We start from the raw sequence: 107,666 nt of genomic DNA, 5'->3' as shown, positions 1-107,666 counted from the left end.
ACTATACAACGCTCAAGGGTTTTGGGTGTTGGATAAACGAGACGAAACTCAGAGATGAAGAAAGTTTTGAAGTTGAATCAGCTTGTTTGGTTGTGAGACACTAGAGATAGTGAGAGCAGAATAGAGAAAAGTTATTAAAGGAATAATCTTGGCGGCGATAGAGCGGTGGTCCCACCTGACCCCATACCGAACTCAGAAGTGAAACGCCGATGCGCCGATGGTAGTGTGGGGTTTCCCCATGTGAGAGTAGGACACCGCCAGGTACTGAATGTGAACCCCGAGCTGAATGGCTTGGGGTTTTTGTTTATAGAATTTTCAATATTTTAGCAAAGCGTTGATTCTATGATACAATCACCGCTGTAATTTTTATAAAACAAGAGAAAATATGACCGCACTTAATGTATTAATTTATCCAGATGATCACCTAAAGGTTGTTTGTGAGCCAGTTGCAGAAGTCAATGATGACATTCGTAAAATTGTAGATGATATGTTTGATACGATGTACCAAGAAGAAGGGATTGGTCTTGCAGCACCGCAGGTAGATATCTTGCAGCGTATTATTACGATTGATATTGAAGGTGACAAACAAAATCAATTAGTGTTGATCAATCCAGAAATTTTGGCTTCTGAAGGTGAAACAGGCATTGAAGAAGGTTGTTTATCTATTCCTGGATTCCGTGCTTTAGTACCTCGTAAAGAAAAAGTCACGGTGAAAGCGTTAGATCGTCATGGAAAAGAATTTACGCTTGATGCAGATGGTTTATTAGCAATCTGTATTCAACATGAGATCGATCATTTGAACGGTATTTTATTTGTAGATTATCTTTCACCGTTGAAACGTCAACGTATCAAAGAAAAATTAGTGAAATATAAAAAACAAATTGCAAAACAATAATCAAAAGTGCGGTATAAAATGACCGCACTTTTCCTATCAACACCATAACGTAGAACATTATGAAATCATTGAATATCATCTTTGCCGGTACGCCGGACTTCGCAGCACAGCATCTTACTGCACTCTTAAATTCACATCACAATATTATTGCTGTTTATACGCAGCCAGATAAACCGGCTGGTCGCGGTAAAAAATTACAGGCGAGTCCTGTAAAGCAATTAGCTGAACAGCATCAAATTCCTGTTTATCAACCAAAATCCTTGCGTAAAGAAGAAGCACAAGCAGAGCTTAAAGCGTTAAATGCTGATGTAATGGTTGTTGTTGCTTATGGTTTGATTTTACCTCAAGCAGTGTTGGATATGCCTCGTTTAGGTTGTCTAAATGTGCATGGTTCTCTCTTGCCACGTTGGCGTGGTGCTGCACCTATTCAGCGGTCTATTTGGGCAGGGGATCAACAAACTGGTGTGACAATTATGCAGATGGATGCAGGCTTAGATACTGGCGATATGTTACACAAAGTGTATTGCGATATTGATGAGCAAGAAACCTCAACCTCGCTTTACCATAAATTAGCTGAAATTGCGCCAGCTGCATTGATTGATGTTTTGGATCATTTGGAAGAAGGGAAATTCATTGCAGAAAAACAAGATGATAGCCAAAGTAACTATGCAGAGAAACTTTCCAAAGAAGAGGCTAAATTAGATTGGTCGCTATCGGCAGCCCAGCTTGAACGTAACATTCGCGCGTTTAATCCTTGGCCGATTAGTTTCCTACAATTAACCGATGAACAAGGTAATGAACAAACCTTAAAAGTTTATGCTGCTGCCGTGTTGCCACATGTAGATAAACCAGCTGGGACGATTTTAAGTGTCGATAAAAAAGGTATCCAGATTGCCACGAAAGAAGGCGTTTTAAATTTATTGCAACTTCAGCCCGCAGGCAAGAAACCTATGTCTGTGCAGGACTTCCTCAATGGTCGAGCAGATTGGTTCCAGGTTGGTAAGGTTCTAAACTAATGGTATTTCAACGAAAAAAAACGGAAAAATCGACCGCACTTTCGGTACGCGCTATTGCTGCTCAAGTGATTTTACAGGTTTTAGATCAAGGTAAGTCCTTATCAACCTTGCTTCCTGAAGTGCAATCGCAGGTAAAACCACAGGATTTACCTTTATTACAGGAAATCACTTTTGGTATTTGTCGCGTATTGCCTCGTTTAGAAAATATTCTAAAAAAACTATTAGATAAGCCATTGAAGGGTAAAACCCGCATCGTACACTGTTTGCTATTGGTGGGATTGTACCAATTACTTTATATGCGCGTGCCTGCTCATGCGGCGGTAGATGAAGTGGTGAACGCCACAAAATCATTGAAATCGGATAGTTTCCGTGGTTTGGTTAATGGTGTACTGCGTCGCTTCTTACGGGAACAAGAAGATATTCTTGCTGTAGTAGATAAGCATTGGCAAACGCTTCATCCTGAATGGTTTGTGAATAAACTCAAAAAATCTTATCCAAATTGGCGTGACATTATTGAGGCGAATAACCAAAAGCCACCAATGTGGTTACGGGTCAATCAACAACAAAATAATACGGAAACTTACCGCACTTTGTTAGAAGAGCAAGAGATAGCAGCATTTGAATGTGATAATCCACATGCTTTGCGTTTAGCTCAACCGCTTTCTGTCTCGAAACTACCGAATTTTGAACAAGGTGCAGTAACCGTTCAGGATCTTAATGCACAATGGTCGGCCTTATTGCTTGAGCCACAAAATGGTGAATTAATTTTAGATGCTTGCGCGGCGCCAGGTGGGAAAACTACGCATATTTTAGAAATGGCGCCACAAGCGAAAGTGATTGCGCTTGATGTCGAGGCTCATCGCTTAAGACGTGTTGAAGAAAATCTTGCCCGTTTGAATCAGCAGGCGACAATTGTTTGTGGTGATGCGACCGAGCCAGAAAAGTGGCTCTCAGAAATAGGTTTAAGTGGAGCATCCTTTGATCGTATTTTATTAGATGCACCTTGCTCAGCAACGGGCGTGATTCGTCGTCATCCAGATATTAAATGGTTACGTCAAGAAACAGATATTGCTCAATTGGTTGCCTTGCAAGGACAAATTCTAAAAGCGCTTTGGGCAAAATTGAAACCTAATGGCATTTTGCTTTATGCGACTTGCTCGGTGCTTCCCGATGAGAATAGTCAGCAAATACAGCATTTTTTAGCTGAAACACCCGATGCAGAATTAATGCCATTGCCGTTTGAACAAACGGAAAATACGATTGGAATCCAATTCCTGCCACAAGAGAATGGCGGGGATGGGTTCTATTATGCAAAATTGAGAAAACGGTCAGCTTAAATGAATTTGCCTTTAATTGATGTCGTCATTCCTTGCTATAACACTGAACAAACGCTTGTTCGTGCAGTAGAGTCTGTGTTGCAGCAAAATAATCTTGGTCACCTTTGGTTGATTGATGATGCGTCGACAGATAATACATTTGCATTAGCCTTACAGCTTGCAGAACAATATCCTGACAGAATCTCTATCGAGCAAATGCCGAAAAATAGTGGTGTCGCAATGGCTAGAAATTGGGGCGCAATGCTCTCGGCTAAAAGTGCGGTTGATTTTGTCGCATTTTTAGATGCGGATGATGCATACGAACCTGGAGCATTAGAAGTGGCGGCGGCAACCTTTCATTTTCAGCCAGATACTTCGGTGGTGAGATTAGCATTAAAACCGATAAATTTAGCCCAACGTTATGCTGAACACCCTAATTTTGATCAGGCATGGCAATATATGCGCATGACCTGCGGGGGAAACATCGTTTTTAATAAGGCTTTTTTCTTAGCTTGCGGCGGATTTCCAACACATCAATTATTTCGAGAGCTCGGCGGTGAAGATGGCGCTTTAGGCATTGCAACCACTAAAACAGCTAAAGTGGCAACATTATTTGAAGATGTAGGCGTGTTGCATTTTTGTCGAGAAGGTATGCATGCTGAACGTTTACTCGATGGTCTTTTATTTAATAAACAAGATCCAGCGATTACAGCAGAAAAAATGGCAGAAGCTGAACAAGTAACATCGACTATTTGTCGCCGTATTGAGGTATTAAAGTTCGGTCTAAATTCAGCTGAAATTGGCATCCGACCTTTGGTTGTGGAGAGAACAGAATGAAAATAATCATCTTAGGTGCAGGGCAAGTAGGCACAACACTTGCGGCAAATTTAGTGAGTGAAGATAACGACATCACACTGGTAGATAATGAATCTCAACATTTGCAGAATTTGCAAGATAAGCATGATTTACGTGTGGTTAAAGGTTCGCCTTCTTCACCCAAGATTTTACGAGATGCTGGGGCAGCAGATGCAGACTTGATGGTTGCGGTAACCGCATCTGATGAAACTAATATGATTGCTTGCCAGTTGGGATATACCCTTTTCAACACCCCAACACGTATTGCGCGTATTCGTAATGCGGAATATTTGCGTGAGAAAGATAAATTATTTAATGATGAAAACGTACCAATTGATCATCTGATTTCACCAGAAAATTTAGTTACGGATGAGATTACACGTTTAATTGCTTATCCAGGTGCCTTACAAGTGGCGCATTTTGCCAATAATCGAATTAGCATTGTGGTTGTAAAAGCTTATTACGGTGGTCCTTTAGTAGGTTATGCGTTATCCGCTTTTAAAGAGCATATGCCACACATTGATTGCCGAATCATTTCGATTTTACGTAATGATAGATTAATTCGTCCGCAAGGTTCGACCATTATTGAGGCGGGCGATGAAATTACCTTTATTTGTGCGACAGAACACATTAAAGCGGTGATGAGTGAGTTGCAACGCCTTGAGAAAACCTACAAACGTATCATGATCGTTGGCAGCGGGAATATTGCCTCAGGTGTGGCAAAACAGTTAGAAGATAAGTATCAAGTAAAACTCATTGAGCGCGATGGAGAAAAAGCGAAAGTTTTAGCTGAAAGACTCTCTAAAACCCTGGTTTTCCATGGTGATGCTTCTGACCAAAATTTACTTTTTGAAGAGCATATTGAGAGCGTTGATGTCTTTTTATCTCTAAGTGCGGATGATGAAGCCAATATTATGTCGGCGTTACTAGCAAAACGCCTAGGGGCTAAAAAAGCCATGGTGCTTATTCAACGCATGGCATATATCAATTTGATTCAAGGTGGAACCATTGATATTGCGGTTTCACCACAACAAGCAACAATATCCGCTTTATTAGGACATGTGCGTAAAGGGGATATCAAAAATGTGGCCTCTTTGCGTCATGGTACCGCGGAAGCCATTGAACTTGTTGTGCATGGCGATGCGACAACATCCAATGTGGTTGGAAGACAAATTGGCGATATTAAGCTTCCAGTTGGAGCGATGATTGCGGCAATTTTACGTAAAAATGAAGTAATCATTGCTCGTCGTCAGGTTGTTATTGAAGAAGGCGATAATGTGATTGTTTATATTAATGACAAGAAATCTGTGTCAGAAATTGAAAAATTATTCCAACCAAGTGCATTTTTTATTTAAATAACAGTTTACTTTTTAATCTGAAAACCTATAATACGCACTCTTTTAATTTTTTAAACCAACACAAAAGGAAATTTTATGAGCTTTCTTAAAGAATTCCGCGAATTCGCAATGCGCGGCAACGTAGTAGATATGGCAGTCGGTGTGATCATCGGTGGTGCTTTTGGTAAAATCGTAAGTTCACTTGTCGGTGACGTAGTAATGCCTGTATTAGGTATTTTAACAGGTGGCGTGGATTTCAAAGATTTGAAAATCACGTTAGCTCAAGCTGTAGGTGAAACTCCAGCAGTAACCTTAAACTACGGTGTATTTATTCAAAACGTTTTTGATTTCATCATCATTGCATTTGCAATCTTCATGATGATCAAAGGTATCAACAAAGTGAAAAAACCAGTAGAAGAAGTAAAAGGTCCTTCACAAGAAGAATTACTTACTGAAATTCGCGATTTATTAAAAAAACAATAAGAATTTAATTCAAATAAAAAAGGTTGGTATTTTACCAACCTTTTCTTTTACCTAAAATTTAAGCTTTTAATAATAATGCGACAGCCTCGCAAGCAATGCCTTCACTTCGACCTGTAAAGCCAAGTTTTTCTGTTGTGGTTGCTTTCACGTTGACTTGCTCAATATCACAATGTAAATCTTCTGCAATCTTCGCTCGCATTGCATCGATATGAGGACGCATTTTAGGGGCTTGAGCAATAATGGTTACATCCACATTACCGACCTTATAGCCTTTTGCTTGTACTTGGCGGAATGCTTCTCGTAATAAAACACGGCTATCTGCATTTTTATATTGCATATCGGTATCAGGGAAGAGTTTACCAATATCACCTAATGCTGCTGCACCTAATAAGGCATCCGTTAAAGCATGTAAGGCGACATCACCATCAGAATGGGCAATAAACCCAGTATGGTAAGGCACTTCAACGCCACCAATAATTAAAGGGCGGTCTTCACCAAAGGCATGAACATCAAACCCATGTCCAATTCGTATCATAGAGTTTTCCTTGTTAAATAAAATTCGGCTAAAGCTAAATCTTCTGGACGTGTCACTTTAATATTATCACTTCGTCCCGCGACTAAGTGCGGTCGGAATCCGGCAAGTTCCATCGCAGAGGCTTCATCTGTAATATTAGCACCTTGAGAGAGCCCCTGTTCAAGTGCATTTCTTAATAGATCGCAACGGAAAAATTGAGGTGTTTGTGCAAGCCAAAGTTCAGCGCGATCTTCTGTTTTAATAATATCTTGTTGTTTATTCGCGCGTTTAATCGTATCAACCGCTGGAATGGCCAAAATAGCGCCGTGTTTATCATCGATTTGGAGCAATTTATTTAAATCTTGATGTGTTAAACAAGGTCTGGCTGCATCATGCACCAATGCCCAGGCATGGTTATTTTTGATCGCATTTAGTCCATTTAGAACTGACTCGGCTCGTGTTTCACCCCCTTCAACGAGAGTGATGTTTTGATGAGGAAATAAAGTCATTTCAGAAAGATAGGGATCATTTTTTCCTACTGCAAGAATAACGTGATTGATTGCAGGGTGGGATAGAATGACAGAGAGAGTATGTTCCAGAATCGTCTTGTCTAGGATTTTCAGATATTGCTTAGGTTTATTTGCCTGCATACGGCTTCCAACACCCGCAGCAGGAATGACGGCAATAATTTCACGGTTCATTATTTATGCTCTTTGACGATGTGATAGAACACTTCGTTTGGTTTGACCATGTCATGGCTCATGCGTGCACGCTCTTCAATCGATTCAAAGCCTTTTGTTAATCCTTGAATTTCTGCAGAAATCATTTGATTTCTTTGTGAGAGCTTTTCATTTTCAGCTTTATTCTCTTTGATTTGAGCGGCCATATCTTTGTAGTCAAAATAGCCGTTTTTACCAAACCAAAGATCGTACTGAAATAGCACGAGAACACCCACTAAAATTCCAATGAAAAGACGCATAAATTACCTATTATTTCTGAAAACTTGGGATAGTTTACCGTGAAATACAGCGAAATGCGATGAAAAAGTGCGGTTAAAAATAAGATGATTTTGAAATGATCTCATTGGGTTTGTTAGATAGCTTCAAAATGAAAAATGTGATCTATCTCACAAATTAGTTATAAAGTTTGATAAACCCATAGTCACTGCCCAAATAGGCTTGTTATACTTTTGCTTGTCATTATGACTTTTTAACAGAAGGAACAATCAATGAAAACAACATTAAAACTTACCGCTATTGCAGCGATGTCAGCATTTATTTTAACTGGTTGTGCGACTCAAAATAAGAGTGCAGAAGCGGATGCGCAGCTTCAACAACAAGCGGTATTAGGTCTTAACTGGATTCAACAATCAGGTGAATACCAAGCCCTTTCTTACCAAGCATACAATGCGGCAAAAGTGGCATTTGATCACGCTAAAGTGAAAAAAGGTAAGAAAAAAGCTGTTGTGGTGGACTTAGATGAAACCATGTTAGATAACAGCCCTTATGCAGGTTGGCAAGTTCAAAACAATAAACCATTTGATGGCAAAGACTGGACTCGTTGGGTAGAAGCTCGTCAATCAGGTGTGGTACCAGGTGCAGTAGAATTCAATAACTATGTAAATACCCATGGCGGTAAAATGTTCTATGTTTCTAATCGTAAAGACAGCAATGAAAAAGCAGGTACGATTGATGACATGAAACGTTTAGGTTTTAATGGTGTTGAAGATTCAGCGTTTTACTTGAAAAAAGATAAATCACCAAAAGCAGCACGTTTTGAAGAAATTGAAAAACAAGGTTATGAAATCGTCGTTTATGTGGGTGATAACCTAGATGACTTCGGTGATGCGATCTACGGTAAACAAAATGCAGAACGTCGTGATTTCGTGGCACAAAACAAAGCGAAATTTGGTAAAACATTCATCGTATTACCTAACCCGAACTACGGTGGCTTTGAAGGCGGCTTAGCAAAAGATTATTTCAAAGGCGATTCAAGCAGCAAAGTAAAAGCACGTTTAGATGCAGTTAAAGCTTGGGATGGTAAATAATTCCCTTCTTGAGATAAACAAACACCCGCAGAGATGCGGGTGTTTTGTTTTAGTCTAAAAGTGCGGTCTATTTTCGCATCATTTTTTCTTTATGAGATGCGAAGTCCGCGCCTTTCGCCAGCATGCGAAGTTGTAAAATAACACGCTCTTTTAGTAAATCTTGTTCAGCTTTTGTCATGTCTAAAGCGTTGGAACCTGCCGTGAATACGATGGTTACCATTCCCTCAGCCTGAACATAAGACACATATTGCGAGTAGTGATTTTTCTTCGCAATATATTCAGCCAATTCATCAACAAAGTGTTTGATTTCACGAGCGGCTGCAGTACGGAAAGCCTGAGATGTGCCCGAACTTTCACGTAAGAGCAAACGGAACACGTTGGTGCTGTGAGTGATAAATTCAAAAAAGGTTTCCACGGATACGCGGATCACACTACCGCCAGCATCAATACGTTTACGCGCTTGGCGCATTAATTGACGGAGGGTTAAACCTGCTTCATCTACCATTTCTAATCCGAGCTCATCCATATCGCTAAAGTGGCGATAGAAAGAAGTTGGTGCAATGCCCGCTTCACGGGCAACTTCACGTAAGCTTAAATTAGAAAAGCTTTTTTCTGCACTCAACTGATTGAATGCGGCGTCAATTAAGGCCCGACGGGTTTTTTCTTTTTGAATTGCTCGAACACCAGCCATTTGGTTTTCCTCAGCTTATGATAAATTATTTTTTATTCGCTAAAATCGATTTAACTTGTTCACTGACCGCACTTGCAACGCGTTCATAGCGATTACGTAATGGTGAACCTGGGCGGTAAACGAGAGCAATAGTACGAGACGGTTCTGGCGAATGGCAAGGAATATATTTTACACCTGCACGTGTGCCTTCATTTAATACAGCAAGTTCTGGCATAAAGGTGATGCCTGCATTAGCTGCCACCATATTACGCAACGTTTCAAGGCTAGTGGCTTGGAAGTGAGAGTCTTCTTTAGCACCGGCCGTAAAACAATAATCGAGTGCTTGATTACGTAAGCAATGCCCATCATCCAACATAAGCATTTCTTGCCCTTTTAAGGTATTCATGGCAATTTTACTTTCTGAAGCCCAAGGATGTTGGTCGGATACAGCGAGTAACATTTTTTCATCAAAAATAGGCACTTCGATAAACGCTTCAGTTTCGGGTACGCGAGCCACAATCGCACAATCTAATCGGCCAGTTTCTAATTGTTCTAATAGTTGGTGAGTTTGGGCCTCATAAAGAAATACTTCTAAATCTGGGAAAGTTTCTTTCAATGTTGGTACAATATAAGGAAGTAGGTAAGGACCAACAGTAGGGATGAGTCCAATGTGTAATGGACCGGTCATTTCTTTACCTTGATTGCTAGCCATCTCTTTAAGTAATTTTACTTCACGTAATACAGTGCGAGCTTGTTCCACAAGTAACATACCCGATTGGGTGAAGAGCACTTTACGGCTAGTACGTTCAAGTAAAATAATGCCTAACTCATCTTCGAGTTTGCGGATTTGACCACTTAAAGTGGGTTGGCTAACATTGCAAGAATCCGCAGCACGACGGAAATGTTTGAATTCAGAAAGGGCAACTAAGTATTCTAAATCACGAATATTCATAGGGTTCTCACTTTATAGAATATGTCAATTAAAAGGATAGAATTAATTGATTGTAACTATATCACAAAACTTTCTATAATGCCTATCAAGTTTTTTAAGGCAAATTCATTTAACTAACAGAGGAGACACATTATGTCTAATATGGAAGGAAAAAAAGTCCCACAAGTTACATTTCGTACTCGTCAAGGTGATCAATGGGTTGATGTGACTACATCTGAATTATTTGATAACAAAACAGTTGTTGTATTCTCATTACCAGGTGCTTTCACGCCAACTTGTTCATCTTCTCACTTACCACGTTATAACGAGCTTGCACCCGTTTTCAAACAACATGGTGTAGATGATATTTTAGTAGTATCAGTAAATGATACGTTTGTGATGAATGCGTGGAAAGAAGCAGAAGAAGCACATAACGTAAAATTCATTCCGGATGGTAACGGTACCTTCACTGAAGGTATGGGCATGTTAGTCGGAAAAGATGATTTAGGTTTTGGTAAACGTTCTTGGCGTTATTCTATGCTCGTGAAAAATGGCGTAGTGGAAAAAATGTTTATCGAGCCAAATGAACCAGGCGATCCATTTAAAGTATCAGATGCAGATACCATGTTGAAATACATTGCACCAAATTACCAAGTGCAAGAATCAATCGCGATCTTTACTAAACCAGGCTGTCCATATTGTGCGAAAGCAAAACAACTTTTACGCGAAAAAGGATTAAGCTTTGAAGAAATCGTATTAGGTCACGATGCAACAATCGTGAGTGTACGTGCGGTTTCTGGTCGTTCGACTGTTCCACAAGTATTTATTGGTGGTAAACACATCGGTGGTAGCGACGATTTAGAAAAATACTTTGCATAATTGATTGCTAGGTAGGAAATTTTTTTATATTTTTGATTATTAGGAACATAAGTTAAAAGGGAGCGAAAGCTCCCTTTTTGTTGTTTGTGATTTTGTTTTTATATTCTTAAGCATTAAAGCCAATGTAGCAAACTGAAACTAAAACAATGTAAAAAATGACCGCACTTAGTAGCAATAATTTTACAGCAAGTTTAGGTTTGCGCTGGTGCAGTTTATAAAGCAAACGTGCAATCAAAACTAAAACAAAGGGATACATCCAAAAGATAATCGAGAAAAGATCGATCTGAAAATCGCTCAGTGTAGGGTTTTTCACAAAAGAAGTAGAAAGCAGAGAGGCCATGGGCCACAGTAAAATGGGTAAACAAAATGCCGCAAGTCCCCAAGCGAAGCCACTAAATCCTGTCGGCATAGTTTGTTTTTTCATAATGAACCTTATATGATTGACGAAAAATAAAAAGGAATATAACAAATGCCGTCTTTATTTGATAGTGAAACCGATGTGCCAGAAGAGAGAAAAGTATTGAAACGCACATTGAGCGCACAAAAAATCACGTTTATTTTGACCGCACTTTGCGCGGTGATTTATCTCTTGCAGAATGTCGGGTTTGAAGAGCCAATTATGGATTTATTCCATTATCCTGCTTATTCTTGGGAAGATCAGGAAGTATGGCGCTATTTCACTCATGCTATTGTTCATTTATCGGTACCGCATATTTTATTTAACCTTTCGTGGTTTTGGTTATTTGGTGGCGCGATTGAACGCCGATTTGGTTCTCTCCATTTTTTATTATTAGTTTTAGTCTCTGCAGCAGTGAGTGGCGCGGTACAGAATTATTTTACTGGTCCCGCCTTTTTCGGGCTATCTGGTGTGGTTTATGCCGTGTTAGGTTATGTGTTGGTGGTGGACAAATTGCACCCGCATAGCTTTGACTTGCCAGAAGGCTTTTTTACAATGTTACTGGTAGGGCTTGTATTTGGCTTTATTAGTCCGCTTTTTGGTATTAATATAGGGAACGCTGCCCACATTTCAGGCTTTATCTTAGGATTGGTTTGGGGATTTCTGCAGAGTAAAATTAAGGCTAAATCGTTTAGCTAATTCAAATTTATAGGCATTTATATGAAGCAATCATTACGCCATCAGAAAATAATTGAGCTTGTAAAGCTAAAAGGATATGCCAGCACAGAAGAGCTGGTTATCGAACTGGAAGTCAGCCCACAGACCATTAGACGAGATCTGAATATCCTTGCAGAACAAGATTTAATTCGTCGTCATCATGGTGGTGCCGCTCCTTCTTCTACCGCAGAAAACTCTGATTACATTGAACGTAAACAATTTTTCCCTTCTCAAAAAAGCGCCATTGCTCGCGAAGTGGCAAAACGTATACCAAACGGTGCATCCTTATTTATTGATATTGGTACCACGCCTGAAGCGGTGGCTAGTGCCTTGTTAAACCATGAACGGTTACGCATAGTGACGAATAATATCAATGCGGCTCATTTATTACGACAAAATGAAACCTTTGATATTACGATGGCAGGTGGCTCATTGCGTAAGGATGGTGGAATCATTGGTGAGGCAACGGTTAATTTTATTTCGCAATTCCGTTTAGATTTTGGAATTCTGGGCATTAGTGCAATTGATCTTGATGGTTCATTATTGGATTATGATTACCATGAAGTTCAAGTAAAACGCGCCATTATAGAAAGCTCTCGCCAAACGTTATTAGCGACCGACCATTCGAAATTCTCTCGACAAGCGATTGTGCGATTAGGGGAACTTAAAGATGTAGATTACCTTTTCACTGATGATGTGCCAAAACAAATTGCGGAGTATTTAGAAAATAGCAACACAAAGTTAGTGATTTGCAAATAATAGAAACAGGAAGTGCGGCCAAAATTGACCGCACTTTTTTTGTAAGCATCCGTGCTTAGCCACTGCTGTTTCGACCAATTCAAAATTAACTTCATTCACCCAACCTCCTTATTGATGTGAGATGAAACTAATTTTGCTGCAATAGTTGTTAAATTTTAGGGATACAAATGGAAGGCAAATCATTCGACTGCCAATTCTTTATTTAGGACAACGGGGAAGGTTTGCTTGAAGAGTCAAGAAAGACTAGAGCTTGATAGATCAAGTGGGTACATCGAGATCCCTCTCTAAATGTAATTTATTTATACTGCTGTTTTGGTAAAAAGGGAACCTTGAAATTATAAATATGTGATCAAGATCACAAATTAAATGTAAAAAGAAAGCTGCTTATTTTTGTGTATAAAATAAGCAGCTATTTTTATCGATTTAAATTCACCGCGCCTTCGTAACCAAGTTGTCGCCAAGCTTCATAAACTGCAACGGCTACCGAGTTAGATAAGTTCATACTGCGGCTATTTGCGGTCATTGGGATACGGATTTTTTGTTCCATTGGCATCTTATCTAAAATAGACATTGGGATACCACGTGTTTCAGGGCCAAACATCAAATAATCCCCTAATTCAAATTGCACTTCGCTATGTGCGGGGCTGCCTTTGGTTGTAAGTGCAAAAAGACGTTTCGGTTTTTCACTTTCTAAAAAGGCTTCAAAGGTTTTGTGTTTTTTGATTTCAGCAAATTCATGATAATCCAAGCCGGAACGACGTAATTTTTTATCATCCCAGGTAAAGCCTAGTGGCTCGATTAAATGAAGGCGAAAGCCAGTATTCGCACAAAGACGAATAATATTTCCCGTGTTTTGTGGAATTTCAGGTTCGTATAACACAATATCTAACATAATAATTTCCTAATCTTTTTGATACAGGCGGTAGCTCACCATACCTGTAGTTTTTTCTTTCAGTAATTGCCAATTTTCAGGCGCGCTTAGCGGTTTGTCTTTTTCTGTTTCAACATAAATCAACGCATGAGGTAAGAGCCAATTATTTTCCTCTAATAGGGTAATTGCTTGTTCAGCTAAACCAAAATGAAAAGGTGGATCTAAAAATACCACATCAAAGTGCGGTTGATTTTGCGCTTGTTTTAAAAACTCCAAGCTATTTTGATTGATCACCTGAGCTTGTTCAGTCGTTGTTTTTAGCGTTTGCAAATTTTTCTTTAATTGATTCGCTACGCTTTTATCCAACTCTAAAAACGTCACCTGTTTCGCTTGACGAGAAAGAGCCTCAAAGCCAAGTGAGCCACTGCCCGCAAAGCAATCAAGACAATGGCTATCCACTATGTAGGGCATCAACCAGTTGAATAAGGTTTCTTTTACGCGATCGCCTGTTGGACGCAAACCTTCCGCATTTAAAACCGGTAATTTTCGTCCACGCCAAAGACCTGCGATGATTCGAACTTCGCCTTTGGCATTTTGAACTTGCATTTTTTTCATAAAGAAACAGATTTTTAGTGAAAATTGTGCTTAGTTTAGACGATTTTTTGCTAGAATAGGCAGTATTTTTTAAAGATTTGTGTTTAAGAGAAGAATTTATGTCAGAAGAAAAGAAAAAAGGCGGGTTTTGGGCCTCTCTTTTTGGTCGCAATAAAAAGCAAGAAGAACAAAAAATTGAGCCAACTATTGAAGAGCCGTCTGTCGAATCTGCCGATATTTCGCCTACGGAAGAGATTGTTCACAATAGCGAGAACGTTCAATTAGAACAAGTTGAACAGGAAGAATTACAGGAGTTAGCGGAACAGCTGCAAGAGGATAAAGCTGAGAATACCATTGTTGCGCATATTGAACCTGTTGTAGAAGAAGTGATTTCACCTGAAAGTGCGGTCAATATTGAGCCAGTTTTAGATACACCGGTGATTGAGGCAACGGCTGAAGATACAGAAAAAACAGAAGAAATTTCTACCGCACTTCCTGTGGAAGAACCAACAGAAAGCATTATTGAGCAAGATAATGTCGTTGAAGATCTTCCTGTGGTTGATGCTGAGATTGAGCCTGAAATTGTTGAAGATGTTAAAGATGAATTCCGTTCAGATATTAATACCGAAACGCAAGAAAAGCCAAGTGAAGGTGGCTTTTTCAGTCGTTTAGTCAAAGGCTTACTCAAAACTAAACAAAATATTGGTGCAGGTTTCCGAGCGTTCTTTTTAGGTAAAAAGATTGACGACGATTTATTTGAAGAGTTGGAAGAGCAACTTTTAATTGCGGATATTGGTGTGCCAACAACCAATAAAATCATTAAGAATTTAACGGAGCACGCAAGTCGTAAGCAGTTACAAGATGCGGAATTGCTTTACCAACAACTTAAAGTTGAAATGGTAGAAATTCTAAAACCAGTTGCAAAACCATTGGTCATTGATACGACTAAAAAACCTTATGTTATTTTGATGGTTGGCGTAAACGGTGTAGGTAAAACAACCACAATTGGTAAGTTGGCTCGCAAATTCCAAAATGAAGGAAAATCAGTCATGTTAGCGGCAGGGGATACCTTCCGTGCTGCTGCAGTAGAACAACTTCAAGTATGGGGTGAACGTAACAACATTCCGGTTGTGGCACAAAGTACGGGGTCAGATTCGGCGTCAGTAATTTTTGATGCGATGCAATCTGCCGCGGCACGTAATATTGATATTTTAATTGCGGATACGGCCGGTCGTTTACAAAATAAAAATAATCTCATGGATGAATTGAAGAAAATCGTTCGTGTCATGAGAAAATACGATGAAACCGCACCGCACGAAATCATGCTTACCTTAGATGCGGGTACAGGGCAGAATGCAATTAGCCAAGCCAAACTCTTTAATGAGGCGGTTGGGTTAACAGGTATTACATTAACCAAATTAGACGGAACAGCAAAAGGTGGGGTAATTTTCGCCATTGCAGATCAGTTTAATTTACCAATTCGCTATATTGGTGTGGGTGAAAAAATTGAAGATTTACGCGAATTTAATGCGGAAGAATTTATTGAAGCATTATTTGTTCACGAAAATGAAGAATAAAAAGGAATAATAAAGTGATTCGATTTTCAAATGTCTCTAAAGCTTATCACGGTGCGACTCAGCCGGCCTTGCAGGGTTTGAATTTTCATCTTCCTGTTGGAAGTATGACTTATCTTGTTGGGCATTCTGGCGCGGGTAAAAGTACCTTGCTTAAATTAATCATGGGAATGGAAAAGGCGAATGCCGGTAATATTTGGTTTAATGGTCATGATATTACGCGTTTGTCTAAATATGAAATCCCATTTTTACGCCGCCAAATCGGTATGGTTCACCAAGATTACCGTCTATTAACGGATCGTAGCGTAGCAGAAAATGTGGCGTTGCCATTGATTATTTCGGGAATGAACCCGAAAGAAGCACATACACGCGCATTGGTTGCATTAGATCGTGTGGGCTTACGTAGTAAAGCGAATTATATGCCGCCACAAATCTCAGGTGGTGAGCAACAACGCGTAGATATCGCGCGTGCAATCGTACATAAACCGCAACTTTTATTAGCGGATGAGCCTACAGGTAACCTTGATGATGAACTTTCCTTAGGGATTTTTAATCTTTTTGAAGAGTTTAATCGTTTAGGCATGACAGTGTTAATTGCGACACACGATATCAATTTAATTCAACAAAAACCAAAACCATGTCTTGTGCTTGAACAAGGCTACTTACGCTATTAAGGATAAAAAATGACAAGACGTATTGATGCTTCTTTTGGCGTGCAAACTGCTTATACTTTGCGTTCTGTGTTGAACGATTTAGTAAAACGTAAATTTGGTACATTACTAACAATTCTTGTGATTGCCGTGTCTCTAACGATTCCAACGGTGAGCTATTTGTTATGGAAAAATTTACACTTAGCGACGACTCAATTTTATCCGGAAAGCGAGCTCACAATCTATTTACATAAAAATTTAAGTGAAGAAGATGCTAACTTAGTGGTAGAAAAAATTCGTCAGCAAGAAGGTGTTGAATCGTTAAATTATGTTTCTCGCCAAGACAGTTTGAAAGAATTTAAAAGTTGGTCTGGTTTTGGTGAAGAGTTAGAAATTTTAGATGACAACCCATTGCCGGCGGTGGTGATGGTGAAACCGTCTAAAGCATTTAATGAATCAGAAAAACGAGCTGAGTTACGCGCAAATTTAAATAAAATTAAAGGCGTGCAAGAAGTTCGACTAGATAATGATTGGATGGAAAAATTGACCGCACTTTCGTGGCTTTTTGCACACGTGGCAATTTTCTGCACGGTGTTAATGACAATAGCTGTATTCCTTGTTATCGGAAATAGCATTCGATCCGATGTTTATAGCAGTCGTGCGAGTATTGATGTGATGAAGCTATTAGGTGCAACGGATCAATTTATTCTTCGTCCTTATCTTTATACTGGCATGATTTACGCGGTGTTGGGCGGATTGATTGCAGCGCTATTTAGCAGTCTTATTGTCGGGTACTTTACTTCAGCGGTGAAGTATGTGACGGATATCTTTGCAGTTACATTTGAGCTCAATGGATTAGGTGTAGGCGAGCTGATCTTCTTATTAGTAAGTTGCTTGATTATGGGGTATGTTGGTGCATGGATTGCAGCAACAAGACATATTGCAATGTTAGATAACAAACTATAAATTTTACTTATATAAAGTGCGGTCATTTTTTGTCGTGTTTTCAGCTGAAAAACATTCGGGGAAAATGACCGCACTTTTTGTATGTGGAAATTAATTGAACAAAAAGCTTGCATAATTAGGTGTTTTTGTGTAATATCCACGGGCTTTCAGATATTGAAAGCCGTTTAATGTAATCATTTATTAAACGAGTATTACGATATGTAATACTAACAATGTTTCCGATTTGGAGACTATATAACAGGTAACTTACACCTCCTTTTCTATTTTGAAGTTAGAATTGTGATTGGTGTTAGTTTTTTATTAGCTAAATTTTATTGGAGCTCTGGTCTAATGCAGAACCAAAGAATCCGTATCCGCTTAAAAGCTTTCGATCACCGTTTGATCGATCAATCTACTGCGGAGATCGTAGAAACAGCTAAACGTACTGGTGCACAAGTTCGTGGTCCAATCCCTTTACCAACTCGTAAAGAGCGTTTCACCGTGTTGATTTCTCCACACGTGAACAAAGACGCGCGTGATCAATACGAAATTCGTACACACAAACGTTTAGTAGATATCGTAGAGCCAACAGAAAAAACTGTTGATGCATTAATGCGTTTAGATTTGGCTGCCGGCGTGGACGTGCAGATCAGCCTAGGTTAATTAAGAGGTTATTACAATGATTGGTTTAGTCGGTCGTAAAGTTGGTATGACCCGTATCTTCAATGAAGACGGTGTTTCTGTACCAGTTACCGTTATCGAAATCGAAGCCAACCGCGTAACTCAAGTTAAAACTCTTGAAAACGATGGCTATACTGCAGTTCAAGTTACTACTGGTTCTAAAAAAGCGAATCGTGTAACTAAACCTGAAGCAGGCCATTTCGTGAAAGCAGGTGTTGAAGCTGGTCGCGGTTTATGGGAATTTCGTACTGAAGGTGAAGAATTCACTTTAGGTCAAGAAATCAATGTTGACATCTTTGCAGATGTTAAAAAAGTAGATGTTACTGGTACTTCTAAAGGTAAAGGTTTCCAAGGTGGTGTTAAACGTTGGAACTTCCGTACTCAAGATGCTACACACGGTAACTCTTTATCACATCGTGTACTTGGTTCTATTGGTCAAAACCAAACTCCAGGTCGTGTGTTTAAAGGTAAAAAAATGGCAGGACATTTAGGTGCTGAGCGTGTAACCGTTCAATCACTTGAAGTTGTTCGTGTAGATGCTGAGCGTAAATTGCTATTAGTAAAAGGTTCTGTACCTGGTGCTATCAATGGCGATGTTATCGTTAAGCCGGCAGTTAAAGCATAAGTCTAGGAGATAGAGATGGAATTACAAGTTGTAGGTGCAAACGCACTAACTGTTTCTGAAACTACCTTCGGACGTGAGTTTAACGAAGCTTTGATTCACCAAGTTGTTGTTGCTTATGCAGCAGGTGCTCGTCAAGGTACTCGTGCGCAAAAAACTCGTGCTGAAGTGTCTGGTTCAGGTAAAAAACCTTGGCGTCAAAAAGGTACAGGTCGTGCTCGTTCTGGTGATATCAAATCACCAATCTGGCGTTCTGGTGGTACAACCTTCGCGGCTAAACCACAAGATCACAGCCAAAAAGTGAACAAGAAAATGTACCGTGGTGCTATCAAAAGCATTCTTTCTGAATTAGTTCGTCAAGACCGTTTGGTTGTTGTTGAAAAATTCGAATTAGATGCACCAAAAACTAAAGTATTAGTACAAAAATTAAAAGATTTAGCAGTTGAAGATGCGTTAATTATCACAGCAAGTTTAGATGAAAATCTATTCTTAGCGGCACGTAACTTATATAAAGTTGATGTACGTGATGTTCAAGGTATCGATCCAGTTAGCTTAATCGCTTTCGATAAAGTGATTGTTACTGTTGACGCTGTGAAACAAATTGAGGAGATCCTAGCATGAGTCAAGAACGTTTGCTAAGCGTGCTACGTGCACCGCACATCTCTGAAAAAGCAACTAACAATGCTGAAAAATCTAACACTGTTGTACTTAAAGTTGCTTTAGATGCGAACAAAGCTGAAATTGCTGCTGCTGTTGCTCAATTATTTGAAGTAAAAGTTGACTCAGTTCGTACTGTGGTTGTTAAAGGTAAAACTAAACGCCGTGGTAACAAAATGGGTCGTCGCAGCGACTGGAAAAAAGCTTATGTAACTTTAGCCGAAGGCCAAAACTTGGACTTCGTGGACAGTGCAGAGTAATCGGAGGAAATTAGAGAATGGCTATCGTTAAATGTAAGCCGACCTCCGCTGGTCGTCGTCACGTTGTTAAAATCGTGAACCCTGAATTATACAAGGGTAAACCTTACGCGCCTCTTCTAGATACTAAATCTAAAACTGGTGGTCGTAACAATTATGGTCGTATTACCACTCGCCACATCGGTGGTGGTCATAAACAACATTACCGTTTAATCGATTTCAAACGTAACAAGTTAGATATCCCAGCGGTTGTTGAACGTTTAGAATATGATCCAAACCGTTCAGCTAACATTGCTTTAGTGCTTTATAAAGATGGTGAACGCCGTTATATCTTAGCACCTAAAGGTTTGTCAGTTGGCGATCAAATCCAATCTGGCGTTAACTCACCAATTAAAGTGGGTAACTCATTACCAATGCGTAATATCCCAGTTGGTTCAACAGTACATAACGTTGAATTAAAACCAGGTAAAGGCGGTCAAATCGCTCGTTCTGCTGGTGCTTATGTACAAATCATCGCTCGTGAAGGCAACTACGTAACTTTACGTTTACGTTCAGGCGAAATGCGTAAAGTATTAGCTGAATGTGTTGCTACAATCGGTGAAGTTGGTAACTCAGAACATATGCTTCGCGTATTGGGTAAAGCTGGTGCTAACCGCTGGAGAGGCATTCGCCCTACAGTTCGTGGTACTGCAATGAACCCAGTAGATCACCCACACGGTGGTGGTGAAGGTCGTAACTTTGGTAAACACCCAGTAACTCCTTGGGGCGTTCAAACTAAAGGTAAGAAAACTCGTCACAACAAACGTACTGATAAATATATCGTACGTCGTCGTGGCAAATAATTTAAATTAATAAGAGGATAAGCCATGCCACGTTCTCTCAAGAAAGGTCCTTTCCTTGACCTACACTTGTTGAAGAAGGTAGAGAAGGCGGTGGAAAGCGGGGATAAAAAACCAATCAAAACTTGGTCCCGTCGTTCAATGATCATTCCTTCAATGATCGGATTGACCATCGCAGTCCATAATGGTCGTCAGCACGTTCCTGTTTATGTATCTGATGAAATGATCGGCCATAAATTAGGTGAATTTGCACCGACTCGTACATACCGCGGTCACGCGGCAGATAAGAAAGCTAAGAAATAAGAGGTAAATAGATGGAAACTATCGCAAAACATCGTTACGCTCGCACTTCTGCCCAAAAAGCTCGCTTAGTTGCCGATTTAATTCGTGGTAAAAAAGTTGCGCAAGCATTAGAAATCTTAACTTTTACTAACAAAAAAGCTGCGGCTTTAGTGAAAAAAGTATTAGAGTCTGCTATTGCTAACGCAGAGCATAATGATGGTGCAGATATCGATGATCTTAAAGTTGCTAAAATCTTCGTTGACGAAGGTCCTAGCATGAAACGTGTTATGCCACGTGCTAAAGGTCGTGCAGATCGTATTTTAAAACGTACTAGCCACATCACTGTGGTTGTGTCAGATCGTTAATAAGTAGAGGAATAGCAATGGGTCAAAAAGTAAATCCAAATGGTATTCGCCTAGGTATTGTAAAACCTTGGAACTCTACTTGGTTCGCGAATACACAAGATTTCGCCGACAATCTTGACGGTGACTTCAAAGTACGCAAATTCTTAACTAAAGAATTAGCAAACGCTTCGGTTTCACGTATTACTATTGAGCGTCCAGCAAAAAGTATTCGTGTAACAATTCACACAGCTCGCCCTGGTATCGTTATCGGTAAAAAAGGTGAAGATGTTGAAAAATTACGTAACGCAGTATCTCAAATCGCTGGCGTTCCGGCTCAAATCAACATTGCTGAAGTGAAAAAACCGGAATTAGATGCAAAATTAGTTGCAGACAGCATCGCTTCTCAATTAGAACGTCGTGTAATGTTCCGTCGTGCTATGAAACGTGCGGTACAAAGCGCAATGCGTTTAGGTGCTAAAGGTATCAAAGTTGAAGTTAGCGGTCGTTTAGGTGGTGCAGAAATCGCGCGTTCTGAATGGTATCGTGAAGGTCGTGTACCTCTACATACTCTTCGTGCGGACATCGATTATAACACTGCAGAAGCTCATACTACATACGGCGTAATCGGCGTTAAAGTATGGATCTTCAAAGGTGAAATTTTGGGTGGAATGGCTGCAGTTGCGCAATCAGAACAACAACCTGCCGACAAGCCTAAAAAGGCTCCGCGTGGCAAAGGTCGTAAGTAAGGAGAAACGCTAAATGTTGCAACCAAAACGTACAAAATTCCGTAAAGTTCACAAAGGCCGTAACCGTGGTATCGCGGGTGGTACTGAAGTTAGCTTCGGTACATTCGGGTTAAAAGCAGTTGGTCGTGGTCGTTTAACCGCTCGTCAAATTGAAGCGGCTCGTCGTGCAATGACACGTGCAGTTAAACGTCAAGGTAAAATCTGGATCCGTGTTTTCCCAGATAAACCAATTACTGAAAAACCATTAGAAGTCCGTATGGGTAAAGGTAAAGGTAACGTTGAGTACTGGGTAGCCTTAATCCAACCGGGTAAAGTACTTTATGAAATGGATGGTGTGTCAGAAGAGATCGCAAGACAAGCATTTGCATTAGCAGCTGCTAAATTGCCAATCAAGACTACCTTCGTAACTAAGACGGTGATGTAATGAAAGCTCAAGATTTACGTACAAAAAGTGTTGAAGAGCTGAATAATGAATTAGTGAACCTTTTAGGTGAACAATTCAAATTGCGTATGCAAACAGCCACCGGTCAGCTTCAACAAACCCATCAGGCTAAACAAGTGCGTCGTGATATCGCACGCATTAAGACTATTTTAACTGAGAAGGCGGGTGAGTAATGACTGATAAAATTCGTAGCGTACAAGGTAAAGTTGTTAGCGACAAAATGGAAAAATCTTTCGTTGTTGCTATTGAACGTAAGGTAAAACACCCGTTATACGGTAAATTTATCCGTCGTACAACTAAATTACACGTACACGATGAGAACAATGAAGCAAAATTAGGTGATGTAGTAGAGATTCGCGAATGTCGTCCTCTCTCTAAAACCAAATCTTGGACTTTAGTTCGTGTTGTTGAGAAAGCAGTTATTGCTTAATTAACAAATTAAAAAATAAAAGCCAATGGTTATTCCGTTGGCTTTTTTCTTTCCAAGACTTGCTAAAAAGTTATAAAAATTTGACCGCACTTTAAATACGCTAACTTAAGTATAAAATTTTGATTGCGTTTATAGCTTGATTTTGGTAAACTCCGCCACCTATCCGCCATATATCTTTATAAGGCATGGATAGGTTCGTCCCGCAAGGGTGTATTATTAACTTAACGGAGCATAAAATATGATCCAAGAACAGACTATGCTGGATGTTGCCGATAACTCTGGTGCTCGCAGCGTAATGTGTATCAAGGTTCTAGGTGGATCGCACCGTCGTTATGCTGCTATTGGTGATATCATCAAAGTTACTGTAAAAGAAGCAATTCCACGCGGTAAAGTTAAAAAAGGTGATGTATTAAAAGCAGTTGTTGTGCGCACCAAGAAGGGTGTTCGTCGCCCAGACGGATCAGTCATTCGCTTCGATGGTAACGCTTGTGTAATTTTAAACAATAACACAGAGCAACCAATCGGTACTCGTATTTTTGGACCGGTGACTCGTGAACTTCGTTCTGAGAAATTCATGAAGATCATTTCTTTGGCACCAGAAGTACTGTAAGGAGAAGTGAGAAATGGCTGCAAAAATTCGTCAAAACGATGAAGTAATCGTACTTGCCGGTAAAGATAAAGGCAAGCGTGGCAAGGTAACTAAAGTGTTACCAAACGGTAAAGTGTTTGTTGAAGGTATCAACATCATCACTAAACATGAAAAACCAGTTCCTGCTTTAGGACAAGCTGGTGGCTTAGTGAAAAAAGAAGCGGCTATCGATGCTTCTAATGTTGCGATTTTCAATCCAAAAACAAACAAAGCTGACCGTGTAGGTTTTAGATTCGAAGACGGCAAAAAAGTACGTTTCTTCAAATCTAACAATGAAATTATCTAACAAACTGGAGTAATGCGATGGCGAAACTGCATGATTACTACAGAGATCAAGTAGTAAACGAGTTAAAAAATAAATTCGGCTACAAATCTGTCATGCAAGTCCCACGAATCGAAAAGATTACCCTGAATATGGGTGTGGGTGAAGCATTGACCGATAAGAAATTGCTAGACAACGCAGTAGCGGACTTAGCAGCAATTAGCGGTCAAAAACCTTTAGTAACTAAAGCTCGTAAATCTGTTGCTGGCTTTAAAATCCGTCAGGGATATCCAATCGGTTGTAAAGTAACACTACGCGGTGAGCGTATGTGGGAGTTCTTTGAACGTTTAATTACAATTGCTGTTCCACGTATTCGTGACTTCCGCGGTTTAAGCGCGAAATCATTTGATGGTCGTGGTAACTACAGCATGGGTGTGCGTGAACAAATCATCTTCCCTGAAATCGATTACGATAAAGTAGATCGTGTACGTGGTTTAGATATCACTATCACAACTACTGCTAAGAATGATGAAGAAGGTCAAGCACTACTTGCTGCCTTTAATTTCCCATTCCGTAAATAAGGCAGGTTATAATGGCAAAACAATCAATGAAAGCACGCGATGTAAAACGCGTTAAATTGGCTGAAAAATTCTTCGCTAAACGTGCAGAATTAAAGAAAATCATTTCTGATGTCAATGCCTCTGACGAAGATCGTTGGAATGCAGTGTTAAAATTACAAACTTTACCACGTGATTCTAGCCCTAGTCGTCAACGTAACCGTTGCCGCCAAACTGGACGTCCTCACGGCGTTTTACGTAAGTTTGGTTTAAGCCGTATTAAGGTTCGTGAAGCTGCTATGCGCGGCGAGATCCCTGGCCTTAGAAAAGCGAGCTGGTAATATACCACTTTATTTTGGAATCGGAGAAAAAGTACAATGAGTATGCAAGATCCAATCGCAGATATGTTGACCCGTATTCGTAACGGTCAAGCTGCGAACAAAGTTGCAATCAATATGCCTTCTTCCAAGCTAAAAGTGGCAATTGCCAATGTATTAGCTGCTGAAGGTTATATCGAAAGCGTTAAAGTTTTAGAAGGTGCAAAACCTGAATTGGAAATTACTTTAAAATATTTCCAAGGCAAACCGGTTGTAGAAAGCATCCAACGTGTAAGCCGTCCTGGTCTTCGTATTTACAAACGTAAAGACGAATTACCAAAAGTTATGGGTGGTTTAGGTGTTGCTGTAATTTCTACATCTAAAGGTGTTATGACTGACCGTGCAGCTCGTCAAGCGGGCTTAGGCGGTGAGATCATCTGTTACGTAGCTTAATAGAGGGGTAGGAAAATGTCTCGTGTTGCAAAGGCACCTGTTAATATTCCTGCCGGCGTTGAAGTTAAACTCGACGGTCAGCTATTAACAGTAAAAGGAAAAAATGGCGAGTTATCTCGCACAATTCATCACTCAGTTGAAGTTAAACAAGATAATGGTCAATTTACTTTCACTCCACGTGAAGGTTTTGTTGAAGCGAATGCTCAATCGGGTACAGCTCGTGCATTAGTTAATGCAATGGTTATCGGTGTTACTGAAGGCTTCACTAAGAAATTACAACTAGTGGGTGTTGGTTACAGAGCTCAAGTTAAAGGCAACGTAGTTGCATTAAGCTTAGGTTTCTCTCACCCTGTGGAGCACACTTTACCAGCAGGTATTACTGCTGAATGCCCTTCACAAACGGAAATCGTTTTAAAAGGTGCTGACAAGCAGTTAATTGGTCAAGTTGCAGCAGATATTCGTGCTTATCGCCGTCCTGAACCTTATAAAGGTAAAGGTGTACGTTACTCTGATGAAGTAGTACGTATGAAAGAGGCTAAGAAGAAATAATTAAGGTAACACTATGGATAAGAAATCAGCTCGTATCCGTCGTGCAGCTCGTGCACGTCATATGATGAGAGAGCAAGGTGTAACTCGTCTAGTTATTCACCGTACTCCGCGTCATATCTACGCACAAGTTATTGCACCAAACGGTTCAGAAGTGCTTGCCGCTGCTTCAACTGTTGAAAAAGCAATTCGTGAGCAAGTTAAATATACCGGTAATAAAGATGCCGCAGCAGTAGTAGGTAAACTTGTTGCTGAGCGCGCATTAGCAAAAGGCGTTAAAGACGTTGCTTTTGACCGTTCCGGTTTTAAATATCATGGTCGTGTCCAAACTTTAGCGGACGCTGCACGTGAAGCTGGTCTACAGTTCTAATGAGGTAAATTGAGATGTCAAACATCGAAAAACAAGCTGGTGAACTGCAAGAGAAGCTAATCGCAGTAAACCGTGTATCAAAAACTGTAAAAGGTGGTCGTATTATGAGCTTTACTGCTTTAACAGTAGTAGGCGATGGTAACGGTCGCGTAGGTTTTGGTTATGGTAAAGCTCGCGAAGTTCCGGCAGCGATCCAAAAAGCGATGGAAAAAGCACGTCGCAATATGATTAATGTCGCTTTAAACGAAGGTACATTACAACACCCAGTTAAAGGTGTTCACACTGGTTCTCGCGTATTTATGCAACCAGCTAGCGAAGGTACAGGTATCATCGCTGGTGGTGCAATGCGTTCAGTGTTAGAAGTTGCTGGTGTACGTAACGTTCTTTCTAAAGCGTATGGTTCAACCAACCCAATCAACGTTGTTCGTGCAACTATTGATGCATTAGCAAATATGAAATCACCAGAAATGGTTGCTGCTAAACGTGGCAAAACCGTTGATGAAATTTTGGGGTAATTGATAATGGCTAAAACTATTAAAGTAACTCAAGTTCGTAGCTCAATTGCTCGTTTACCGAAGCACAAAGCTACCTTGCGTGGTCTTGGTCTTCGCCATATGCACCATACTGTTGAGTTAATCGATACTCCGGCAGTACGTGGTATGATTAACCAAGTTTCATACATGGTTAAAGTGGAGGAGTAAGAGAATGCGTTTAAATACTCTATCTCCGGCTGAAGGTGCTAAGCACAGCGCAAAACGCCTTGGTCGTGGTATTGGTTCAGGTTTAGGAAAAACTGGTGGTCGTGGTCATAAAGGTCAAAAATCTCGTACTGGCGGCGGTGTTCGTCGTGGTTTCGAGGGTGGCCAAATGCCATTATACCGTCGTTTACCAAAATTTGGTTTCACTTCAATGAAATCAGCTGTAACTGCTGAAGTTCGTTTAAACGAATTAACAAAAGTTGAAGGAAATGTTGTCACTTTAGAAGCATTAAAAGCTGCAAACATTTTAACTAAAGATATTCAATTCGCTAAAGTTATCTTAGCTGGTGAAGTGAAATCTGCAGTTACTGTACGTGGTTTACGTGTAACTAAAGGTGCAAAAGCAGCAATCGAAGCTGCTGGCGGTTCAGTTGAGGAATAATTAGCAAATGGCTAAACAACCAGGTTATCAAAGCAGAAGTACTAATAGTGGTACTGGTGAACTAAAAAGCAGATTGCTTTTTGTATTAGGTGCACTTATCGTTTATCGTATTGGTTCTTTTATTCCGCTTCCTGGTATTGATGCCGCCGTGCTAGCTCAATTAGTTGAACAACAAAAAGGCACCATCATTGATATGTTAAACATGTTCTCTGGTGGTGCATTGAGCCGAGCATCAATTTTAGCATTAGGTATCATGCCGTATATCTCGGCATCTATCGTAATGCAATTGCTTGCGACGGTTTCACCTGCTTTAGCAGAATTGAAAAAAGAAGGCGCAGCAGGACAAAGAAAAATCACCAAGTATACTCGTTATGCAACGGTGGTTTTTGCTACTATCCAAGCTATCGCAATTTCTACCGGTTTACCGAATATGTTGCCACAGTTAGTGCCAAATATCGGTTTTACTTTTTACTTCACTGCAGTAGTGAGTCTTGTAACCGGAACCATGTTCTTAATGTGGTTAGGTGAGCAAATTACTGAAAGAGGTATTGGTAACGGTATCTCAATTCTTGTTTTTGGTGGTATTGTTGCAGGATTGCCGCATGCAATCATCGAAACAGTTGAGCAAGCTCGTCAAGGACAAATGCATCCTTTAGTTCTTCTACTAATCGCTGCTATTGTTTTTGCAGTAACTTATTTTGTTGTCTTCGTAGAACGTGGACAACGTAGAATTCGTGTTGAATATGCTAAGCGTCAACAAGGACGTCAAATTTTAGGTGGTCATTCAACTCACTTACCATTAAAAGTTAATATGGCAAACGTAATGCCAGCAATTTTTGCTTCAAGCATTATTTTATTCCCAGCCACATTGACACAATGGTTTGGTCAGAATGATAAGTTTGAGTGGTTAAATGACTTATCAATGTTGTTGAATCCTGGACAACCTTTATATCTTCTTGTTTATGCGGTAGCGATTATTTTCTTCAGTTTCTTCTATACTGCAATGCAATATAATCCACGTGATACAGCAGATAATCTAAAAAAATCTGGTGCATTTATCCCAGGAATTAGACCAGGTGAACAAACATCACGTTACATTGATAAAGTAATGACTCGCTTAACATTAATTGGCGGTCTTTATGTAACGTTCGTATGTTTAGTCCCTTATATTATGACATCAGCATGGGATGTTAAATTCTACTTCGGTGGTACTTCCTTATTAATCGTTGTTGTTGTAATTATGGATTTTATCGTGCAAGTTCAGAGTCACTTAATGTCGTCTCAATATGAATCTGCGTTAAAAAAAGCAAACCTTAAAGGTTTTGGACAGTAATTGTTCATTTAAGTAAAAAGGATAAGCAATGAAAGTTCGTGCTTCCGTTAAGAAGATGTGTCGTAACTGTAAAATTGTTAAACGTGAAGGTGTTGTTCGCGTATTATGCAGCGACCCTAAACATAAACAACGTCAAGGTTAATTAACATTTCTTCTTGCAAAGAACCGGTTGAGTAGTTATACTACTCAACTCATTTATGTCCTTGGTATTCTGTTTGAGTATCCTGAAAACGGGCTTTTCAAGATCAGAATACCAAATTAGTTAAAATAATAGGAGTGCATAGTGGCCCGTATTGCAGGCATTAACATTCCTGATCACAAACACGCTGTAATCGCTTTAACTGCAATTTACGGTATCGGTAAAACTCGTTCTAAAAGCATTTGTGCTGCAGCGGGTATTGCTGAAGATGTTAAGATCAGCGAATTGTCTGAAGAGCAGATTGACAAACTGCGTGACGAAGTTGGTAAATTTACCGTTGAAGGTGACTTACGTCGTGAAGTAACACTAAACATCAAACGTCTTTTAGACTTAGGTTGTTACCGTGGTTTACGTCATCGTCGTAGTTTACCGGTACGTGGTCAACGTACTAAAACTAATGCGCGTACCCGTAAGGGTCCACGTAAGCCGATCAAAAAATAGTCGGGGTAAATAAAGAATGGCTAAAACACCAGTTCGTGCACGTAAACGTGTAAAAAAACAAGTTGTAGATGGCGTAGCACACATTCACGCATCTTTCAATAATACAATCGTTACCATTACTGACCGTCAAGGTAATGCTTTAGCTTGGGCTACAGCAGGTGGTTCAGGTTTCCGTGGTTCTCGTAAATCTACCCCGTTCGCTGCACAAGTTGCTGCAGAACGTTGTGCTGAAATCGTTAAAGAATTCGGCTTAAAGAACTTGGAAGTTATGGTTAAAGGTCCGGGTCCGGGTCGTGAATCAACAATCCGTGCATTAAATGCAGCGGGTTTCCGTATCACGAACATCACTGATGTGACTCCGATTCCTCATAACGGTTGTCGTCCACCGAAAAAACGTCGTGTTTAATGGCGTAATAGGATAGTTGGAGAAAGAAAATGGCAAGATATTTGGGCCCTAAACTCAAGCTCAGCCGTCGTGAAGGCACTGATTTATTCCTTAAATCAGGTGTGCGTGCGATTGATTCAAAATGTAAAATTGATACAGCACCAGGTCAACACGGTGCTCGTAAACCGCGTTTGTCTGACTATGGTAGTCAATTACGTGAAAAACAAAAAGTTCGTCGTATCTATGGTATTTTAGAGCGTCAATTCCGTAACTACTATAAAGAAGCAAACCGTTTAAAAGGTAATACTGGTGAAAACTTACTAGTATTATTAGAAGGTAGATTGGATAACGTTGTTTATCGCATGGGATTTGCTGCAACTCGCGCAGAAGCTCGTCAATTAGTGAGCCACAAAGCGATTGTCGTAAATGGTCGTGTTGTAAATATCCCATCTTTCCAAGTTTCTGTAAATGATGTCGTTGCTGTTCGTGAGAAATCTAAAAAACAAGCACGTATTAAAGCATCATTAGAATTAGCAGAACAAAGAGAAAAACCAACTTGGTTAGAAGTTGATTCTGCGAAAATGGAAGGTGTGTTCAAACGTGTTCCTGAACGTTCTGATTTATCAGCAGACATTAACGAACATCTGATCGTTGAGCTTTACTCTAAATAATAGTTAAGCTTAAAAGCAAAGAGAGGATAAAATGCAGGGTTCTGTTACAGAATTTTTAAAACCACGCTTAGTAGATATCGAGCAAATTAGCTCTACTCATGCTAAGGTGATCTTAGAACCGTTAGAGCGTGGCTTTGGTCATACTCTAGGGAATGCATTACGTCGTATCCTTCTGTCTTCAATGCCAGGTTGTGCTGTAACTGAAGTAGAAATTGATGGCGTATTGCATGAATATAGTAGTAAAGAAGGTGTTCAGGAAGATATTCTTGAAGTTCTTTTAAACCTTAAAGGTCTAGCGGTTAAAGTACAGAATAAAGATGATGTTATTCTGACATTAAATAAATCTGGAATTGGCCCTGTTGTTGCAGCAGATATCACCCACGATGGTGATGTTGAGATTGTTAATCCATCACATGTAATCTGTCACTTAACAGACGAAAACGCATCTATTAATATGCGTATTCGTGTTCAACGTGGTAGAGGTTATGTACCTGCATCTGCTCGTACTCATTCACAAAATGAAGATCGTCCAATCGGTCGTTTATTAGTAGACGCTTGTTATAGCCCGGTTGACCGTATTGCTTACAATGTTGAAGCAGCACGTGTTGAACAACGTACTGACTTAGATAAACTAGTTATCGAGTTAGAAACTAACGGGACTATTGATCCGGAAGAAGCAATTCGTCGTGCAGCAACAATTTTAGCAGAGCAACTCGATGCATTCGTTGATTTGCGTGATGTTCGTCAACCTGAAGTCAAGGAAGAAAAACCGGAATTTGATCCGATTTTATTACGTCCTGTTGATGACTTAGAGTTGACAGTTCGTTCTGCTAACTGTTTGAAAGCAGAAACAATTCACTATATCGGTGACTTAGTACAACGTACAGAAGTTGAGTTATTAAAAACGCCTAATCTTGGTAAGAAATCTCTTACTGAAATTAAAGACGTTCTCGCTTCACGTGGCTTGTCACTTGGTATGCGCCTTGAGAATTGGCCACCAGCAAGTATTGCTGAAGACTAGTTTGGTCATAGGTTAAGATTTTTCTGAGAAGGATAAGATCATGCGCCATCGTAAGAGTGGTCGTCAACTAAACCGTAATAGCAGCCATCGCCAAGCGATGTTCCGTAACTTAGCAAGTGCTTTAGTTAGTCATGAAATCATCAAGACTACTTTACCAAAAGCTAAAGAATTACGTCGTGTAGTTGAACCGTTAATTACATTAGCAAAAGAAGATAGCGTTGCAAACCGTCGTTTAGCATTCGCTCGTACTCGTAACATCGAAACTGTTGCGAAATTATTCAATGAATTAGGTCCACGTTTTGCTCAACGTGCAGGTGGTTACACCCGTATCTTAAAATGTGGTTTCCGTGCAGGTGACAACGCTCCAATGGCATACATTGAGTTAGTTGATCGTCCAGAAGTTGCAGAAGCAGCAGCGGAATAATAATTTGTTATAAAATGAAAAGGCTCACTAATGTGAGCCTTTTTTATATTTCTTTTTCTAGAATTCAGCTTCAGCTCTGAATGTCATTTTCTCACCTGTAATAGGATGAGTAATCGTAAGTTCTTCTGCATGTAAGCATAGGCGAGGTGACATCGCTTTAGATTGTGGGTGAGAATAAAATTTGTCACCTAAAATAGGATGTCCTAGTGCGAGTGTATGTAAACGTAGTTGATGTGAACGTCCTGTGATTGGTGTCAGTTTTACTCGAGTGCAGTTAGTAGGTAATCTTTCTAGAACTTCATAAAACGTGACCGCTCTTTTACCAAATACAAAATCAATGCGTTGACGCGGGCGATTTTCCCAATCACAAATCATGGGAAGATTAATTTCCCCACTATCTTGTTCTAAGTGTCCCCATACTAAAGCTTGATAATATTTCTTTGGCTCACGTTCACGAAATTGACGTTTCAACTCTTTATCTGCCGCTTTACTTAATGCAAATAGAATAATCCCACTTGTGGCCATATCTAAACGATGTGCAGGTTCACAAAATCCAAATTTCTCTTTTACCCGACTCATTGCACTGTCATAGTATTCTGGCTGATTGCCAGGGACTGAAAGTAAACCGCTTGGTTTGTTTACTACGCAGATATGATTATCTTGGTAGATAATATCTAAATACGGTTCTAAAGGGGGGTGGTATTCAATAAGTGCCATATTATTCCTTGTTTGTCACTATTACCCGAAGGCTATCTAGTCGCCAGCTTGCTTTACTTAATTCTTCTAGAGAAACTAAACGTTGTTTTTCTAATACATCAATTTCCACCTGGCGAATATTTTTATTTACTGCTTTCAAGGCTATAAGTCTATTGAGCTCAGTGCTCAATGTTTGATCGGCTAATCTACTGGCTTCTCGAATTTGAGCTTGTGCAATTTCAGTTATTTTGTGCTCGCCTAGTTTAATTAATTGCTCAATATTTGGACGAGCCATTTTGACCATTTTATTTGCAATGTCTTTGCTTAGTAGCTTAAGTTTATTTTGCAATGTATCAAAATTAACTTGTCCGGCGAGATCATTTCCTTTGCTATCCAGCAATAATCGAACTGGTGTAGGTGGAAGAAAACGATTCAGTTGCAAGCCTTTTGGTGATTGGCTTTCAATCATATAAATCAATTCAACCAGTAGCGTGCCAGCAGGCAGTTGTTTATTGACTAATAATGCCATTGCTGCTTTGCCAATGTCGCCAGAAGCGATTAAATCAATGCCTTGACGAATCATTGGGTGATCCCAGGTAAGAAATTCTAATTCCTCACGCGCAAGGGCTAGTTGTCGGTCAAAAGTTACTGTGACACCTTCTTCTTTTAGTCCTGGAAAATCAGGAACAAGCATGGTGCCTGTTGGCGTGATGACAATGCTGTTTTCACCTAAATCATCTTGTTCTACACCAATAATATCAAATAAATTCAGTGCAAAATTGACTAATTGTGGCGAATTATCTGTTTGAGCAATTTCTCCCGCAAGTCGTTGTGCCTTTTCACCACCATTAGAATTTAATTCTAACAAACGATCACGACCTTTTTCCAAGGCTAAACGCAATGCTTTTGCTTGTTTTTGCGTTTGGAGAATGAGTTGCTCAAAATCTGCTTTATTTTCTGACCGCACTTTTAATAAAGTTTCATATTGTTCAAACAATGCCATACCAATAGGGCAAGTTTGTTCAAAAGCATTTAATCCTTCATGATACCAACGTGCTAAATCTTGCTGTGCAGAACCTGATAGGCAGGGTACATAAATTTGTACATCTCGCGTTTGCCCGATGCGATCTAAACGGCCAATACATTGCTCAAGTAAGTCAGGATTTTCTGGTAAATCGAAGAGTACGAGATGGCAAGCAAATTGGAAGTTTCTCCCTTCAGAACCAATGCTTGAACTCAGTAAAACTTGTGCGCCATTATCAGTATCTGCAAAATAAGCCGCTGCACGATCTCGTTCAATAATCGACATTCTTTCATGGAAAACAGCAATGCGAATGGCTTCTTTTTCTCGTAAAATTTGCTCAAGTTGAATTGCCGTTTGTGCTGTTTTACAAATGACTAAGATTTTTTCATTTCGGTGTGATTTTAAGAAATCAATTAACCAATGAATTTTTTCATCACCCTCAGTCGCATCAATCGTTACTTGGTGATAAACCCGATGCGGGAAACCTTTTACACCTTGGCGTGTATTGCGAAATAAAATACGGCTTGTGCCATGTCTGTCGATGAGATTTTGAATGAGTTCTTGTCGCGCAGCTTGTTTCTCCTCATCATTATGACAGGCTAAAGCTTTGAATAATGATTCGACATCCTGCTCATTGAGTAAATCAGAAATATGATTTTTTTCGACCGCACTTAGCGGCTTCTCTGAGAGTAAAGATTGCACAGCATCCGCAACAGGCTGATAGTTTTCTTGCTCCTTCAAGAATGCTTGATAATCGTAAAAACGCTCATGATCAAGCAAGCGTAAACGTGCAAAATGGCTTTCCAAACCCAGTTGTTCAGGCGTTGCGGTGAGTAATAAAACAGATGGAATAGCATTCGCTAATTGTTCTACTAATAAATAAGCGGCACTTGGCGCATTTTCAGACCAAGCTAAATGATGCGCTTCATCGACAATTAAACAGTCAAATTCAGCTTCAATAGCTTGTTGTACACGATTGGGATGGGCTTTCAACCAGTCTAATGCACAGATAATTAAGCTTTCTGTACTAAATGGGTTGATAGCTTGTTCGGCAAAATCTTCACAACGTTCTTCATCAAATAATGAAAAATGTAAATTAAAACGACGAAGCATTTCAACAAGCCATTGATGTTGCAAGGTTTCAGGTACAATAATTAATACACGTTGTACTTTTTCAGTAAAAAGCTGGTTTTGCAAAATCATCCCTGCTTCAATGGTTTTACCTAACCCCACTTCATCCGCTAAGAGTACACGAGGATTGACACGATTTCCTACCTCTTGCGCGATATGAAGTTGATGAGGAATTAAACCCGCACGATTGCCTCGTAATCCACGCAAAGGCGATTGGAATTGAGCTTGTTGATGTAGAAGAGTTTGATAACGCAACGCAAAATGTTCACTGCGGTCAATTTGCGATGAAAAGAGGCGATCTTTCGCTTGGCTAAAAGAAATTATCGGAGAAAGTTCTTTTTCATTGACGATAACGTCTTCGCCTTGCGCATTTTTGACTAAATAAAATAAGAGACCATTCATTTCTTGAACATCAAGAACTTCACCTTGCCAACCTGCCTGGTGATGAAGTTGTTCCCCTTTATTCAATACAATTCGGGTTAAGGGAGCTTGTGCCACCGCATAAATTCGGGTTTCATCTGTGGCGGGAAAGTGAAGGGTAACTGAACGGAAATCTAAGTCTGTAATCATGCCTAATCCGAGGCTATTTTCTGTTTCGCTAATCCAACGTTGACCGATTGCAAATGACATCATCTTCCTCTTAATGAATCTCTTAAAATGGGGCGATATTGTAGTCTGATTATAAGGGAAAGCAAGGCATGGCCATCTAAAAGTATGAAAAATAAAGTGTGATTTATCTCACAATAATCAAATTAAATACTCGCTATGCTTTACTTTAAAAAAGTGCGGTGTAAAAATGGCGTACTTTTTATAAAACAGGAGTGTTCCATGAATTGGACAGAACGACTTAAAGAAGAATTTTTATCCGGTTGGAAGCCTTTTGAAGTGGTATGGGTGGTTATTTTCCTTGCCGCGCAAATTATTGCTTATGTTCTTGCGCCAGATAGCCCATTAGGCATGATTTCGGGTATTGCAGGTATTCTCTGTGTAGTATTGGTGAGTAAAGGAAAAATTAGCAACTATTTCTTTGGGCTTATTTTTGCTTACACCTATTTTTATGTCGCATGGAGAAACAATTTCCTGGGCGAAATGAATACGGTGCTCTATGTGTATATTCCATCACAATTTATCGGTTATTTTATGTGGAAACAACACATGCAAAACGATAATGGCAGTGAAAGTGTAATTGCAAAAGCTTTAACACCAAAAGGTTGGGCAATTTTACTCGTGAGTGTTGGGATTGGGACATTCTGCTTTGTGCAGGCTTTAAAAGCAGCGGGCGGGAGTTCTACAGGATTAGATGGTTTAACCACGATTATCACCGTAGCGGCACAATTATTGATGATTTTGCGTTATCGTGAGCAATGGTTATTGTGGATTGTCTTAAATGTGCTTTCCATTTTACTTTGGGCAGAGCAGCCAGCGATGTACTTAATGTATAGTGCTTACTTACTTAACTCATTATATGGTTATTACAACTGGACGAAACTCGTCAAAGCGGAAAGTCACTAATCACATCAATAAAAAAGGGCATAGTCATATGCCCTTACATTTTCAAATAAAATGCCTTCGTCAACGCAATAAATTCCTCTGTGTACTGATTGTTTTCGTTATAAATCACCAAGCTATCTTTTACCTGTGGTAAATGCTCTCGGCTAAACGTGAGTAATATCCGTTGTGGATCTTTCCCTGTCTTTGTAATGACATCAGTCTGCTTAATGCAACAGAGTGCGGTTGAATTTATCAATGTTTTCCCCGCCTCATAAGGCAAGACAAAACTGATTTTTCCTTTTTCGGATAAACAACTCGCCGCCCAATTTAACCAATCTAAATGGCTTTGTTGAACATAACGGGCAAGTGCTCGTTCATTATTTCTACATTCAACGCCTTGCGCAAAATAAGGCGGATTCGCCACAATTAAATCAAATTGATGTGCTGTTTGTTGGCAATAAGTTTGCACATCTTGGTGTGTTAAATAAAGGCGATTGTGCCATGGCGAAGCCTGGAAGTTTTCTTGTGCTTGTTGTGTTGCAAGGGGATCAAGTTCAACGGCTTCAATTTGGCAATGCTCATGACTTCGTTGGGCGAGCATTAATGCAACCAAGCCTGTGCCAGTCCCCATATCTAGAATATACTGACAATCAGATACATCCGCCCAAGCACCCAGTAAAATGCCGTCTGTGCCGACTTTCATTGCACAATGTTGTTGATTAATATGGAATTGTTTAAAGGTAAAGCTGCTCATAAAATCTTGCGGAAAATGACCGCACTTTCAGGTATAATCAGCCCCAATTTTAACAAATTAACGCAAAATAATGAATTTATCTCCATTTGAAGAATTCGCTCTTTCCCCCGAATTATTAAAAGCCTTAGAAAAGAAAGGTTATACTCGCCCAACTGCCATCCAATTAGAAGCGATTCCGGCTGCAATGGAAGAGCGTGATGTGTTAGGTTCTGCACCAACAGGTACAGGTAAAACTGCTGCATTTTTATTGCCAGCGATTCAGCATTTATTGGATTATCCCCGTCGTAAACCTGGTGCACCTCGCATTTTAATTTTAACGCCAACCCGTGAGTTAGCGATGCAGGTTGCAGAGCAAGCGGAAGAACTGGCGCAATTCACGCATTTGAAGATTGCAACCATTACTGGCGGTGTGGCTTATCAAAATCATGGGGAAGTATTTAATTCAAATCAGGATATCGTAGTAGCAACACCGGGGCGTTTATTGCAATACATCAAAGAAGAGAACTTTGATTGTCGCGCGGTAGAAATGCTAATTTTTGATGAAGCAGATCGCATGTTGCAAATGGGCTTTGGGCAAGATGCGGAGAAAATTGCGGCTGAAACACGTTGGCGTAAACAAACGCTCCTTTTCTCTGCCACATTAGAAGGGGAGTTATTAGTTGATTTCGCAGAACGTTTATTGAATGATCCGGTAAAAATTGATGCCGAGCCAAGTCGTCGTGAGCGTAAGAAAATCAATCAGTGGTATTATCACGCTGATAGCAATGAACATAAAATTAAGTTGCTTGCACGTTTTATCGAAATCGAGAAAGTGAGCCGTGGTATTGTGTTTGTCCGTCGTCGCGAAGATGTGCGTGAGCTTTCTGAAACTTTGCGTAAACGTGGCATTCGCTCCACTTATCTAGAAGGCGATATGGCACAAACGCAACGTAATAATGCCATTGATAAGTTGAAATCAGGTGTTGTTACTGTGTTAGTGGCAACTGACGTGGCTGCTCGCGGGATTGATATTGATGATGTCACACACGTCATGAACTTCGATTTACCTTATAGTGCAGATACGTATTTACATCGTATTGGTCGTACCGCTCGAGCAGGAAAAAAAGGCACAGCGGTTTCTTTTGTGGAAGCGCATGATTACAAATTACTCGGTAAGATTAAGCGTTATACAGAAGAACTTTTAAAAGCGCGTATTTTAGAAGGATTAGAACCTCGTACCAAACCACCAAAAGATGGGGAAGTAAAATCCATGTCTAAAAAGCAAAAAGCACGTATTAAAGAAAAGCGTGAAGAAAAGAAAAAATCAGAGGTGAAGAAGAAAGCTAAACTTCGTCATAAAGATACAAAAAACATTGGTAAACGCCGTAAACCTAGCGCAGAAAAAGCTGCAGAGAAACAATAAAAAATAACCGCACTCATTAAGTGCGGTTATTTTTTTGACTATTTATTGACTTGGCTACCGATTACGCCACCTAATGCGGCACCACCTAATGTGGTCGCGGTATTACCACCAAGCATATAGCCTGCTGCACCACCAATAGCTGCACCAGCTGTTGTATTTTTTTGTGTACGGTTCATATTTCCACATGCAGCAAGGGAAATAACAGTCATCGCGATAACAAGTGATTTTCCAATTAATTTCATAGGATCTCTCCGTGTTTAACATATAAAACTATCCATATTGATAGTACTCCATAAGACAAACGGATATGAATGAAAGTTCAAAAATATGCGTTTTTCGATGTTTTTTTGAACAATTAAATATATTGAATATTAATCTTTAGCTTGATCTAATACTTTCGCAATCACTTTCAAATATTCAATCGCCAATCCATGGTGTCCTGTACTCGCATTAAATACTAAATCTTCACTTAATACACCACAAGGCATATTTTCAGGAATTTCACCTTCTTCATAAGCCCGATAGTCAGCTCGCCAGTCACCATCAAAATAATAGTGTTCTAAGGTTTTCATTTTTGGTAAGAAGGCCTGCCATTTTTCAAGAAATTGTTCTGCGTCAGCTAAGAAACTCTCTGCTTCATTGAGAAGGTTTTCCATTTCTGAAATTTTATCTAAGCGTGATTGAGGTAACATAGGTTTCTCCAAAATAAGGTAAAAATAAACCGCACTTTATGCGAACAAAGTGCGGTGAGTTTATCATGCGTTTTTAGATTTACACATCATAAGTGGTAGATGCAGTATTACCACCGCGACCTGTCCAGTTGGTGTGGAAGAATTCACCGCGTGGTTTGTCGGTACGCTCATAAGTATGTGCACCGAAGTAGTCACGTTGTGCTTGCAACAAGTTTGCTGGTAAACGGGCTGAAGTGTAACCATCTAAGAAGGTAATCGCAGATGCCATACAAGGCATTGGGATACCTACTTCGATCGATTTTGCCACCACTTTACGCCAGTCACTCAATGCGTTTTCTAAAATGCCTTTGAAGTAACTATCTGAACCTAAGAAGATTAAATCTGGATTGGCTTCATATGCATCACGAATGTTACCTAAGAAACGGCTACGGATAATACAACCTTCACGCCATAATAATGCTGTTGCACCGTAGTTGATGTTCCAGCCAAATTGTTCAGAGGCTTCACGAATCAGCATAAAGCCTTGTGCGTAAGAAATGATTTTAGACGCTAATAAGGCTTTACGTACCGCTTCAATCCACACTTTTTTATCGCCTTCAACCGGTTGAATTGTTTTGCCAAATAATTGGTTAGCGGCAACACGTTGATCTTTAAAGGAAGATACGCAACGAGCAAAGACAGATTCAGTGATTAAGGTTAATGGAATACCGAAATCTAATGCATTGATACCCGTCCATTTACCGGTCCCTTTTTGGCCAGCTGTATCTAAGATCTTTTCAACTAATGGTTCACCATCAGCATCTTTATAACCAAGAATATCGGTCGTGATATCGATTAAGTAGCTATCAAGTTCAGTTTTTTTCCATTCTGCGAAGATAGCTTGCATTTCTTCATAGCTTAAGCCTAAACCTTCTTTTAAGAATTGGTAAGCTTCACAAATTAATTGCATATCGCCATATTCGATACCATTGTGAACCATTTTCACAAAGTGGCCAGCACCTTCTCCACCAACCCAGTCACAGCAAGGTTCACCTTGTTCGGTTTTAGCAGAGATGGCTTGGAAGATTGGTTTAACATATGGCCATGCTTCGTGGTTACCACCCGGCATGATAGAGGGTCCATGACGTGCACCTTCTTCACCCCCCGAAACACCCGAACCGATAAAGCGAATGCCTTTTTCAGCCAATGCTTTAACACGACGGTTGGTATCAGGATAGTTTGAGTTACCACCATCAATGATGATGTCGCCTTCTTCTAAGTGCGGTAATAATGCCTCAATGAACTGATCCACCACATCACCCGCGCGTACCATTAACATCACTTTACGTGGTTTCTCTAATTTAGAAGCTAAATCTTCTAAAGAGTATGCACCGATAATATTGGTGCCTTTTGCTGCACCTTGTAAAAATTCATCCACTTTTGAAGTGGTACGGTTATATGCCACCACTTTAAAGCCATGATCATTCATATTTAAAATGAGGTTTTGCCCCATTACGGCTAAGCCGATAACACCGATGTCGCCTTTTACTGACATTGTTTTCTCCTATTTTTAATTGGTAGGGGGACTTTTACCCACCATAATATTTTAAATCCTACAAGGATTATTACTTATTTATCTTTGCTAATTCTTTAAGAATATAGTTGAATCCGGAACTCTGCTTATTACTATCAGATTGATCCAAGTCTTTTGTGCTATTAATTAGATTTTTCCTATAATCCTCTCGATACGTCTTCACTATACGTTTCAGTTCTGTTAGGCTCTTACTAATGGGAGCTTCATTTTCATTTAGGTTGAGGACTCTGAAGTAAGACTGGTATTCTTTTAAAGTCCTAGTTAATCTTATAAAATCATGTTGCTTAATTGAACCTTTATTGTCATTTGCTATATTAAAACACTGCTGAGCAAAATTTTTTATATCATTAATAAGTATATCTTCTTCATTATCCTTTTGTTTTTTATTATTTAAGTAGTTGGTTAAATAGGCAGCACCAAAAGCTGAAACAATAGTTGATGCTGATGTAATACTTGCTATAAAGGTGTCGTTGTCCATACTTCTTATCTCCGGTTTAATAGTATTGGATGTTATGAGCTATTTTCTTATTATATCCACGAGCTTTTTGACTCTTCGTCCACGCACTCATATGTTGAGTAAATCCAATATGTGGATAATAATCCACTGCTTGTGGAGCAGATAAAAGCACGATTTTGGCTTGTGGATGTAAGGCTTGCTTAGTGTGTTCAATTAACTGCAAGATGATACCTTGTTTCAGATATTCTATAGCAAAACTTCTTTTAAATTTCTCTAATTAAAGAGCTACCTTGCTCTAACGTGTCTAGCCACTGCCATTTTTCATGGCCGACGAGTTTACTTTCTTCTAAAGAAAATGTTGTACAGCAACGCCCCAAACGATTTTCTAGAGATTGATTTAAATGTTGATACGTAAATTCAATTTGAGTATCGTTAATCCATTTTCCAATTAAAAAGCCTTTTAAAATTTCACCGCCACCATATTCTGCCCAAATCATTTTACCTTGTTGATGGTAATGAAATTCTGTTTGGCTACTGACCTCACCATTTGCGGTGTTTTCAACCGCAACAAATTTTTTATTATCTAAATTCAACATTAAGTCACTCCGCATCTGATGTATCTATATCTTATTTTTGCATAATGTAATGCATTTCTACATTTTTCGCTTTTGCGGCTTTTTCTAGATCTGCTTTATCACTTTGACTATCTCCAACAAGGTATAAAGATACATTCTTACCGACCTTTTCTGCATTATTTAGTCCATACATAGCAACTGCTTTATTCACAGATTGACTGTTCCCTGCAATTCCAATGTGTAAATTATCTGTAGCTAAAAGAGATATGAGTCGTTTTCCTGAAGTACCACCTGCGGTTCTAATCGTTGCTACAAGCATTCCATTTGAAACTGGGTTTCCTGCTTCTGGAACTTGAAGCATTACTGAGCGATTATCTTTTGGCATTTGTGTCGCTAACTGATCTAAAGATGGACCAGATGAACAAGCAAATAACAAAGTTGAAGTAAGCAGTACAAACAGTTTTTTCATTTTTGTCTCCATATCATTCTAATAAATTAACTCTTCGTCCATGCACTCATATGTTGAGTAAATCCAATATGCGGATAATAATCTACTGCTTGTGGAGCAGATAAAAGCACGATTTTGGCTTGTGGATGTAAGGCTTGCTTAGTGTGTTCAATCAACTTCAAGCCGATACCTTGTTTTTGATATTGTTCATCAACCGCTAAATCAGATAAATAACAGCAGTAGGCAAAATCTGTCACGGAACGTGCCACACCCACTAATCGTTCACCATCCCAAGCGGTCACTAATAAATCCGCATGATGCAACATTGCCGCGACGCGTTTTTCATCCTCTAACGGACGGCGTGCCCCGAGCGTTGTTTTATTTAACAATTCAATAAATTGTTTAACTGAAATCGGTTCATTCACTTTGTAGTCTATCATTTTGCAAGCCTGTGATATTTGATACTTAACCTGTTATAGCAATTTAGCTGCCGCTTTATCCAAATACCATTCCGTCACTCCATTTTTTGCTTTAATTTTTGCTGCGGGATAAGGCAGATTCTCTGCAGGAGTCGTTTGGATTTCTTTTAAAATGTCTGCTTTGCTTTCGCCAGTGACCAAATAGGTAATGCGTTTCGCTTGTTCAATGAGTTTGGCTGTTTTAGAAATGCGAATTTGACCACTTTCAGGGTGTTTAGCAATGACAGCTAGGTTTTCATCATCAAAATTGGTTTGATGTGGGAAGAGAGAAGCGGTATGACCGTCAGTTCCCATACCTAGAATGATCCAATCAAAAACACCGTTTGGAATGACCGCACTTAATTCTTCTTCGAAACGTTTTAACTCAAAGTGCGGTTCATTTTCGCCACGAATTCGGTGGATATTTTCTGCGGGAATTTGAATATGATCGAATAAGAGTTTTTGCACTTCACCGTAGTTGCTTTCTGAATCTGTTGGTGGAACCATGCGATCATCACCCCACCAAAAATGCAGATTCTTCCAGTTGATTTGTTCGGTATAAGGCGCTTTGGCTAAAGTTTTGAATAACAGCTTAGGTGTTGAACCGCCAGAAAGAGAAATATGCACAGGGTGACTTAATTGACTATAAATCACAAATTCTTGAGCAATCTTTTCAACAGCGTGTTGAGCCGTTGGGAAGGTAATGGTGTTCATGTTTGTTTCTCTCTATTCGGTGATAAGCCTTCTTCTATTGAAGAAGGCGAGATATTGATGACTAAACCTTTTTCTTCATTTTACCGCTTGGTTTACGCCATACGCGACCGCTTTTCGCAATGAGTTTTTCAGCGGCAACTGGTCCCCAAGTGCCGGCTTCATATTCATGAACTCGGCCGCCCGCTTCTTTGTAGTCTAAAATCGGTTGAACGAATTTCCATGCGGCGTGTACTGCGTCAGTACGCGCAAAGAGTGTCGCATCGCCTTTCATCGCATCAAGCAATAAGCGTTCATAAGCTGTTAGCACTTGCTCATCGGCTAAATCGGCATAACGGAAATCCATTGATACTTCTTTCGCTTCGAAGCCTGCACCTGGTTTTTTCAAACCGAAGCGCATTGAAATGGCTTCATCAGGTTGAATACGGATGATCAATTTATTCTCAGGCGCATTTTGACTGAATACCGGATGTGGCGTGGTTTTGAAATGAATCACAATTTCTGTCACACGTGCTGGTAAGCGTTTACCTGTACGCACATAGAAAGGCACACCTGCCCAACGCCAGTTTTCGATTTCGCAACGTAGCGCCATAAAGGTTTCAGTGCGAGAGTTAGCAGGTACACCTTTTTCTTGTAAATAGCCTTTGACTTCTTTGCCATCAATTTCCGCAGCAGTGTATTGGCCAAGCACTAAGTTGTGCTCAACGTCATCTTGCGTTAATGGACGTAAAGAATGCATGACTTTGGCCACTTCATCACGCATTGAGTTCGCATTGATGATTGCGGGTGGTTCCATGGCAACCATGGCTAAAACTTGTAATAAGTGGTTTTGGAACATGTCACGCATTGCGCCAGAACCATCATAATAGCCACCACGTTCTTCTACACCAATGGCTTCGGCACCCGTAATTTCGACATAATCAATGTAATTACGGTTCCAAAGTGGTTCGAATAAGCCATTCGAGAAGCGCAAAACAAGCAAGTTTTGTACGGTTTCTTTACCAAGATAATGATCGATACGATAGATCTGATGTTCTTCAAAGAAACGATGAATTTGGACGTCGAGTTCTTGTGCTGTTTTTTCATCGTAACCAAAAGGTTTTTCGACAATAATACGTTTCCAACCGTCTTTTTCTTCGTTTAAACCATGGGCCGCGAGGCATTCTGGAATTACACCATATAAGCTTGGTGGCGTGGACATATAGTAAAGGGTGTTGCCATTCGTTTGATATTTAGTATGTAATTCTTCTAAACGAGGGACTAATTTACCGTAATCCGCAGCATCAGATGTGTTTACCGCTTGGTAATAGAGATGACTACAAAAAGCGTCTAGCGTTTCTGGAGTGGTTTCTTCTGTTTCAAGTAACGCTTCACGCATTTTTTCACGGAAAGTCTCATCGTTTAATTCTGAACGCGCGACACCTAATACAGAAAATTTGTTTAAGCGGCCAAATTTGAAGAGATTATAAAGTGCGGGAATGAGTTTACGGTGAGTTAAATCACCGGAAGCACCAAAAATTACGATACAGTTATTATTCGTTTGCATATTATTCCTTATTGTTCCGAGTAGTATTTTTAAATAATGCAATATATTACTGCACTTTACCAATCGAACCAATCAATTAAATTGAAAGACAGATGCCCAATTTTGTGTATTATCTGCCACCATCACAAAGGGTGGATTAATTAAACTTTCACGATGATTATAGGTGAGCGGCTGATAGTGCGGATCGAAAATCATCCCATTGATTTCAGCTAATAAAATTTCAGCGCCTGCCGTATCCCATTCACCGGTTTTGCCGAGGCGAACATAGCAATCAACAATTCCTTCTGCAACCAAACCACTTTTCAAACTACTCGAACCCACCACCGTAAATTCACATGGCAAATTCTTCGCTAAAATTGACCGCACTTTTTCTTGTGAGGTGGTGGCGCCTACGGCGATTTTTAACGGTTTGGTGAGATCTATGTTTCTTGGCTGTAAGCGTGTTATCTCTTTGTTACTTTGTTTGAATGCCCCAAAACCTTTCATGGCGTAATAGGTGATATTCAAAATAGGGAAGTGAATCACGCCTAGCACAGGTTGGTGGTCTTGCACGAGTGTAATCAATACGGAGAATTGATCGGTGCGATCAATAAATTGCTGCGTGCCATCAAGGGGATCGATTAGCCAATAAGTGTGCCAAGTTTGGCGTTGTTCAAAGGGGATATTGCAGTTTTCCTCTGAAATAACAGGAATGTCAGGGAAAAGTGCGGTCAGTTTTTCGATTAGAAATTGGCTGACAAATAAATCGGCTTCCGTGACAGGGGTGTTATCCGATTTGGTTTGTATTGTCACATTCTGTTGGTAAAAATGAGTTAAATGTTTTCCCGCTTCATTAGCGAGTGTGCGGACTTGATCGAGAAGAGATTGAGATAATTGCATGTTTATTTCCTACTTTGATTTCGGTAATAACAAGAAGAGGCAAATTGTCGTATAGATTGCTAGGATGACAGAGCCCTCTAAGACGAATAATACACGATCAGTCAGATATTGGGTATTGGGTGCGATGAGAAGATTGCCGATGCTCCAATAACAAAAAAGAATGATGAATGAAAAAATGAGAATTTTATTCCACTGATGACGTAGATAGCCGCGGTATTTAGCAAAGTAAGCGTTGATTATCGCCGGCACGGTAAGTGGCCAGAATGTAAGAAAGAAACCAAATAATGCGGCATCGAAGTTACCTTCTTTGCAGTAGTCTAGACCAAAAATGGCATAAGCAATAACACTACCTATCAACTGAGTAATCAGTGGGAAGATAATCATTGCCTTTAGATAAGGGGATTGCGTTGACACCTTAAGCTCCTAGAAAAATAGGCTATCCGAGGACAGCCTATTTAAATCCATTATTTCGATTTCTTCGCACGTAATACACGAGAAACGAAAATAAAGATACCAAAGATAAATACGGCAAGACCAAGTAATTCGCCAATATTATCCCAGTTTTCTAACGCTAAGGCTAATGGTGCTTCTGAACCACCCGAAGTCACAGATGCTGCAATGATAAAGGCTAAGATAACGCCCATTAAGCTTTCACCCACAATTAAACCTGCCGCGAAGAGTGTGCCGAAACGTTCTGCTTTTTTCTCTACTTCAGCGTCATGAGTGCGTTTTGCATAGTTTTTAATATGACGGGTGATGAACCATGCCATTACAGCCCCAACGACAACCGGCATATTGATTGATGGTGGAAGGTAGATACCAATCCCGACGGCTAATACCGGTAAGGCAAAGCGACTGTTACTGGTTTTACGCATAAATGCATCTACAATAATCAACACAATACCTAAGCCCACACCACTTAAAATATAAGTCCATTCTAATTGGTTCGTAAAAATACCTTTAGAAATGGTGGTCATAATGGTGGCTTGAGGCGCAGAAAGTGCTTGTGTTGGATCCATGTCTGGACGCGGTAATGCACCCGTGAAACCATAAGCGTGGTATAAAATTTCTAATACTGGTGCAATCACTAATGCACCCACGAAACAACCGATAATCAATGCAACCTGTTGTCTCCAAGGGGTGGCTTCAACTAGAAGACCGGTTTTTAAGTCTTGTAAGTTATCGTTTGAAATAGTCGCGGTGGTTAAAACGATAGATGCCGTGAATAAGGTCAATGCCGTTAAGAATTTTTGACCGTCAGCCGTTTCAAATAAACCACTGCTTTTACCAATGGTTACTAAAACAAGTGAAATCACGATAACAGAAATGATCCCGATACCAGAAATAGGGCTAGAAGATGAGCCTACAAGTCCAGCCATATAACCCGATGCGGCTGCAACGAAGAAGCCGATTAACACCGCGAGTAGCGTACAAACCACCACTAATAATACGGCAAGTTCAGCAGAAATAGGTGCTGCTGCCACAAAGTGATATAAGGAAATCACGATTAACACGACAGTCGCCAATAAAATGTAAATGATGGTTTTTGGTGATAAGTCGATATCAATACGATGTTCTGATTCCTCTTGGGAACCTTTTAACATACGGAAAGAATGAATCATCCCTTCGATCATTGGTTTGAGAAGGATTAATAATGTCCAAATCGCCGCGATACCGATAGTCCCGACACCAATAAAGCGAACTTTGGTTTTCCATTCAGCCATGGCATAACTAACAATAGAGGCATCAGTTGGCATATCGCCTGTTGCAGTGAAATAAGGTACTGCGACACCCCAAGCAAGGAATGTGCCGAATAACATGGCTAGACCGCCTACGATACCAATTAAGTAACCCGCCCCCACTAAGGCAAGAGAGAAGCCCATTGGTAATTGGAAAATCGCTTTACCGTTAGAGAACCATGCGCTCGCGCTATCAGACATGACACGTAATGCATTGGTGAAGAATGCAACGGTACCTGCAAAAATACCGCCGTAAGCAATATCTTTTACACCACTGTCGCTTTCGCTATTGTTGCCCGCTTTTAAGATTTCAGCCGCTGCCACACCTTCAGGGTAAGGTAAGTCGCTGTTTACTACCATTGCACGACGTAATGGAATGGTAAATAGTACGCCTAGAGTACCACCAGAGGCACAGATAAGCACAGTTTGCCAAAATGGAAATTCTTGCCAGTAACCCATCATTAATAGGCCTGGAAGCACGAAAATAACAGAAGATAGCGTCCCTGCTGATGAAGCTTGGGTTTGTACCATGTTATTTTCTAAGATACTGGAATCCTTGAAGAATTTTAAAATTGCCATAGAGATTACGGCAGCTGGAATAGAGGAGGCAAATGTCATCCCCACTTTAAGACCTAAATAAACGTTAGATGCAGTGAAGATCACTGTAATTAACGCGCCAAGGAACATTCCTCGGAAGGTCAATTCTTTTAAATTATCATGCGACATAAATTTTCCTGTTTATTTTGAAAAATGGCGATACATTCTCAAAAAAAGAATATTTATGCAAGTTTTATTTAAAATTAATCGCTTGCGATTAGAATTTATCTAAATTTATTCGATTTATTTACGTTTTTTCAAAAAATCTCGTAAAGAATAAAGTGCAGCTAGGTTTCTGGCTTCATTAAATTCATCACTGACTAAAAGCGTATCAAGTTGCGATAAAGGATAACGCACGATTTCTAATGGTTCAGGCTCATCGCCTTCTAGTTGATTTGGATACAGATCTTCACCTAATAACACATGCATTTTATGTCCCATAATTTGTGGATTGATTTTCATGGTACGTAAAAATGTCCATTTTTTTGCGCCAAAACCAATTTCTTCCTGCAATTCTCGATTGGCACTTTGTTCGGGCGTTTCTCCCATATCCATTCCACCTTTTACAAAGCCTAACTCATATTGTTCTGTTCCGACCGCGTATTCACGAATGAGGAGTAAATCTTCACCATCAATCGCAATTACCATCACAGAATCTCGATTGAAAGGGCGGAAACGTTCATAAGTGCGGTCAATTCCATTGGAGAATTTGAGTTCAACAGCTTGAATTTCAAACAAGCGAGATTTTGCCACCGTAGAAAGGGAGAGAATGTGTGGAAGTTGTTTTTTCATGATATTAGCCCTATTATCTTATTATTGGCTCATCATACGCAAAGTCAGAGAAATAGGAAGAGTTATGGCTGAAAATAACGAAGTACGGTTAGATAAATGGCTTTGGGCGGCGCGTTTTTATAAAACCCGTAGCATTGCGAAAGCGATGATTGAAGGGGGAAAAGTCCATTACAATGGTCAGCGTGCTAAAGTGAGTAAAAATGTAGAAATTGGGGCGATGATTAAACTCCGTCAAGGCAATGATGAAAAAGAAATTGAAGTGATAGCTTTGAGCGATCAACGTCGTGGCGCCCCTGAGGCCCAATTGCTTTACCAAGAAACGGCGCAGAGTGTGAAAAAACGCGAGGAAATGGCGTGGGCAAGAAAAAATAATGCCCTTTCAATGCCGCATCCTGATCGTCGACCAAACAAAAAAGAACGTCGAGATTTATTGAAATTTAAACACCAAGATGAGTTCTAGAAAACAAAAGTGTAGTCAAATTTGACCGCACTTTTGATTTATTATTTTATCCTGTTTGGATTCCATCCACACAGTTTAGCTAATCGAGAGTATTCATCATCTGGCATACTTTTGATGTGATCTGGATGAATGTAACAATCTTCATATACTTTGTCGTAAACTTGATCGACCAAAAAGCATCCATTAAGAAGGAAAATAGAGACCATTGCTAGGAATGCCAAACTCATTTTATAGATTATTTTCATTTGTTATCCTTTAATGATTTTTATGACTTGTACTGTATAGGATTTTATCGGTATAAGCCATCGCAATCGCTGAAATCAAGAAAGAAAAATGAATAATCACTTCCCACATAATTGTTTTTTCAGGAATTTTTGAAGCATTCACAAAGGTTTGCAATAAGTGAATAGACGAAATACTGATAATTGACATAGAAAGTTTCACTTTCAGTACTGTTGCATTCACATGGCTCATCCATTCAGGTTGATCTGGGTGGTTTTTCGTGCGTAGTTTTGAGACGAAAATCTCATAACCGCCTAATGTCACCATTACCAATAAGTTAGCTATCATCACCACATCAATGAGATTGAGCACGGCGAGCATAATGGTGTCTGCATCCATTTCATTAACATTGGTGATGAGATACCACAAATTTTTCATAAACTTGTAGGCATAGATGCCTTGTACGACAATTAAACCTAAGTAAATAGGCACTTGTAACCAACGACTTGCAAAAATTGTTTTGCTTAGAAAATTGGTTTGTTCGTTATATTTTGCACATGGATTCGTGATGTCTTTTTGTTCCATAGCCATAAATTCCCCCCACAAATAAAAAATTCAAATAAAAAAGCGGCAAGAAAATAGCCGCTTTTAACGAAAAATTCAACAGGTATGTTTTATTTTACCCCGTTCTCGGTAGTGACAAGGGATAGGCGCGTTAAATCCACGTCATTATTGAGCAATTCAACGTTTGGCATAGTCTTGTTAGCTTTCGCTGACAAGTCTTTAAATCGCTCCACTTTCCCCACTAAACCTTGTTGGCCCACAAGAGCGGTAACAGTACTGTTATATTGATTACTTACGGTGGAAAGGGTATTGCCCAGTTTGCTCAAACGTTCTGCTACCAAGCAAATCTGGTTGTAAATTTCGCCTGCTTTTTCTGCGATTTCTTTCGCCTCAGCATTACCTCGTTCGATACGCCATAAATTTGCCACTGTGCGTAAAATTGGCATGAGAGTTGTGTGTGAAACCATAATGACATTTTTCTCATACCCATAATTAAACAGACTTGGGTCTAATTTTAAGGCTTCAATATAAGCGGGTTCTACAGCGATGAACATCAAGACAAAATTAGGGCTGCGCATGCCAATCAAATTGCTGTAATCCTTGCGGTGCAAGTCATCAATGTGATTTTTCAGGGCTTTAATATGCTCCCTTAGTAAACGCTCACGTTCAAATTCATCCTCAGAATTGACCGCACTTTCATAAGCATTCAATGACATTTTGCTATCAATGATAATGTTTTTTTCATCGGGCAGATTCAGCACAAAATCAGGATAGTTTCGACCGCCTTGCTCATCTTTAAAATGGGCTTGTGCACTGTAATGCACGTTCTCAATTAAACCAGCCAACTGAAGTGCACGCTCAAGTTGCACTTCTCCCCAGTTACCTAAGGTTTTCTTTTCACCTTTTAGTGCAGAGGTTAAATTATTGGCTTCTTTCGACATGTTTAAGCCAATTTCCAACACCTTTTTGATTTCCGCTTCTAAACCCGCATTGCCTTTCACCGATTCCGAATGGATTTCATTGACTCGTTTTTGAAAGCCTTCGATTTGTTCACGGAAAGGCTTCAACAAGATTTCCAATGCGGTTTGATTGGTTTGATTAAAGGATTGGCTTTTTTCTTCCAAAATACGGTTGGCCAGATTTTGGAATTCCACACCAAGCTGTTGTTTGGATTGCTCAATATGCTGTTGCTGTTCAGCAAAATGTTTTTCTTTTTCAGAAAGCGTCGTTTTTAATTCTGTTAATTCTTGTGAGAGTGCGGTCAATTTTTCCTGCGTTTTTTGCTGCTCTTGTTCTTTTCTAAGTAGATTTTCCTGAGCTTGTTGTAATTGACCTTGCAAGCTTTCGGCTTGAGCGGATGCAATCCCAAAACGTTCTTTTAATGCGGTGATTTGCCCGCCAATTTGATCATGACGGAGCTGTTCTTCATCCAATTCTTTTTCTAAATATTGGATTTTTTCATCACGTTCATTCAGGCGAGTTTGCAAACCTTCTGCATGAGTTTGTGCTTTAACGGCTTGTTGTTCTAATTGATTTTTGACCGCACTTAAAGAATCAAAACGCTCCGCTAATTGATTGTAATCTTCGATAGTTTTATTGAGATCTTGTTGTAATTCTTGCGTATCTCGTTTGCTGCGGCTTAATAGAAAAAGCATCACAATGCTGATGAAAACCAGCACGGCAATGATGATTAAATATTGATTAGAGGTGAGTTCTGACATAAATAGGCTCCTGGAAACAGAAAAATTTTAGCATATTCCCAGAAACTTTTTAAAAATTAAGATTGTTAATTAGGTAAGAAAAGTGCGGTCAAAATAACCGCACTTTTTTTATAAAGATTAGTAGTTAGAGTTAATCAATACTTCTTCGCCGTAGCCACCAAGGGTTGGCATTGGTTGGTAAGTGGAGTTAGCGGCACGCATTAAACGAATACCACGAATACCTGCTTCTTTTGCGGCTAGGATATCGTCATCGCTGTCACCATAGTGAATACTTACTTTGTGCTCAATAATACCCGGTGTTTTATTATATTTAGTTGGAAGTTTGCGACCACCCATGAATTCTACAGGATGCATGTCTTTAATATTAAAGGCTTTTTGTAGCACAGGTGTCACACCATCTTTATCACCTGCTGTACGACCGGTAATGAAATAAATTTGGTCACCACGTGCTTGGTGCATATTAATTAAATCCACCGCAATTTGTTTTGGAATAGAATATTGGTCACAACCCGCATTTACTTCATTCCAGAAATCTTGATTTTTTAAGTAATCATTTTTACCTGGTGAGTATTTTTCTTGGCCGTGATAGAAACAAGGGCTACTGAAAAGGACAGTATCGTCAATGTCGAAGCTCACATTAATTGGTGCTTTGCCTTCCAATTCTTTTTTTAATTGTTCAACAGAGATCCAGTGAATCGGCTTTTGCTCTGTCATTTCACGAGCATTCGTACCTTGTTCAGTGTAAGGTTCTTTGTTTGATGCAAAAGTAGAGACTGCGCTTGCCGCTAAAACTGCAATGGCAGAAAGTTTAAGTAAATTTTTCATGTTTTCCTCATTAAGTAGTTTGTTTTACTTGTAACAAATCATATCCCTTTAAAATATGGGTGTGAAATAATAGCAATCGTTTGCTATTTAAAAAAGTGATCTTTATCACATTTTTTTCAGATGATTGTTTAATAAAGCATCAAAGAAAAATTACCCCTTGAATTTGGCTGAATCGAACGCCATATAACGAATAACTTTTCTTAAAAGAAGGATAAAAAGAATGACAACAATTGTAAGCGTACGTCGTAATGGCCAAGTGGTTGTTGGGGGCGATGGACAGGTTTCATTAGGCAACACCGTCATGAAAGGGAATGCCCGTAAAGTACGCCGTTTATATAATGGCAAAGTTTTAGCCGGTTTCGCAGGTGGTACAGCCGATGCGTTCACCTTATTTGAATTATTCGAACGTAAATTAGAAATGCATCAAGGGCATTTGTTAAAAGCCGCCGTGGAATTAGCGAAAGATTGGCGAACCGATCGTGCGTTACGCAAGTTAGAAGCAATGTTGATTGTGGCGGATGAAAAAGAAAGTTTAATCATTACCGGTATTGGTGATGTGGTGCAACCGGAAGCCGATCAGATTTTAGCCATTGGTTCTGGTGGTAATTATGCATTATCGGCAGCCCGTGCGTTGGTGGAAAATACCGATTTATCAGCTCGTGAAATTGTGGAAAAATCTTTAAAAATTGCCGGTGATATTTGCGTGTTTACCAATACAAATTTCACTATCGAAGAATTACCGAATAAATAAGGAAAAATTATGTCTGAAATGACCCCTCGTGAAATTGTTTCCGAATTAGATCAACATATTATCGGCCAAAAAGAGGCGAAAAGAGCGGTTGCGATCGCATTACGTAACCGTTGGAGAAGAATGCAGTTGCAAGAGCCACTTCGTCATGAAGTGACCCCTAAAAATATTTTAATGATTGGGCCAACGGGTGTGGGTAAAACCGAGATTGCGCGTCGTCTTGCAAAATTAGCCAATGCGCCATTTATTAAAGTGGAAGCGACCAAGTTCACCGAAGTGGGCTATGTGGGGAAAGAAGTGGATTCCATTATCCGTGATTTAACGGACAGTGCGATGAAATTGGTTCGCCAACAAGAAATTGCAAAAAATCGAGCGAAAGCAGAAGATGCGGCGGAAGATCGTATTTTAGATGCATTATTGCCCCCACCGAAAAATCAATGGGGTGAAGTCGAAAACCACGACACCAACAGCAGCACTCGCCAAGCGTTCCGTAAAAAATTACGTGAAGGACAATTAGACGATAAAGAAATCGAAATTGATGTGTCTGCAGGCGTTTCAATGGGTGTGGAAATCATGGCACCTCCAGGCATGGAAGAAATGACCAATCAGTTGCAATCCATGTTCCAAAGCCTGGGTTCGGATAAAACCAAAAAACGCAAAATGAAAATTAAGGATGCATTAAAAACCTTAATTGACGATGAAGCGGCCAAATTGATTAATCCGGAAGAATTGAAGCAAAAAGCCATTGATGCGGTTGAGCAAAACGGTATCGTGTTTATTGATGAGATCGACAAGATCTGTAAAAAAGGTGAATACAGTGGCGCAGATGTTTCTCGTGAAGGTGTGCAACGTGACTTATTGCCATTAGTGGAAGGTTCAACAGTTAATACGAAACACGGGATGGTGAAAACCGATCATATTCTCTTTATTGCATCAGGTGCATTCCAAGTGGCGCGTCCATCGGATTTAATCCCAGAATTGCAAGGTCGTTTACCGATTCGTGTCGAATTGTCTGCATTAACGGCAGAGGATTTTGAGCGTATTCTAACTGAGCCAAATGCCTCTTTAACAGAACAATATAAAGCGCTTATGGCGACAGAAGGCGTGAGCATTGAATTTACACAAGATGCCATTAAGAAAATTGCTGAAGCTGCTTTCCGTGTGAATGAGAAAACAGAGAATATCGGTGCAAGACGTTTACATACCGTTATGGAGCGTTTAATGGATAAAATCTCATTTGATGCGAGCGATATGAACGGACAAACCGTGAATATTGATGCGGCCTATGTGATTGAGGCATTAGGCGAAGTGATCGAGAATGAAGATTTAAGTCGATTCATTCTGTAATGAAAGTTTAGATAAAGAAAAAGTGCGGTTAAAAATAACCGCACTTTTTTTATCTCTTAAATGAAGATTAGTGACCGCCACAACCACAGCCGCCATTACCGTGTCCGTGATCATGATCGTGTTTATGACCACCGCCACAGCAACCGCCGTGTCCATGATCGTGATCATGGTGGTGATGGCCGTGACCGCCGCAACCACAACCATGACCATCTTCGTCATCATGATGGTGGTGGTGATCATGTGCTCCATGTACATGACCGTGAGCAATTTCTTCTAATGTTGCTTCACGAGTGCCAACAACTTCCACAGTGAAGTGTAATTCTTGACCCGCTAACATGTGGTTACCATCAACTACCACTTCATCGCCATCCACTTCAGTAATCACAACAGGAACAGGACCGATATCCGTGTCAGCTAAGAAACGCATACCCACAACGACTTCATCAACGCCTTGGAATACATCTTTTGGTACACGTTGAACCATGTTTTCATTGTATTCGCCGTAGCCTTCTTCAGGTTGAACACGCACTTCAAATTTGTCGCCAACTTCTTTACCTTCTAAGGCATTTTCAAGACCAATGATTAAGTTATTGTGGCCTTGTAAATATTCTAATGGTTGATTTGCTGGTGCTTCATCAACTAATACACCGTCTTGAGTACGTACTTGGTAAGCAATACTCACAACCGTATTTTTTGCTACTTTCATATTGTTTTCCTTATTAAAAAAATCGTCATTCATTGTATAGAAAATTATTCTTTAAGCAATGCAATTCGCGCATTCACACTGACTTTAATTTTCTCTTTACCACTTTGAGTGTAAGTTTCATCTTTTTCATCCGAGTAAGATAAACTTTTTGCCATCATTGTCCCTGCGGCATAAGGGCGAAAATCATTCGCGGAATCATTGGCAGAAGACACATCAAGGCTTTGTGTGTGATAACCTTTCATCTGCAAAGATTCTTGAATTAAGAGTGCTTTATCTTTAACTTTCGCTAAAGCCTCTTTGGTTAATTCATTTTCTAAACTACTTAATTTCTCACGTGAAACAGAGGCACTTACGCGATCAATGGCTAATACACCATCTAATTCATGTACAAGTGTTGATAACGCTTGAGAATCTTTACTTTCCAAAGTTAATTCTGCACGCGCAATCCAGCCTTGTTGTTTGCCTTTATTGTCATAACGAATCCAGGTATTGCGAGAATTATCTTTAATTTCAACCGCACTTTGTGCTTTTGCTAACTCAATGGCTTTATTCATTTTTTCTGCCATGGTTTTATTGAGCGCGGATAAATCATTGCCTTCCGCTTGGTAAAAAAGGGACACTTGCAATAAATCTCGTTCTACCTCTCTTTCAGCTTCAACACTAAAGCTGACATCCGTTGGCTGATGAGATACGGGCTCTGCTGCAAAAGAAGTGATAGGCAAGGCAAGTAATGCTAAAGAAAGCGCTTTGAGTTTCATTGTTTCATTCCTATTTGGGTAAGATAAAAATTAAGGGCGGTTTAACACGCCCTTTGTTATTATTAATGTAAACGTTCGTTGTCGTCTTCGACATCTTCATCGTCAAAAAATTCGCCATCATCGCCGTATTCATCGTCCTCTGCATTCGGATCTTCAAAATACGTGCCCCAGCCATCATAAATGCCTTTGTATTTTTCCACTAATGGTAAAATTTCTTTTTGTTGTGCATCAATAATTTCAGGTTTTAATTCTACTTCACTGATGATGTCAAAACAGAAAATGACCTTGCCATTTTCATCTTCAAATTCTTCTGCTTCTGACACTTCATAGCCCGCTTTGAAAGCATCCACGGCAATTTTTTCTAAGGTATCAAAATCATAATGAGCGATGTGATGTTCGATAATATAAAGGGCATCCGGATCGCTGCCGTCATTTAATAAATCCGTAATGATTTCACGGGTTTCTTCTTGGAGTTCGTTAAAGTTCGTCATAAGGCATTCCTTTTGTCAGAAAGAGTGCGGTCATTGTAGGGGATAAAGATGAAAATGTCGCTAAAAATTTATGCTCATTTCAGTTTGCCTTGACGGGGAGGAAAGGTTAAAATTCTGCGCGAATAAATTGTGCTTAACATGCCCAGCTGATCACGCTATTTATTGCAGCGAAAAAAGTTGGGCTTTCTTATTTTAGAACGAAAAAAATGGTCAAACATCTCCCTTATTTCACCTTAAAAACACCACCAAAAACAACCGCACTTTTAAAGCAAGTGTTCGCTGATTTTATTGTTAAAGAAGATCTGGGCTATGAAATGTCAGGTGAAGGCGAATTTGTGGCGGTAAAAATCCGTAAAACGGATTGCAATACATTGTTTGTGGGCGAAAAGCTAGCCAAGTTTGCAGGCATTTCTGATCGAAATATGGGGTATGCGGGTTTGAAAGATCGTCATGGCATTACGGAACAATGGTTTTGTTTGCAAATGCCAGGTAAAGAAACGCCAGATTTTAGCCAATTTCAATTGGAAGGTGTCGAGATTTTAGAAGTGACTCGCCACAATCGTAAAATTCGCACGGGCAGTCTTCAAGGAAATGCTTTTGAGATTTTATTACGTGGCGCAAAAGAAAGTGATGAATTAAATGAGCGCTTAAATTTTGTGGCGAAATACGGTTTCCCTAACTACTTTACCGAACAACGTTTTGGGCGTGATGGTCATAATCTGACTCAAGCAATTCGTTGGGCGAAAGGGGAGATTAAGGTCAAAGATCGTAAAAAACGCAGTTTTTACCTTTCAGCGGCTCGCAGTGAAATTTTTAATTTAGTTGTAGCAGAACGAATTGAACAAAATGTGGCAGATCAGGTTCTAAGAGACGATATTGTGCAATTAAATGGATCGCACAGTTGGTTTAAAGCTGATGAAAATGAAGATTTAGCGGTTTTACAGCAACGTTTGAACGAGCAAGATATTTTGCTGACCGCGCCTTTAATTGGCGAAGAAAATTTATCTGCAAGTGCGGTCGAAAATCAAGTGGTTTTGGAACATCAGGTTTTCCAAGAGTTAATGAAACAAGAAAGAATGAAAGCCGCTCGCCGCCCTTTATTGATGCAGGCAAAAGATTTCCATTTGACGTTTGTTGAAGACGGATTGAAGCTCTCATTTTATTTGCCAGCAGGGAGTTATGCCACTGCATTGGTGCGAGAGTTAGTGAATATTAAGGAAGAAGAATAATGCGAATTTTAGTCAGCAATGATGACGGTTTTCACGCCGAAGGGATTCAAGTTTTAGCAAAAGAATTACGAAAAATTGCCGATGTGGTAATTGTTGCACCCGATCGTAATCGTAGCGCGGCATCAAGCTCATTAACGCTTGTTGAGCCACTTCGCCCACGTCATTTAGATAGTGGTGATTATTGCGTGAATGGCACACCGGCTGATTGTGTGCATTTGGCACTAAACGGTTTTTTATCTGGACAAGTGGATCTTGTCGTATCAGGCATTAACGCGGGTTGCAATATGGGGGATGATACGATTTATTCAGGTACTTTGGCTGCGGCATTGGAAGGCCGCCATTTAGGGTTGCCAGCTATTGCGGTATCTTTAGATGGTCGTTTGCATTATGAAACCGCCGCTCGTGTGGTGTGTGATTTAATTCCAAAATTACATCCTCAATTATTGAATAAACGCGAAGTGATCAATATCAATGTGCCGGATTTGCCTTACGAAGAACTCAAAGGCATTAAAGTCTGTCATTTAGGCTATCGCTCATCCGCTGCAGAAGTGATTAAACAAGAAGATCCTCGTGGCGAAAATATTTATTGGATTGGTCCGTCAGGCTTGCCAGAATATGATGGTGAAGGCACAGATTTTCATGCGGTAAAAAATGGTTATGTTGCCATTACGCCAATTCAAGCGGATCTTACGGCTCATCAGTCAATTGCTGCTTTACAAGATTGGCTGGAAAGTGAATAATGTGCCGTTTTGAAACGAAATTTCCCTATTGAAGCAATAAAGGATAAGTGAATGAATATTTTTGGTGCGATGTATGATAAAACAATGCAATGGTCAAAACATCGCTTTGCCGTGTTTTGGTTATCCTTTGTGAGTTTTATTGAGGCTATTTTTTTCCCTGTTCCACCGGATGTGATGTTGATTCCGATGTCAATGTCAAAACCGAAAAGTGCATTTCGTTTTGCTCTTTATACCACGATTGCTTCGGTTGTCGGTGGAATGATTGGTTATGCTATTGGTTACTACGCCTTTGATTGGGTTCAAGGCTATATTCAACAATGGGGTTACCAAGCTGCTTGGGAACAGGCCATGGCGTGGTTTAAAGAATGGGGTATTTTAGTGGTCTTTGTTGCCGGTTTTAGTCCTATTCCTTATAAAGTTTTCACCATTTGTGCCGGCGTGATGCAAATGGCATTTATCCCCTTTGTGATAACCGCATTTGTATCGCGTTTTGCTCGTTTTATTTTAGTCGCAAAACTCGCCGCATGGGGCGGAGAGAAATTCGCCGCGAAATTACGTAAATCCATTGAAATCATTGGTTGGAGTGTGGTTGCTCTGGCTGTGATTGCTTATCTTATTTTAAAATAACAGGATGACCTTTTTTATGAATAAATTACTCTTAATTATCTCGAGTGCATTGTTGATCTCAGCTTGTACAGGAGAACCACAAAAACAAGATCCCGATGCATTACCTAATGGTATTATGCAACCCGTAGAAGGAACGGGAGCCGTTGCCGGTGGTAGCTTTATGCCGGAAATTGAAAAGAATTCGATGCCAAATCAAATGAAATAAATTTAATGTTAAAGGAAGAATAAATGAAAAAATCGTTTTTATTGCTCCCTGTGAGTATCGCTATTTTAACGGCGTGTAGTTCAAATAGCCCTGCGCCAATTGAAAATGTAGATGGCACACTTTCTCCGGGTGTAATGCAGCCTGTTGATAATAATTCGAGCGGTACATGGCAGCCAGAAATCCAACAAAATACGATGCCAAATACCATGGGCAATAGCGTGCCAACAGGAACTCAAACACCACAACCTAGTTTCCAACCGACTTATCAACCGGTTCAACAACCTGCTGCAGCACAGCCTAAACCAACGCCTGCTCCAGCACCGGTTCAACCACAAACTAAAACGGTAACCAAAACGGTTTCTGATTGCACCAGCTCTGGCGCAATCAACGTGCCGCGTAATCCAAATACCAACGCACCGGATTACAGCCAAATTCAAAAAGGTTCATACAAAGGAAATACCTATAAAGTAAACAAAGGCGATACCATGTTCTTAATCGCTTACTTGACCGGTATGGACGTAAAAGATTTGGCAAGCATGAATAATATGAAAGAGCCTTATAGCTTAAGTGTGGGGCAAACGTTAAAAATTTCAAATTGTTCAACTAAAACGGTTACCACGACTGTACCAGTGAAAACTACAGCACCAGCTGCACCAGCAGCCCCTGCTGAGCCAGAAGTGACTTATACACCAGGTGCGAACGGTACTCAAATTGGTTCTGATGGTACGGTAATTGGTCCAATTAAATCAGGTGTTGCAACAGGTGGTGCATCAACACCAGCGTTTACCAACAATACACCTAGCACACCGGTGACAACGACAACTCAAGTGGAAACCACAAACAATACGCCAGTTAATGCAAACGTTGTAGCACCAGTGGCATCGAATGTGGCATGGCAATGGCCAACCCAAGGCAACGTGATCCAAGGTTTCTCTAACTCCGATGGTGGTAACAAAGGGATTGATATCAGTGGTTCTCGTGGACAAGCAGTTAAAGCGGCTGCGAGTGGTCGTGTTGTTTATGCGGGTAACGCATTACGTGGCTACGGTAACTTAATCATCATCAAACATAATGATGATTTCTTAAGTGCTTATGCACACAACGACAAGATCCTTGTGAGCGATCAACAAGAAGTGAAAGCGGGTCAAGAGATTGCGAAAATGGGTAGCACAGGAACCAATGCTGTGAAACTTCACTTTGAGATCCGTTATAAAGGTAAATCTGTCGATCCAGTTAGATATTTACCGAGAAGATAATCTTTTCTCAGAAAAAAGTGCGGTTAAAAATGACCGCACTTTTTGTTATACTCTCACCAATTTTTTCTCAATGCTTAGAATCTAAGGTTAATTCAATGCGTACAAGTCAATATTTATTCTCAACATTAAAAGAAACCCCAGCTGAAGCGGCCATTGTGAGCCATCAATTAATGCTTCGTGCGGGGATGATTCGTCCTCTTGCTTCAGGTCTTTATAACTGGATGCCAACAGGCTGGCGTGTGCTTCGTAAAGTAGAAAAAATCATCCGTGAAGAAATGGATAAAAGCGGCGCGCTTGAAATCAAAATGCCAGTCGTGCAACCAGCAGAATTATGGGAAGAATCAGGCCGTTGGGAACAATATGGCCCAGAATTACTTCGTTTTGAGGATCGTGGTAATCGTAACTTTGTATTAGGTCCAACACATGAAGAAGTGATTACGGATTTAGTTCGTCGTGAAGTGTCATCATACAAACAACTTCCGATTAACTTATACCAAATTCAAACCAAATTCCGTGATGAAGTACGTCCTCGTTTCGGTGTCATGCGTTCACGTGAATTTATCATGAAAGATGCGTATTCTTTCCATGCGGATCATGCGAGCTTGCAACAAACGTATGATGTGATGTACCAAACTTATAGCAATATTTTCAATCGCTTAGGTTTAGATTTCCGTGCCGTACAAGCGGACACTGGTTCTATCGGTGGTAGTGCGTCACATGAATTCCAAGTGCTAGCAAACAGTGGCGAAGATGATGTGATTTTCTCTACGGAATCTGACTACGCTGCAAACATTGAATTAGCGGAAGCGGTGGCAATTGGTGAGCGCGCAGCGCCAACAAAAGCTATGGAATTAGTTGATACTCCAAATGCAAAAACGATTGCAGAGTTGGTGGAACAATTCAATTTGCCTATTGAGAAAACGGTTAAAACCTTAATCGTAAAAGGGGCAAGCGAAGAACAACCGTTAGTGGCATTAGTGATTCGTGGTGACCATGAATTAAATGAAATCAAAGCGGAAAAATTACCAGAAGTAGCTTCACCATTTGAGTTTGCAGACGAAGCGGTTATCAAAGCCAAAATCGGTGCAGGTGTAGGCTCATTAGGTCCTGTTAATCTCAATATTCCAGTGATTATTGACCGTTCAGTGGCATTAGTATCTGATTTCAGTGCAGGTGCAAACATTGATGGTAAACATTACTTCAATATCAACTGGGAACGTGATGTAGCGTTACCAAAAGTAGCGGATATTCGTAACGTGGTTGAAGGTGATCCAAGCCCAGATGGTAAAGGTACCTTATTGATTAAACGTGGTATCGAAGTCGGCCATATTTTCCAATTAGGTAAAAAATACTCAGAAGCCATGAATGCGACTGTTCAAGGTGAAGATGGTCGTCCAATGGTCGTAACCATGGGATGTTACGGTATTGGTGTAACACGTGTGGTGGCTGCAGCGATTGAACAGCATTTTGACGAGCGCGGTATTGTATGGCCAACAGATGAAATTGCGCCATTCACCGTAGCTGTTGTACCAATGAATATGCATAAATCTGAAAGCGTTCAAGAATATGCCGAAGAATTGTACCGTACTTTACAAGCACAAGGCGTAGAAGTGATCTTTGATGACCGTAAAGAGCGCCCAGGTGTGATGTTTGCAGACATGGAACTTATCGGTGTCCCACACATGGTGGTGATTGGTGAGAAAAATCTCGCAAACGGCGAAATTGAATACAAAAATCGTCGCACCGGTGAAAAACAAATGATTGCAAAAGATCAGTTGTTAGATTTCTTAAAAGGACAAATTAAAGCTTAATTAAGTCTTTGATGGTGAAAAAAGGAGATTGAGGCATATCAATCTCCTTTTTTATTATTGATTAGTAATTGCTTGAGGTATTACCTGAAACGCCCGTTACAATTGAAATGCCTGCGCTTGCACCAATTCGTGTCGCACCTGCTTCAATCATTGCTAGTGCGGTTTGAGTATCACGAATACCGCCAGAGGCTTTCACGCCAATGTTGCCTACCGTTTTCTTCATTAATGCCACATCTTCTACGGTTGCGCCACCTTTATTGAAACCCGTTGAGGTTTTAACAAATGCCACACCTAACACTTTACAGATTTCACAGGCTTTTACGATTTCTTCTTTGGTGAGTAAGCACGTTTCTAAAATCACTTTAAGTGGCACGCCATGACAAGCCGTTAATACAGCTTGAATATCATCTTTTACGGCATCCCATTTATTGGATTTAATTAAGCCAACATTAATCACCATATCGATCTCACCCGCACCCGCTTTGATGGCTTCTTGGGTTTCAAACGCTTTGACTGAGGATAGGTTGGCACCGAGTGGAAAACCGACTACAGTACAAATTTTTACATCTGAGCCAGCGAGTTTTTCTTTGGCTAAAGGAATATAACCTGAATTAATGCAGACTGAATAAAAGCCGTACTGAATGGCTTCATCACAGAGTTTAAGAATATCTTGTTCTGTTTTTTCAGCAGTAAGGGCAGTGTGGTCAATATATTGTGCTAGTTGTTTACTATCCATATTTTTTCTCCTTATAAAATGATGTGATTATCATAACAAAATCTCTGCAATTTTGACCGCACTTTTCTGATCGATTACAATCCGTTTATCCTAGATCATGGAATTTGTTGTGAAGCTTAAAACCTTATTAAAAAATGCGATTTCGCTCCTACTGACGTTGATTATTGTAAGCAGTATTCTCGATTTTATTCGTAAACCTAATATTCCGCCTGAAATCAATGCGACGGCACTTTATGATTTACAGGGGAATGCCTTCTTTTTACCCCAATTAGATCAAGCTAAGCCGACGATCATTTATTTCTGGGGAAGTTGGTGTGGTTATTGTCGTTATACTTCTCCAGCGATTAATTCACTTTCAGAAGAAGGCTATCCGGTAGTCTCTATCGCGCTACGTTCAGGAACAAATAAGGACGTGGAGGATTATTTGCAAACCCATCACTATCAGTTTACAACGGTGAATGATCCTCAAGGCAAGATTGCGGAGCAATGGCAGGTGAATGTGACGCCGACCATTATTATTTTAAACAAAGGAAAAATGGATTTGGCTACAACGGGCTGGACAAGTTATTGGGGCTTAAAAGTGCGGTTGTTTTTCACAGAGTTTTTTGGCTAAGCGGTACAAAATCTATTACAATACACAGACTTATTTTAAAGAGGACAGAATTATGATTATCGTAACAGGTGGCGCCGGTTTTATCGGCAGTAATATCGTTAAAGCATTAAACGATATGGGACGCAAAGATATTTTAGTGGTGGATAACTTAAAAGACGGGACTAAATTCATTAACTTAGTGGATCTTGATATCGCAGATTACTGTGACAAAGAAGACTTCATTGCGTCAATTATTGCAGGTGATGATTTAGGCGATATCGATGCGGTATTCCATGAAGGGGCTTGCTCGGCGACCACTGAATGGGACGGTAAATACATCATGCATAATAACTACGAATATTCAAAAGAGTTATTGCATTACTGCTTAGATCGTCAAATTCCGTTCTTGTATGCATCAAGTGCGGCGACTTATGGCGACAAAACTGAATTCCGTGAAGAGCGTGAATTTGAAGGCCCACTGAATGTGTACGGTTATTCTAAATTCTTATTCGACCAATATGTGCGTGCAATTTTACCTGAAGCGCAATCACCAGTATGTGGTTTCCGTTATTTCAACGTGTATGGTCCGCGTGAAGGTCACAAAGGTTCAATGGCAAGCGTGGCATTCCACTTAAATAACCAAATCCTGAAAGGCGAAAATCCAAAATTATTTTCTGGCAGTGAGCACTTCCGTCGTGATTTCGTTTATGTAGGCGATGTAGCACAAGTCAACATTTGGTGCTGGCAAAATGGCATTTCGGGTATATTCAACTGTGGTACTGGTAATGCTGAGTCTTTTGCTGAAGTGGCAAAAGCGGTGATTAAATTCCACGGAAAAGGCGTAGTGGAAACCATTCCATTCCCAGAGCATTTGAAATCTCGCTATCAAGAATATACACAAGCTAACCTTGAGAAACTTCGTGCAACTGGCTACGACAAACCATTTAAAACCGTAGCGGAAGGTGTGGCTGAGTATATGGCGTGGTTAAATAAATAAAATTATTGAACAAATAATGTCGTTCAATACTAGAAAATGAATAAAGTGCGGTTAAAATTAGTCTTATTTTTAGCCGCACTTTTGTTATAAGGTCAAGCATGAATATTTTAATTATCGGCCCGTCTTGGGTCGGCGATATGATGATGTCGCACAGTTTGTATCAACAACTCAAACTGCAATACCCTGATTGCCAAATTGATGTGATGGCACCCAATTGGTGTAAACCGCTTTTAGCTCGTATGCCAGAAGTGCGCCATGCCATTGAAATGCCGCTTGGGCATGGCAAGTTTGCTTTGTGTGAACGTTATCGTTTAGGTAAGGCATTACGCAATCAATATGATATGGCAATCGTATTACCAAACTCGTTGAAGTCAGCCTTTATTCCCGCCTTTGCAAAAATTGCGATGCGTCGTGGCTGGAAAGGGGAAAGCCGTTATTTCTTGCTTAACGATTTGCGCAATAACAAACGTGATTACCCCATGATGGTGCAACGTTATGTCGCGTTGGCCTTTGAGCAAAATGCGGTACCGAAAGCGGCTGATATTCCTGTTCTAAAACCTTATTTAACCGTTGATCCCACTCAACAAGCGGAAACCTTAAAAAACTTTGAAAAACAGACCGCTCTTTTAGGTGAACGTCCGATTATCGGGTTCTGTCCTGGAGCTGAATTTGGACCAGCTAAACGTTGGCCGCATTATCATTATGCTAAATTGGCTGAAATGTTAATTGAAAAAGGCTATGCGGTAGAATTATTTGGTTCACCAAAAGATGTGGAAGCAGGAGAGCAAATCCGCAATGCGTTGCCAGCAGAACTACAACCATTCTGTTTGAATTTAGCAGGGCAAACGAATCTTAATCAAGCGGTAGATTTAATTGCTAACTGCACAGCAGTAGTGAGCAATGACAGCGGCTTAATGCATATTGCCGCTGCGACAGATCGTCCATTGGTTGCACTTTACGGCCCAACGAGCCCAACTTATACGCCACCATTATCTGATAAAGCGGTGATTATTCGTTTAATTGAAGGCGATTTAATTAAAGTGCGTAAAAGCACAGATAGCTCGGAAGGGTATCATCAAAGTTTGATTGATATTACACCAGAAATGGCATTAGAAAAATTAGAGGCATTATTAGCAAAATGAACCCTCTCCGCATACATTTACAATTAATCGGAATGGTGATTTTATGGGGCGCTTCTTGGCCCTGGGGGCGAGTGGTTGCCCAAGCCATGCCGACATTTGTTGCTTCAAGCGTACGCTTTTTTTTCGCCATTATTCCACTCATTATTTGGCTATATGCGGCGAATCGCTTCAAATATGCTAAACAACTAAACGCTAATCAGTGGATGGGTTTGTTTGTGACTGCCTTTTTCGGTGTTTTCGCCTATTCCACATTTTTTATCTGGGGACTGAAATATCTTCCAGCGGGACAAGCGGCTGTTATTGTGGCGACAAACCCTGTATTTACCACGCTTTTGGCGATTTTTTTATTTAAAGAAAAATGGAATCGTTGGGTAATAATAGGAATGGTTATTGCCATGAGTGGAACATTATTGGCTCTCACAAAAGGGAATTTTTTACAAATGATGGATTCCTTTGGATTTGGGCAAATATTATTAATTGGTGCACTAATTTGTTGGGTCGTTTACACCTTATTGGCGAGAAAAGTACTTGCGGGCATTGATTCTCTTACCGCAACAACATTATCTTCCATTTTTGGTTTTTTATTGTTATTTATAAGTGCTCTATGCGTGGAAAGCTCGGACAATTGGCTGACAGTACTGAATTTATCACAAGGTGAGTGGATAAGTTTACTTGGTCTTGCATTTGGTGCAACGGTGTTAGCCTATGCATGGTATTTTGATGGGGTGAAACACTTAGGGGCAGGCAATGCTTCGGCTTACATTATTCTTGTGCCGATTTTAGGCATTTTATTTTCAGCCGTTTGGTTGAATGAACAAGTGGATTCCTCCTTAATTATTGGAGGCGTTCTAGCCGTATCAGGGCTTGGAATTATGCACTGGGGAAGAAGGTTAATTAAATGAAAGTATGTGTGATTAAGACTTCCTCTATGGGGGATGTGATTCATACTTTGCCGGCATTGACTGATGCACAGCGCGCTATTCCTAATCTCTCTATTGATTGGGTGGTGGAAGAGAATTTTGCAGAAATCCCACGTTGGCATTCTGCAGTGAATCAAATCATTCCAATTGCTTTAAGACGTTGGCGAAAATCGCCTTTTTCAGCTCAAACAAAAAACGAATGGAAATCTTACCGCACTTTATTACAAGCCAATCAATATGATGCTGTGATTGATGCGCAAGGGCTTTTTAAAAGTGCCTTTTTTGCGACACGCTTAGCCAATGGCATTAAGCATGGCTATGATCGCAAAAGTATCCGAGAGCCCATTGCTTCATTTTTCTACGATAAAAAATACGCGATTTCCTATCAACAACATGCGGTAGAACGTATTCGCCAACTTTTTTCTCAAGCCTTATCTTATCCATTACCGAAAGAGAAAGGGGATTATGACATTGCGCGTCATTTTATTTCTGCAGATTCTATCGAACCTTATGTGATCTTTTTTCATTCTACGACTAGAAATGAAAAGCATTGGTCAGAACATGAATGGCGAAATTTAATTGAAAAACTGACTGCACTTTCTGTTCAAGTTCGTTTACCTTGGGGAAACGAAAAAGAAAAGGCGAGAGCAGAGCGATTGGCTGTCGGCTTATCTCATGTAGTTGTTTTGCCTAGGCTTTCATTGCATGAATTGGCTGAACAAATTGCCAATGCGAAAGCCGTGGTATCGGTAGACACAGGACTTGCCCATTTGACTGCCGCACTGGATAAACCCAATATTACGCTTTATGGCGCAACAGATCCGACCTTAATTGGCTGTTATGGTCAAAATCAGCATTATTTAACAGCGAATTCAATGGAAAACATTACCTCAGACCAAGTATTTTCTGCGCTTAATTTATTAATTAAATAGGCGATAAAATAATCGAATATGTATTTATCTGGATTGATTTTAGTCAAAATATTGCCTATTTTCTGATAGTTGGCAAAATTTAGGGTTGACCATTTAGGTTGTAGTGTATAAACTGCAAAAAGTTCAATTTTTTAATAAACTTCATTAAATAATAGGGAAAGCGTTATGAAAAAAACACTTCTTGCTTTATCTGTAGCGGCATTAGCAGCAGGAGCAGGTTCTGCACAAGCTTATAACTTCCACATTGACCAAACTGGTACAGATGTTGATTTTTACGGTTCTTTACGTGTTAAATGGGAAAGCACCTCTAACAAAACTAACTATGTAAACGGTGATGTAACTAAAGAGCACATCAATCACGCAGTTGATAACGACAACTCACGTTTCGGTTTCAAATTAAAACAAAGCTTAGGTGGGGATTTCTACGCTTTAGGCCGTGCGGAATGGCGTATGCGTGGTGATGCGCCTTCACAACATGATTTTGACCATGTTTATACTCGCCAACTTTATGCTGGTTTTGGCCACAAACAATTCGGTGAGTTAACTTACGGTAATATGACAACTATTACTGATGAAGTAACACAAAGTGATTTAGCAAATACTTATAGCTTGACTGATGGTTTATTAGAGACTTCAGCTCGTCGTGTAACACAATATGTTTATAATGGTGACTATGGTTCAAATAAAGTGAAATTTGGTGCGTACTACGGCGGTTCAAGCAAACGTAACATCAAAAACGTAGATTTAAAAAATAACCGTAAAAACACTTGGGGTACAGGTCTTATCTTTGATCATGAAATTGATAGTATCCAAAATGTAACTGTCGCAGCAGGTTTCACTCGTGAAATCTCTGAAAATGCTAACAAAACAGCATATTACAGCAATGCTTACGCTTTAGGCTTAGCATATAACTTTGTTCACACTACTTATGGTTTAGACTTTGCTCACAAAGATACTAAAAATAAAGATGGTGCAGGTAACAAAGTAAAAAATAATGAAGTGACCGCAGTAATTCGCCAAGGTTTAAATGAAGACTGGAATGTATATGCAATGTATTCTTACAAAACTGAGAAAACTTTACCTGTAGGTTCTGCATATTCAAAATCAACAGATCGCCAATTCTTAGTGGGTACTGAATACTATGTGTATAATCAAGGTTCATTAAAAGTGAAACCATTCTTAGAATGGCAAGCTACTCGTACTAAATACGAGAATACCTTCGATAAAGACTCAGGTAAACAGCTTGATCGTAGCCGTGACTTCAAAACTGTTATCGGTTTACGTGCATACTGGTAATTTATCAGTTTAATCTTATAAAACGAGCGGATAGTGAAAGCTATCCGCTTTTCTTTTTGGCTTGTAATTTTGATTTTCACCCCCATAATACTGCACAGGCACGAAGTGCGGTAACAAAACGACATCTTTTTTGAACGTTTTAGATTTATTCACAAAATTGACCGCACTTTTTACTCAAAGAATAAATAGGAACAAATAATGAATTATACTCAAGATAATGACAAACTTTACCGTTACCTTTTTCAAAACCGTGCAGTGCGTGGTGAATGGGTGCGATTAAACCAAACTTTTACTGATACCTTGAATACCCATCATTATCCAAAAGCAGTACAAAACTTATTGGGTGAGATGATGGTAGCGACTAATTTGTTGACCGCAACATTAAAATTTAACGGTAATATTACTGTTCAAATTCAAGGTGATGGCCCATTAAAATTAGCTTTAGTAAATGGTAATGACCAACAACAGATCCGTGCATTAGCACGTGTACAAGGTGATATTCAAGATGGTATGAGCCTTCATGATATGATCGGTAAAGGTGTGTTAGTGATTACGATTGCTCCAACTGAAGGTGAACGTTATCAAGGCGTTATCGGTTTAGATAAACCAACGATTACGGAATGTTTAGAAGACTATTTTGTCCGTTCAGAACAATTACAAACCCAACTTATTATTCGCACAGGTGAATATGAAGGCAAACCAGTTGCTGCAGGGATGTTGTTGCAAATCATGCCAGATGGTCAAGGTACACCAGAAGATTTTGAGCATTTAACTACTTTAGTTGCAACCGTAAAAGATGATGAGTTATTTGGATTGCCCGCAGAAGAATTGCTTTATCGTTTATATCATGAAGAAGTAGTGGAAGTTTTTGAACCGCAAACTGTTTCTTTCTTCTGCGGTTGCTCACCTGAGCGTTCAGGGGCAGCATTATTACTGATTCCAGAAGCTGAAATTGAGGAAATCTTAGAGGAGCATAAAGGCAGCATTGATATGCAGTGTGAATGTTGTGGCACGCATTACTTCTTCAATAAAGAAGCGATTGATAAACTCAAACAAGCCCAATAAGAAAAATCCCCGTTCATGATAACGGGGATTTTTTTATGGCCTTTATTGTTGAACTTGTTCTAAACAATGTTTGATGGCATCCGGAATCGAGCCACCATGATTTTTATTGGGAATGGAAATAAACTCTACGGAATTACCTTGTTTTTCCAATATTTCCGCCAATTGATGCGCATTGATTGTTCGCATTTGTTTCCGTTGATTAATTCGTTGTAATTGTTCTTCAGTCATATTCGGATCCTCTTCAGGATGCTCTTCATAATAGCCTAATGTAATCAGAATATGTGATGGTTTTTGGCTAATCCATGGTTCATTTTGAGGTAGAAATGAGCCATTTCCCCACCAAAGAGAAGGGCTTGCCAACGTGTAATGTTGAAATAAATCCGGTTGATGGAAGAGTACATACAATCCAAATAATCCACCAAAAGAATGACCGAAGAAATATTGTTTTTCCTTATTGATATCGAAATGCTGTTCAATATAAGGCTTTACGTCTTGTTGAATAAAACGTAGAAAATCAGTAGCTTTTCCGCCTTTGGCGAATTCGGCACCTTCTGCAGGAAAAGTGTAGTCTCTAGTGCGTTCTTCAATGACGTAGGCTTTATCTGATATATAACCGATACCGACAATAAGCGGGAGCGGTTTATTGGGATTGACAGCATTCACCGCTAGTGGAAATTGAGCATTGCCATCTAACGTATAAAGTGCGGTCAGTTTTTGTGATGTTTTTGGCGGTACCGCAATAAACAAACGATAATGTTTGTTTTCAAAGGTAAAATCTTTTTGTTGAATTTGATACATTTTTTTCATGCTTTCTTGAATAGGAGGAATCTTAAAGTCAGGTTCTGCTTGAGTACTTTGTGTAAACATCAGCAGGAAAAATAAAAAGGGTAAACGCAGAAATGAGAACATGGTTATTCGGTCTTAATTTGAGAATGGTTATCACTATATAGTAAAAGTAAAGGTGAAATCAACTGCACTTCATCTTGGCTCCCCAAAACACCCTAAAAATAGGTAGGAATTTTCAATGAATGTTCAAAAATTTGATCTAGTTAACATTTTTTTTCTGGCAATTCCCCTACAATAACCATAGGAAAAATTTTTAAACTTTAATCAAGAGGTGAACTATGACTGACATTAAAAATGTAATTAAAGAACTTGAAGCCATTGGTATTCATGACGTAAAAGAAGTGGTTTATAACCCAAGCTATGAACAACTTTTTGAAGAAGAAACCAAACCAGGTTTAGAAGGTTTTGAAAAAGGTACACTTACCACAACTGGTGCGGTGGCAGTAGATACTGGGATCTTTACTGGTCGTTCACCGAAAGATAAGTATATCGTTTTAGATGATACTACAAAAGATACCGTATGGTGGACATCTGATGTAGCTAAAAACGATAACAAACCAATGACTCAAGAAACTTGGTCAAGCTTGAAAGGCCTTGTGACTAAACAACTTTCTGGCAAACGTTTGTTCGTGGTTGATGGTTTCTGTGGCGCAAGTGAACAGGACCGTATCGCGGTACGTATTGTAACTGAAGTAGCATGGCAAGCACACTTTGTTAAAAATATGTTCATTCGTCCGACAGAAGAACAATTACAAACCTTTAAACCAGATTTCGTGGTAATGAATGGTTCTAAATGCACCAACCCGAACTGGAAAGAACAAGGGTTGAACTCTGAAAACTTCGTCGCATTCAACTTGACTGAACGTGTTCAATTAATCGGCGGTACTTGGTACGGCGGTGAAATGAAGAAAGGTATGTTCTCAATGATGAACTACTTCCTACCACTTAAAGGTGTAGGTGCAATGCACTGTTCTGCTAACGTAGGTAAAGACGGTGATGTAGCAGTATTCTTCGGTTTATCAGGTACAGGTAAAACTACGCTGTCTACCGATCCGAAACGTCAATTAATCGGTGATGATGAACACGGTTGGGATGATGTAGGTATCTTCAACTTTGAAGGTGGTTGTTACGCGAAAACTATCCATCTTTCTGAAGAAAATGAGCCAGATATCTACCGTGCAATCCGTCGCGATGCATTATTAGAAAACGTCGTGGTTCGTGCAGATGGTTCAGTTGATTTCGATGATGGTTCTAAAACAGAAAATACTCGTGTGTCTTACCCAATTTATCACATTGATAATATTGTTAAACCAGTATCTCGTGCAGGTCACGCAACGAAAGTCATTTTCTTAACTGCGGATGCATTCGGTGTGTTACCTCCAGTGTCTAAATTGACACCAGAGCAAACCAAATACTACTTCTTATCTGGTTTCACTGCTAAATTAGCTGGTACAGAGCGTGGTATTACTGAGCCAACGCCAACTTTCTCAGCATGTTTCGGTGCAGCATTCTTAACGCTCCACCCAACACAATATGCTCAAGTGTTAGTTAAACGTATGCAAGCTGCCGGTGCAGAAGCGTATTTAGTTAATACTGGTTGGAACGGTACAGGTAAACGTATCTCAATTAAAGATACCCGTGGTATTATCGATGCCATCTTAGATGGTTCTATTGAAAAAGCAGAAATGGGTGAGTTACCAATCTTTAACTTAGCTATTCCAAAAGCATTACCAGGCGTAGATCCAGCGATCTTAGATCCACGTGATACTTATGCGGATAAAGCACAATGGGAAGCGAAAGCGAAAGACCTTGCTGGACGTTTCGTGAAAAACTTCGAAAAATATGCGACTAATGCGGAAGGTAAAGCACTTATCGCAGCAGGTCCAAAAGCTTAATTAGAGAATATCGTATCTAATTAAACATCCCTAAAAATAACCGCACTTTGATTTTTAAATCAAAGTGCGGTTTTTTATATCAAGGTTTTTTGTGAGTTATTCTTTCGCTACGGTAAGAATAGACCAAATATAAGCCAATATAACTAATACCGCAGAGACAGAAAACATGATGCTAACCACATCAACAAAAAAGAAACTTTTTAGAATCGGTTTAGTGAAGATGCGTTCCGCATATCTCGCGACAAAAGTGATGATATAAGCCCATAAAGCCCAGGTGACTATATCTAGTGCAAAGCTTTTGGCTTTAATCAGCAGGGGAAGGCTGCTACCTTTATTAATAACCATCAATTGTTGTAAAGTGGCGGTTGCCATTATTTAAACTCCTCTGTCAGGGCTTGTCCAGACGGCTAGCTTGGACTTGTTTCTAAAAATCGCTTTTGGGATTCCAACGAGTAACGTTACGGTATTGAGTAACCAATAAACATAGGGATACCAAATGCAGGAAATTCCATATTGGATCAATCCTTTTTCATAACGTGAATCAATGTATAAGCTTAAGAGACACTGTAAGAAGAAGGAAAAAAACATGATCGAGATATTTGTTTCAAACAGCTCCATGTTTTGAATACCTACACCTAAGGTAATCTTGCGGTATAGTGAAAGTGCAACCAGTGCAACTAATAAGATTGCCCAAGTTGCGGTAACAAAATATTCGGCATACATTGGCCATAGACGGCGGTTTCTCCAACGCCAGACCTGAGGAAAATATTTGAGAATGGTTTCAGCACCACCTTGTGCCCAGCGTAAACGCTGTTTGTATAAGCCATAAAGACGTTCAGGCATTAATACCCAACATAAGGCACGAGGCTCATACATAATGTTGTAACCGGCTGTTTGGATTTTCCAACTGACATCAATATCTTCGGTGATCATATTGGTACTCCAGCCACCGATTTCTTCCATTACATCTTTTCGGAATAAACAACATACACCAGATACGGTGAAGATGGTTCCCATCAGGCTTTGAGCGCGTTTGATTAAACCGATAATGGAGCTAAATTCAGACACTTGTAAGCGACCTAAAATCGTACTGCGGTTACGTACGCGTGGGTTGCCTGTAACACCACCATAAGTGCGGTTTAATTCAAGGGATTGCACCATATAGTCGATCGCATCAAAATCTAATACCGCATCGCCATCAATACAGGCTACATATTCTCCTTTAGCGACCAATAAGCCATGGTTTAATGCACTGGCTTTACCTTGATTTTCTTGATGAAGAGCTACAATTCGCTGATCTTCTTTCGCCCAACGTTTAATAATTTCACCCGTGTTATCTTTACTGCCATCATTGATAAAGATCAATTCATAGTTTGGGTATCTGAGTTGGAGCAAGTAAGGAATAGCTTCATCTAGATTGTCCCCTTCGTTGTAGCAAGGCACCATAATGCTGACCATCGGGACGCGTTCTTTGGGCATTTGTTGGAAAGTCGGTTGCCCGAGTTTTCCTTCCATAAACAGGTAATAACACAGACTTGCCGTTACCCAATATATTGCCATCCCGGCAGGATACATGAATACGAAGATACTCACTGCTTCTAAGAATTGTTGGTTCATGATCAATCCTTATTTTTTCCCTGCATTCGTATTTACGGAAAAATACGGTCTCATTTTGTTCATATCCGGTTGGTTTGTTAAAAAGTTATCCGGATAGTAGCCATAGCTATAAATATGATTTTTTTGTAATAGCGTCATCCAATCAATCAATTCGGATTCAGGAATTGGTTTTTGAGTTCGCCAATTCACCGCTTGGAATTCAAATAAGACTTTATCTAATGGCGCTTGAGCTTTCACGTTTTCAATGAGAGAAGCAAACCATTGATAGGCTTCTTTTTGTGAAATAGGCTGTTCATTTTCCATGTATGGCATCGCCATGATGGCAGTGGTATCGTAATTGTCGGTGAGCGTTTTTAAGTTTTGTGCCAACCATTCTTCTGCATTTGGATTTGTGATCACTGATGCATAAAGATTACGAGCCGTTTTAAGAGAATATGAACCACGCAAGAAATAAGGTTTTAACGCATCGGTGAGTTGATGGGTTAATTGGATTAAATCTTGTGTTTTTTGTTTTGCTTGTGGACTAACCATGCCTTCAGCGTGAGTGCCTTCAGCACCTTCAAAATCGGTTAGGAACGCATCATCGTGGAATAAAATGCCATTAAATTTGGCGTAGAATGACAAATCGTTATAAATGGATTTAATGATTTCGACATTCTGTTTGTTATAAGGTGAAAGGCGTAAATAAGCCTTTGTTGAAGGCTTGCCTGTACGGCTATCAATGACATATTCCGCCTCTTTTACGCTTTTTCGTAAATCAAAGGCGAGTACAGGCATCCAAGCATAAACTTGTACGCCTGCGCGTGTTTGTAATTGCCAGGCAATTCGACCAAAAATATCATCGCGAACAGGAAGATATTTATTAGGGAAATACAAGGCATCGGCTACCCCATCCCCATCTGGATCGGAGAAGGCTTGAAGATAAACTGTCGTCACACCATAGCGATAGATGCGGTCGATTAACTTATCAAGGTTTTTGGCTTGCTGAGCTTTATCCGCATCATAGACATAATCTAAATCGACATGCAGTACTCGTTGAATTTGTTTGCTTTCATCAATGCCATCAAGATAGTTTTTAACGGTATTTAGATCGGTTTCTGCATTAAGTAATAAGCGTCCAATATGTTTATCGCCCACTTTATTGATGATTTTTTCACCTAATGAAAAATAGTGTGGCATTCCTGCTTGTCGTGCAAGTTGCACAGCAACATCATTAAATTGTCCATAAGGCCACACCATTACACGTGGTTTCTTACCGATATGATTGACTAACGTTTGAACAGAACGAGTGAAATCAGATTTCAATCTATTTTTGTAGGCATCTTCAGTTTCATATTTTCCATTTTTATATTCAGGTGCAATCACTGAGGGTAATTGACCACCAGATGGGTTGGCATTTATACCGTTATGAAGATTATGAGTATGTGAGGCAACTTCAACGAGTCCACTTTGTTCCATTTCTTTGACTTGCGACCAAGTGGCAAAAACAGAACGATCCAGCATTTTATCGGCATAAGCGATTTTTTGATCTGCCGGCGTATCTAACCAGCCTGTCACTGGCGCAAAAACAGCAGGGTAGTTATAGGCCTTTAATAGAGGGAAGACCACGTTATACATGGTTTCATAGCCATCATCGAAGCTTAGCAATACCGCATTATCAGGTAATGTGCCTTTACCATTTTCAGCATCGATAACTTGCTGCCAACTGATCACGTTGTATCCGTTTTCTTTTAGCCAATTAAAATGTTTAATTAAGGTTTGGGCAGAAATCGTTTGAGGAAAATACTGTTTTTGATTTTCAGCCGCACTTTCATCTACAACAGAGTGATAAGCTAATACGCCATAACGATCTTGCGCAAAGGCAAAAGCCGAAAAAAGGGAAAGCGTGCAAATAATGATTTTTGCAAAATGTTTTAGAGATCTCATAAAGTTATACCGCTTAAGTATTTAATAATAAATAGAGAAGTTTAAATTTCCGAAATTGTTGAATTCAGCACTGCCGTCGTAAATATTCTTTTTACGACCAATTTCATAAGACACGCCAAATTTTTTACCAACACGCCATTGGTGTCCGTAACTAATCGACCACATTTTTTCTCGACTGAGTTCTGCCTGTTTATAAGCACCCACACTGGCTTTCAGGTGATGATTTAAGACTAAGCCATAATTAAGTGGTTGGTAGTAACTTAAATCCGCACCGAATTCCAAGCTTGTCGCTTTTGATGGGTTGTAATATTCAGCAGAATCAATGGTTTTATTTTTGCTGTAATCGACTCTGAAATTGTTGGTTAGCGCCCAACGGTCATGTTTGAATGTATTGAGATTCAACCAGAAATTGGCTTCTTTTCTTAAGTTGCCGTCATCAAATTTCATGACGCTACCACCTAGCCCAGCTTGGAAAATATCGGAATAGGAATACGTGGTAGAGAAACCAATATCTTTGGTATACACCCCTTTATTGATGGCTTTAACTGGGGTGCCACTACCATTAATATTGGCGCCTAAATTAAATGACCAATGTTGGTTGAGGGTATAATTTGCCTCTGTAGAGAAATAGGCTTTATCATTAAGCTTAACGCCTTTCCCGCTTTCCATTTTCACTTGGAGTGGATAGAAATTGAGCTCTGTTCCTACGCCAATTCGGCGAGAAATGAGACTTTCTTTGTCATAAGGGGAACGAGTTTCTAAGTAATGAACGTAGAGATCGTGACCATTTGCTGTTTTCGGTGTGTAAATCGCATAATCTTGGCTACTTTCATTGCTATAACTGATTGGTGAAGTGCGATGCTGTAAGCCGATACTTCCTACAATTTTGCCAGAACGTGCTTGTTCGTAATGGTTTATGAGGGATTGTGCGGACTGACGTTGTTCTTCATTCATTGCATCAAGTGTTTTTGAAACTGTTGGTAAATCATTTTGACTTAAGGCAGTTTCAGCCAGGTTATTGCGTGCTTCTTGCTGATCATTTTTACTCAAAAAATAACCGGCTTTTTCAGCCCATAATTTGGCATCATCATAGTTGCCACGATTTCGCTCAAGTTCTGCTTTTTGCAACATCACCCATGGATCACCAGGTGTTTTATTAAATAGACGATCATCAATCAGTTGCTGAGCCAATTTGCTGTTACCACGCCATAAGGCTAAACGTGCCAAACCAAAATAGCGAGAATCGTAGCCTGGATTTAGAATTTTTGATGTTCGGGTATAGTCATTGATATAAATATTTGAATTCATACGCTCTAAATATTGTTGAGCCAATTCAAATTTGCCCGCATCGCTTGCAGTGAGAGAGAGTTTATGAAGTAAACCATCACTCACAGCGAGTTTATGGTTTAAGGCTTGTTGTTCAATTGCTTGATAAATCGCTAATGCTTTGTGTGGTGAGCCTTTTGCTGCCCAATAATCACCAAAGGCTTCTTCTAAATACGCTGGCACATTAGGTTGAGCCTGTAATGTATTGAAGTCGTCTTTTATTTCATCAAATTTATTCAAGCGAACACCCATCACAAAACGATCTTGCAATGCTTGTTGATACAAAGGATGTTCAGGGTTAATTTTGGCCAAAAGTGCGGTCAATTCTTCAAATGATTTTTCTTGTTGTGTAGGCGTTGTCGCATTTTTTGAAGAGGTAATTGTCTTACCATGCTCAAACCACATCATGTCTTTTTGATTGAATTGATCAGGATAGGCTTTTTGTAATTTCTCTTGTAATGGTTGAAGGTTGTATTTCGATGCTAAACGATACAACTCTCTCATTAAGGTGATATTTTTTGGATTTTGTTCTAACTGACGTTGCCAACGGCCAAGTTTAGCCATGTCGGGTTCGGTAAAATCAAGTAAATAACTTTCTGCATCAAGATAGGCGTTATCTTGTCCAAAACGTTTTTTATAAACACTCAGTGCATTTTTTGCCGCATTGTAGTTTTTGGTTTCTGTGAAAGCTAATGCGCCACCAAGCCAGCCATTTGGATTATCAGGGTATTGCTTTTGCAATTGGGAATAGAATGCAATGGCACGATCGTATTGTTTTTCATTTCGAGCGGCTTTGCCTAAATTTTCGAGTTCATTTTGGGAAAATTGCGCTGGTGCGCAGCTTTCGCAAAGTGAAAGTGCTTTAGCGGATTGATTCGTCCTCAGATAGAGTGTAATTAAATCATCGCGCACTTTCACATCGTGCGTCCTCTTAAATAAGGCCTCAAGTTTTGGAATAGCTTGATTTAATTGGGTATCTCCTTGACGAGAGAAAATGATGATATTTTCTCGTTCGGTATCAATAGAGGAATTTTGGGCATAGGCAACCTGTACTACTGAGGTACTGACACCTACTAATAGCACAGCCTTAAAGACATGGGATAGAGATTTCATTTTTTAGTTCCACTATATTTAATAATAATTATCTAGTGCTTCGTTATTTCAGACAGTGTAAAGAAGTGTAAGTTTTGCAAAGAGGTCCGACCTCTTTGCAGGCGATGGAAAATATTAATTGTGTATAAATGGAGGGGGGATAAAAAATAGGCGTTCTAGTAAAATAAATCGCCTATTTGATATTTAGAGAAGTGATTGAACGTTATTTCAAAATAAACATCGGTGTGTTGCTGATAGGATCACGATGAATGATGACATCCAAATCAAACACATCCTTCAGCAACTCTTCGGTCATCACTTCATCAGGTGTGCCTTGTGCCATTACGGCACCTTTTTTCATGACGATTAAGTAATCGCAATAGCGGCAGGCTTGGTTGAGATCATGCAATACCGTAATCACGGTTTTACCGTTTTGTTGCATTTGTCGCATCATGCCCATGAGTTCTGCTTGGCGGTTTAAATCAAGATAAGTGGTAGGCTCATCGAGTAGCACTAATTCGGCATCTTGCGCAAGAGTCATGGCTAAAAATACCCGTTGTTGTTGACCACCAGATAAATCGGAAACCAGCTGTTCAGCGAGTTCTGCAGTTTGGGTTTGCGCCATCGCCCAAGTCACCAATTCTTCATCTTTTTGACTGAGTTTACCCCAGAGGTTTAAGTAAGGCGAACGCCCGTAAGTGATCAATTCGCGCACTTTAATGCCTTCTGGTACCAAGTGTTGCTGCGGGAGAAAAGCCAATTCTTGGGCATATTCTTTAGGGCTTTTTTGCCAAATGTTCTTGCCTTTATGGGTGATTGAGCCTTGCTTTGGCTTAAGCAATCGAGCCACCGCTTTTAATGTGGTGGACTTACAGCAACCATTTGGGCCGATTAACGCAATCACTTTATTTTTCGGGAATTTTAGTGACAGATTTTTAACTACGAGTTTATCTTGATAACCTAAAGATAAATTATTGATTTCAATGCTCATTATTTAGTTCTCATCAATAAGTAGAAGAAATATGGCGCACCGATAATCGCGGTCAGAATACCCGCTGGTAGTTCAGTTGGTGGGGCAATCACCCGCGCCAAAATATCCGAAAGTTGTAATAAGAGGGCGCCAATAATTAAGGCTGCCGGTAATAGGGTGCGATGTCTGCCGCCGACTAAACGACGGGCGAGATGCGGAGCAACTAAGCCTAAAAAGGCAATCGGACCACAAATTGCCACGGCTGTAGTAGAAAGGGCTACTGCTAGCACTAAAACGCTGATTTGCACTTTATTTACGGTCACGCCCAAGGTGGAGGCTTTGTTTTCACCTAAACCAAGGGTGTCGAGATCGCGACAGAAAATAAATGGTAAAGGCAGCAATACCACTAGCCATGGTAATACCACATTCAAATAAGACCAGCTGCGCCCCCACAGGCTTCCTGTGAGCCATAACATTGCCGTGTTGATCTCGACCGGATTAGTAAGCATTAGATAATGGCTAATCGCTGCCCATAATGCGGAAAATGCGACCCCAATGATTGCCATTTTGATAGGGCGGAAGTTAAAACCGCACACGATCCATAAAATGACAAAAGAGAACACACCGCCTAAAAAGGCAAAAATTGGCATCCAGTAAAATGCTAAGTTTGGTAGGAACATCAATACCGAAACAGCAACCAACCCCGCCGCATTGTTAATCCCTAAAATATCGGGAGAAGCAAGCGGATTACGCACTACGCTTTGCACTAACACACCAGAAATCGCTAAGGCTCCACCCAATAAAATCGCTAATACCGCACGGGGGAGGCGATATTCCATCAAGGTAAAATAGTTTTTATCGTCAGGCTGAAAGGCTGCCCAAATTTCTTCCAAGGAAAGCGTATAAGTGCCAAGGTGAATACTCAATCCAAAGAGTAGTACCATCAGACTGAGCGTGACGACATAAAAGCCGATAGCGCGAAAAGATACATGAGAGGTTCGCATTAGTGTCTTCCTCTGGCAAATAATACAAAGACTGGTGCTCCGATTAAGGCAAGCACCGCACCGGCAGGCACTTCGCTAGGGAAGTTCACCGCACGGGCAATGGTATCTGCAGCGAGCATTAAAATTGCGCCGAGTAACATCGCCATAGGGAGCGATTTTCGCAAGTCATAACCAATCCAATAGCGGGCAAGGTGGGGCACGAGTAAGCCAATAAAGGCCACGGGGCCAGCAACACTCACGCTTGAACCTACAATCAATAACGCCATGATGTTAGCGTACCAACGTAAACGGAAGAGATTGATGCCTAACGAACGCGCAGATTCATCGCTTAAATTGAGTAAATTTAAACGACTAGCAAAGAATAGACAGAAAAGTGCGGTCAAAATAAAGAACGGAAATAACGTCAATAATTCATTCCAACGAGCATGTGCAATGCCGCCAGCTAGCCAACTCATAATACCGAAGGCATGATCTTCCGCGATAATCAGCACCAATTTAGTGAGTGCTGCACAAAGTAGTGATACGGCAATCCCTGCTAAAATCACTCGGCTACGATCTCCACTGTTGTCTTTCCAGCCATTGCTGATCAGCATCACCACAAACCAACTTAAACCGCCACCGATACTAGCCACTAAAGCAATACTATAACCAGAAAGAATCAAGGGGCTAAACGCACTGGCGGTTACCATGGCAAGACTAGCGCCTGAGTTCACGCTGAGTAGCGTAGGCGAAGCAAGTGGATTGCGCGTAATGGTTTGTAGCAACGCTCCTGCCACCGCAAGATTGGCGCCTAAAATCATGCCAACTAATGCGCGCGGTAGGCGTAAATCGGTTACCGTAATTTTGGCAATTTCATCGCCATCGGGGAGGAACGCTTGTAACGCTGCAAGCGGTCGAATTTCGATGGGATAATACAAAAACAGGCTTCCCCATAATAGGAAAGCCAGAATGATAAGGGGAAGTCCCCAACGGAAAGCAGACTTCATCATTATTTTTGCTTCACGAAATCTTCAATTTGTTTTGCCATAATTTTGCTTGCTTCTAAACCGCGACCACGCGCCCACATGTCGGAGTCAACACTGTAAACATGGTTCGCTTTTACCGCAGGAATGGCTTTCCAAAGTGGCTCAGCTTCCCATTTGCGCGCAATACTTTCATCACGATAATGGGCAATGAACAAGTATTCCGGTTTTTCCATTACTAATTGTTCAAGGTTGATTTCCACTAAAGCCTGATCGCTATTGAGTTTAGTTGGCGCAAAACCTAATGTCGTTAAGAAACTACCCACATAGCCATTGTCATTTTGGATATTAAATTTATCTTCTCGGGAAGTACCAAATGAGGCTTTTTTGCCTTGTACACCTAGATTTTTTGCAATGTTGGCAATGTAATCATTATGCTCATTGATCTTCGCTTTCATTTCGCTACTTTTACCGACTAAATCACCAATTTTTTGCGCGGTTTCAAGATTTTCTTGGTAGCTTTCATGACGAGAATCGAACATCACTGTTGGCGCAATTTTTTTCAATTCTTCAAACACCGCTGTGTGACGGGAAGGATCGGCAATAATTAAATCGGGTTTGAGAGAAGCAATCACTTCAAGACTCGGTTGAGAACGCGTGCCAACGGATTGCCATGCAGCAATTTTTTCGCGCACTTGCGGCAAAATACGATCGATTTTGTTATCGTCAGCCACACCCACTGGGCTTACACCGACTTGGGCTAAAGCATCCACAAAAGAATATTCCAATACCACAACACGGCTTGGGGTTTTATCAAGGGTAAATTCACCTTTCGCATCTTTAACCGTCACGGCGCTAGCGAATGCGGATACCATTAATAATGCGGAAGCTAAAGTAGTTTTGAATAATTTTTTCATGTTGTGTCCTCAATAATAAAAAGCATTTGGATTATACACTCAAACAATGTTATTGAGAATAGTTATATTCTAGCTATTTGGTCGGATTTCTCTATTTTGCCCGCATTCTAGCAAGCAAGCTGACAGCGATAATGATGACTAATGAACCAATCCAGAAATTTAGGCTTGGTACGTTATCCCAGAAGAGCCAGTCACAGATGCTGGAGAAAATTACGCCAGTAAAAGCAAAAGGCGTAATGACATTGGCAGGGGCGTATTTAAAGGCACGAGTGAGTAATAATTGGAAAATAAGACCGAATCCACCCACTAAAAGCAGTAATGCAAATTCATGTAATGTTGGCATTTTCCACTGTGCAATGAAAAAGAGCGGCAACAAAATCGAGCCTAATAAGTGAAAGTAAAACACGATATTTTTAGGTGAATTGTGTTTATTGAGCTCTTGTAAGCTGATAAATGCCATGGCCGCCAATACTGCAGCACCTAACGCATAGCCTACATGGATAGGGTTGATATTCATTGAACCGTTGGTCAGCATAATGATGGATACACCGATAAACCCCATAAAACTGCAAGCTAATACTTTTAATGGCGTTCTGACTTTAAAGAAAAACAGCAATAGAGGCACAAAAAGTGCGGACGTATTCATCAATAAAATTGCAATGGAAATTGGTAAATATTTAATGGCGTAGAAGGTTAGCAACATACTGGCAATGCCGGCGAGGTTGCGCAAAACGAGAAATTTCCATTGCGACATATCGACTTTGAAATCTCCATCTTTAATTAAAAAGGGGAGGAGAAACACAAAACCAATAAAGAAGCGGGAAAATAAAATTTCACTGGACGGTAATTCATCAGAGGCGTATTTTACAAATACACCCATTAAGGCAATGCTGATGTAAGCTAACACCATACAAACAACAGCTTTTTGATAATGATTGCGGAGATGTATGTTTGGCATAAAGGTTCCTTGCACAAAGTGCGGTAAAAAATTGCCTTATTTTGTAAGAAAATGGGCTTGTCTTCGTCTAATGAAATGCAAGCTGAAGATTTTTCTATAATAAGGAAAGAAAATGAAATATACAAAAACATTTCTCATATTGACCGCACTTTTTGGCGGTTTGCAAAGTAGTTTAACGTATGCTGATCACACAGAATCATCAAAGGAGCAAAAAATGACAATGGAAAGTAAACAAGAACAACAAATTATTTATCTTGCCGGTGGTTGTTTTTGGGGACTAGAAGCTTATATGGAAAGAATTCAAGGCGTGACTGATGCCGTTTCTGGTTATGCCAATGGAAAAGGTGATACCACTAACTACCAATTATTGCATGCGACAGATCATGCGGAAACGGTGAAAGTCACTTACGATCCAAATAAAATTTCGTTAGATAAATTACTGCAATATTATTTCCGCGTGATCGATCCAACCAGTATTAACAAGCAAGGTAATGATCGTGGCAGACAATATCGCACCGGCATTTATTATCAAAATGAGCAAGATAAAGCGGTTATTGAGGCAGCATTAAAAACCTTACAAAGTAAATATCAAGAACCGATCCAAATTGAAGTGGAACCGCTGAAAAATTATGTGGAGGCGGAAGAATATCATCAGGATTATCTCAAGAAAAACCCGAATGGCTATTGCCATATCGACATCAAAAAAGCCGATGAGCCATTAATTGATGATAAAAAATACCCAAAACCAAGTGATGCAGAATTAAAGCAAAAACTGACCGCACTTCAATATGATGTGACGCAAGGCAAACATACCGAACGCTCTTTTAGTAACGAGTATTGGGATAATTTCGCGCCGGGTATTTATGTGGATATCACCACGGGAGAACCGTTGTTTTCTTCCAAAGATAAGTTTGAATCCGGTTGTGGTTGGCCAAGTTTTACTAAACCGATTGCCGCTGAAGTGGCGGAGTATCAAAAAGATAATAGCTTTAATATGACTCGTATTGAGGTGTTAAGCCGCAGTGGCCATGCCCATTTAGGTCATGTATTTGATGATGGCCCTCGTGATAAAGGCGGTTTACGTTATTGCATCAATAGCGCATCGATTAAGTTTATTCCATTAGATGAAATGGAAAAACAAGGCTATGGTGATTTGATTCCCTTTGTGAAATAAGAGGAAAAAATGAGAAAAATATTGACCGCACTTTTATTATTTTTGAGTCCATTGAGTTTTGCACAAGAGAAGGTGTCTTTGGCGGATATATCCTTGAAAACGTTGGATAATCAAACCGTCACCTTATCACAATATCAAGGTAAACCGCTTTATATCAAAATGTGGGCATCCTGGTGTCCAATTTGCTTGGCGGGTTTAGCGGAAATTGACGATCTTAGTGCAGAAAAAAATCTTGATTTTAATGTGATTACGATTGCCTCACCTGGACAAAAGAACGAACAAAATAGCCCCAAATTTATCAATTGGTATAAAGGTCTGGATTACAAAAATATCACGGTATTATTGGATGAAAATGGGGAAATTATTAAACGTGCTAATGTGTTAGGCTATCCATTTAATTTGCTGTTGGATAAGGATTTAAATCTTATCAAAGCACAGCCAGGCCATTTGAATTCAGATCAAATTAAACAATTTGTGAAGGAATAAAAAGAGCGGTCATTTTTGACTGCTCTTTTTATATAGGCTTGATTATGCAAATGCTTGTAATTCAGGATTGATTGGGGTTTCAGCGATGTTGTTCACATAGTTACATAATGTGGCGAGGCTGACACCTAAAATCACATCAATGGCATTTTCTTGAGTATAACCTGCATCAAAGAACGCTTTAAGCTGCGCTTCCGTTAATTTTGCTTTTTGCAAAATAACGGCAAGGGTGAAACGCGCTAAAGTATCCAGTTTTTTATCACTTTCAATACGAGCTGTCGCACGAATTTGGTTTACAAGTTCTTCTTCAAGTTTTAACACTTTTAAAGCGATTTTCGTGTGGCCAGCTACACAGAAACCACAGCCATTGACTACTGCAGCGGTAATTTGTACCACTTCGCGTTCTGTTGCCGTTAAGCTGTTACGACCATTAATACCACCCACTGTGCGATAAGTTTCAAGTGCAGTAGGGGCATTCGCGAGAACACCAATTAAATTTGGAATAAAACCATTGGCATTTTGTACGGCTTTTAAGGCTTCTTGTGCCGCTTCCGGTGCAGATTCAATGGTGTGAATTTTAAATTGAGACATAAACTACTCCTAAGGGATAAATCATAAATTTCCGCCTGATAATACCTTTCTAACTTAAATAAGAAAAAGAAGAAAAGCTTATTTCATATAGCTAAAAGTTATGATTATTTTGGCGTCGCTATGCTAAATGCGTTTTAACGACAGACAACAATCTCTCCAACTCTTTTTTGCCTTTTTCGGAAAGGACTTTGTTGTCGCGCAGCATTTGGGAGGCACGAGCCTCAATAAAGCGGAGGTAATCGCTGTTTTGGGTTTCTTGGAATTGCTTTTCGGCTAACTGCATTTCAGTGAAATCTTTATTGGTTTGAGCAAGCAGCACTTTTTGTCCGATTAATACAATTAATGCGGCAATTAAAGCGATGACGGCGCCATAGCCATTAGTGGGATAATAAAGAATGCCCGCCAGAACAAAAAGTGCGGTCACTAAATTGGATGAATTTTTAATATAGCCTTCAGCCGGTGGTGGCTTGATGAGATCTTTCCAGTTCATAGGATTTATATGTCATGCTAAAAAATTTGCCTTCCCTCAAGAGAAAGAGGGAAGGCAATACCATAATATATTACGCTAACACACCAAAATGATAGCCTAAAATACCCACGCCGAATAAGGCGAAGATGATGTACATGGCGTTGATTTTTTTACGTAATAAGTACATACATAAGAAGGTTAAACCTAACGCCGCAAGGCCAGGGAGAAGATCGTTTAACACGCTTTGTACGGTGGTCACCACTTCTTCGCCCATTTGGTTTTTATAGCGGGAAAGTTCTAATGGAATATTAATACTTGTCCATTTCGATACCAGTGAGCCCATAACAAAGAGACCGAGGATAGACGCCCCCTGCGTTAATTTTTGTAAGCGGCCGCCGCCCATATCGTTAACGATTGTGGTACCTTTTTCATAGCCGTATTTGAAACCATACCAACGAGTTATTGCACGGCAAAGGTTGATACCGATGAAGAAAAGCAATGGCCCTAAAAGGCTACCAGTAATGGCTAAACCTGCACCAAGTGCGGCCAATACAGGACGTAATGTTCCCCAGAAAATTGGGTCACCCACACCGGCTAATGGGCCCATTAAACCGACTTTCACCCCGCTGATTGCTGAGTCATCAATATCGTTACCGTTCGCACGTTCTTGTTCCATCGCAGCGGTTACACCGATGATAGATGATGCGACCCAAGGTTGGGTGTTAAAGAATTCTAAATGGCGTTTTAATGCCGCTGCTTGATCTTCTTTTTTGCTGTAAAGACGTTTAATGGCTGGGATCATGGATACACAGAAACCCATTGCTTGCATACGTTCAAAGTTGAAGGATCCAAGCAAGAAAGTTGAACGCCAGTAAGTGCTACGAATATCGCCTTTTGTTAATGATTTTTTAGTTTGTTCAGTCATAATTTCTTCCTTATAGTCCTTCAAGTTCATCATCAGCTAATTCACGTTTTGCAACTGCTTGTGGTGCAGTAGATTGATGGAAACGTGGGTTCAATTGAATGTAAATCATCGCTAAGCATGTGCCTAAAATACCGAGACCGACAAGGTTGTAATTGGTGAAAGAGGCGATCACGAAGCCTAGGAAGAAGAATGGCATTAATGCGCCTGCACGCATCATATTGATGACCATCGCATAACCGACGACCACGATAAAACCACCAGCGATTTGTAAACCGCGAGTAACCACTTCTGGAATCGCGTTCAATGCTTCGGTTACCGTATCCGTACCTGCTACTAACGCAACGAAGAAGGTTGGAATTGCCACGCGTAACGCTTGTAATGCAAGGCCGCTAAAGTGACAGAATTCAATACCTCGGAAGTTCGCTTTTGCGGCAAAATCATCGGCTTTGTGTTGAAGGAAGATAGTTAAAGTACGAACGAAGATGGTTAATACTTGACCTGCCGCCGCTACCGGAATCGCAATCGCTAATGCGCTCCCTTTATCTTGTCCGCCTTTGATGACAAGGATAGTCGCAATCACACTGGCTAATGCCGCATCTGGTGCCATTGCTGCACCCACGTTCATCCAGCCTAATGCCACTAATTCAAGGGTACCACCGACAATAATACCGGTTTCTAAATCACCTAATACTAAGCCTATTAGGGTACAAGCAACTAAAGGACGATGGGTTTGACGTTCGTCCAATACACTCCCCATTCCGCAAATGGCGGCAACGAGCGTGACTAAAATAATTTCCATTGTTGTCATAATGAATTGTCCTCGTAATTAAAATTGAATCGCATCAAGCTCTTTGTGTGTGAGCATTGATTTCGGGCTGCTCGCCACTTGTTGTAAGCTTAATTCCACGCCTTTATCTAAAAGCTGTTTAAATGCCGCTACATCTGTTGGGTTGACGGCAACGGCTTGAGAAATAAGTTTATCGCCTTCGCGATAGGTCATACCGCCCACATTGACCTTATCAATTTTCACGCCACCCTCGATTAAACGCAGGATGTCCGTTGGGTTGGTCACTAACCAAAGAATATTTTTACCTGCATATTTTGGGTTGTGATACACCTTAATGGCTTTTTCCACAGGAATCACATAAGCTTTCAAATGTTCAGGCGCGATTTGGAGTAATAAATCACGACGAAGCGCATCATTCGCCACATCATCATTTATCGCAAAAATCGCTTCACATTTCACTGCTTTCGCCCAAGAGGTTGCCACTTGACCGTGGATTAAACGACTATCAATACGCAACAAGGAAATGTTCATATTGCCAGAAAGTGCGGTTGGATTTGGAGAGGTTTTTGGTGCTTCAGCTGGTTTAGAGGCTGGCGTTGGAGCAGGCTTGCTTTCTTTAGGTTGACGGAAGGATTTCACGGCAGCGACCCCGACTTCTTTCGCGGTTTCTACCAATTCATCTAAGCTAGCGCCATCTTTAGCATCAAGTACTTCTAGCAACATCGGTAGATTAATGCCGGTGACGATATCGGTATTATCCCTTTCACTGGCAACTCGGCTTGCCGCGTTATAAGGGCTACCACCAAATAAATCGACCAAAAAGAGCACCGGTTCATTTTCAGGCAGCGTGGCAATAATCGCATTGTATTTCTCGATTAAATGCTCACCACCTTCACCCGGTAAGAAAGTCACGACATGGCAGTTTTCATCTTCGCCATACACCATAGCGGCGGAATTGACGATTTCTTCAGAAAACTTACCGTGCGTTGCAACGATAATGTGGGTCATGGATATTCCTCCCATTGAGTTGATAAAATCAGTCTATTTTGCTTTCAATACGCATTACGCAAACGATTGCTCCGAATGGAGTTTAGTGTATGGATTTGAAGATTACCGTCAAATAAAGAATAGTCAAATAGTGATCGAGATCAAATAAACAGGTAAGATGACTTACAACTTTTGAGGTATTTATGAATGAAATGCAAAGTGCGGTTGATTTTTGGACGATTTTTATCGAATGGAAAGCATTTCGCGACAAGACAAATAGGAAAAGGTTAAAATAAGCCAAATTTTCTGTTGGGAGTTTCAATGTTTTTTGTTTATCTCATTATCGCCTTAGCGGCAGGTGTCGCACTCGCGACGCAATCAGCCATTAATACGCAGTTGGCGAAAGCCATGAGTGGCGAAGCAGTGATCGCGACCTTTATTTCTTTTGCAGTGGGAACGATCGTTCTCTTTTTTATTGCTTGGGTAAAAACCGATTTATGGGGCAATTTATCAACCGTCCCTTCACAACCTTGGTGGAAATTAATTGGTGGGATACTTGGTGCAGTTGTCGTGTTCACAACGGTTTTACTTGCACCTAAGCTAGGCATTACCGCGATGTTATTTTTTATCATCGTCGGACAATTAATTACCGCAACCACTATTGATTATTTCGGTCTTATCGGTATGCCGATTCGAGAAGTCAATATCACGAAATTTATTGGCTTAATTATTGTCGCCTTTGGATTAGTATTTTATTTCTTTGGGGATAAGTTAGTTGAGCTATTTGGGACGAGATAAGATAGAATACGTCTCTGTTCATTTATTTATCGCGTAATTGGGGAAACTATGCGAAAGCGTTGCCTGTGGGCTTTGATTATTTTGTTGCTCTTGATCGTAGTAAGCGTTGGCTTAGTGCGCGTTTTTGCGACCCCGAAACGAGTGGAACAACTTGCAAATCATTTTTTAGCACCACATTATCACATTGAATTAGCTGATGACTGGCAATGGAAAGCGACAGGTTTAACGCTACCTGAGCTAAAAGTGAAAACAGATCAATGTACCCTCATAAACCTCAATGATGCGCAACTCACTTGGTGGAATACGCATAGTCTTGATATTGAAAAGGCTAGCTTGAATTATGATTGTTTAACTCATTTGCCAAGCGATAACGCTGAAAAAACACCGCCAAATTTAACCGCACTTTGGGCGGCATTGCCTATTTCTGATGTCAAAGTTAAACACTTTCAATTAACAAATACCGACGCACTAAAACAAGCCGCGCTGCAGCCTTTTTTATCGGCTGATTGGGCGTTAGATGCAAACTATAACGGCAACCAATTAGCACTAGAAGCACAAGCGAATAATGATGGGCTTGAGCTGCATCATCAATCCACTGTTACGCCACGAGATGGGATCTTCCAATGGACAGGCAATACCGATATCAAACAATCAGGCGATAAAACCTATGATCTTCAGTTCACTGCAAATTTTGAGCCCGATCTTTCTCAACTTCCTCAACAAGGAAATGTTTTATTCAATTGGAATAACCCAGAACTAGCCGTCACAAAAGGCGAGGCAAAAGTGTCGTGGCAAGGTGCGGATGGTCAGTTAAATGTTCAAGATTTAACGGCAAATTCTCCGTTGTTGGATGTGCCTTTCGTCTTCACCAAAGACGGTTTGGATATTTCATGGGGGAAATTTTACTGGACTTTCGACAGCTATCAACCGATTAAAGGCTTCCTTGGGTTATCTATCCACCGTGCAGCAGAGGGCTTGTTGCCGTTAAGCATTGATATGAACGTGATCTTGCAAACCTTTGGCGAAATGGGCAAAGGGGAGATCGTGATTTCAGGCAAAAATGGCGAAATCGGTGGTGGCGATGATAATAATGAATTGGATTTTGAGCTGAAAACACGTGGGGATTTACGTTATAACTCGACTGTGGCACTCACCAATTTAACTTATCATCTAGGTGGGATTTTTACGCATCCCGTGGTGTATTTTTATCCGGGGTCGGTCTTTAAAATGGATAACGAACAAGAGGGCACCAAGTTACATGTTCGTTTACCGTTAGATGACATTATTATCGGTCGTTATGGCTTAGAAGGGCGTTTGCAGGCAACGTTGAATGGCACAACCCCGCAGTTTGAAAATCTCAATTTAAAATTAGACGGAAACGCCCACGAGTTTATTGCCGGTATTAAAACCGTGTTTGACTTCCGAGATGAAGAACATAAGTTACAGTCGGTGGAAAAACAAGCGACAAACCGTTGGGATTGGATTATCAATGGAAGCGCAAACTGGAAATCCTTAAATACGCCAGTCAAAATGGAAGGTAAAGGATTTTGGGAAGCCGATCATATTGAATTAAATCAACTTTCTGCTCATTCTAAAGAAGTCAAAATGAAAGAGGTAAAAATGGCACCACTTTCATTGGAACTTAAAGATCGACTCCGCTGGGATTATGAAGAAGAACATATTCGAGGCTTGTTACAAGCGAAAACAGATTGGATTGAACTGGCTTATGGCGGTCGTTTTGTTTCGCCTGTTTTTGGCTTAGGCATTGATGGTAAGAGTATCAGTAACTTCAATTTTGCAGGTGATTTAAAGGCTGGTTCGCTTGGGCCTTTAGATGTTTTGGGTGTATATCAGAATAGTGCACTTTCAGGCGAAATTAGTTGGAAAGAACAATCCGCAAAAGTATTCCAATCACTCTTCCCACAAAAATGGAACTGGTTAATCCATGAAGGGAGCATCAAAGGACAGAGCAAATTCGTGATTAATACCAATGGCGTGAAAATGGGTGGGGAGCTGAACCTAAAAAACGGTAAAATCACTATGCCAGATGGTGAAGTGTATGGCTTGAATATTCGCTTCCCAATGAATTATGAAAACGAGGCATTACAAGTGGCTTCGGGCAAACCCATTCATATTTCGACTAAAAATATTCGCTATGGGGTGCTTTCTGTCGCAAATGGGGAATTAGATTTATTCGGTCGTTATCCGAATACCATGAAAAATCCACTTATCTTAAAAAATGTGAAAGTTTCCTTATTTGATGGTGAATTGACGGTACCTCAGCTCACTTTCCCACAAAGTAAAATGGCGACACTTTCTTTTACCAATATTGATTTAGCCCAAGTGTTAGCTTTGGCACAATATAATCAAGTAACCTTAACCGGCCGTGCTAATGCAACCCTGCCATTTTGGCTCGGACATAAGGAATGTTTAATTTGTAATGGCACGTTGGAACAAGTGGGGAATGTGTCCATCAAATTAACGGATGAAATGGTGAAAGGGCTGAAAAAAGGCGGTTGGACAGAGAATATTTTGGTGGATTTATTAAAAGAAATGGAACTGCAAAATTCCCATGCAGCTGTGACGCTCGATCCTAAAGGGCAAATGACGTTGCGTGCGAGCATTAGTGGATTTAATCCAACCAAGCGAACTCATAATCCGATAACGTTAAATTATACGCACCAAGAAAATATGTTTGAATTGTGGAATATGATTGACTATGGCTCGCAATTTGAACAAAATCTGCAATATAAACTTTATAAGCAATTAGACAAGACAAATGATAAAACACCTTAAATTTCAACCGCACTTTTTTATTTTTGCGGCAATGTTTACACTCACAGCTTGCACACCGACCATTCAATTGGACACACCAAAGGAAGGTATCACTATTAATATGAACGTGGTGGTAGACCACAATATTAAAGTGGAAATGGATGAAAAATCTCAGAAAGCTGTGGGTGAAGTAGAGTCTGTGAAGAAATAATTGAATCAATTAAAAAGGCCATCTGAATGTTAAATTTCGGATGGCTTTTTTCTTTTAAAGTGCGGTTAGATTTTACGAAAATTTTACTTAAAATTTACTTCATTTACAGTTTATTATCTTTATATTTAGGCGTATGATGACTATTAGTTTTACATAACCCCTAAATTTATTTAGGTAAATATATTATTTCTATTTAATAGGAGATTGAATAATGAAAAAATTATTCACAGCGGTACTTTCTGCGGCAGCCATTGCTGTACCTTTTTTTGCTTCTGCGAATACTGCGCCACAAACAGAACAAAGTGCAGTACAACCGGAAAAAGCAAAAGGCGTTTGGATTGATGTACGTTCAGCCGAGGAATTTAACGCAGGTCATTTACAAGATGCGGTGAATATTCCGCACGATCAAATCCTTGCACGTATTCAAGCGGTGAGCCCAGATAAAAATGCGCCCGTTAATCTCTATTGCCGTAGCGGTCGCCGTGCAGAAGCTGCATTGAATGAGTTGAAAAATGCAGGCTATACCAATGTGACCAATCACGGCGGTTATGAAGATTTGGTTAAAAAAGGTTTGAAATAAATATCACATCATTTAAAGAAAAATCCCCTAGATTTAGTATTTAGGGGATTTTTTACTCCAAAGTGCGGTCAAATTTTGAAGTGTTTTTGCAAATCATCTTTAAAATTCGACCGCTTGTATTGTCCTCATTACACTAATTCTTATCTATTCGCTTAATCAATAAAAAGACCGCCAGTACTAATGCAATCGCACCGCAAATCAAGCTTGGTATTGGGATGCCATTACGCTGAGGGAGATTTTCGTTCAACGATAAAATAGACGCTGCAATAATGAGTGCGGCAATAATCAACATAATGCCCACTCGTTCGACAGTCTTACGAAAACGTTCTAATCCGTGAATTTCATGTTCAAGACGAATTTCCTTATTGCTGATTTTTTGTAAGAAAATTTTGACTTCTTCCGGAAGCGAAAGCCAGTTGTTGTAGCTGTCAGCAATTTTTTCGAAACTTTCACTAATCACGCGTTTAGGTGAAAATCGTTTCTTGAGCATTTGTGTAACATAAGGTTTAAGTACGGCTGCAATATCTAATTCAGGATAGAGATAACGTCCGATCCCCTCAATCTGGGCAAAACCTTTTGCTAGCAAATAAACGCCCTCAGGCATAATAATGCTATTTTCACTCATAATTTTGGTAAAACGATTCATTAATTCACTGATATCTAACCCTGCCAAATTGCTTTCAGTGAGGAGCATGAAAATCTCAGAAAGATCATTTTCTAGCGCTTTTTCATTCGGCACATTATAACTGACGGCAAGTTGCTTAATGGTCTCGATGATTTTTCGCACATTCTTTTGAGAGGCATAGTACAAACAATTTCCAAGTAATTCGCGTTCTTTAGGGCTGAGTTTGCCCATTGCTCCCAAGTCAATAAAAGCAATTCGCCCGTCAGGCGTTAATAGAATGTTGCCAGGGTGGGGATCAGCATGAAAGAAGCCAAACTCAAATACTTGTTTCATATAGAGATCTAATCCAAGTAAAGCAACATCTTTAGCCAGTAAACCTTGTTGTTCAATCTGTGCTTTATTGGTTACTTTTGAGCCATACACAAAATCCATACAAAGAATGTTATTGTTTGATAAATTTGAATAGGTTTGTGGGACTAAAATACGTGAATCTTGCTTAAAATTATTAGCAAAACGCTCAATGCTACGACGCTCACTTTCAAGGGAGAGTTCTGTTGTAATGGATTCTTTGAAGGTATTTAATAACGCTTTAGGTTGAAGGTTAGAAATAATGTCGTTGCGTTGTTCTAGAAAATTCACGAGATCTTGTAAGATAAGTAAATCTGCCTTAATGACCTCATCAATGCCTTCTCGTTTGATTTTTACCGCAACATCTTGTCCGTTTTTCAACCGCCCTTTGAATACTTGACCGATAGAAGCTGATGCCATAGGCTCTGAAGCAAGCATTTCGAAATGTTCATGAATATCTATGCCTAATTCACGCTGAAATTTCTCTGCAATATCAATGGGCTGAACTTCTACTTTATCTTGCAATTTTTGTAGTTCAGTAATCATTTCAACTGGTAGCAAATCACGGCGATCACTTAACATCTGCCCTAATTTAACGTAAGTTGTGCCCAGCTCTTCCATCGCTCGACGGATACGTTCATATACAGACACGCTTCCACTTGATTCATTGGCTAACTTATTTGAAAGGGATTCCGGTAACCACTTCTCTAAATTACTGCGTTCAAAAAACTCATCTAAACCATAACGTAATAAGATTTCTGCAACCTGCTTGGCACGTTGAAATTTGTTAAAAATAGCCATTGTAACTTTCCTCTTTGTGCATGCTATTTGGCGAGTATTTAAAATAAGATTGATTTGCGACTAAATTGAGACAGGTCTTTTACATCTCTAACTGAAGATTTTCAAAAATTGCTGATGATTTCAGTTTATCCATTTTTCAATTGGACCTCTACAATTATTTCCAAGGCAAGCCACATTAGATTTTTTTAATTTAATACTAATAATCAAAATCTCAATGCGCTAAGTTTTGAAGGCTTTTGATTTAAAAGCGCGGTCAAATTTTGAGGTGTTTTTGCAAATCATCTTAAAAATTCGACCGCTTGTATTTTTACTTTAATTTAACTGCAATAACCCCTTGTTTAAAGTCGTGTTTTCAATGTCGGCAATATTGCATCCCAAGCGGTTAAAGCCTCTTTCTCACTGAGTGGCGAACCCTTGGTATTTTTCTCATTGGCACCGAAAGTCATCTTAAATCTCACACTGCCATCATCTTTTTCCCAAATAAATAGATATCGATTTCCCTGCCATTTCACCAATTTTTCATTACCGGACATGCCATTGATATTGCGCTTTCCTTTGCGGATGGTGCTGTATTTCGCCCATGAGAAGAGTTTATCTAAAGCACTATCTTTAGTGAAAAGATCGCGTTCTAATAGCGGTTTATCACCTTCCTCCAAAGATCCACCTGTCGTTAGCTCGGCATAAACGTCTTTATAATCTTTGATTTTTATACCCACTCTGCCCCAAAATGGCTCGGATCCCTTATCAGCAATAAACCCCTCTGTCAGGCAGACACCCTGTTGCTGCGGAATATCGCTCTCACTACGATCTCTAATCTTGTTGAAAAAATCATTCTGTAAATACCCAATAGCTTCATCAACTTTACTTTTTTCCAGCTGTTTAAGGTTTGGTGGCTCTTTACCGTTAACAGGCATAATACGTACAAAGGCTCTAACTGTATAGGCATCGTTCTTACTTAATTTGAACCTATAATCGACATAATAGAGCATCCCTTTTACCTCTGGTAACGTCGGATTACTCCATACGGCAGGAGCCTGTGTCACCGTAGCTATCGCTTTATTAGGAACGATTGTACGGTTTTCTATAAAAATATCACTTCCATTATGACCTAGCTTCTGGATCTTTGACGCCAACTCTACTGATTTATTCCAATAGTCTGGTCGTACGGTTACCTGCCAACCATTGTATTTAATCCAACTGGTGCCACCTTTACGATTAACCGGTAAGTTAATTTGGTAACGCCCACTGCAAAATGGCTGTTCAGTCCAATACGTTGCCGCATTTTGAGCATAATTGCTTGCTGTATTTTCTGCTGTTGAGTGGGTTTGGGGATGTTGACTGCAAGAAGACAGCATAACACTAGTTAAAACAGTGCTATAAAACATCAGTCTAGAAATTTTCATCTTCGGCATGTGATCTCTTCCTTACTGTAAATTTGAGAATGCTAAATAATATGGCAGTTTTGCTAACGTTTTTCTTTCCATATTGCTCTTAGTCGATAAGTTTACATGTTTTAAGTGTAAAGTGCAACTCTTCACTATTCAAAATTGTGTTGAGTTAATTAAGAGAGGATTCAATACCTTTTAGAGAGAATAAAAGGCCTTTTGACATTTCAAAAGACCTTTTTCACGCCAAAGTGCGGGCAGATTTTCGTTTACTAAATACAATAATCTTCTTTTAATAAGTGACGATAGGCATAAAGATAAGATGCGCCGACAAATGCTGCACCACCCGTGACATTGCCTAAAAAGACAGGAATCATATTGAAGAAGAATTGGCTCCAAGTCACATTAGCACCAGCAAAAATCCCAGCAGGAATAATAAACATATTAGCGACAAAGTGTTGTAATCCGATAAGCACAAAAATCATCACAGGGAACCATATGGCTAGGATTCGACCGGAGGTTTGTTTGGCGCCAAAATAGAACCAAATACCCATGCAGACCATCCAGTTACAGGCAATAGCTGAAACAAAGGCACGACCAAAATCCATTTGCACTTTTGCCTCGGCAATCGCGATGGTTTTAGCGGCAGCAGCACCTTCTGATAAACCGACATAATGCCCTAAGAAATAGGCCATAAACAGCGCACCGAGCAGGTTGCCCAAACTCACTACAATCCAGTTACGAAATAATTTTTTAAGGCTTACTCTTTTTGTTAAACGGCCTAATGCCATCATCATCATATTTCCCGTGGCTAATTCACCACCACCGATTAATATACAAATCAAACAAATAGGAAACACAGCCGCACCAAGTAATGTTGATAGCCCACTCCACTCTGGAGGAATACCGCTCACGACTTTTAAATAGGCCATATAACCAAAACTCACATAGCCGCCACCTAAAAAACTTAAAATAGCCAGAGTTTTTAGGTGTCCTTCCGACTTAGCATAACTTTTATCAATAACATCTTGTAAGATTTCGTGGGGATAAAGATCGCGATGCTGCATAGTTGTTCCTCTAGTGAAAATAAGACGGTAAAAATGTAGCAAACCACATAGCAAAACCGAAAGAACTGTTAACTATATATGCTGATTTTTAGTTATAACGAAATTGAATAATAATCCGAACCTAAAATTAGCTTTTTTGTGGAGAAGAAAAAAGAGCGGTCAAATTTTAGGGTGTTTTTGCAAAAAAGTTATAAAAATCTGACCGCTTGTATGTATAGAAAAAGCGTTGCTCTAGTGACATAGAACAACGCTTTTGTTTTTTATTTTTTAAATTATATGTAACTTAGAATGGAATGTTATCATCAAATGCGTCCATTGGTGGCTCAGCTTGTGGCGCTGGCGCAGATTGTGCTGGACGAGATTGATAGCTTGGTTGTGGTGCTGATTGTGCCGGTGCATAACCGCCCATCTCTTGATTGCGACCACCTAACATTTGTAAGTTATCACCTTGGATTTCAGTGGTGTAACGATCTTGGCCATTGTTATCTTGCCATTTGCGAGTTTTTAAACGACCTTCAACATAAACTTGTGAACCTTTGCGTAAGTATTGACCTGCAATTTCCGCTAAACGACGATATAACACGATACGGTGCCATTCGGTCACTTCACGGCGTTCACCCGTGTTTTTATCTGTCCAGCTTTCACTTGTTGCCACGCTGATATTTGCTACCGCTTCGCCATTTGGCATTGTGCGGATTTCAGGATCGTTACCTAAATTACCTACGATGATTACTTTATTAATACCTGCCATAGAATCCTCTATATTTTAGAAATAAGGTGAAAAATTTTGGCTATTTTGCCTTAAAAGAAACAAAAGATCCATAAAAATTAACTGGATATTTGCACAGATATTGAAATATGCGATAATGGTCGCAATTTTTGAATTTATTTTCTTAAGGCAATCGCTTTTTTTATGGATACTATCGACATTCGTGGGGCTAGAACTCACAACCTTAAAAACATCAATTTAACCATTCCTCGCGATAAATTAATTGTGATTACAGGCTTGTCCGGTTCGGGCAAATCCTCTTTAGCATTTGATACGCTTTATGCAGAAGGGCAGCGCCGTTATGTGGAATCGCTTTCTGCTTATGCGCGTCAATTCCTTTCTTTGATGGAAAAACCGGATGTAGATTCAATTGAGGGTTTGTCGCCGGCGATTTCTATTGAGCAAAAATCCACTTCTCATAACCCGCGTTCAACCGTGGGCACGATCACCGAAATTTATGATTACTTGCGTTTGCTGTTTGCTCGCGTAGGGGAACCACGCTGTCCGGAACATGATGTGCCATTAACGGCACAAACCATCAGCCAAATGGTGGATAAAGTCCTAAGCTTGCCTGAAGAAAGCAAAATGATGTTGCTTGCGCCTGTGGTGAAAAATCGTAAAGGTGAGCATGTTAAGCTGTTAGATAGTTTAGCGGCACAAGGTTATATTCGCGCAAGAATTGATGGTGAAATCTGTGATTTATCTGATCCGCCAGAACTTGCTTTACAGAAAAAGCATACCATTGAAGTGGTGGTGGACCGTTTTAAAGTGCGGTCAGATTTAGCCACACGTTTAGCAGAATCTTTTGAAACGGCTTTGGAGCTTTCAGGCGGTACGGCAGTTGTGGCTGATATGGATGATCCTAAAGCTGAAGAATTGGTTTTCTCGGCAAACTTTGCTTGTCCGCATTGTGGCTATTCTGTACCGGAATTAGAGCCTCGCTTGTTCTCATTTAATAACCCGGCAGGGGCGTGTCCGACTTGTGATGGTTTAGGTGTTCAGCAGTTCTTCGATGAAAGCCGAGTGGTGCAAAATGAAAGCATTTCCCTCGCAGGTGGGGCAGTGAAAGGTTGGGATCGTCGCAATTTCTATTACTATCAAATGCTTACCTCGTTGGCGAAACATTATAAATTTGATATTGAAACGCCATACGAAGATTTACCACAAAAAATTAAAGATATTGTGATGCATGGTTCAGGCAAGGAAGAAATTGAATTCCAATACATGAATGACCGTGGTGATGTGGTGATCCGCAAACATCCTTTTGAAGGGATTTTGAATAACATGGCGCGCCGTTACAAAGAAACGGAATCCATGTCTGTACGCGAAGAGTTGGCGAAAAATATCAGCAACCGCCCTTGTGCAGATTGTGGTGGCTCGCGTCTTCGTCCAGAAGCTCGTAACGTGTATATCGGTAACATTAACTTGCCACAAATTTCAGAGAAAAGTATTGGTGAAAGCCTTGAGTTTTTCCAAGGACTCACCTTAACAGGTCAAAAAGCGCAAATTGCAGAAAAAATCCTGAAAGAGATCAGAGAGCGGTTAGAATTTTTAGTGAATGTGGGTTTGAATTATCTTTCCCTTTCTCGTTCTGCCGAAACTCTTTCGGGTGGTGAAGCGCAACGTATTCGTCTTGCAAGTCAGATCGGTGCGGGCTTAGTAGGCGTCATGTATGTGTTGGATGAGCCTTCAATCGGTTTACATCAACGCGATAATGAACGCTTGCTAAATACGCTGATTCACTTGCGTAATTTGGGCAACACCGTGATCGTGGTGGAGCACGATGAGGATGCCATTCGAGAAGCCGATCATATTATTGATATTGGCCCTGGGGCGGGTGTACACGGTGGCCAAGTGATTGCACAAGGGACAGCCAAAGAGATTATGGCAAACCCGAATTCGATTACGGGTAAATTTTTATCGGGCGAAGAAAAAATCGAAATTCCGAAAAAACGAACCGCACTTGATAAAAGCAAACTTTTAAAATTAAAAGGTGCGACAGGGAATAATCTCAAAGGTGTGAATTTAGAGATTCCAGTAGGCTTATTTACTTGCATCACAGGGGTATCAGGTTCAGGCAAATCAACGTTAATTAATGATACCTTATTCCCACTGGCTCAAAATGCTTTAAATCGTGCGGAGAAAACGGATTTTGCGCCTTATAAATCCATTGAAGGCTTGGAATATTTCGATAAAGTGATCGATATTAATCAAAGCCCGATCGGTCGTACACCGCGTTCTAACCCAGCGACTTACACGGGATTATTTACCCCAATTCGTGAATTATTTGCTGGCGTGCCAGAAGCGCGTGCGCGTGGTTATAACCCAGGACGTTTTAGCTTTAACGTGCGTGGTGGACGTTGTGAAGCATGCCAAGGTGATGGTGTGCTGAAAGTTGAAATGCACTTCTTGCCGGATGTGTATGTACCTTGTGATCAATGTAAAGGTAAACGCTATAACCGTGAAACCTTGGAGATCCGATACAAAGGCAAAACTATTCACCAAGTATTAGATATGACGGTAGAAGAAGCCCGTGAGTTTTTTGATGCTATCCCAATGATTGCGCGTAAATTGCAAACCCTAATGGATGTTGGCTTGTCTTACATTCGTTTAGGTCAGTCTTCTACCACACTTTCAGGTGGTGAGGCACAACGTGTTAAGTTAGCGACAGAGCTTTCAAAACGTGATACCGGTAAAACCCTTTATATTTTGGATGAGCCGACAACCGGTCTGCATTTTGCCGATATTAAACAACTTCTCGAAGTGTTACATCGCTTACGCGATCAAGGCAATACCATCGTGGTGATCGAACACAACTTAGATGTGATCAAAACCGCAGACTGGATTGTGGATCTTGGTCCTGAAGGGGGCAGTGGCGGTGGCCAAATTATCGCGACTGGCACACCGGAAGACGTGGCTAAAGTCAAAGGTTCGCATACTGCGAGATTCCTGAAAGATATCTTAGCAAAAGGCTAGAAAAAACAACCGCACTTTTGAGCATCATCAAAGTGCGGTTATTTTTTTGAGATTTTTAATGGCGATTTCCAAAAGGTGGTTTGGCGAACCAGACGATAACAAATAATGCTAAGAAAATTATCGCAGATAACCAGAAGATCTCATTAGCGCCAATAATAAAGCCTTGAGCGGTGATTTGTTTCGCGAGATATGATGCCGTTTGTTCTTCGCTTAAACCAAAACTTGCCATCGTTTGGAAGAACTGTTGGGAAATCGGATTATATGGGGTAATCGCTTCCGTGAGTTGAGTATGATGCACGGCTTCGCGGTTATACCACATAAATGTCGTGAGGGATGTTCCCACCGAGCCAGCAAGGGTTCGAAGGAAATTAAATAAGCTTGACGCCGAAGCCATTTTTTCGGGTGGTAAACCCGAAAGTGTGATGGTTGTCAGTGGCATAAAGAAGCAAGCAACCGCTAAACCTTGCACAAATTGTGGCAATGCAACATCGGCAAAGGTCATGCCAGGCTCAAAGGTCACTGCTCGCCAATAAAAGGTCAAAGCATAAACCATAAAACTGATCGTGACTAAAATTCGCATATCAATTTTATGTCCTAGTTTACCGATGATTGGCGAAAGTAAAATTGGGAATAATCCTACTGGGGCAGCTGCGAGCCCAGCCCAAGTCGCGGTGTAGCCGTAAACTTGTTGGAGTAAAAGTGGGATAAGCACAACAGAGCCCAAATACACCAAAAAGGCGAGACTGGTTGAAAGGCAGCCTACGCTAAAATTGCGTGATTTGAACAGTGAAATATCCACAACAGGATTATCATCCGTCAGTTCCCAAATAGTGAGCGCGATCAAACACACAACAGCAATCACGGTGAGAACAACAATCTCCGTTGAATTAAACCAATCTTGCTCTCTTCCTTGGTCCAGCATTAATTGCAAGCAGCCTACGCCTAGAACTAATAAAACAAGCCCAACGGTATCAATAGGCTGATGAGAAATTTGGCTTTCTCGATTACCTAGAATCTTCCAACTCATTAAGACGACGGCTAATCCAATGGGAACATTGATGAAAAAGATCCAGCCCCAATGAATGTTATCGCTGATCCAACCGCCTAGAATTGGCCCGAAGATAGGGGCAACCACTACAGTCATTGACCAAAATGCCAGTGCCATGCCGCGTTTTTTAGGCGGATAGTTATTGAGTAGTAAACTTTGTGAAAGAGGGATGATTGGACCGGCAACCGCACCTTGGATGACGCGGCAAATAATCAACATTTCCAAACTGTGTGAAATGCCACAAAGCCAAGAGGCAAGGACGAAAAGTAAGGTTGAGATTAAAAATAACCGCACTTCGCCGAAACGTTTCGCTAGCCAGCCGGTGATAGGAATTGAGATCGCATTGGCCACACCGAACGAGGTGATGACCCATGTGCCTTGGCTGGATGACGCCCCTAAATCCCCTGCGATAGTAGGAATAGCAACGTTAGCGATGGTGGAGTCCAACACCTGCATAAAAGTCGCAAGCGAGAGCGCTAACGTGAGAATAACCAGTGCACCGCCTTGTACCGGCGTAAAATGAGATTGCGACATCGTGAAACCTAATAGCTATTGTCGCGAATAATGGATTCGATCAAATTATTGACCGCACTTTCATCATATTGTAGCACATTGGTGGAATAAAGCGTTGTAGATGGTGCTTGATTACGCAAGGTTTCGCCTTGGCTATCACTGATATTTACTTTCACGGTGGCAGAAAGCCCAATGCGTAATGGGTTTTCAGCCAGTTGTTGCGGATCTAATTGAATACGCACTGGCACACGTTGCACCACTTTGATCCAGTTACCGGTCGCATTTTGAGTAGGCAATAATGAGAATGCACTGCCTGTACCCATTTCGATTCCCACCACTTTTCCATCAAAAGTTTTATCTTTTCCGTAGAGATCGAAGTGAATTTTAACCGGTTGACCAATTCGCATATGGGTTAATTGTGTTTCTTTGAAGTTAGCGTCTAACCACATTTGATCAGTAGTCACCACCGCCATTAATGCCCCGCCAACAGAAACTGCTTGCCCTACTTGCGCATTACGACGAGCCACATAACCTTTAATTGGACTGCGGATTTTCGTACGTTCTAAATTCAACCATGCTTGTTTCAAATTACTGACCGCACTTTGAATTTGCGGCTGTTCACTTAAAGGGCCATCTAGCAATAAGGCTTGATTTGCCTCAAGTTGGTTTTGTGAAGTCGTTAAGTTTGCTTTGGCGAGTTCAACCGCTTCTTTGGCGTGTTGGAAAGATTCTTTATCAATCGCGCCATCTTTCACTAATTGCACACGACGGTTCAAGTTTCCTTGTGCTTGAGCAAGGGTAATTTCATTCGCACGAACGGCGGATTTCAATTGTTTTACCGTGTAATTCAGTTGAGAAACTTGGCGAACGGCATTGGCTAAATTACTTTTAGCTTGCTCAAAACTTAATTTGGCATTGGTATCATCCAGCTCTAATAACACATCACCAGTCTGTACGGGATCCATATTATCGACATTAATTTTCGAAATATTTCCCGCGACTTGTGATGAGACCATTACCTGATTGCCGCTCACATAGGCATCTTCGGTTTCTTCAAAGTCTTTAATAAAGAAAAACCAATAAGCCGCAGAACCGATTGCAATCAAAAGAAGCAACAGAATAAAAATGGAAAGCCCTTTTTTACGTTGTTGAGATTTATTATTTGAGGACGTTTGTGTATCTGTTTGTTGATCGGACATAATGCGAGCCTTATGAGAAAATGCTGAAGTAAAAGACTTCAGCCTATAAAATATGAATATTCGTTCATTATGAACGTGAATTAAAATTATTTCAAGAATGACCGCACTTTGGCGTAATAAAGTACATAGTTCAAAGGCTACCTTTCAACGTCGTATTAGTTTACCCGCTGCGTCCTTATGTTAGAACTTATAAGAGTTTGTAATGAATTTTATCAAGGCAGAGAGTGGGATTTTGTTATAGTTTATAAGTATAAAAATAAAATAAATATGTGTTTGTTTTTTTAAGATAATTTATTTACATACTTTTACAAAAATTATATTGAAAATGCCTAGATTTTATTAAGCGTGTGTTAGATAATGGGGATTGGTTTCTGCTTTTGCGTTTTGAGGTAGGATCATCGTTTTATAATAGTTAAATTTATGCAAAGGAGTTTTATTTTTTTATGAATAAGATTTTTAAAGTGATTTGGAATCGTACTACTCAGTCGTTGGTAGTAACGTCCGAATTAGCAAAAGGGCAAGTGAAATCATCTTGTGACACGCACGGGGAGAGCAAGTCCTCATTAGGCAAAATTTTTAAATTATCGGCATTATCTTTATTGCTTTTAGATGTAACGGGTATTGCATATGCTGCAATTCCTGAAGGCACAGTGACTCGAACTGCTGGTCAAGCGATAGCAATTGGTAGTGGAAGTTGGACGGATGGGCCTGGTGCTGTTGTTGTGGGGGCATCATCAAAAGCAACTGGAGGGGTTAAAGGTATCGCAATTGGTCATACTGTTTATGCTAATGGGCAAGATGCAGTCGCTATTGGTTCGAATTCAAATGCTCAAACTCAATCTGTTGCTGTAGGACGTTTAGCTAATGCTGCAGCTAATGGTGTAGCTGTCGGTAATACTGCAATTGTTCGTAAAGATAATGCGATAGCAATTGGTGCTGAAGCTGAAGCTGCTGGACTTAATTCTACTTCGATTTCACAGGGTGCTAAAGCAGTAGGTGCATATAGTGTTGCTGTTGGTCCTGAGGCTAATGTTACTGAGGCCGCGAATTATGGTTCTGCATTTGGGGCAAATGCATTTGTAAGTGGCGCTTCAGGTACCGCTTTAGGTACTAGAGCGAATGTAACAGCTACTGGCGCAGTAGCAATTGGTATGCTTGCTAAGACTGGTGTTGAGTATGGTGTGGCATTAGGTGCGCAATCTGAAGCTAAAGAAAATAAATTCGATGACTCAGCTAAAAAAGCAACATTTAATGGCAAACCCGTTGATTTTGCTGGCACTACAGGTTTTTCTGGAGCAGTTTCTGTTGGTACAGAACAACAACAACGCCAAATCCAAAACGTGGGTGCTGGTCGCCTAAGTAGCACTTCTACAGATGCTGTTAATGGTAGCCAACTTTATGCAGTAATGACTAATGTGGGCTTTAATGCTGCAGAAAATGGTTTATCAAAAGCACGTATTAACAATGATAGTAAGCTTAATTTTAAAAATGGAACAGAAACTATTGCAACTGTTTCTAGCACTGGTGATGTAGTTTACGATCTTTCTACTACAGCTAAAGCTAATATTAGCAATGCATTAAGCACAGCAACTGTAGCTAACACAACTGCTAATGCGGCTAACACAACGGCTAATGCAGCTAACACAACGGCTAATGCGGCTAATACAACTGCTAATGCGGCTAACACAACTGCTAATGCGGCTAACACAACTGCTAATGCGGCTAATACAACAGCTAACGCAGCTAATACAACAGCTAATACAGCATTAGATGCAGCAAATCAAGCATTAAATACAACTAACTATTTCCATGTAAATAATGGTTCTAATGATGCGTCTTCTGATGCTGCTAAAACTACTAATAATGATAAAGTTGGTTTAGCAGGTGGGGCACAAGGCAGAAACTCTATTACTGCAGGTGTAGAAGCCACTACAACAACAGCTGCAGCTGGTGCCGTTGTGATGGGGTATAAATCTTCAGCAGCATCTGAAGATGCAATTGTAATTGGTTCTGGTAGTGCTGTTTATACTGATGCAGCAAATGCAACAGTCATTGGTAAAAACTCAAGCATAAAAGCGGGTAGTACTAATGCAACTCTATTAGGTTCTAACTCAGAAGTTCAAGCTGGTGCCCAAAATGCGACTGTTGTTGGTCAATTCTCTGCTGCAGGTAAAGATTCTGTGAATGCAACCGTTGTAGGTTCAAGAAGTTATGTTCGTCCAAATACGAATGATGGCACAGCATTAGGTCATTACGCTGGTGTGGATAACAGCACAACAAATGGTACATCAGTTGGTGCTCGCACTTGGGTTGGCGAAAACGTGAATAATGGTACAGCTTTAGGGGTATATAACCTTGTTGGTAATAATACTCAAAATACCATTGCTGTAGGTGTTGCAAATAACGTAAAAGATGGCGTTAAAAATAACACGATTATTGGACACGGGAATACTATTGCATCAAACGGTACAACCGTATTGGGTAATAACTTAAATATCGCTGCTGGTTTAGATGAAGCAGTTGTATTAGGTAATCATTCAACTACAACAGGTTCTCATACTATTGCAAATGTAACTGAAGCAACTGTGGGTAATTTAACCTATAGTGGCTTCAAAGGAACCGTTGTAGGTGCCGGTAGCTTCGTAAGCGTCGGTGCTGCAGATGATGAGCGTAAATTGATCAATGTGGCAGCAGGAAATATTTCCGCAACTTCAACAGAAGCGATCAATGGTTCACAACTTTATGCAGTAACCTCGCAATTAGATAAAACAAACGAAACAGCGAAAGCAGCAGCTTCAGCGGCAACATCAGCTGCGGAAGTGGTTAATAACAATTTAGATAAAATTGAAAGTGCGGCATCTGCAGCTGTAAGCTCTGCTACAGCCGCATCAAATAGTGCATCTTCTGCACAATCATCTGCAACCGCAGCAAGCTCTTCAGCTTCAGCGGCAGATAGCTCAGCAACCGCAGCAAGCTCTTCTGCTTCAGCGGCAGATTCTTCTGCAACCGCAGCAAGCTCTTCAGCTTCAGCGGCAGATAGCTCAGCAACCGCAGCAAGCTCTTCTGCTTCAGCGGCAGATTCTTCTGCGACAGCAGCAAGCTCATCCGCATCAGCGGCAGATTCTTCAGCGACTGCAGCAAGCTCTTCTGCATCAGCAGCTGATAGCTCAGCAACAGCAGCAAGCTCTTCTGCATCAGCAGCAGATTCTTCAGCGATTGCAGCAAGCTCTTCTGCATCAGCGGCAGATTCTTCAGCAACTGCAGCAAGTTCATCCGCTTCAGCGGCAGATAGCTCAGCAACAGCAGCAAGCTCTTCTGCTTCAGCAGCAGATAGCTCAGCGACAGTTGCAAGCTCATCAGCTTCAGCAGCAGATAGCTCAGCAACCGCAGCAAGCTCTTCAGCTTCAGCAGCAGATAGCTCAGCAACAGCCGCAAGCTCTTCAGCTTCAGCAGCAGATAGCTCAGCAACAGCAGCAAGCTCATCTGCATCAGCGGCAGATTCTTCTGCAACCGCAGCAAGCTCTTCAGCTTCAGCGGCAGATAGCTCAGCAACCGCAGCAAGCTCTTCTGCTTCAGCGGCAGATTCTTCTGCAACCGCAGCAAGCTCATCAGCATCTGCGGCAGATTCTTCAGCGAAAGCCGCAAGCTCTTCAGCTTCAGCAGCAGATAGCTCTGCAACCGCAGCAAGCTCTTCAGCATCAGCAGCAGACAGCTCAGCGACTGCAGCAAGCTCATCAGCATCAGCGGCAGATTCTTCAGCGACTGCAGC

At 40.3% G+C, this 107,666-nt stretch carries 119 protein-coding genes, 1 rRNA gene and 2 pseudogenes; 69 read left to right on the top strand and 53 right to left on the bottom strand.

The window, feature by feature from the left end:
* Positions 1 to 147 precede the first annotated feature (147 nt).
* The 7 genes from rrf to mscL all read left to right on the top strand — a co-directional run bounded on the left by rrf (position 148) and on the right by mscL (position 5,902).
* Positions 148 to 263, top strand: a 5S ribosomal RNA gene (gene rrf, locus HMPREF3020_RS09305).
* 122 nt (positions 264 to 385) lie between these two features.
* On the top strand, positions 386 to 895 hold the full coding sequence (gene def, locus HMPREF3020_RS09300) for a peptide deformylase (RefSeq protein ID WP_070712555.1): 510 nt from the start codon (positions 386 to 388) through the stop codon (positions 893 to 895).
* A gap of 59 nt (positions 896 to 954) precedes the next feature.
* Complete coding sequence (fmt, locus tag HMPREF3020_RS09295; protein WP_070776269.1) at positions 955 to 1,911, top strand: methionyl-tRNA formyltransferase; 957 nt, start codon at positions 955 to 957, stop codon at positions 1,909 to 1,911.
* Positions 1,911 to 3,248, top strand: a complete 1,338-nt coding sequence (gene rsmB / locus HMPREF3020_RS09290) for a 16S rRNA (cytosine(967)-C(5))-methyltransferase RsmB (protein ID WP_070776268.1) — start codon at positions 1,911 to 1,913, stop codon at positions 3,246 to 3,248. The genes fmt and rsmB overlap by 1 nt, the downstream gene beginning before the upstream one ends.
* Positions 3,249 to 4,064, top strand: coding sequence for a glycosyltransferase family A protein (locus HMPREF3020_RS09285; RefSeq protein WP_070776267.1), 816 nt, complete (start codon positions 3,249 to 3,251; stop codon positions 4,062 to 4,064). It begins immediately after the preceding gene.
* On the top strand, positions 4,061 to 5,437 hold the full coding sequence (trkA, locus tag HMPREF3020_RS09280; RefSeq protein ID WP_049373103.1) for a Trk system potassium transporter TrkA: 1,377 nt from the start codon (positions 4,061 to 4,063) through the stop codon (positions 5,435 to 5,437). The genes HMPREF3020_RS09285 and trkA overlap by 4 nt, the downstream gene beginning before the upstream one ends.
* Positions 5,438 to 5,515: 78 nt before the next feature.
* Positions 5,516 to 5,902 (top strand): large-conductance mechanosensitive channel protein MscL, encoded by a 387-nt coding sequence (gene mscL, locus HMPREF3020_RS09275; protein ID WP_049364681.1) that lies wholly within the window; start codon positions 5,516 to 5,518, stop codon positions 5,900 to 5,902.
* Between the two features lie 58 nt (positions 5,903 to 5,960).
* Here mscL and ispF read toward each other — a convergent pair whose 3' ends face one another.
* Genes ispF through ftsB form a run of 3 tightly spaced genes read right to left on the bottom strand, consistent with a single transcriptional unit; the run spans position 5,961 to position 7,395 of the window.
* Positions 5,961 to 6,437, bottom strand: coding sequence for a 2-C-methyl-D-erythritol 2,4-cyclodiphosphate synthase (gene ispF, locus HMPREF3020_RS09270; protein ID WP_070776266.1), 477 nt, complete (start codon positions 6,435 to 6,437; stop codon positions 5,961 to 5,963).
* Complete coding sequence (ispD, locus tag HMPREF3020_RS09265) at positions 6,434 to 7,117, bottom strand: 2-C-methyl-D-erythritol 4-phosphate cytidylyltransferase (RefSeq protein WP_070776265.1); 684 nt, start codon at positions 7,115 to 7,117, stop codon at positions 6,434 to 6,436. The genes ispF and ispD overlap by 4 nt, the downstream gene beginning before the upstream one ends.
* The gene (ftsB, locus tag HMPREF3020_RS09260) at positions 7,117 to 7,395 is read right to left on the bottom strand and encodes a cell division protein FtsB (protein WP_070776264.1); all 279 of its coding nucleotides are present in this window, start codon (positions 7,393 to 7,395) and stop codon (positions 7,117 to 7,119) included. The genes ispD and ftsB overlap by 1 nt, the downstream gene beginning before the upstream one ends.
* Before the next feature lie 249 nt (positions 7,396 to 7,644).
* Between ftsB and HMPREF3020_RS09255 the strand changes: the two genes are divergently transcribed.
* Positions 7,645 to 8,463: a 5'-nucleotidase, lipoprotein e(P4) family gene (locus HMPREF3020_RS09255; protein WP_070776263.1), complete on the top strand. Its 819-nt coding sequence runs from the start codon at positions 7,645 to 7,647 to the stop codon at positions 8,461 to 8,463.
* A 67-nt stretch (positions 8,464 to 8,530) separates the two neighbouring features.
* On the opposite strand, the gene fabR is transcribed toward HMPREF3020_RS09255, so the two are convergent.
* Positions 8,531 to 9,154, bottom strand: a complete 624-nt coding sequence (gene fabR, locus HMPREF3020_RS09250; protein ID WP_054418423.1) for an HTH-type transcriptional repressor FabR — start codon at positions 9,152 to 9,154, stop codon at positions 8,531 to 8,533.
* Between the two features lie 25 nt (positions 9,155 to 9,179).
* Entirely contained in the window at positions 9,180 to 10,085 is a 906-nt protein-coding gene (oxyR, locus tag HMPREF3020_RS09245) for a DNA-binding transcriptional regulator OxyR (protein WP_070776262.1), read from the bottom strand.
* Between the two features lie 132 nt (positions 10,086 to 10,217).
* Between oxyR and pgdx the strand changes: the two genes are divergently transcribed.
* Entirely contained in the window at positions 10,218 to 10,943 is a 726-nt protein-coding gene (gene pgdx, locus HMPREF3020_RS09240; protein ID WP_049384346.1) for a hybrid peroxiredoxin PGdx, read from the top strand.
* 106 nt (positions 10,944 to 11,049) lie between these two features.
* Here pgdx and HMPREF3020_RS09235 read toward each other — a convergent pair whose 3' ends face one another.
* Positions 11,050 to 11,367 (bottom strand): DUF5389 domain-containing protein, encoded by a 318-nt coding sequence (locus tag HMPREF3020_RS09235; RefSeq protein WP_070776261.1) that lies wholly within the window; start codon positions 11,365 to 11,367, stop codon positions 11,050 to 11,052.
* A gap of 96 nt (positions 11,368 to 11,463) precedes the next feature.
* Between HMPREF3020_RS09235 and HMPREF3020_RS09230 the strand changes: the two genes are divergently transcribed.
* Together HMPREF3020_RS09230 and HMPREF3020_RS09225 are read left to right on the top strand one after the other, a co-directional pair.
* A complete protein-coding gene (locus HMPREF3020_RS09230; RefSeq protein ID WP_070776280.1) occupies positions 11,464 to 12,039 on the top strand; it encodes a rhomboid family intramembrane serine protease in 576 nt (191 codons plus the stop codon).
* 21 nt (positions 12,040 to 12,060) lie between these two features.
* Positions 12,061 to 12,816, top strand: coding sequence for a DeoR/GlpR family transcriptional regulator (locus HMPREF3020_RS09225; RefSeq protein ID WP_070776260.1), 756 nt, complete (start codon positions 12,061 to 12,063; stop codon positions 12,814 to 12,816).
* A gap of 415 nt (positions 12,817 to 13,231) precedes the next feature.
* Here HMPREF3020_RS09225 and trmL read toward each other — a convergent pair whose 3' ends face one another.
* Positions 13,232 to 13,708, bottom strand: coding sequence for a tRNA (uridine(34)/cytosine(34)/5-carboxymethylaminomethyluridine(34)-2'-O)-methyltransferase TrmL (gene trmL / locus HMPREF3020_RS09220; RefSeq protein ID WP_070776259.1), 477 nt, complete (start codon positions 13,706 to 13,708; stop codon positions 13,232 to 13,234).
* A gap of 9 nt (positions 13,709 to 13,717) precedes the next feature.
* A complete protein-coding gene (rsmD, locus tag HMPREF3020_RS09215; RefSeq protein ID WP_070776258.1) occupies positions 13,718 to 14,302 on the bottom strand; it encodes a 16S rRNA (guanine(966)-N(2))-methyltransferase RsmD in 585 nt (194 codons plus the stop codon).
* Positions 14,303 to 14,400: 98 nt separating this feature from the next.
* Between rsmD and ftsY the strand changes: the two genes are divergently transcribed.
* The 31 genes from ftsY (at position 14,401) to rplQ (ending at position 31,518) form a co-directional block, all read left to right on the top strand.
* Positions 14,401 to 15,858, top strand: a complete 1,458-nt coding sequence (gene ftsY, locus HMPREF3020_RS09210) for a signal recognition particle-docking protein FtsY (protein WP_070776257.1) — start codon at positions 14,401 to 14,403, stop codon at positions 15,856 to 15,858.
* Positions 15,859 to 15,872: 14 nt separating this feature from the next.
* Positions 15,873 to 16,529, top strand: coding sequence for a cell division ATP-binding protein FtsE (ftsE, locus tag HMPREF3020_RS09205; RefSeq protein WP_070776256.1), 657 nt, complete (start codon positions 15,873 to 15,875; stop codon positions 16,527 to 16,529).
* A 9-nt stretch (positions 16,530 to 16,538) separates the two neighbouring features.
* On the top strand, positions 16,539 to 17,471 hold the full coding sequence (ftsX, locus tag HMPREF3020_RS09200; protein ID WP_070776255.1) for a permease-like cell division protein FtsX: 933 nt from the start codon (positions 16,539 to 16,541) through the stop codon (positions 17,469 to 17,471).
* Positions 17,472 to 17,801: 330 nt separating this feature from the next.
* On the top strand, positions 17,802 to 18,113 hold the full coding sequence (gene rpsJ, locus HMPREF3020_RS09195) for a 30S ribosomal protein S10 (protein ID WP_001181005.1): 312 nt from the start codon (positions 17,802 to 17,804) through the stop codon (positions 18,111 to 18,113).
* A 16-nt stretch (positions 18,114 to 18,129) separates the two neighbouring features.
* A complete protein-coding gene (rplC, locus tag HMPREF3020_RS09190; RefSeq protein WP_005632753.1) occupies positions 18,130 to 18,756 on the top strand; it encodes a 50S ribosomal protein L3 in 627 nt (208 codons plus the stop codon).
* A 15-nt stretch (positions 18,757 to 18,771) separates the two neighbouring features.
* Positions 18,772 to 19,374 (top strand): 50S ribosomal protein L4, encoded by a 603-nt coding sequence (rplD, locus tag HMPREF3020_RS09185; RefSeq protein ID WP_005695085.1) that lies wholly within the window; start codon positions 18,772 to 18,774, stop codon positions 19,372 to 19,374.
* Positions 19,371 to 19,670, top strand: a complete 300-nt coding sequence (gene rplW / locus HMPREF3020_RS09180) for a 50S ribosomal protein L23 (protein WP_005632756.1) — start codon at positions 19,371 to 19,373, stop codon at positions 19,668 to 19,670. The genes rplD and rplW overlap by 4 nt, the downstream gene beginning before the upstream one ends.
* 17 nt (positions 19,671 to 19,687) lie before the next feature.
* Positions 19,688 to 20,509: a 50S ribosomal protein L2 gene (gene rplB, locus HMPREF3020_RS09175; RefSeq protein WP_005640979.1), complete on the top strand. Its 822-nt coding sequence runs from the start codon at positions 19,688 to 19,690 to the stop codon at positions 20,507 to 20,509.
* A gap of 24 nt (positions 20,510 to 20,533) precedes the next feature.
* Positions 20,534 to 20,809, top strand: a complete 276-nt coding sequence (rpsS, locus tag HMPREF3020_RS09170; RefSeq protein ID WP_005539416.1) for a 30S ribosomal protein S19 — start codon at positions 20,534 to 20,536, stop codon at positions 20,807 to 20,809.
* Between the two features lie 11 nt (positions 20,810 to 20,820).
* A complete protein-coding gene (gene rplV, locus HMPREF3020_RS09165) occupies positions 20,821 to 21,153 on the top strand; it encodes a 50S ribosomal protein L22 (RefSeq protein ID WP_005625897.1) in 333 nt (110 codons plus the stop codon).
* Positions 21,154 to 21,170: 17 nt separating this feature from the next.
* Positions 21,171 to 21,878, top strand: a complete 708-nt coding sequence (rpsC, locus tag HMPREF3020_RS09160; RefSeq protein ID WP_005640982.1) for a 30S ribosomal protein S3 — start codon at positions 21,171 to 21,173, stop codon at positions 21,876 to 21,878.
* A 13-nt stretch (positions 21,879 to 21,891) separates the two neighbouring features.
* Positions 21,892 to 22,302, top strand: coding sequence for a 50S ribosomal protein L16 (gene rplP, locus HMPREF3020_RS09155; RefSeq protein WP_005695088.1), 411 nt, complete (start codon positions 21,892 to 21,894; stop codon positions 22,300 to 22,302).
* Positions 22,302 to 22,493 (top strand): 50S ribosomal protein L29, encoded by a 192-nt coding sequence (rpmC, locus tag HMPREF3020_RS09150; protein ID WP_049369912.1) that lies wholly within the window; start codon positions 22,302 to 22,304, stop codon positions 22,491 to 22,493. Before rplP ends, rpmC begins: the two co-directional genes overlap by 1 nt.
* Positions 22,493 to 22,750, top strand: a complete 258-nt coding sequence (rpsQ, locus tag HMPREF3020_RS09145) for a 30S ribosomal protein S17 (protein WP_005695091.1) — start codon at positions 22,493 to 22,495, stop codon at positions 22,748 to 22,750. The genes rpmC and rpsQ overlap by 1 nt, the downstream gene beginning before the upstream one ends.
* Before the next feature lie 238 nt (positions 22,751 to 22,988).
* The gene (rplN, locus tag HMPREF3020_RS09140) at positions 22,989 to 23,360 is read left to right on the top strand and encodes a 50S ribosomal protein L14 (protein ID WP_005619403.1); all 372 of its coding nucleotides are present in this window, start codon (positions 22,989 to 22,991) and stop codon (positions 23,358 to 23,360) included.
* Positions 23,361 to 23,373: 13 nt separating this feature from the next.
* Positions 23,374 to 23,685: a 50S ribosomal protein L24 gene (gene rplX / locus HMPREF3020_RS09135; RefSeq protein ID WP_005695092.1), complete on the top strand. Its 312-nt coding sequence runs from the start codon at positions 23,374 to 23,376 to the stop codon at positions 23,683 to 23,685.
* Between the two features lie 17 nt (positions 23,686 to 23,702).
* Positions 23,703 to 24,242, top strand: a complete 540-nt coding sequence (gene rplE, locus HMPREF3020_RS09130) for a 50S ribosomal protein L5 (RefSeq protein ID WP_005695093.1) — start codon at positions 23,703 to 23,705, stop codon at positions 24,240 to 24,242.
* 11 nt (positions 24,243 to 24,253) lie between these two features.
* Entirely contained in the window at positions 24,254 to 24,559 is a 306-nt protein-coding gene (gene rpsN, locus HMPREF3020_RS09125; RefSeq protein WP_005695094.1) for a 30S ribosomal protein S14, read from the top strand.
* Positions 24,560 to 24,595: 36 nt separating this feature from the next.
* A complete protein-coding gene (rpsH, locus tag HMPREF3020_RS09120) occupies positions 24,596 to 24,988 on the top strand; it encodes a 30S ribosomal protein S8 (RefSeq protein WP_005625877.1) in 393 nt (130 codons plus the stop codon).
* Between the two features lie 15 nt (positions 24,989 to 25,003).
* Positions 25,004 to 25,537 carry a 50S ribosomal protein L6 gene (gene rplF, locus HMPREF3020_RS09115; protein WP_005698881.1) on the top strand — a complete coding sequence of 178 codons (534 nt, stop codon included), beginning with the start codon at positions 25,004 to 25,006 and terminating at the stop codon, positions 25,535 to 25,537.
* Between the two features lie 13 nt (positions 25,538 to 25,550).
* Complete coding sequence (gene rplR, locus HMPREF3020_RS09110; protein WP_005695097.1) at positions 25,551 to 25,904, top strand: 50S ribosomal protein L18; 354 nt, start codon at positions 25,551 to 25,553, stop codon at positions 25,902 to 25,904.
* Positions 25,905 to 25,918: 14 nt separating this feature from the next.
* Positions 25,919 to 26,419, top strand: coding sequence for a 30S ribosomal protein S5 (gene rpsE, locus HMPREF3020_RS09105; RefSeq protein WP_005695098.1), 501 nt, complete (start codon positions 25,919 to 25,921; stop codon positions 26,417 to 26,419).
* A gap of 6 nt (positions 26,420 to 26,425) precedes the next feature.
* Positions 26,426 to 26,605, top strand: coding sequence for a 50S ribosomal protein L30 (gene rpmD / locus HMPREF3020_RS09100; RefSeq protein ID WP_005543631.1), 180 nt, complete (start codon positions 26,426 to 26,428; stop codon positions 26,603 to 26,605).
* A 4-nt stretch (positions 26,606 to 26,609) separates the two neighbouring features.
* Positions 26,610 to 27,044 (top strand): 50S ribosomal protein L15, encoded by a 435-nt coding sequence (gene rplO / locus HMPREF3020_RS09095; protein ID WP_005695100.1) that lies wholly within the window; start codon positions 26,610 to 26,612, stop codon positions 27,042 to 27,044.
* A 7-nt stretch (positions 27,045 to 27,051) separates the two neighbouring features.
* Positions 27,052 to 28,377, top strand: coding sequence for a preprotein translocase subunit SecY (gene secY, locus HMPREF3020_RS09090; RefSeq protein ID WP_005695101.1), 1,326 nt, complete (start codon positions 27,052 to 27,054; stop codon positions 28,375 to 28,377).
* A 28-nt stretch (positions 28,378 to 28,405) separates the two neighbouring features.
* A complete protein-coding gene (gene rpmJ, locus HMPREF3020_RS09085) occupies positions 28,406 to 28,519 on the top strand; it encodes a 50S ribosomal protein L36 (RefSeq protein WP_005625868.1) in 114 nt (37 codons plus the stop codon).
* A 141-nt stretch (positions 28,520 to 28,660) separates the two neighbouring features.
* Positions 28,661 to 29,017, top strand: a complete 357-nt coding sequence (rpsM, locus tag HMPREF3020_RS09080) for a 30S ribosomal protein S13 (RefSeq protein WP_005548758.1) — start codon at positions 28,661 to 28,663, stop codon at positions 29,015 to 29,017.
* Between the two features lie 16 nt (positions 29,018 to 29,033).
* Complete coding sequence (gene rpsK, locus HMPREF3020_RS09075; protein ID WP_005543603.1) at positions 29,034 to 29,423, top strand: 30S ribosomal protein S11; 390 nt, start codon at positions 29,034 to 29,036, stop codon at positions 29,421 to 29,423.
* A 29-nt stretch (positions 29,424 to 29,452) separates the two neighbouring features.
* The gene (rpsD, locus tag HMPREF3020_RS09070; RefSeq protein ID WP_005625866.1) at positions 29,453 to 30,073 is read left to right on the top strand and encodes a 30S ribosomal protein S4; all 621 of its coding nucleotides are present in this window, start codon (positions 29,453 to 29,455) and stop codon (positions 30,071 to 30,073) included.
* Positions 30,074 to 30,104: 31 nt separating this feature from the next.
* The gene (locus tag HMPREF3020_RS09065; protein ID WP_005695102.1) at positions 30,105 to 31,094 is read left to right on the top strand and encodes a DNA-directed RNA polymerase subunit alpha; all 990 of its coding nucleotides are present in this window, start codon (positions 30,105 to 30,107) and stop codon (positions 31,092 to 31,094) included.
* Positions 31,095 to 31,134: 40 nt separating this feature from the next.
* Positions 31,135 to 31,518, top strand: coding sequence for a 50S ribosomal protein L17 (gene rplQ, locus HMPREF3020_RS09060; RefSeq protein ID WP_005695104.1), 384 nt, complete (start codon positions 31,135 to 31,137; stop codon positions 31,516 to 31,518).
* A gap of 57 nt (positions 31,519 to 31,575) precedes the next feature.
* Here the strand turns inward: rplQ and rluA are convergent, their stop codons facing one another.
* Positions 31,576 to 32,235, bottom strand: a complete 660-nt coding sequence (rluA, locus tag HMPREF3020_RS09055) for a bifunctional tRNA pseudouridine(32) synthase/23S rRNA pseudouridine(746) synthase RluA (RefSeq protein ID WP_049368070.1) — start codon at positions 32,233 to 32,235, stop codon at positions 31,576 to 31,578.
* 1 nt (position 32,236) lies between these two features.
* Positions 32,237 to 34,999, bottom strand: a complete 2,763-nt coding sequence (rapA, locus tag HMPREF3020_RS09050) for an RNA polymerase-associated protein RapA (RefSeq protein ID WP_049368071.1) — start codon at positions 34,997 to 34,999, stop codon at positions 32,237 to 32,239.
* Between the two features lie 198 nt (positions 35,000 to 35,197).
* On the opposite strand from rapA, the gene pnuC reads away from it, so the two are divergent.
* A complete protein-coding gene (pnuC, locus tag HMPREF3020_RS09045) occupies positions 35,198 to 35,881 on the top strand; it encodes a nicotinamide riboside transporter PnuC (RefSeq protein ID WP_049368072.1) in 684 nt (227 codons plus the stop codon).
* A 34-nt stretch (positions 35,882 to 35,915) separates the two neighbouring features.
* Here the strand turns inward: pnuC and HMPREF3020_RS09040 are convergent, their stop codons facing one another.
* The gene (locus HMPREF3020_RS09040) at positions 35,916 to 36,614 is read right to left on the bottom strand and encodes a tRNA1(Val) (adenine(37)-N6)-methyltransferase (RefSeq protein ID WP_049368073.1); all 699 of its coding nucleotides are present in this window, start codon (positions 36,612 to 36,614) and stop codon (positions 35,916 to 35,918) included.
* A gap of 70 nt (positions 36,615 to 36,684) precedes the next feature.
* On the opposite strand from HMPREF3020_RS09040, the gene srmB reads away from it, so the two are divergent.
* Entirely contained in the window at positions 36,685 to 38,016 is a 1,332-nt protein-coding gene (gene srmB, locus HMPREF3020_RS09035; RefSeq protein ID WP_070776254.1) for an ATP-dependent RNA helicase SrmB, read from the top strand.
* Positions 38,017 to 38,054: 38 nt separating this feature from the next.
* Here the strand turns inward: srmB and HMPREF3020_RS09030 are convergent, their stop codons facing one another.
* The 14 genes and pseudogenes from HMPREF3020_RS09030 to nudE all read right to left on the bottom strand — a co-directional run bounded on the left by HMPREF3020_RS09030 (position 38,055) and on the right by nudE (position 48,483).
* On the bottom strand, positions 38,055 to 38,258 hold the full coding sequence (locus HMPREF3020_RS09030) for a surface antigen (protein ID WP_049357284.1): 204 nt from the start codon (positions 38,256 to 38,258) through the stop codon (positions 38,055 to 38,057).
* 129 nt (positions 38,259 to 38,387) lie between these two features.
* Positions 38,388 to 38,708 carry a DUF4298 domain-containing protein gene (locus HMPREF3020_RS09025; RefSeq protein WP_070776253.1) on the bottom strand — a complete coding sequence of 107 codons (321 nt, stop codon included), beginning with the start codon at positions 38,706 to 38,708 and terminating at the stop codon, positions 38,388 to 38,390.
* Positions 38,709 to 38,787: 79 nt separating this feature from the next.
* A complete protein-coding gene (gene gnd, locus HMPREF3020_RS09020) occupies positions 38,788 to 40,242 on the bottom strand; it encodes a decarboxylating NADP(+)-dependent phosphogluconate dehydrogenase (protein WP_049374836.1) in 1,455 nt (484 codons plus the stop codon).
* Between the two features lie 70 nt (positions 40,243 to 40,312).
* A complete protein-coding gene (locus tag HMPREF3020_RS09015; protein WP_049384336.1) occupies positions 40,313 to 40,759 on the bottom strand; it encodes a hypothetical protein in 447 nt (148 codons plus the stop codon).
* 16 nt (positions 40,760 to 40,775) lie between these two features.
* A pseudogene (locus HMPREF3020_RS09010) lies at positions 40,776 to 40,985 on the bottom strand (hypothetical protein); the annotation flags it as partial.
* 16 nt (positions 40,986 to 41,001) lie between these two features.
* Positions 41,002 to 41,334 carry an avidin-fold protein gene (locus HMPREF3020_RS09005; protein ID WP_049385177.1) on the bottom strand — a complete coding sequence of 111 codons (333 nt, stop codon included), beginning with the start codon at positions 41,332 to 41,334 and terminating at the stop codon, positions 41,002 to 41,004.
* Positions 41,335 to 41,365: 31 nt separating this feature from the next.
* Positions 41,366 to 41,782: a hypothetical protein gene (locus HMPREF3020_RS09000; RefSeq protein ID WP_065422632.1), complete on the bottom strand. Its 417-nt coding sequence runs from the start codon at positions 41,780 to 41,782 to the stop codon at positions 41,366 to 41,368.
* A 26-nt stretch (positions 41,783 to 41,808) separates the two neighbouring features.
* Positions 41,809 to 42,201, bottom strand: coding sequence for a GNAT family N-acetyltransferase (locus HMPREF3020_RS08995; RefSeq protein WP_070776252.1), 393 nt, complete (start codon positions 42,199 to 42,201; stop codon positions 41,809 to 41,811).
* A gap of 33 nt (positions 42,202 to 42,234) precedes the next feature.
* The gene (gene pgl / locus HMPREF3020_RS08990; protein ID WP_049384639.1) at positions 42,235 to 42,933 is read right to left on the bottom strand and encodes a 6-phosphogluconolactonase; all 699 of its coding nucleotides are present in this window, start codon (positions 42,931 to 42,933) and stop codon (positions 42,235 to 42,237) included.
* A gap of 61 nt (positions 42,934 to 42,994) precedes the next feature.
* Positions 42,995 to 44,476: a glucose-6-phosphate dehydrogenase gene (gene zwf / locus HMPREF3020_RS08985; RefSeq protein ID WP_049384638.1), complete on the bottom strand. Its 1,482-nt coding sequence runs from the start codon at positions 44,474 to 44,476 to the stop codon at positions 42,995 to 42,997.
* A 72-nt stretch (positions 44,477 to 44,548) separates the two neighbouring features.
* A complete protein-coding gene (cysQ, locus tag HMPREF3020_RS08980) occupies positions 44,549 to 45,355 on the bottom strand; it encodes a 3'(2'),5'-bisphosphate nucleotidase CysQ (protein ID WP_070776251.1) in 807 nt (268 codons plus the stop codon).
* Between the two features lie 9 nt (positions 45,356 to 45,364).
* Complete coding sequence (locus tag HMPREF3020_RS08975) at positions 45,365 to 45,769, bottom strand: hypothetical protein (protein ID WP_049384636.1); 405 nt, start codon at positions 45,767 to 45,769, stop codon at positions 45,365 to 45,367.
* Positions 45,770 to 45,819: 50 nt separating this feature from the next.
* Positions 45,820 to 47,820: an OPT family oligopeptide transporter gene (locus HMPREF3020_RS08970; RefSeq protein ID WP_083315452.1), complete on the bottom strand. Its 2,001-nt coding sequence runs from the start codon at positions 47,818 to 47,820 to the stop codon at positions 45,820 to 45,822.
* 114 nt (positions 47,821 to 47,934) lie between these two features.
* Positions 47,935 to 48,483: an ADP compounds hydrolase NudE gene (gene nudE / locus HMPREF3020_RS08965; protein ID WP_070776250.1), complete on the bottom strand. Its 549-nt coding sequence runs from the start codon at positions 48,481 to 48,483 to the stop codon at positions 47,935 to 47,937.
* Positions 48,484 to 48,547: 64 nt separating this feature from the next.
* On the opposite strand from nudE, the gene hslR reads away from it, so the two are divergent.
* A complete protein-coding gene (hslR, locus tag HMPREF3020_RS08960) occupies positions 48,548 to 48,943 on the top strand; it encodes a ribosome-associated heat shock protein Hsp15 (protein WP_049368084.1) in 396 nt (131 codons plus the stop codon).
* 255 nt (positions 48,944 to 49,198) lie between these two features.
* Here hslR and HMPREF3020_RS08950 read toward each other — a convergent pair whose 3' ends face one another.
* The 3 genes from HMPREF3020_RS08950 to aphA all read right to left on the bottom strand — a co-directional run bounded on the left by HMPREF3020_RS08950 (position 49,199) and on the right by aphA (position 52,275).
* Positions 49,199 to 49,750 (bottom strand): TIGR00645 family protein, encoded by a 552-nt coding sequence (locus tag HMPREF3020_RS08950; RefSeq protein WP_070776278.1) that lies wholly within the window; start codon positions 49,748 to 49,750, stop codon positions 49,199 to 49,201.
* Positions 49,751 to 49,839: 89 nt separating this feature from the next.
* Positions 49,840 to 51,450: a DNA recombination protein RmuC gene (gene rmuC / locus HMPREF3020_RS08945; RefSeq protein ID WP_070776248.1), complete on the bottom strand. Its 1,611-nt coding sequence runs from the start codon at positions 51,448 to 51,450 to the stop codon at positions 49,840 to 49,842.
* Positions 51,451 to 51,567: 117 nt separating this feature from the next.
* Positions 51,568 to 52,275, bottom strand: coding sequence for an acid phosphatase AphA (gene aphA, locus HMPREF3020_RS08940; protein WP_049369892.1), 708 nt, complete (start codon positions 52,273 to 52,275; stop codon positions 51,568 to 51,570).
* A gap of 220 nt (positions 52,276 to 52,495) precedes the next feature.
* On the opposite strand from aphA, the gene hslV reads away from it, so the two are divergent.
* On the top strand, positions 52,496 to 53,026 hold the full coding sequence (gene hslV, locus HMPREF3020_RS09445; protein ID WP_005695137.1) for an ATP-dependent protease subunit HslV: 531 nt from the start codon (positions 52,496 to 52,498) through the stop codon (positions 53,024 to 53,026).
* Between the two features lie 9 nt (positions 53,027 to 53,035).
* Positions 53,036 to 54,370, top strand: coding sequence for an HslU--HslV peptidase ATPase subunit (gene hslU / locus HMPREF3020_RS08930; RefSeq protein ID WP_049369891.1), 1,335 nt, complete (start codon positions 53,036 to 53,038; stop codon positions 54,368 to 54,370).
* A 67-nt stretch (positions 54,371 to 54,437) separates the two neighbouring features.
* Here hslU and slyD read toward each other — a convergent pair whose 3' ends face one another.
* From slyD to rraB, 3 genes are all read right to left on the bottom strand, one after another.
* Positions 54,438 to 55,076 carry a peptidylprolyl isomerase gene (slyD, locus tag HMPREF3020_RS08925; RefSeq protein WP_070776247.1) on the bottom strand — a complete coding sequence of 213 codons (639 nt, stop codon included), beginning with the start codon at positions 55,074 to 55,076 and terminating at the stop codon, positions 54,438 to 54,440.
* Between the two features lie 44 nt (positions 55,077 to 55,120).
* Positions 55,121 to 55,834 (bottom strand): SIMPL domain-containing protein, encoded by a 714-nt coding sequence (locus HMPREF3020_RS08920; protein ID WP_070776246.1) that lies wholly within the window; start codon positions 55,832 to 55,834, stop codon positions 55,121 to 55,123.
* A gap of 62 nt (positions 55,835 to 55,896) precedes the next feature.
* Positions 55,897 to 56,325 carry a ribonuclease E inhibitor RraB gene (gene rraB, locus HMPREF3020_RS08915; protein WP_049363970.1) on the bottom strand — a complete coding sequence of 143 codons (429 nt, stop codon included), beginning with the start codon at positions 56,323 to 56,325 and terminating at the stop codon, positions 55,897 to 55,899.
* Positions 56,326 to 56,531: 206 nt separating this feature from the next.
* On the opposite strand from rraB, the gene truD reads away from it, so the two are divergent.
* From truD to proS, 6 genes are all read left to right on the top strand, one after another.
* The gene (truD, locus tag HMPREF3020_RS08910; protein WP_070776245.1) at positions 56,532 to 57,554 is read left to right on the top strand and encodes a tRNA pseudouridine(13) synthase TruD; all 1,023 of its coding nucleotides are present in this window, start codon (positions 56,532 to 56,534) and stop codon (positions 57,552 to 57,554) included.
* Complete coding sequence (surE, locus tag HMPREF3020_RS08905; RefSeq protein ID WP_049364714.1) at positions 57,554 to 58,294, top strand: 5'/3'-nucleotidase SurE; 741 nt, start codon at positions 57,554 to 57,556, stop codon at positions 58,292 to 58,294. Before truD ends, surE begins: the two co-directional genes overlap by 1 nt.
* A gap of 51 nt (positions 58,295 to 58,345) precedes the next feature.
* The gene (locus HMPREF3020_RS08900; protein WP_049364715.1) at positions 58,346 to 58,921 is read left to right on the top strand and encodes a YqaA family protein; all 576 of its coding nucleotides are present in this window, start codon (positions 58,346 to 58,348) and stop codon (positions 58,919 to 58,921) included.
* A gap of 16 nt (positions 58,922 to 58,937) precedes the next feature.
* A complete protein-coding gene (locus HMPREF3020_RS08895; protein WP_049363974.1) occupies positions 58,938 to 59,126 on the top strand; it encodes a hypothetical protein in 189 nt (62 codons plus the stop codon).
* A 23-nt stretch (positions 59,127 to 59,149) separates the two neighbouring features.
* Complete coding sequence (gene nlpD / locus HMPREF3020_RS08890) at positions 59,150 to 60,382, top strand: murein hydrolase activator NlpD (RefSeq protein ID WP_049364716.1); 1,233 nt, start codon at positions 59,150 to 59,152, stop codon at positions 60,380 to 60,382.
* 95 nt (positions 60,383 to 60,477) lie between these two features.
* A complete protein-coding gene (gene proS / locus HMPREF3020_RS08885) occupies positions 60,478 to 62,193 on the top strand; it encodes a proline--tRNA ligase (RefSeq protein ID WP_049369887.1) in 1,716 nt (571 codons plus the stop codon).
* 61 nt (positions 62,194 to 62,254) lie between these two features.
* On the opposite strand, the gene deoC is transcribed toward proS, so the two are convergent.
* On the bottom strand, positions 62,255 to 62,929 hold the full coding sequence (gene deoC / locus HMPREF3020_RS08880) for a deoxyribose-phosphate aldolase (RefSeq protein ID WP_070776244.1): 675 nt from the start codon (positions 62,927 to 62,929) through the stop codon (positions 62,255 to 62,257).
* Positions 62,930 to 63,038: 109 nt separating this feature from the next.
* Between deoC and HMPREF3020_RS08875 the strand changes: the two genes are divergently transcribed.
* The 7 genes from HMPREF3020_RS08875 to hslO all read left to right on the top strand — a co-directional run bounded on the left by HMPREF3020_RS08875 (position 63,039) and on the right by hslO (position 69,873).
* Positions 63,039 to 63,542 (top strand): protein disulfide oxidoreductase, encoded by a 504-nt coding sequence (locus tag HMPREF3020_RS08875; RefSeq protein ID WP_070776243.1) that lies wholly within the window; start codon positions 63,039 to 63,041, stop codon positions 63,540 to 63,542.
* Between the two features lie 52 nt (positions 63,543 to 63,594).
* Positions 63,595 to 64,518 (top strand): ADP-glyceromanno-heptose 6-epimerase, encoded by a 924-nt coding sequence (gene rfaD, locus HMPREF3020_RS08870; RefSeq protein ID WP_070776242.1) that lies wholly within the window; start codon positions 63,595 to 63,597, stop codon positions 64,516 to 64,518.
* 98 nt (positions 64,519 to 64,616) lie between these two features.
* Positions 64,617 to 65,660: a lipopolysaccharide heptosyltransferase II gene (gene waaF, locus HMPREF3020_RS08865; RefSeq protein WP_070776241.1), complete on the top strand. Its 1,044-nt coding sequence runs from the start codon at positions 64,617 to 64,619 to the stop codon at positions 65,658 to 65,660.
* Positions 65,657 to 66,562, top strand: coding sequence for a DMT family transporter (locus HMPREF3020_RS08860; RefSeq protein WP_070776240.1), 906 nt, complete (start codon positions 65,657 to 65,659; stop codon positions 66,560 to 66,562). The genes waaF and HMPREF3020_RS08860 overlap by 4 nt, the downstream gene beginning before the upstream one ends.
* Complete coding sequence (gene rfaC / locus HMPREF3020_RS08855) at positions 66,559 to 67,512, top strand: lipopolysaccharide heptosyltransferase RfaC (RefSeq protein ID WP_049384624.1); 954 nt, start codon at positions 66,559 to 66,561, stop codon at positions 67,510 to 67,512. The genes HMPREF3020_RS08860 and rfaC overlap by 4 nt, the downstream gene beginning before the upstream one ends.
* Positions 67,513 to 67,677: 165 nt before the next feature.
* Entirely contained in the window at positions 67,678 to 68,808 is a 1,131-nt protein-coding gene (locus HMPREF3020_RS08850; protein ID WP_049369880.1) for a porin, read from the top strand.
* Between the two features lie 198 nt (positions 68,809 to 69,006).
* On the top strand, positions 69,007 to 69,873 hold the full coding sequence (hslO, locus tag HMPREF3020_RS08845; RefSeq protein WP_049368103.1) for an Hsp33 family molecular chaperone HslO: 867 nt from the start codon (positions 69,007 to 69,009) through the stop codon (positions 69,871 to 69,873).
* A 42-nt stretch (positions 69,874 to 69,915) separates the two neighbouring features.
* Here the strand turns inward: hslO and HMPREF3020_RS08840 are convergent, their stop codons facing one another.
* Positions 69,916 to 70,740, bottom strand: coding sequence for an alpha/beta hydrolase (locus tag HMPREF3020_RS08840; protein WP_049368169.1), 825 nt, complete (start codon positions 70,738 to 70,740; stop codon positions 69,916 to 69,918).
* A 257-nt stretch (positions 70,741 to 70,997) separates the two neighbouring features.
* On the opposite strand from HMPREF3020_RS08840, the gene pckA reads away from it, so the two are divergent.
* On the top strand, positions 70,998 to 72,614 hold the full coding sequence (gene pckA / locus HMPREF3020_RS08835; RefSeq protein WP_070776239.1) for a phosphoenolpyruvate carboxykinase (ATP): 1,617 nt from the start codon (positions 70,998 to 71,000) through the stop codon (positions 72,612 to 72,614).
* A gap of 96 nt (positions 72,615 to 72,710) precedes the next feature.
* On the opposite strand, the gene HMPREF3020_RS08830 is transcribed toward pckA, so the two are convergent.
* From HMPREF3020_RS08830 to HMPREF3020_RS08790, 9 genes are all read right to left on the bottom strand, one after another.
* A complete protein-coding gene (locus HMPREF3020_RS08830) occupies positions 72,711 to 72,986 on the bottom strand; it encodes a hypothetical protein (protein ID WP_049384622.1) in 276 nt (91 codons plus the stop codon).
* Positions 72,987 to 72,989: 3 nt separating this feature from the next.
* The gene (pgaC, locus tag HMPREF3020_RS08825; RefSeq protein WP_070776238.1) at positions 72,990 to 74,231 is read right to left on the bottom strand and encodes a poly-beta-1,6-N-acetyl-D-glucosamine synthase; all 1,242 of its coding nucleotides are present in this window, start codon (positions 74,229 to 74,231) and stop codon (positions 72,990 to 72,992) included.
* Positions 74,232 to 74,240: 9 nt separating this feature from the next.
* Positions 74,241 to 76,157, bottom strand: a complete 1,917-nt coding sequence (pgaB, locus tag HMPREF3020_RS08820; RefSeq protein WP_070776237.1) for a poly-beta-1,6-N-acetyl-D-glucosamine N-deacetylase PgaB — start codon at positions 76,155 to 76,157, stop codon at positions 74,241 to 74,243.
* Positions 76,158 to 76,178: 21 nt separating this feature from the next.
* Positions 76,179 to 78,596 carry a poly-beta-1,6 N-acetyl-D-glucosamine export porin PgaA gene (pgaA, locus tag HMPREF3020_RS08815; RefSeq protein WP_070776236.1) on the bottom strand — a complete coding sequence of 806 codons (2,418 nt, stop codon included), beginning with the start codon at positions 78,594 to 78,596 and terminating at the stop codon, positions 76,179 to 76,181.
* Between the two features lie 202 nt (positions 78,597 to 78,798).
* The gene (fecE, locus tag HMPREF3020_RS08810) at positions 78,799 to 79,566 is read right to left on the bottom strand and encodes a Fe(3+) dicitrate ABC transporter ATP-binding protein FecE (RefSeq protein WP_070776235.1); all 768 of its coding nucleotides are present in this window, start codon (positions 79,564 to 79,566) and stop codon (positions 78,799 to 78,801) included.
* Positions 79,566 to 80,549 (bottom strand): Fe(3+) dicitrate ABC transporter permease subunit FecD, encoded by a 984-nt coding sequence (gene fecD, locus HMPREF3020_RS08805; protein WP_070776234.1) that lies wholly within the window; start codon positions 80,547 to 80,549, stop codon positions 79,566 to 79,568. Before fecD ends, fecE begins: the two co-directional genes overlap by 1 nt.
* Positions 80,549 to 81,538 carry an iron-dicitrate ABC transporter permease FecC gene (gene fecC, locus HMPREF3020_RS08800; protein WP_007526232.1) on the bottom strand — a complete coding sequence of 330 codons (990 nt, stop codon included), beginning with the start codon at positions 81,536 to 81,538 and terminating at the stop codon, positions 80,549 to 80,551. The genes fecD and fecC overlap by 1 nt, the downstream gene beginning before the upstream one ends.
* Positions 81,538 to 82,428 (bottom strand): Fe(3+) dicitrate ABC transporter substrate-binding protein, encoded by an 891-nt coding sequence (locus HMPREF3020_RS08795; RefSeq protein ID WP_070776233.1) that lies wholly within the window; start codon positions 82,426 to 82,428, stop codon positions 81,538 to 81,540. Before HMPREF3020_RS08795 ends, fecC begins: the two co-directional genes overlap by 1 nt.
* 91 nt (positions 82,429 to 82,519) lie before the next feature.
* Positions 82,520 to 83,386 carry a DMT family transporter gene (locus tag HMPREF3020_RS08790; protein WP_070776232.1) on the bottom strand — a complete coding sequence of 289 codons (867 nt, stop codon included), beginning with the start codon at positions 83,384 to 83,386 and terminating at the stop codon, positions 82,520 to 82,522.
* A 112-nt stretch (positions 83,387 to 83,498) separates the two neighbouring features.
* Between HMPREF3020_RS08790 and msrAB the strand changes: the two genes are divergently transcribed.
* A complete protein-coding gene (gene msrAB, locus HMPREF3020_RS08785) occupies positions 83,499 to 84,560 on the top strand; it encodes a bifunctional peptide-methionine (S)-S-oxide reductase MsrA/peptide-methionine (R)-S-oxide reductase MsrB (RefSeq protein WP_005695172.1) in 1,062 nt (353 codons plus the stop codon).
* A 9-nt stretch (positions 84,561 to 84,569) separates the two neighbouring features.
* On the top strand, positions 84,570 to 85,046 hold the full coding sequence (locus tag HMPREF3020_RS08780) for a redoxin family protein (protein ID WP_070776231.1): 477 nt from the start codon (positions 84,570 to 84,572) through the stop codon (positions 85,044 to 85,046).
* Positions 85,047 to 85,088: 42 nt separating this feature from the next.
* On the opposite strand, the gene HMPREF3020_RS08775 is transcribed toward HMPREF3020_RS08780, so the two are convergent.
* From HMPREF3020_RS08775 to HMPREF3020_RS08755, 5 genes and pseudogenes are all read right to left on the bottom strand, one after another.
* Entirely contained in the window at positions 85,089 to 85,634 is a 546-nt protein-coding gene (locus tag HMPREF3020_RS08775; protein ID WP_005695174.1) for a carboxymuconolactone decarboxylase family protein, read from the bottom strand.
* Positions 85,635 to 85,755: 121 nt separating this feature from the next.
* A pseudogene (locus HMPREF3020_RS08770) lies at positions 85,756 to 86,124 on the bottom strand (hypothetical protein); the annotation flags it as partial.
* A 70-nt stretch (positions 86,125 to 86,194) separates the two neighbouring features.
* On the bottom strand, positions 86,195 to 87,028 hold the full coding sequence (gene manZ, locus HMPREF3020_RS08765; RefSeq protein ID WP_049369865.1) for a PTS mannose transporter subunit IID: 834 nt from the start codon (positions 87,026 to 87,028) through the stop codon (positions 86,195 to 86,197).
* Positions 87,029 to 87,038: 10 nt separating this feature from the next.
* A complete protein-coding gene (locus HMPREF3020_RS08760) occupies positions 87,039 to 87,836 on the bottom strand; it encodes a PTS mannose/fructose/sorbose transporter subunit IIC (RefSeq protein WP_005695178.1) in 798 nt (265 codons plus the stop codon).
* An 18-nt stretch (positions 87,837 to 87,854) separates the two neighbouring features.
* A complete protein-coding gene (locus HMPREF3020_RS08755) occupies positions 87,855 to 88,823 on the bottom strand; it encodes a mannose/fructose/sorbose PTS transporter subunit IIB (RefSeq protein WP_065420069.1) in 969 nt (322 codons plus the stop codon).
* A 300-nt stretch (positions 88,824 to 89,123) separates the two neighbouring features.
* Between HMPREF3020_RS08755 and HMPREF3020_RS08750 the strand changes: the two genes are divergently transcribed.
* From HMPREF3020_RS08750 to HMPREF3020_RS08735, 4 genes are all read left to right on the top strand, one after another.
* Positions 89,124 to 89,600, top strand: coding sequence for a DMT family transporter (locus tag HMPREF3020_RS08750; RefSeq protein WP_070776229.1), 477 nt, complete (start codon positions 89,124 to 89,126; stop codon positions 89,598 to 89,600).
* 48 nt (positions 89,601 to 89,648) lie between these two features.
* On the top strand, positions 89,649 to 92,396 hold the full coding sequence (locus HMPREF3020_RS08745) for a YdbH family protein (protein ID WP_070776228.1): 2,748 nt from the start codon (positions 89,649 to 89,651) through the stop codon (positions 92,394 to 92,396).
* The gene (locus tag HMPREF3020_RS08740; RefSeq protein WP_070776227.1) at positions 92,380 to 92,586 is read left to right on the top strand and encodes a YnbE family lipoprotein; all 207 of its coding nucleotides are present in this window, start codon (positions 92,380 to 92,382) and stop codon (positions 92,584 to 92,586) included. Before HMPREF3020_RS08745 ends, HMPREF3020_RS08740 begins: the two co-directional genes overlap by 17 nt.
* Before the next feature lie 211 nt (positions 92,587 to 92,797).
* On the top strand, positions 92,798 to 93,166 hold the full coding sequence (locus HMPREF3020_RS08735; protein WP_070776226.1) for a rhodanese-like domain-containing protein: 369 nt from the start codon (positions 92,798 to 92,800) through the stop codon (positions 93,164 to 93,166).
* 133 nt (positions 93,167 to 93,299) lie between these two features.
* Here HMPREF3020_RS08735 and HMPREF3020_RS08730 read toward each other — a convergent pair whose 3' ends face one another.
* From HMPREF3020_RS08730 to HMPREF3020_RS08715, 4 genes are all read right to left on the bottom strand, one after another.
* Entirely contained in the window at positions 93,300 to 94,940 is a 1,641-nt protein-coding gene (locus HMPREF3020_RS08730) for an ABC1 kinase family protein (RefSeq protein ID WP_070776225.1), read from the bottom strand.
* A gap of 338 nt (positions 94,941 to 95,278) precedes the next feature.
* A complete protein-coding gene (locus tag HMPREF3020_RS08725; RefSeq protein ID WP_070776224.1) occupies positions 95,279 to 96,352 on the bottom strand; it encodes a T6SS immunity protein Tli4 family protein in 1,074 nt (357 codons plus the stop codon).
* 245 nt (positions 96,353 to 96,597) lie between these two features.
* The gene (locus HMPREF3020_RS08720; protein WP_049369856.1) at positions 96,598 to 97,392 is read right to left on the bottom strand and encodes a formate/nitrite transporter family protein; all 795 of its coding nucleotides are present in this window, start codon (positions 97,390 to 97,392) and stop codon (positions 96,598 to 96,600) included.
* Positions 97,393 to 97,675: 283 nt separating this feature from the next.
* Entirely contained in the window at positions 97,676 to 98,143 is a 468-nt protein-coding gene (locus HMPREF3020_RS08715) for a single-stranded DNA-binding protein (protein ID WP_005698907.1), read from the bottom strand.
* A 162-nt stretch (positions 98,144 to 98,305) separates the two neighbouring features.
* Between HMPREF3020_RS08715 and uvrA the strand changes: the two genes are divergently transcribed.
* A complete protein-coding gene (gene uvrA, locus HMPREF3020_RS08710) occupies positions 98,306 to 101,137 on the top strand; it encodes an excinuclease ABC subunit UvrA (protein WP_070592612.1) in 2,832 nt (943 codons plus the stop codon).
* Between the two features lie 55 nt (positions 101,138 to 101,192).
* Here the strand turns inward: uvrA and HMPREF3020_RS08705 are convergent, their stop codons facing one another.
* Complete coding sequence (locus HMPREF3020_RS08705) at positions 101,193 to 102,719, bottom strand: DHA2 family efflux MFS transporter permease subunit (protein ID WP_070776223.1); 1,527 nt, start codon at positions 102,717 to 102,719, stop codon at positions 101,193 to 101,195.
* Between the two features lie 8 nt (positions 102,720 to 102,727).
* The gene (locus HMPREF3020_RS08700) at positions 102,728 to 103,897 is read right to left on the bottom strand and encodes an EmrA/EmrK family multidrug efflux transporter periplasmic adaptor subunit (protein WP_070582729.1); all 1,170 of its coding nucleotides are present in this window, start codon (positions 103,895 to 103,897) and stop codon (positions 102,728 to 102,730) included.
* Between the two features lie 443 nt (positions 103,898 to 104,340).
* On the opposite strand from HMPREF3020_RS08700, the gene HMPREF3020_RS08695 reads away from it, so the two are divergent.
* Positions 104,341 to 107,666, top strand: a 3,326-nt coding sequence (locus HMPREF3020_RS08695) for an ESPR-type extended signal peptide-containing protein (RefSeq protein ID WP_070776222.1), incomplete at its 3' end; no start/stop codon positions are given.

It is taken from the genome of Haemophilus sp. HMSC068C11 (assembly GCF_001815355.1).
GTDB lineage: Bacteria > Pseudomonadota > Gammaproteobacteria > Enterobacterales > Pasteurellaceae > Haemophilus_D.
Note: the sequence above shows the minus strand (reverse complement) of the source record. Positions and strands in the feature narration are given on the sequence as shown.

Coding starts and splice junctions, on each gene's coding strand:
- def (WP_070712555.1), top strand. CDS start 386: ATGACCGCACTTAATGTATTAATTTATCCAGATGATCACCTAAAGGTT.
- fmt (WP_070776269.1), top strand. CDS start 955: ATGAAATCATTGAATATCATCTTTGCCGGTACGCCGGACTTCGCAGCA.
- rsmB (WP_070776268.1), top strand. CDS start 1,911: ATGGTATTTCAACGAAAAAAAACGGAAAAATCGACCGCACTTTCGGTA.
- HMPREF3020_RS09285 (WP_070776267.1), top strand. CDS start 3,249: ATGAATTTGCCTTTAATTGATGTCGTCATTCCTTGCTATAACACTGAA.
- trkA (WP_049373103.1), top strand. CDS start 4,061: ATGAAAATAATCATCTTAGGTGCAGGGCAAGTAGGCACAACACTTGCG.
- mscL (WP_049364681.1), top strand. CDS start 5,516: ATGAGCTTTCTTAAAGAATTCCGCGAATTCGCAATGCGCGGCAACGTA.
- ispF (WP_070776266.1), bottom strand. CDS start 6,437: ATGATACGAATTGGACATGGGTTTGATGTTCATGCCTTTGGTGAAGAC.
- ispD (WP_070776265.1), bottom strand. CDS start 7,117: ATGAACCGTGAAATTATTGCCGTCATTCCTGCTGCGGGTGTTGGAAGC.
- ftsB (WP_070776264.1), bottom strand. CDS start 7,395: ATGCGTCTTTTCATTGGAATTTTAGTGGGTGTTCTCGTGCTATTTCAG.
- HMPREF3020_RS09255 (WP_070776263.1), top strand. CDS start 7,645: ATGAAAACAACATTAAAACTTACCGCTATTGCAGCGATGTCAGCATTT.
- fabR (WP_054418423.1), bottom strand. CDS start 9,154: ATGGCTGGTGTTCGAGCAATTCAAAAAGAAAAAACCCGTCGGGCCTTA.
- oxyR (WP_070776262.1), bottom strand. CDS start 10,085: ATGAATATTCGTGATTTAGAATACTTAGTTGCCCTTTCTGAATTCAAA.
- pgdx (WP_049384346.1), top strand. CDS start 10,218: ATGTCTAATATGGAAGGAAAAAAAGTCCCACAAGTTACATTTCGTACT.
- HMPREF3020_RS09235 (WP_070776261.1), bottom strand. CDS start 11,367: ATGAAAAAACAAACTATGCCGACAGGATTTAGTGGCTTCGCTTGGGGA.
- HMPREF3020_RS09225 (WP_070776260.1), top strand. CDS start 12,061: ATGAAGCAATCATTACGCCATCAGAAAATAATTGAGCTTGTAAAGCTA.
- trmL (WP_070776259.1), bottom strand. CDS start 13,708: ATGTTAGATATTGTGTTATACGAACCTGAAATTCCACAAAACACGGGA.
- rsmD (WP_070776258.1), bottom strand. CDS start 14,302: ATGAAAAAAATGCAAGTTCAAAATGCCAAAGGCGAAGTTCGAATCATC.
- ftsY (WP_070776257.1), top strand. CDS start 14,401: ATGTCAGAAGAAAAGAAAAAAGGCGGGTTTTGGGCCTCTCTTTTTGGT.
- ftsX (WP_070776255.1), top strand. CDS start 16,539: ATGACAAGACGTATTGATGCTTCTTTTGGCGTGCAAACTGCTTATACT.
- rpsJ (WP_001181005.1), top strand. CDS start 17,802: ATGCAGAACCAAAGAATCCGTATCCGCTTAAAAGCTTTCGATCACCGT.
- rplC (WP_005632753.1), top strand. CDS start 18,130: ATGATTGGTTTAGTCGGTCGTAAAGTTGGTATGACCCGTATCTTCAAT.
- rplD (WP_005695085.1), top strand. CDS start 18,772: ATGGAATTACAAGTTGTAGGTGCAAACGCACTAACTGTTTCTGAAACT.
- rplW (WP_005632756.1), top strand. CDS start 19,371: ATGAGTCAAGAACGTTTGCTAAGCGTGCTACGTGCACCGCACATCTCT.
- rplB (WP_005640979.1), top strand. CDS start 19,688: ATGGCTATCGTTAAATGTAAGCCGACCTCCGCTGGTCGTCGTCACGTT.
- rpsS (WP_005539416.1), top strand. CDS start 20,534: ATGCCACGTTCTCTCAAGAAAGGTCCTTTCCTTGACCTACACTTGTTG.
- rplV (WP_005625897.1), top strand. CDS start 20,821: ATGGAAACTATCGCAAAACATCGTTACGCTCGCACTTCTGCCCAAAAA.
- rpsC (WP_005640982.1), top strand. CDS start 21,171: ATGGGTCAAAAAGTAAATCCAAATGGTATTCGCCTAGGTATTGTAAAA.
- rplP (WP_005695088.1), top strand. CDS start 21,892: ATGTTGCAACCAAAACGTACAAAATTCCGTAAAGTTCACAAAGGCCGT.
- rpmC (WP_049369912.1), top strand. CDS start 22,302: ATGAAAGCTCAAGATTTACGTACAAAAAGTGTTGAAGAGCTGAATAAT.
- rpsQ (WP_005695091.1), top strand. CDS start 22,493: ATGACTGATAAAATTCGTAGCGTACAAGGTAAAGTTGTTAGCGACAAA.
- rplN (WP_005619403.1), top strand. CDS start 22,989: ATGATCCAAGAACAGACTATGCTGGATGTTGCCGATAACTCTGGTGCT.
- rplX (WP_005695092.1), top strand. CDS start 23,374: ATGGCTGCAAAAATTCGTCAAAACGATGAAGTAATCGTACTTGCCGGT.
- rplE (WP_005695093.1), top strand. CDS start 23,703: ATGGCGAAACTGCATGATTACTACAGAGATCAAGTAGTAAACGAGTTA.
- rpsN (WP_005695094.1), top strand. CDS start 24,254: ATGGCAAAACAATCAATGAAAGCACGCGATGTAAAACGCGTTAAATTG.
- rpsH (WP_005625877.1), top strand. CDS start 24,596: ATGAGTATGCAAGATCCAATCGCAGATATGTTGACCCGTATTCGTAAC.
- rplF (WP_005698881.1), top strand. CDS start 25,004: ATGTCTCGTGTTGCAAAGGCACCTGTTAATATTCCTGCCGGCGTTGAA.
- rplR (WP_005695097.1), top strand. CDS start 25,551: ATGGATAAGAAATCAGCTCGTATCCGTCGTGCAGCTCGTGCACGTCAT.
- rpsE (WP_005695098.1), top strand. CDS start 25,919: ATGTCAAACATCGAAAAACAAGCTGGTGAACTGCAAGAGAAGCTAATC.
- rpmD (WP_005543631.1), top strand. CDS start 26,426: ATGGCTAAAACTATTAAAGTAACTCAAGTTCGTAGCTCAATTGCTCGT.
- rplO (WP_005695100.1), top strand. CDS start 26,610: ATGCGTTTAAATACTCTATCTCCGGCTGAAGGTGCTAAGCACAGCGCA.
- secY (WP_005695101.1), top strand. CDS start 27,052: ATGGCTAAACAACCAGGTTATCAAAGCAGAAGTACTAATAGTGGTACT.
- rpmJ (WP_005625868.1), top strand. CDS start 28,406: ATGAAAGTTCGTGCTTCCGTTAAGAAGATGTGTCGTAACTGTAAAATT.
- rpsK (WP_005543603.1), top strand. CDS start 29,034: ATGGCTAAAACACCAGTTCGTGCACGTAAACGTGTAAAAAAACAAGTT.
- rpsD (WP_005625866.1), top strand. CDS start 29,453: ATGGCAAGATATTTGGGCCCTAAACTCAAGCTCAGCCGTCGTGAAGGC.
- HMPREF3020_RS09065 (WP_005695102.1), top strand. CDS start 30,105: ATGCAGGGTTCTGTTACAGAATTTTTAAAACCACGCTTAGTAGATATC.
- rplQ (WP_005695104.1), top strand. CDS start 31,135: ATGCGCCATCGTAAGAGTGGTCGTCAACTAAACCGTAATAGCAGCCAT.
- rluA (WP_049368070.1), bottom strand. CDS start 32,235: ATGGCACTTATTGAATACCACCCCCCTTTAGAACCGTATTTAGATATT.
- rapA (WP_049368071.1), bottom strand. CDS start 34,999: ATGTCATTTGCAATCGGTCAACGTTGGATTAGCGAAACAGAAAATAGC.
- pnuC (WP_049368072.1), top strand. CDS start 35,198: ATGAATTGGACAGAACGACTTAAAGAAGAATTTTTATCCGGTTGGAAG.
- HMPREF3020_RS09040 (WP_049368073.1), bottom strand. CDS start 36,614: ATGAGCAGCTTTACCTTTAAACAATTCCATATTAATCAACAACATTGT.
- srmB (WP_070776254.1), top strand. CDS start 36,685: ATGAATTTATCTCCATTTGAAGAATTCGCTCTTTCCCCCGAATTATTA.
- HMPREF3020_RS09030 (WP_049357284.1), bottom strand. CDS start 38,258: ATGAAATTAATTGGAAAATCACTTGTTATCGCGATGACTGTTATTTCC.
- HMPREF3020_RS09025 (WP_070776253.1), bottom strand. CDS start 38,708: ATGTTACCTCAATCACGCTTAGATAAAATTTCAGAAATGGAAAACCTT.
- gnd (WP_049374836.1), bottom strand. CDS start 40,242: ATGTCAGTAAAAGGCGACATCGGTGTTATCGGCTTAGCCGTAATGGGG.
- HMPREF3020_RS09015 (WP_049384336.1), bottom strand. CDS start 40,759: ATGGACAACGACACCTTTATAGCAAGTATTACATCAGCATCAACTATT.
- HMPREF3020_RS09005 (WP_049385177.1), bottom strand. CDS start 41,334: ATGTTGAATTTAGATAATAAAAAATTTGTTGCGGTTGAAAACACCGCA.
- HMPREF3020_RS09000 (WP_065422632.1), bottom strand. CDS start 41,782: ATGAAAAAACTGTTTGTACTGCTTACTTCAACTTTGTTATTTGCTTGT.
- HMPREF3020_RS08995 (WP_070776252.1), bottom strand. CDS start 42,201: ATGATAGACTACAAAGTGAATGAACCGATTTCAGTTAAACAATTTATT.
- pgl (WP_049384639.1), bottom strand. CDS start 42,933: ATGAACACCATTACCTTCCCAACGGCTCAACACGCTGTTGAAAAGATT.
- zwf (WP_049384638.1), bottom strand. CDS start 44,476: ATGCAAACGAATAATAACTGTATCGTAATTTTTGGTGCTTCCGGTGAT.
- cysQ (WP_070776251.1), bottom strand. CDS start 45,355: ATGCAATTATCTCAATCTCTTCTCGATCAAGTCCGCACACTCGCTAAT.
- HMPREF3020_RS08970 (WP_083315452.1), bottom strand. CDS start 47,820: ATGTCGCATGATAATTTAAAAGAATTGACCTTCCGAGGAATGTTCCTT.
- nudE (WP_070776250.1), bottom strand. CDS start 48,483: ATGAAAAAACAACTTCCACACATTCTCTCCCTTTCTACGGTGGCAAAA.
- hslR (WP_049368084.1), top strand. CDS start 48,548: ATGGCTGAAAATAACGAAGTACGGTTAGATAAATGGCTTTGGGCGGCG.
- HMPREF3020_RS08950 (WP_070776278.1), bottom strand. CDS start 49,750: ATGGAACAAAAAGACATCACGAATCCATGTGCAAAATATAACGAACAA.
- rmuC (WP_070776248.1), bottom strand. CDS start 51,450: ATGTCAGAACTCACCTCTAATCAATATTTAATCATCATTGCCGTGCTG.
- aphA (WP_049369892.1), bottom strand. CDS start 52,275: ATGAAAAATTTACTTAAACTTTCTGCCATTGCAGTTTTAGCGGCAAGC.
- hslV (WP_005695137.1), top strand. CDS start 52,496: ATGACAACAATTGTAAGCGTACGTCGTAATGGCCAAGTGGTTGTTGGG.
- hslU (WP_049369891.1), top strand. CDS start 53,036: ATGTCTGAAATGACCCCTCGTGAAATTGTTTCCGAATTAGATCAACAT.
- slyD (WP_070776247.1), bottom strand. CDS start 55,076: ATGAAAGTAGCAAAAAATACGGTTGTGAGTATTGCTTACCAAGTACGT.
- HMPREF3020_RS08920 (WP_070776246.1), bottom strand. CDS start 55,834: ATGAAACTCAAAGCGCTTTCTTTAGCATTACTTGCCTTGCCTATCACT.
- rraB (WP_049363970.1), bottom strand. CDS start 56,325: ATGACGAACTTTAACGAACTCCAAGAAGAAACCCGTGAAATCATTACG.
- truD (WP_070776245.1), top strand. CDS start 56,532: ATGGTCAAACATCTCCCTTATTTCACCTTAAAAACACCACCAAAAACA.
- surE (WP_049364714.1), top strand. CDS start 57,554: ATGCGAATTTTAGTCAGCAATGATGACGGTTTTCACGCCGAAGGGATT.
- HMPREF3020_RS08900 (WP_049364715.1), top strand. CDS start 58,346: ATGAATATTTTTGGTGCGATGTATGATAAAACAATGCAATGGTCAAAA.
- HMPREF3020_RS08895 (WP_049363974.1), top strand. CDS start 58,938: ATGAATAAATTACTCTTAATTATCTCGAGTGCATTGTTGATCTCAGCT.
- nlpD (WP_049364716.1), top strand. CDS start 59,150: ATGAAAAAATCGTTTTTATTGCTCCCTGTGAGTATCGCTATTTTAACG.
- proS (WP_049369887.1), top strand. CDS start 60,478: ATGCGTACAAGTCAATATTTATTCTCAACATTAAAAGAAACCCCAGCT.
- deoC (WP_070776244.1), bottom strand. CDS start 62,929: ATGGATAGTAAACAACTAGCACAATATATTGACCACACTGCCCTTACT.
- rfaD (WP_070776242.1), top strand. CDS start 63,595: ATGATTATCGTAACAGGTGGCGCCGGTTTTATCGGCAGTAATATCGTT.
- waaF (WP_070776241.1), top strand. CDS start 64,617: ATGAATATTTTAATTATCGGCCCGTCTTGGGTCGGCGATATGATGATG.
- HMPREF3020_RS08860 (WP_070776240.1), top strand. CDS start 65,657: ATGAACCCTCTCCGCATACATTTACAATTAATCGGAATGGTGATTTTA.
- rfaC (WP_049384624.1), top strand. CDS start 66,559: ATGAAAGTATGTGTGATTAAGACTTCCTCTATGGGGGATGTGATTCAT.
- HMPREF3020_RS08850 (WP_049369880.1), top strand. CDS start 67,678: ATGAAAAAAACACTTCTTGCTTTATCTGTAGCGGCATTAGCAGCAGGA.
- hslO (WP_049368103.1), top strand. CDS start 69,007: ATGAATTATACTCAAGATAATGACAAACTTTACCGTTACCTTTTTCAA.
- HMPREF3020_RS08840 (WP_049368169.1), bottom strand. CDS start 70,740: ATGTTTACACAAAGTACTCAAGCAGAACCTGACTTTAAGATTCCTCCT.
- pckA (WP_070776239.1), top strand. CDS start 70,998: ATGACTGACATTAAAAATGTAATTAAAGAACTTGAAGCCATTGGTATT.
- HMPREF3020_RS08830 (WP_049384622.1), bottom strand. CDS start 72,986: ATGGCAACCGCCACTTTACAACAATTGATGGTTATTAATAAAGGTAGC.
- pgaC (WP_070776238.1), bottom strand. CDS start 74,231: ATGAACCAACAATTCTTAGAAGCAGTGAGTATCTTCGTATTCATGTAT.
- pgaB (WP_070776237.1), bottom strand. CDS start 76,157: ATGAGATCTCTAAAACATTTTGCAAAAATCATTATTTGCACGCTTTCC.
- pgaA (WP_070776236.1), bottom strand. CDS start 78,596: ATGAAATCTCTATCCCATGTCTTTAAGGCTGTGCTATTAGTAGGTGTC.
- fecE (WP_070776235.1), bottom strand. CDS start 79,566: ATGAGCATTGAAATCAATAATTTATCTTTAGGTTATCAAGATAAACTC.
- fecD (WP_070776234.1), bottom strand. CDS start 80,549: ATGCGAACCTCTCATGTATCTTTTCGCGCTATCGGCTTTTATGTCGTC.
- fecC (WP_007526232.1), bottom strand. CDS start 81,538: ATGATGAAGTCTGCTTTCCGTTGGGGACTTCCCCTTATCATTCTGGCT.
- HMPREF3020_RS08795 (WP_070776233.1), bottom strand. CDS start 82,428: ATGAAAAAATTATTCAAAACTACTTTAGCTTCCGCATTATTAATGGTA.
- HMPREF3020_RS08790 (WP_070776232.1), bottom strand. CDS start 83,386: ATGCCAAACATACATCTCCGCAATCATTATCAAAAAGCTGTTGTTTGT.
- msrAB (WP_005695172.1), top strand. CDS start 83,499: ATGAAATATACAAAAACATTTCTCATATTGACCGCACTTTTTGGCGGT.
- HMPREF3020_RS08780 (WP_070776231.1), top strand. CDS start 84,570: ATGAGAAAAATATTGACCGCACTTTTATTATTTTTGAGTCCATTGAGT.
- HMPREF3020_RS08775 (WP_005695174.1), bottom strand. CDS start 85,634: ATGTCTCAATTTAAAATTCACACCATTGAATCTGCACCGGAAGCGGCA.
- manZ (WP_049369865.1), bottom strand. CDS start 87,028: ATGACTGAACAAACTAAAAAATCATTAACAAAAGGCGATATTCGTAGC.
- HMPREF3020_RS08760 (WP_005695178.1), bottom strand. CDS start 87,836: ATGACAACAATGGAAATTATTTTAGTCACGCTCGTTGCCGCCATTTGC.
- HMPREF3020_RS08755 (WP_065420069.1), bottom strand. CDS start 88,823: ATGACCCACATTATCGTTGCAACGCACGGTAAGTTTTCTGAAGAAATC.
- HMPREF3020_RS08750 (WP_070776229.1), top strand. CDS start 89,124: ATGTTTTTTGTTTATCTCATTATCGCCTTAGCGGCAGGTGTCGCACTC.
- HMPREF3020_RS08745 (WP_070776228.1), top strand. CDS start 89,649: ATGCGAAAGCGTTGCCTGTGGGCTTTGATTATTTTGTTGCTCTTGATC.
- HMPREF3020_RS08740 (WP_070776227.1), top strand. CDS start 92,380: ATGATAAAACACCTTAAATTTCAACCGCACTTTTTTATTTTTGCGGCA.
- HMPREF3020_RS08735 (WP_070776226.1), top strand. CDS start 92,798: ATGAAAAAATTATTCACAGCGGTACTTTCTGCGGCAGCCATTGCTGTA.
- HMPREF3020_RS08730 (WP_070776225.1), bottom strand. CDS start 94,940: ATGGCTATTTTTAACAAATTTCAACGTGCCAAGCAGGTTGCAGAAATC.
- HMPREF3020_RS08725 (WP_070776224.1), bottom strand. CDS start 96,352: ATGCCGAAGATGAAAATTTCTAGACTGATGTTTTATAGCACTGTTTTA.
- HMPREF3020_RS08720 (WP_049369856.1), bottom strand. CDS start 97,392: ATGCAGCATCGCGATCTTTATCCCCACGAAATCTTACAAGATGTTATT.
- HMPREF3020_RS08715 (WP_005698907.1), bottom strand. CDS start 98,143: ATGGCAGGTATTAATAAAGTAATCATCGTAGGTAATTTAGGTAACGAT.
- uvrA (WP_070592612.1), top strand. CDS start 98,306: ATGGATACTATCGACATTCGTGGGGCTAGAACTCACAACCTTAAAAAC.
- HMPREF3020_RS08705 (WP_070776223.1), bottom strand. CDS start 102,719: ATGTCGCAATCTCATTTTACGCCGGTACAAGGCGGTGCACTGGTTATT.
- HMPREF3020_RS08700 (WP_070582729.1), bottom strand. CDS start 103,897: ATGTCCGATCAACAAACAGATACACAAACGTCCTCAAATAATAAATCT.